Genomic DNA, 115,343 nt, shown 5'->3' on the forward strand with positions numbered 1-115,343 from the left:
ACGATTCCCAGTTTTCAAATTTGGACTAGTTAAACCTTTCGATTTTAAAGGGGGAAGGATTATTTTTGGTTTCCCTCCGTCTTTAAATGATCTATCCAATTCTGTCGACATGGCTCCTTGAATGGTTGAGGTAGGCACATCGCGAAATAAGTTGTATGCAAGCATTTTTCCAAATGTTTTTATCTTAGTGTTAAAGAAATTTACCGTTTCATTTTTGTATTTCGTTAACATTTGGTTTGTGACTTGTTTGAAACTTCCACTTCCTTTCGTTAGTCCTTGAATACCTGGAGTAGGTATAATGCCTAACGCACCACCTAATGCCGTATCAAATGCAACTTGGCCGGCCCTTTCCCCCCAGCTTTTCGATTTTGGATCATTATAGTAATTTTTGCCTTCACTAAGGATGCTTCCAACAAAACCACCAGCTGCCCCAGCCGCGATAGCATTTCCACCAGTTAGGTAAAATGTCTCTCCTTGGGCTGCTCCGGCTATTCCTGCAACGACATAGTCCCCAAATGTACTTTGATTGTCTGTAAGTTTGTCTGCTGCATATCTAGCTCCTATTCCGGCAGCCGCTCCCAATCCCGCCGCTACTGCATGGTCGACCCAATGACCTGTAGGATCTTTATATCGAATTGGATTGTTCTTTGTGTATGTATATTTATTCCAACCTTGCGTATCATCGGAGCCATCAATCACACTATCCGCACTCGTAAACCTCGCGATCTGCGGATCATAATATCTAGCATTATAAAAATAGAAATTAGTCTCTCTATCCAATTCCTGAGAGTTATACTTAGGAGCAAAATCCAGAGTTCCTCTTTGTACAAGAGTCTCTCCATAAGGCTCATACTGCATTCTACTGAGAGTATGAGCTCCTTCATCTAGAACATGAGCAACAGAGTCTACTTGGTCGGTTAAGAAATAGGCAGTGACTCCATCTTCATTGAGAGCTGCAATTCGGACCCCGTTTAAATAAACATTGTTGATGGAGCTTAAGACATTTGTTTCTTCCGAGTATTCCAATCCGTAGAATTTGCTTGGATATAATATCTCTTGGTTTTTGAAAGAGGCCCCACTCGGAACTAAAGCTCTCTTGCGAACTCTAAATCCACCTTCATCATATGAATAATTACCAATAGTTGTATTTAGGGCATCTTGGACCTGAGTGATCCTATTTTGAGAATCTATTGTGATCGTCTTGGTCAGATCTTTGAAATTATCTCTCTGATAAGTCATGTTGCCGGAGGAATCGTAATTCATGACCAGACGATTGTTTCCACTTTGTGTGGAATCTATTTGTGTTACTTGGTGATTAGAATATTGATAATTCCATTCATCAATGAGAGTATTATCGTTAAAGTTATGATTTCGTTTTGCAGTTAAGTTACCGTTCTTCGCGTATGCAAAACTTTGTCGGAAAGTTTTGGTATAATTATCAGCTGATTCTTGGTATTGCCCGTCTGCTGCAATAAGTCGGTTTAAGCCATCATAGCTGTAATTATATGCAGTTGTATATTCAGAAGAAGTGTTTGTGATTCCAGTGATATTGTTTCTGCTATTGAAAGCATAGACTGCATCTTGGAGAGTTTTAGTAGTTCCATCCACATCTCCGACTGAGTTAATTCGAATGAGCCTTTGTTTTACGTCGTAAGTATAATTGGTTTGGACACCGTTACCCAGCCCAAATCCTGCAGTTTGTCCGAATTCGTTATATGTAATATTTTCTACGATTGTTTTACTGCAGAATCCTGGAATGATACCGTTTGTATTGACTTGGACTGAAATTCCAGTGATATAACCTGCAGTTCCATAGTTATAACATGCCTTCATCCGAGTATGGGTTACTGGATGTTCCGGGTAATCTATGGAAGTTACACGACCTAGTAAGTCATATTTGTATTCTGTAATATAAGGTCCGTTTGCAAGTTCTATAGTTAGGTTCTTGATCTCTCTAGTTTCTTTTTTAGTGCGACCTAATTTATCATAGCTGAATGTTTTGATCTGAACGGAATCTTCTACTCTTACCAATTTTCCGAGAGCATTCTCGGATCCGCTATCATAATCGAAAAAGACGGTTCCTTCCGGAGTATTCTTGGTGAGCATTCTTCCGAGAGAATCATAAGTGAAGTTAGTGGTAATGCCGCGAGCATCTATACTTTGAGTAGTATCTCCAAATGCATTATAAGAAGCGGTGCTTACTCCAAAATCCGGATCACTATTTTTCTTGAGTCTTCCGAATGCATCATACAACCAAAAGGCCTGGTTTTTTCCGGAAATGTCTTTTGCAGTTATCCCGCTTGTATCACAGGATAAAGCACCACCATCGTTCAGATCAGATTTTTTGATCATCTTACCAGCGATATCAAAACAGAATCCTATCTTTGCCTGGGTTCCATCCGAGCCGAAGTCTTCTATATAAAGGACTTGGCCTCTTCCGTCTTTTACGGTTCGTTTGCTTGTTCCACCGCTATGAGTTTCTACCGTTTCAAAAGGATCGTTATAGGTAACGGTTAACGTAGTTGCTTCCGTTTCCCCAGAAGCAACTGGTAGGATTGTTTTTTTGGCTCTGCCAATTGCATCATAATCAATATAGCTTGGGTTTCTTTCTTGGGTATGTAGAACAAAGGTGTCTATCTCACCTGCATCTGCCCAGTCCGGTTGTCCAGAACGAATGACCTGACCATTCCCGTTATATGTGATCTTTCCGGATCTTATATATTGTCCATTAGATCCTGTTTTAACAGTATGGACCACTCTTCCCATTCCGTCTTTATAAGAGCGAAGTGCAAAGCTAGGATCTGCTCCACCAGTCGGGAATGTGGTTTTTGCACTGAATGGAAAGCTGGAACCATATTCGTAAACAGCAAGAACCTTGGTACCGGAGTCTGTGTCTGCACTGGATTCGACGAGTCTTCCAAAATCATCATATACAAAATAAGTTTTGTTCCCATTCGGATCTGTGGAATCTTCCGGAGAACCGAAAGCTTTTCCATAATTTGTGGTGTATCTCGTTTTAAGTTGGAAGGACCCACCAAAACTTGTTTGTTCTTTTACAAACTGATGAAGTTGGTCGTCATAAACGTAGGAAGTCCCACGGTTCGGACTTGCACTTACATTCTTCTCTACAACCTTGTTTCCATAAGCATCGTATTCATATTCCGTAATATTTGTAGAAACAGAAGGAAGTCCACTTCCTGTATAAGTCACCGCATTCCTAGTTAGATTTCCTTGAGAATCATAGGTGAGATTATTTGTGGCTTCATGAGAAGATCCGGATAAAGAAACAGTTTTTTTAGGTCTCGTTTGGTTACTTGTAGAATCCGTTTCGAAATCAGTAACCGTTGTGAAACTTTGAGAAGGATGAGCAGAATCTGCATAATGATCCGTGCTTATATCCGTCTTCTTAGTTAGATTATACCCATTAAAAACGACGGAACCTTCGGAAGTAGTTGTAGCAGTTCCATTAATAAAATTCTGGGTTTTGCTTAACCGAGCTAAATAGCTGATCTTTCCTGTAACAGTTTCTATCTGTTGGATTTCGTATGTTTTCTTAGAAGAACCGTAATCATTATTATCAGAACCAAGAATATGCATTTCTTTTTCTGCACCTGCAAGTGCACGGTTATGCATAAAGTTAGAATAAGGTTGGCTGAAATAAGAGTGAACAGTACGAGAACCGGTTGCATCGGTCATAGTGAATTCTGTAAAACCGAATGCGTCTGTTTCCTTTTTGCCATTGATGAATGCAGAGAAAGAAGCTCCGTTCTTATAACTGTAATTCTTGAGGATCGTATTCCCAAGTCCGTCGTCTAACGTGATCTGAATACAAACTCTATAATTAATAGAAAGATCCGGGATATTGTCTCCACCGTTATTATCAAACTTGGTAGAATTATCATATTCTAAAGTATAAACTCCTCCTATCCCGTTCTTGATCTCTTTTATCACATCCGGAACGGCTCCAGTAGACATTGCAAAATACCAAGTTGGTTCTTTTAGATGGATGATACCTATATCAGTAAGTCCGTCTCCGTTATAATCTCCTTGGATCCATTGGAATGGATAAACTTTTGTCATAAGATCTGGACGATCCATGGATAACGCAAATACAGGAGAAGTAGCGGATATGATCTTACTTTGAGAAAGATCATAGATCTTATTCTCGCCGTCGGAGACAATGATCGGATTTCCTCTGTGATCATACTGATTAGAAAAACCTACAAGACCTGGGTTATACGCAGTCCTCGCTACAGTAGTTGTAGTAATTCTAATTTTAGAAAATACGATAGAAGAAGTATCCGTTGGATCTTCGTAAACGATAGAATTTCCTGTTACTTCCGGATACAGCGCGTACTGTATCCCTGCTTGGCTTGTTTTATCATAAACAGTTGTGGAAACTGGAATGTTTATGGAACCCGTAAGAAGTTTGAAGTTGATAGCTGTGGAACCTATAGTTCCCAAATACCATTTATGAGTTGTTCCAGTTCTATCTACGAGTAAAACTTGAGCCTTTCCAACTCCTGTAAAATCCCCTGAAAAAATACTGAAACTAGTTCTTCTGTTTCTGTTGGTCTCACTTCCCACTTGGAATAAATTCTGCAGATAAGAATCTAATACATCTCCAGTAACTGTTAAATATTTCGTTCCACTTGGTCCTGTGAGTAAAAATCTTTGAGCACTATTAGTTGTTTGGTCGTTTAAAACCAATGCGGATTTAGAACTAGTAGAATTGAAATAATCAATTGTATATGCACTCGAATTAATATCGAAAGATACAACCTGGGAATCAGAAATACTTGCAAAATCAGTTCTTTTGAAAGCAACGCCGGTGTCTTGGGTCACTACAAAAAATTTACTTGTGGTACCAAAATCTCCGAAGAATAGAACTTCATCACGAGTGTTTACAGTATAACGATCTGCTCTTCCATTGTTTACGGTTACTATTCCACCAGTTTCCGGATTAAAGCCTGTAAGAACAGCTTCAGTGAATGTAGAACCCTTCTTAAAATCAAAAACCCCTGTTCTTCTATCAAATAAAAGTAATTCGGGAGAAGCACTACAATCGTTTGCAGTAAAACATCCAGGATATGCGATCTCTCCTTTTCCTGGGTTGGAGTTCCCATCATATTGGTAATCTAAAAGAACAGTTTTGGTGTCTGAAGAAGTGGAAAATACTCCAAATCCTTTAATCGGTTTAACTTCGTCCAAGGGCAAAGGAGTTTTCATCACTCTCTCTTGGTTTGGACCGTAGCTCATATCGCTATAGATCCTATAACGGAAACCGTTAGACGTTGCTTCCCCTATCCAAAACTTTCCGTCAGTTTCCGAGAAAAATCCGATATCGGTAGCTCCATCTCCATTGAAGTCACCTTGTAACCAACGAGTGATTGTTTTGAATTGAGGAGTCTTAGACCAGGTTTGAAAATTGATTGTTTGGTTGATCGTTGCTCCTAATGTCCATTCTCCGGAAGAACGATCGAATAATAAAAAGTCGGAAGTCCCATCTCCATTAAAATCTCCGGAGAATTGATCATTGGAGAATAAAGTCTGCTCCGGTGCTGTAAATACTTTGTATAATACCCAGTTAGTCTTAAAATAGATTGGGTCCGCTTTATCAGGATTTCTAAGATTTTCTCCCACAAACCATTTTCCAGTACGTTGGTCGTAGAGAGAAATGTCAGTTAGTCCATCCGCGTTATAATCTCCGCTTAAAAACTTAACCTTAGCTCTATCCTTTCCATCGATACTAGTATCATTTGTATTAACACTATCCAAATTCGCATTCGGAGAATAATCTCCTCTAAATACGTTTTGGAATTTTTTTCCTATTTTCAAAAATTCGAAACTACCACCCTTGTTCATCATCAAGGTCCAAAGACCGGTAGGTTCATCGAAAAGTAGAGAATCAGAAAGACCGTTCCCGTCATAATCACCAGGGAACCATTCCATTCTGAAAATATCCGGGATCCCACTCATTAACCTTCCATAATTACGAAATTGGAATACTTGTCCGTCGTGTTCTGCTACTATAAAATCCTTGGTTTCCGGTAGATAGAATGCGATATCGGATCTTCCATCCCCATTAAAATCCCCACTTACATTTCCCTTGAAGAATTGAATTTTAGAAGGACCATCATAATTTTTATAACGATTCCCATACGTTTTGAAATTGTATCCGCCTTCTTTTCTTCCTTCCGCAGCTCTCCAGTTTCCGGTTTGAGGATTGAAATATACGATATCCGAAATCGCATCCCCATTGAAGTCTCCTTCGAAATATTGAGTGGATGCCGGAAGTAGTTCAGGCTCGTTTGAACCTTGATTCGCAACATTTTGCCAAACCAAGGTTTTCGCAGCAGTGCTATATTTAAATTCAGGCTTAGTAGTATGGCGATCAGAATCAACGGTTTTAAGGATGGGTCTTCCCGAATCGAAAGAAGTATCATATACAAGATTATAAGTCCAAAGTTTCCCGCCAGTCCAACCAACCTCTATCTTATCTAGAAGTTTATCCATGACCATAGTGAAACCGGGAGCCATACTCACATACGAGTCTCCTCTGGATTTCGTGATAAACTTAACATATTGTTTTGCGGGAAATCCACTTCTGCTATTTCCAGTGTATTTAATTTCCTGAATGTATAAATTTCGTTTTTCGGAATAGTTAGAAGTGTCGTAAGTAACCTGCATATAGTTTCCGTTCCGATCTTCCGTTTTGGAAAGATACCAACTATATGTTCTAGAAATCTGGTTTGGATTATAGATCCGATTAGAGGAAGAATCTCCATAAATCGTTTTCGTTCCACCGGAATCTAAAACCTCCCAGGTTCCTCCGTTCTCTATATTCGTTAATTTTAATAATGCAAAATCTTCTTCTGTGATCTCGGGTCTATATACCCCGTTCTCATTGGAAGCGGAACCGGAAACCTTGATAAGTCTTTTTCCGTTCCAAGTAAATGTATCTCTGGAATCATAGAATAAAGCTCCATATTCAGGAGTTCTTGTAATTGCCCCAAGGCCTATACTCCAACCAATTCCTGTCCATCCATCTCCTCCAGTAGAAGAGTAGGATAACGCAAGGCTCGGCTGAACCCCGGCTCTTCCTGCGGGAATTTGGATCGGGTAGTTTAAGGAAACTGCTCCGAAATTATTCGGTTCAGGTGGTGCGATGAACGCTGCTCCGGCTAAAGCATCCGCTTTTGTTTCCGGATCGTCGACTGCTTCGCTATAGTTTGTGGAGATAGAAAATAGATCACTTCCTTCCGGTGCAGGTGCTGAACCTGGTGATAAAAAGGAAGTTCCTGAAGGGAGCACTCCTGCTACCCTAAACAATCTTTCTAAAGGGTTTCCTCCATGAGAGCAGGAAATAAGAAAGAGGGGAAGAGCGGCCGAATAAACGGCCATTCTTTTCCAATATTTCATATTCTATTTTCCTAAACTTCTATGTTACTGAGTAACTTTTGTCCAAATGGTGAAGTCCCTTTCGATCATTGGTGCAATGAAGAAGTTGTTCATTCCATATTGGAGGGCTCCTGGAAGATTAGAAAGATTGAAAAAAGACCCTCTTATTTTAGGGGTGAACGTTTCAACTGAATACCACACAACAAAAGCATTTTGCGAATTCCCGGCAATATACGGTGCGGTTTGGTTACCTTGATTTGTCGTGCTGACAAAAAAATCTCCAGGGCCTCTTACGGCTAATGGAGAAATTGAAACGGATCTGCCGCGAATTGTGGACTTACCACCCTCGTTATGCTCCCAAAGAGAAATCAAATTTGACCCTGAAAGAAAAACGCTTCCGAGTTTTTTACTCGTTGCCCCGATCATTGAATCAATTACTAACGGAGAGGTTTCTCTCACTAAAGCTGTATTCAAATCGACTGTTTTGATATAAATACGATTCCCTTTTGAATAATTCAAGATACCGATCGATCCGGTTGCCTCACATTTAACTTGAGAAATCCCAGTGTCATAAATTACGATTGGTGTACTGATATTTCCCGTAGAGATTGTTATTATTTGAGCAGCAAGATTGTTCTCTGGAGTTTTCCATACGAGGAATCCTTTATCCGAGGACGCACAGAGTGAAAAATCTGATGATGGATTGAACATATTTACCGGATTTACGGAAATAAAATTTCCAGAATTGAGCATCGTTTCCTTTATCTTAGTGCCCGTTGCAATATTAATTGAGGAGATCGCCGCGTAATACATTGCATTTGAGAATTGTGCAGCGAAAGCAACAATTGCATTATCTCCTTGGGATTTAGTAGATACTTTAATTGGGCCGTTTACGTTGACTGGTAGTGTAATAGAAGTGGCTGCAGCTCCTGTAGCTAAGCCAGTACTTAACTGATAAATTCTAGTTTTTAGTATTTTATTCGAACCACTATAATCAGTCCAGGCAACGATGGCTTTTGTATCTCCTATACTTACGGAAATCGCACCAGGGTAATCCCAGTCAGTTTTCTGGCCAGCAAGCTGAGAGGTTCCCGAGGTAGCAAGTGTACTAATATTATAGAACTTTACATAAACATTTTGAGAAGTAGTCAGGCCCTCTGTATCATAGCTGGCAGCAACAAAAGCAACAGCAGCGTATGAATTTTTGACATCAAGTATAAACGAATTACTTATTACTTGATAATTAGGTATTGATTCTACAATCGAAAACTCGCTAGATAAAGCTTCTCCAGTAGAGACTTTATAATATTTTCCCTTTAATACAGATCCTTCATTCATTCCGCTATAATAAACTGTTAGCGCGGTATCACCGGAAATTACTACTTTAGGTTCAGAAGTAAGGATGTAGCTGCTATTTTCACTAACAGGAAAATCTGCCTTTGATGCATCCAATCTATATACCTTTCCAGTATTCGAAGAAAGCCCGAATAATCCGGTAGATAAAAATGTTGGAAAATTAGATGCATCTGCCCAAGAATTCCAATAAGGTACTCCCTTATTATAATTTCCCATCCAGTTAATCGCATCTAAGCTTGCGTTTACTCCCAAACAACTTAAAGGATGAAATAAATTCGTAGTACAATTTACGGAACTTCCAGATTCAAAAGGGAGATATTGTTTTGTATTCCATCCATTCGGAATGAAAGCGGATTGCACTTGTGAATTCCAATCGGTATAAAAACTGTTTTCGACACTTAATCTGACATCCGGTGAGGTCAAAGAACCTTTTACAAAAACTTCCGTAGTCTTTCTGGAAAACTTTTTGATTGCAGGGTTGATTATTACGCTGTAAGAACCGTCAGAAGTAGGAGTTCCGATTGAGGAAATAGTATAGGTATTAGGATCGCCTAAAATATAGATATTTTCACCTACCTCGGCCAAACCAGTACTACGCGATACTTTAACCGAAGTGTTACCAATTTCTACCGGATTTCCTAATTCTCCCCGCATTTTACGAACATCTTGATATCGTAAAGGCCAAATGGTTCTACGATAGGCACTATTTAAAGAAGGACGGAGGTATAAATTAATTAAACTTACTGCGGGATCTACGTAGTCATGGGCTGTCGGTAATTCGATGCATAGAGAGTAGGTTTGATTTACATAATCTAAAGTACGTCCGCAATTTTTAGGTTTATAAGCGTTTGAATTATCTAAGTCTTTTACTACATGAAACCAGTCGGATCTTTCTCCGCCAAAACCTAAACTAATTTCCATATCAGCGGCTTCATTAATAGAAAGTTTCTTAAGATCGTTTGTAATATTATAACTGAAGTCGGAAAAATATTGGAAGGTCCCACTAATAGTTGGAAGACCGAAATTTGGCGTTATATATTGATTGGAATCAAGTTTTAAATTTAGCTCGAATCTTTCACCAAATCCTAATTTGCCTAAAAAGAGAGATTTAATTTCAGGATCATAAGGATAATTCCCGAATGAATTAAGATCCCAGGAAGTGTTAAGTTTGTATTCTCTCTGAGTTTCTAACGGGTTCGTACCGAAAGTTTTTTCTTCTTCTTTCTTTAATAGATCTTTGAAAGAGATATAAACGATATCGTAATAGTCTCCTGCCCAAATAGTAGAATCTACTCCTTTAACCATTGGGACCTTTTGGCTATTTGTCGGATCGAATGTCCTGATAGAATCATCTAAATCCCTGAAATATTCAGTTAGATTATAATATTTACCGTTTGAATAGATCGCCCAAACACCTGCGTTCGCTTTTTCTTCTTCTGACCAAGTGCTGATAGGTTTTTGCACACAAGCAGTTCTAGAAACACCGTCCGACCCGGTTCGAGTTTGAGGATCGCATGGAATATTTGTAGGTATTGGTCCTAACGTTTTAATTCCTTTTAAATGTAATTTAAATTCCCCTAATGCAGGAGCAACTTCGGAAAGATCCACTATGTAATCTTGAAACTCTATTTTTAATCCATTACATTGCAGTCTTTCTAAGGCTTTCTTTAAGGTTATTCCGGGAGAAAGTGTCGTCGCTGTTTTTACACAAGGATCAGAGCTATCCGGAGTGTCAAATGCTGCAACACGATACATCTGTCTCATGTTTGGACCGTAGATCCTAATTAATCCAGTTCTGCCTTTTGCATTTTCTTCTATGATCTTTAGATTATTTCCAGAGAAGTTTAAGAGAGAAGATTTATAATTTGAATCAGGTACATGACTCATCTCATAATCTACGATGAAAATTTTAGGGTTATAACCTGCGGCCATAGCGTTTTCAATTTCCGCCGTATTTAATTTCGGCAGTTGTACTACATAAGGGCCGAATTCGGATCCGCCATAAACATTCACTTCGAAAAGACTGTAATCGTCATTTCTTAAGCGGAAGCTTTCGATCGGAATTAGATCGCCTGTTCCATTTTCGAACATTAGTGAACAAAGTATGTTCGTAAGTTTTACCGGCATGTTGACTGATGTATTCTTTATATATAAAGCAGCCCGTACATAACCAGCATTAACATCTACTTGAGAGGTCTCATTTATTTTTTGGGTTTTTTCGGAACGGTATTTTTTGGCTTTGGAAGTAGCCGATGAGGATTTTAAGTTATTCGCTTGGGTATCTATATTATTCTTAAACGGTTTGTCGGCCCACTTTGTTGTAGTCATTGAGACCGAGTTTTTTGCTTCCCAACTATTCGATGTACTCGATGAGTAATTAAGCCCGAGTTGCACTGGACCGATTCCGCTTTGAGTTCCATATGCCGTACTTTGGCTATTTGAGTTAGATAATTCATTTGAACTAGAGAAGGAATCTTGGAATTGTACGGTTCTCAAATTCATCTCATTTTGGTGGATCCTTTCTGAACCTTGTGCCTTAGTGGATTCGAAGTCCGATGATGTGATATCGCTCGTAATTTCATCCGTTGTATTCTGGGAATTTTTCAGAATCTGAATTTTCATTGTTACTGGGGGAGCGATAATCGCTTCTATTACCGGATAGTCCGCCACCCAAACGTTCGTCGTCGTTTCGTTCACATTTAGGATCCCATCCCCGTCGAAATCATTCACGATCGTTGTTCCGGTTGGATCAATGACTCCGCCTAACGCTGAAGCTTTTACCTTTGTTCCAGGAGGTAAAGTGAATAGATTGTTCACCGGAATAGTTGGGGTAACGCCTGGGATTCCTCCTTTATCTACGATTAGAGGGACTTTTTCCGCAACGAGCCATGTAGCTTTTGATAAGTCCACATTTCCATCATCCCAAAAGTTCCAGCTCCCGGAGCATCCCAAAAGGTTGAAGGCGATAAATAGGGCAGTTGCTTTGATTTTTGCGGGAATTTTATGAAAATTTTTCATATTATAAAACCTGAATGTTTATTTCGGTGCATGGAAATTTGTTTCCCTGCACCTGGATAGTTGATCGTGGTTTAACGGTTTTCCAATTTGAATTATTTAGTCAATCTTTTGCTAAAAAGTAATATTAAAATTACGTAATGCTATTATCCAATTTGGGATATGGTATGTATGAATGTTACGTTATGATGTCATTAATTTACGTTGGAGTATCCCGGATTGGGTATGCGCGTATTATATCGTATAAGTACCGTTAGTTTGTGTTAGTGTAATTGAAGGTGGGGGTGGGGTTGCTGGAGATTTTTAGTGAATTGTTTGTGGGGCAGGTATACTAAGAATTTAAAAAGCCTCCGATTCTTATGCAAGAACCAGAGGCTTTTCTTTGATGTAGAATTTAAAATTCTTTTACAGTTTATAAGTAGCTTGGAAAGAGTAGCTCACACCTGTTCTATAAGAAAGAAACAACTCTTTCTCGCCAGTTAACTCATTTTTCTGATATACTCTATATCGTGTATCGAAGATGTTCTGAGCAGAAACTTTGAACTCAAGATGGTCTCCTCTTTTAGTAGTGTAAACTACGTCAGTTAAACCGACTGCTCTTTCATAAGCGTCAGGCAACCCGTTCGCTCCAACTGCAAATAATCTGTCGCCGAAGTAGTTATAGTAAACACCGATATTTTGGGTCTTCTTTTCATTTAAGTAGAAATCGAATTTAATATTGAATACCAACGGTGACTGACCTTGCAGAGGTCGAGAAATATTGGTAGGGTTATAAGTAGCGGCTTTGGAAAGGGGATCTAAGAGTCCTCCTTTTGCCATTATATACTCGTTCCAGGAAATCACGTCCACTCTGGAATTGATCAAGAACATATTTGCTTCAAATCTCATCCATTTGGTTACGTCTTTACGAAAATCGAATTCAACACCTCTGATCGTTCCCTGTTCCGCATTCAGATAGGTGAAACGTTGAGCAATACTTCCTGCGATCGGTTGTCCGATCATCTCTATTGGGTTGGAAATCTGTTTCAAGAATGCTCCCACTCCAATATAGTCGGTTGAGTTTAGATAATATTCGTATCGTACGTCATAGTTGTGGATATAAGATCTACGTAAGTCTGAATTACCGAATACCCTGTTTGCTCCAAAATACGGAGTGAATCCGAATGGAGACAATTCCCTCAGGTCTGGACGAGTTAAGGTTTGGGTAGCAGATACACGCAAGATCTGGTTGTCGGCAAATTCCCAATTTACGTTGATAGAGGGGAGTTTGTCTTTTGTACGAAGTTCTCCCACCCCATTATTATTAGGATCACAAATATTATTCCGAACCAAAGCAATCCTGCTGAATTCATCCATAGATCCACAACCGTAGCTTAAGTTAAACGGGCTATTAGTATCTCTTAATACGAAGGTTTTTACTTTTTGATAACTATCCTCGTAACGAACCCCTGCCAAAACTTTCAATTTAGGAAGGATTGGGAGTTCCACTTGAGAATAGTAAGCTTGTAACCTTTGGAAAGCGTCATATGCGTTTGACTCTACCTGTCTCTCTGAGAAGGTAAAGTCGTTTGTTAGGAAATAAATCGGGTTAGAATAGATTTCGCCCGGTACTGGATACAGATTTGTAAGCGGTACAGCGGTATTCGGCTTTTGTCCGAATTCCCTGAATCTAAAATCCTTTTCCCTAGAAAGAGTATAACTTCCGAATTTGAAAAGTGATTTTAACCCACTCCATTGGTCGAATGGAATTTCATAATTTAATTTAGTAGTTCGGCTTGTATCTTTAGATTCTGAGAAGAATCGAGATCCATCAGGGTTATTTCCTAAACGAGTATAATCAGTAAATGGATCTGCAGTAGAAGCTTTTCTCCATACCTGTTGTTGTAGGTCCGGCTGGTCTCGATTTGCTTCCGCATAGTTAAATCTCCAGTCGAATTTATGAGCCCTATCTCCAAACCAATTTAGAGCGTGGTCTCCTCCGATCGTATTATGGAAGATGCGGCTGCTTGTATATTGGGTGGTAAGAGCCTTAAAATCAAAATTGTCGATTTTATCCTGTCCCGTTGCATCACGGACTTGAGATTCTCCTTGTTGAGTGAACAAGGTTTTCATAAAGATCTGTTGGCCTTTCGTGATCTCATATGCGATATTTGCGTTGTTTCCCCAGTTCCTTTCTTCAATGTACAAATCGGCATCCTGGTGCTGTTGTAATGTGAGGTTAGTACCTGCCGTTGTTAGAGTGGATACAGGGTTTGCAAAATAACGATTCGAACTTTCTTGGCGGAAGCGATAGTTACGGTTATAAGTAGAACCTACTAAAATCCCGATACGAGAAGTTGCTCCTACTTTAAAAGTATCACCGTAGTTGATAGAGAAGTTCCTATCAAATGAGGCAGGGCCTGAATTAGGTGTCCATTTTTGGTTGAATAGACCGGCAGAGGCCTGAACTCCTTGAGGGGGAAGTCCTCCAAAAATGCTTCCTGGTTCAATTGGGATCGACTCAGGAATTCCGGCAAGGGCAGATGGCATTTTTTGATTATCATTTACTCCACCGAAAAAATTCCCTTGGTTCATGTTTAAGAATTTATGACCCGTAGTATTATAGTTACCACCTGCTCCGACTGAGACACTAAGTTGTTTCTCTTCCGGATATTCTTGGGTCTCGATTTTAACAAGACCTCCGGAAAATTCCCCGGGAAGTTCCGGTAAAAATGTCTTCATGATCCGAACGTTTTTCAAAACTCCGGAAGGAAAGATATCTAAAGCCACAACTCGTTTGTCAGGTTCAGTAGAAGGAACTAATGTATCATTCAATTCAGTATTTGAATAACGTTCACCCAAGCCTCGAACGAAAACGAATTTTCCACCGACTAACGTGATCCCGGTGACCCTTCTAACTACTTCACCTGCAGAAGAGTCTGGACTTTTCTTAATGGCTTCCTTTGAAATACCGTCGGAAACCGCTGCAGATTTTTTCTGAAGTGCTAAGAGTGCCGCTTCCGCATCATTTAAAGCTCTACCTTTTACATCTACGGTCTCTAAGGTTTGTAAGCCGAAGGTAATATTTACTACTTGGGGTTTTCCCGGAGTAACATTAATGGTCCGTTTTTGCGGAGAATATCCTAACATTTGGAACTCAACTTCATGAGTGCCAACAGGAAGTTCTAAGTCATAGGCTCCATCGAAATCCGATTTTGCGAATTTTTTAATGGACCTAACTACGATGGTAGCACCGAAAACGGCTTCACCGTTATCTCCATCTACGATTTTTCCGCGAATTTTCCCCGCTGCTTGGGACCAAGTGGGAGTTACTGAAAGTAAGGTAAATACTATCAGAAGGATTGTAGGGTTGAATTTTATTTTTTTCATTTTCATGGCTTAATTTTGGAGCGCACCGTTTTAAGTCCCGATAACGCAGACTTTATATTTTCCTTTATGTCCTACGATAAGGCGTATTTCTTCAATGGTATGGGTATGATTTCCTATTTTAATTTCGAGTGTACCCACCCTATAACCGGTAATTGCATTCATGATTTTGGGATCGTCTCTCCAGGTTAGCTTAGTAATTGTGAATGATTTTCCTGGATATGCTTTGAAAATGTCTTGGATCCGGGAAAGAGCAGCTCTTCGTCTAATATCAGTTAGCTCCCAAGCTTCTTTTTCCGGCATTTTGGAAGTGAGGGTTTCCATCCCTAACGTATTTGGAAGGAATATATTGAAGTATTCTTCCTTAGAAAAAATGAATCTATCCGGTTCATTGCGCTGGACCGCTTCCAGATATTTTTTAATAGCTTCTTCTTTGGTATTGCTGGTTTCGGAGATTGTATAATCGTCTTTGATATTTGATTTATAACGACTTAACGTTTCTTTTAATCTCTTTTCGTATTCTGGATCATCACCCTTATCGATTTTCTCGCAGAAATTTACGTTAAGTAGAATGAGCAGAAATAGAATGGTCTTTCTTATGGCCATTTGTTGTGTTCCCGGAATTTTTTACTTTTTATTTTTAAAAGGGCCCTCTCTGGAGAAGGCCCTTCTTATTATAGATCAATTTTAGCTTACGTTATATGGATTAGTGAGCTCTCCAAACAGCCCAGCCACTCCACCATTTTTCAGTAACGGAACCCACGATCGAGTCTGTAGTTCCGCCTACTGGAGCTCCACCTGTCGCACCGCTGGCTACGGAAGCTGAAGTTGTGAAGTCTGGTTTAGTTCCATGTCCGCAGAAATTACCATCTTGGACACTACCTAAATCAGTTACTGGAAGTGCGCTTAGGTCGAGTAAACTAGCTGCACAAGTTGGAGCAGTTCCAGTTGCTGTTGCTCCGCAAGCGGCACTGTTCATACAATCGGTTTTGCTATTATCGCTATGAACGTTTGAGATTGAGCTGTTTACTGCTGGGAATCCGCTTGTGCTATCGCAAACAATATTTCTGCTGAAATTCCAAAGAATTCCTTGAGAGAAACTTCCTTGTAAACCTTCTCTATGACGCTCTCCGAAACTATTCGCAAAATTGAAACCAACTGCAGTATAATTAGAAACAGTCGGATTAGAACAATCGTGAGTTGAATTTGCTCCAGGAGCACAACCTGCGAAGCCGGAAGAAGCATGAACTCCGTCCATTTCGAAACCATGTGGATCTGTAGAAACGGACCCACCGCAGGCAGCCGGATATTTTACGGAGATCAGATATTTTAGAGTTCCACTGAAACCTTCGTCCATATCGAAATCATCATCCATTGCTCCGGATCCGATCAAATACGCTCCGTCGAAAGTGCTTGGAGACAATCCGCCTCCCCACCATTCGAAGGAATCGTCCAGCCCTCTATGAGCTTGTACGAATCTATAAGTAGCGGAATTGACTTGGTATTGAGAGAGGGAGTTTAACTCGTCTCCTGGTGCAACCTCATTTCCTGCAAACTCAACGATTGTATATCTTAGAGTAAGATTAGATGGGTTTGATCCAGGATAAGTCAATGGAGTAGTTCCTTCTGTGGTTCCGGAAGTTCTGGTTCCATTTCCATTTCCAATAAATACAATTCCACCCCAGTCTCCAGGGAATCTGGATCCTCTTGCTTGAGCAGAAGTGAAACAAACTGGTTCTGCAGCAGTTCCTTGGGTGACAAGGTTTGCTCCATTGAAGAAAAGAGAGGATCCTCTTTCTCCGTAGATCACTGCACCTTTAGGAATTGTAATTGTAGCGTTATTGTTTACTACAACTGTTCCTCTTAGTAGAGTGTATTTTCCCCAAATTTGGGTGCCGGAGATTGTTCCTTGTTTGATTGTCGGTGTGCCGATGGAATCACAAAGAGCTTCTCCCACAGTTGCATTCGGGTTGGAATAAACACCTGCAACAGTGGTGATTACGTTAGCAAGGTCAACATATAGAGTTGATGAGACTCCAGCTACAGTCGATGGAGATAAATCACCGGTTAAATTTGAGAAGGTTAACTGAGCGGTGTTTGTTGGATCAGAAGTATCGACTGCGTAGTTCATGTCGAAAGAACCAACTAGTTCAGTATATACCGTTTCACTATCACAAGCGGAACCAGCGGAGCATTTTGCACCGACTGGTACTACTGTAGAGGTGTAATAAGCGTCAGATATAGCAAAGACTTCCCCGTGAAGTTTCCCGGTAGCACTATTTGTTTTAAAAGTGATATTAAAGTCCGCTGCATCGCTAGCAGTGCTGCTTCCTACTGTGAAATCCGTTCCACCGGAAGTTAGAGTGCTGCCAGTAAGTTTAACGAAAGCAGGTTTGTTTGTGACATACCCAACGCTTGGGAATACTGTACTCGCAGCTGCGATTCTCAGTTTTCCTCCCATTACGACTGTCGCTTGGTAAGAACTACCGAGCCCCGCTAAAGCAAGCGCTGCGTTACTGCCGCCCCCGCCGGAATCACAGCCTACAAGAGCAATAGCAACTGCAAGAGCGCTTACTGCTTTCGAGACTTTTTTATTTAACGATTTCATGGATCGAATTTCTCCTATTCATTCTGAAAAGAGGCCGAAATCCGATCGACCTCGTGGATTATGTTAGATAAATTACTTTACGACTTGATTACGTACCTGTTAAGGTTTTGGTTCTTTAGGGTAAAAGTAGTATTATTAAGAAGATCCCACCAAAAATGGCATAGTCAGTGTATCTTTCTTTGTCAGGATAATTCTCCTGATCTTTTTGTTTCCATTCTACTGGTTTGGCTTCGACAGTAACGGACGTTCTGTCAAAACCTCTACGGGAGCCGTCTTCGAACTCAACAATCACACCCTGTTCTGTCTGAGTGGTTTTTACGTTCTCAATCACTTCTTTAGTTTTAGTATTGGTGACTGTGTCTGCAGAAAGGGTTCCCAAACATATTAGAAAAATTGAAATTGTAATAATAGTTCTCGTAATCATAATGTAATACTTCCGATTCACTGTATCCTCCTTATGGAAAGTATGGATACTCGTGCAATTCGATTAACCCGAGAACTGTTACAAACAGATTAAATGTAATAAAGTGAAAGATTGGAATGAGTGAGAACTAATCGAATCCGATTAGTCTTAAAGTTGCGGAGAAGTTTGTTTAGGTTTGGACGAATACCTCTAGTTCTTCTAAAAGAATAGGTTTGCTTAAAAAATATCCCTGTGCTTCGTCGCAGCCTAGATCTTTGATCTTGCGCATTTGTACTTCTGTTTCTACACCTTCAGCAGTGATCCTTAGGCCTAAACTTTTTCCTAATGCTACGATCGTTTTGGAAATCGCCAGGGAATTCGGATCCGTTAGGATCTTACGAACAAAGGATTGGTCCACTTTTAAGGTTTTGAGCGGGATCTTACTTAAATAAGAAAGGCTGGAATATCCTGTTCCGAAATCGTCCAAAGCAAGAGAAATCCCCCAGGAATGCAATTCTCCTAAAATTTCCAATGCGGATTGTATATTGGTAATTAAGCTGGATTCGGTGATTTCAAGCTCTAGATCTTCTACGCTTAGGTTGTTTTTTTCTAATATATCTAGGACTTTTTTAGCGATATTCTTATCTTCTAATTGTTTTGCGGATAAGTTTACGGAGATACGGATTGGAGGAAGTCCTCTCTTTTTCCAATTTCCCAGGTCTTCCATCGATTTAGAAAGAACCCATTCTCCCATCTCTCCAATGATCCCACTTTCTTCTGCGATTGGTATAAATATTGTAGGGGAGATAACTCCGTATTCGGGATGATTCCATCTAAGCAATGCTTCTGCGGAGATCTTTTTGCCTGTTTGTACTTCTATTCTTGGTTGGTACTGAATGAATAATTGGTTTTTAGAGATCGCAAGTTTTAGATCTTTTTCTAGAAGGTATTTCTCCTTCATTCTTTCCTTCCACTCGGAAGAATAGGTTTGGATCTTAGAAGTCCCTGAAAGTTTTGTCTGGCTTAATGCAGTTTCAGATTTCCATAAAAGTTGGTCTGCGGATTTTCCATCATAAGGAAAAACTGATATTCCAATTCGTATTTCGGAGGAGATCTGTTGGTTTACGACATTTAAGGGAGAAGATGTGCTGTTCTGGATCTTTTCCGCCCAAATCTCTGTATCAGTTTCTAAAATTTGGGAAGAAGAAGGTAACGGAAAGAAGGAGAATTCTCCATCTCCGGTTCTTGCGAGAACAGTTTCAGGCCCGAGCATTGTTTCCAATTTTTGCACTAGTGATCTTAAATATAGATCTCCCATATGTACGCCGAAATTGGATCGGATCTGTTTTAAGTGAGTGGCTTCCAATGAAAGAACAGGAAAACTTAATATTTCTTCTCTCATAGAAAGTTCATGTAGGGAATTGCTTAATCTTTCTAAGAATAAATCCCGATTAGGCAATCCGGACAATCCGTCGTAGTTTGCCATATAATGGATTAATTCATCCAGTTTACGCACTGTGGTTACGGTATCCGCCATTAAAGAGCCGGCTTCGTCTTGGAATACTGTGGGTAAATTTGGGATCTCTCTTTCACTCAAATATCTGTTTAGGGATTTGGAAGTGAGCACAACCGGAGTTAAAAGTTTATGTAAGGCAAAAAGTGTGGCGGCAGTTCCTACTAGAGTTGCTATAAGTGCGATCCCTAAAATTTTTAGGGCTGTTTGTATATCTTGAACAGTGGATAATACAAAAAATAATAAAAGTGTGATCAATGGAACATGGGTCCCAAGGAACGCAACTAGCATAATTTTGCTGGAGTAGGTTTTAAGAATTCGGATCTTGCTAAGATAGGAATAGAAATTTAATCCGTTAAGACTCATCAAAATTTCCTTCTGATTGGAACGTTATACGTTTTAGCTTGTGCTTTGCTTTTCGTCTTAAGGAGGGAATGTTTTCTACTTATAAACCATGCTTTTGAAGAGGTCTTTCGAAACAAGGACAAAAAATTATAGGTGTAGATCGAAGTGTTTAGTTGATAATTTATTTTCTGGTTATGATCTCTATATCTTTGCGACAGGGATACGAAGGGCTTAAGTCCAGGCAATGCCTGGATGAGCGCTTATGCGCGAACCCGGAGTAGCCCGGTCTGAGCGTAGCGAAGAGTCGCCCAATCCTTTTCTGCTGTTTAACGCCAATCTGATCCATTTTAAAACAATTGTTAGAAAAAATGCCACTCTATAGATTTTTTTCTTGCCTCGGATTCGGTTTATGTTATAATACCAAACGTTCGAAATAAATTAAATCGATTGATTTTCCCGAGGAAATGCGGGATAGGAGAGAGAGATGAGTGTAGGGAAAAGATTATCCTTCTTGATCGCATACCTGATCCCGGGCTTGGCCGTGGCAGGTTACTATTTGGGAGGCAGTTTTAATTTTTTAACTTTGGCGGTGGTATTCGGAATTCTTCCGATCATGGACCTCTGGATCGGGCCGGATGCAAGTAATCCGAAGGAAGAAGATGTGCCTGAACTTCAGAAGGAACTCTATTTTAGATTCCTGACCTATGGTTGGGCTTGGATCCAGTTTGTTTTGGTGATTTGGGCTTTATGGGAAATCCAAACCCAAACTCTTTCCACATTAGAGTGGTTCGCTTTTGTTTTAGCGATCGGTGTGAACACCGGTGGGATCGGGATCACTGTTGCTCATGAGTTAGGCCACAAAAATACTAAGATAGAACAATGGTATTCCAAGTTTATTCTTATGACCGTTTGTTACATGCATTTCTTTATAGAGCATAATCGTGGACATCATGTGAATGTTTCTACTCATGAAGATCCTGCTTCCAGTAGAAAGGGTGAATCGTTCTTCGCATTTTATCCAAGAACCGTTTTTGGAAGTTTAACAAGCGCTTGGAATTTAGAGAAAAAAAGATTGGGCAAATTGGGTAAGTCTTCTTGGACCTTGGACAATGAAATGATCACATCTATGATCATTCCCGTTCTATTTATCTCCGCAGTGACCGGGATTTTTTATGCGATCACAGGTAACTTGAATTGGCAGGTGCCAGCATTTTTCTTCGTTCAAAGTTGGATTGCGTTCTCTCTATTGGAACTCGTGAATTATATTGAACATTATGGTTTGGCTCGTAAGGAATTATCTCCTGGAAAATTCGAGAAGGTTCTTCCGATCCATTCTTGGAACCAAAACTTTAGCTTGTCTAACGCATTCTTGTTCCAATTGCAAAGACATTCCGATCATCATGCGAACGCAGGAAGAAGATACCAATCCTTGAGACATTTCGAGGAAAGTCCTCAACTTCCTTATGGTTATGAATTGATGATACTTCTGGCTTTATTTCCTCCGCTTTGGTTTAAGGTGATGGATAAAAAATTGGAAGAATGGAAGAGACAACATGGAGGATCTTCGGCAAGCCACTCAGGAAAAAGGGAACCTGCTACCGCATAATCCTGTCTAAAAAATAGATCTTTTTGGTAAAGAGTTAGAGGCTGCCCTCTAACTCTTCTTTTTTCTTAAGAGGCTAAGACGGTCTTTTAGTTTTTGTATTTTTCTAAAACCTTAAGGGTTCTTTGTATATCGTCTCTTTGTTGTTGGAGATCTTTTTTCAATAGTTCCGGAAGTTTTTTATTTTGGTCCAGAAACTCTTGGGTCCTCTTTAACAAATTCGGATTCGGCTCGAAAGAAGGGAACATCATATGACCGAATGCGGAAGCAAAATGAGGATCTCTTGTTTCATACACTGAGATTACCGAATTAAAATAAGAATCAGTATAAGAAATCAATAGTTGTTTTTGGTGATTCCATTGAAATCCCCTCATTCCATATCTTAAGAAGTCGGTAGAATCTCCTTCTTTAGGTTTTAGGAATCTTTCCCAAGATTCTTTTTTGGTTTTAGGATCAGGGAAAGAAATGCGTGCTAAGAAAGCTTTTTTTGCTCCAAGATCCGTATTGTCTTTGGAGGTTTCTTCTTCGATCCGTTTAGAAGATTCCGGATCTCCATAAGCACTGAGTCTGGATAGAATGACCCAACGTCTTTCTTGGTCCATTGCGATCCCTGGGATACTTTTTTTCTGGTCCAGTAATTCTTTCAGGTAAGAAAGTTGTTCAGGTGATTTAGAAGTATTTTCTAATATTCTAAACCATAATATCTGCTCTTGTTCAGGGTTCTGAGCGAGAAGTGATTTTTCTTTGGCGATTTTGTTGAGCTTGTCTGACCAGTTTCTTTTCTCCGCTTCCGGGATATAATTGTCGATCACTGTCAAAGCTTTGGTGAGTATATGACTGTTTCGAACGGAAAGATCAGGTTCTTTTAAGCCTTGGTCCAAAGCTAATTCGAGGAACTCTTTGGGAGCAAGTTCCGCATCTCTTACCATCTGCCATAAACTTCCCCATACAACTCTTCTGGAAAAACGATCTTTTAGAGTGTGTAGGCTTCTTTTTAGGATAGGAAGTGATTCTTTACTTAGGTAGGTTTTTGCATAAGCAAAGTCTTCGGTGTTTAAAAGTAGAAGGTCCGCTTCTCCCGTATAATTTTCCTCTAATAAGGTTTCTTTTCCTTTTACGAGTACCCTTTTTTTCCAGACTTCTTCCAGCACGCCGTTCTTTTCTCTGAATAAGGAAGCTTGGAGTGCATGTGTGCGTAATAGCCCGTTTGTAGCAGAAGGTCCTTGGTATAGGAATAATCTACCGTTTTGTCGGACGGGACTGAGAGTATTGACCCCTGTTGTTTCCAACCATTCTTTGCTCCAGCCTCTGATATCGATTCCGCTGGTTTCCGACATACAAGAAAGAAAATCGTTTAATACAGTATTCTTCTCCGCATGTCTTTTGAAATAAAGCCTCATCGCATCTCTGAATTTTTCTTCGCCCACGTAATACATCAATTGGCGAAGAACCGAGGCACCTTTGGAATAAGAGATCCCGTCGAAATTGCTGATGGCTTCTAATGTATTTTCTGCTTTTCCTGCAATAGGGTGGGTGGTGGAAAGTTGGTCTTCTCTGTAAGCCCATTCTTCTCTTACATAAAAATGTTCTAATGCATCCGGGAAAATTTTCCCGTTGGACATGGAATAATAGGAAAGATAATCCGCAAAACTTTCATTCAACCAGAGATCGTTCCACCATTTCATTGTGACCAGGTTTCCGAACCACATATGCACCATTTCATGATACACAGTGTTTGCTCTGTTTAAATATTCGGAATAGATCCTAGGCCCGCGGAAGATATAACTTTCGGAGAATGTAACAGCTCCCACATTTTCCATAGCTCCCATATTGAATTCAGGTACGAATATTTGATCGTATTTTCCGTATGGATAGGGAACTCCAAAATATTCCTGTAAGAAGCCGAACGCTTCCTTTGTGATCGCGAATAAATTCTCCGCATCCATATACTTGGAGAGAGACTTTCTGCAGAATATTCTAAGAGGAATTTCTCCCGCCTTATCTTCCCACACCGCATAAGGTCCTACGATCAGAGAGAATAGATAGGTGGAGAATTTTTTGGTCTTATTGAATTTTATGTTTTTATAATTTCCTTGGGTTTCTTCCGATTTCGGGACCGTGTTATGAATATAGGTCCATTCGGAAGGTCCTGTGATTTCCAGCTCGTAAGTCGCTTTTAGATCCGGTTGGTCGAAAGAAGGGAATAATCTATGGGCTTCGAACGGTTCGAAGTCCGTATGCATATATTCCGCTTTGTCGGAAGGGTCCGTAAATTTATGAAAGCCGGAGCCGCTATGATCAAAAAAATTTTTGTATTTGATCTTAAGCTCGTTTTTGCCTTCTGCTAATAATTCTCCAGGCAAGAAGAGTGCGGATTCTTTTTTTTCATAATTTGTTTCTTCTTTTCCGTTTATCCAAAGGATCTCAATTTTTTTAGATACGAAATCTACCTTGAGTTTCCCTTTTTTGCCGCCATTATATAGGAATCGAACTGTGGTTTCTCCCTCGTAATCTTGGGATCCTTTTTCCAGTTTTAATTTTAGAGTATAGTCCACTTCGGAGATCTGTCCGGAGCGGAGCATCGCTTCTTGTTGTGTAAGAATATTATCCATATTAAACCGTTATATCCTTTAGATCCATTTTTCGAAGACGAGGTGAGATTGCGGTAATAATCCCTACGGTTAGGAGAGTGAGCGTTCCTCCGATGACTACGGAAGGAACAAGACCAAATGCTTTTGCGGTCGCTCCCGATTCGAAGGCCCCTAATTCATTGGAAGAACCGATGAATATATTATTCACCGCGGAAACTCTTCCTCTCATATGTTCAGGTGTATACATCTGAACGATTGTATGACGGATCACAACACTTACCATATCAAAGGAACCGCTTACGATCAATGCTGCACAAGATAAGTAGAAGTTCCTGGAAAGTGCGAATACGATCATACAAAGTCCGAAACCGAATACACTACTGAGTAATATTACTCCTGAATTCGTTTTAGGAGGTTTGACTGCTATGAATAATGCACATAGAACCGCACCGATCGCAGGAGCGGACCTTAAAATTCCATAATATTCAGGACCCATTCCTAAAACTTCTCTAGAGAATGTAGGGATAAGTGCTACTGCTCCGCCGAATAATACAGCAAATAGATCCAAACTGATCGCGCCCAGGATTAGTTGGTGGCCGAACACAAACTTCCAGCCGGTTCCCAAACTTTTCCAAATGGATTCCTTCTCTCCTTGTTTTTCAGGAACAGGTTTGGAAGGAACAAGCAGTAATAAAAATAAAGAGAACACCATGATGCAGAAGTCCGCAAGGTAAGCAGTCTGCACTCCGTTAAATCCAGTTAGAAGTCCACCAAGCATCGGGCCTAAAACTGCAGAACCCTGCCAAGCGACACCACTCCATGTAGCAGCGTTCGGAAAAATTTCCTTAGAGACTAATTGAGTTTGGAAGGCCGCGATACTTGGAGATAAAAATCCTCTACAAATTCCGGAGAAGAAGATTACGGAATAGATCGGATATACCCAATATTTTTCGATCACCCATTCGAAACCGGGAAGAGTGAATAATAAAAGTAAGAAGGAACTGAAAGTCAGACCGCTTAAAGAAAGGAAGATGATCTTCTTCCTTGGAAAACTATCCACGACCAATCCCGAGAAAAGAGAAACTGCCACGTTAGGCACAAGTTCCGCAAATCCGATCAAACCTACGAAGAGAGCGTCGTGGGTGATATGGTCTATCTGCCAGAAGACCACAGTGGATTGCATAACGAATGAAAGTGTGACCAAAAATTTTCCGGCCAAAAAGTTCCTGAACTCAGGAACCTGTAAGGATATGAAAGGACTCGTGTTTGCGGATTTTGTCATGAGATAGTTCTACTTCTTCTTTTCTCCGTATTTTAAAAAGAATAATCCGAATGCTGCCACGACCATCGCGTGGTGTAGGATATTCTTTTCTAAAATTTCGGGGATTTTGTTTAAAGGATATTGATACACTTCTATTTGTTCGCTTTCATCCAGTTCCTGTCCACCCGGGTGAGGATATACATTTCTGGCGATATAAGTATGACACCAATTGTTCATGAAGGCAGGATTTGCGGAAACCTTTCCTAAATATTCCCACTCGTCCGAGATAAAGCCGGTCTCTTCTCTCAGTTCAGCCTGTGCGGATTCTAAGATCGAATTTTTTTCCGCGATACCACCCGGGATTTCCAGACAATAAGAATGTAAACCATGTCTGTATTGATCGATTAGGATTACATTTTCATCTGCGGTGAGTGCGATTATATTCACCCAATCCTTGGATTCTACTTTGAAAAAATTGCCTGAGATTGTTTTGTCCGGAGAAACTTTCGGAATAGAGACTAACTCAAAAATGGGAGTTTTGAATGTTGAAGTTTTTTTTCCTTCTTCCCAAAGATTGGAATCGGGGAGGTAATTTTCTGGGCGGAATTCTTGCATATCTGCCGTTTCTTCCAGTTTTTTGAAATCCTTTCAGATTCGCAAACCTTTGCCTGTACGCGGTTGACAAGAAGAGAAAAATCAGGATTATGTCGCTTATAGATGGGGTTCGAAAAATCGGATTTTTCGGATCCTTAAGATTATTTTGCCCTCATAAAGTTGGATGAAAGAAGAAACGAATCATAGTCTCGACCTGTTTTCCCATTTGGAAATTCCGGAACAAAAACCGGAAGAACCTGCACAGGATCTACCATTACTCAGCTTTTCGGAAAACATTTCCCTTCCGAAAGAAGAAGGTCCGCAAATGGAAGGAACTCCCGCTTCTTCTCCCCGAGAAGAAGTTCAAGAGGAATCTTACGGTTCTTCCTTTTATGAAGAAGACGATTTTTCAGAAAATGAGACTCCAGAGTTCGTTTCAACTCCAGTAGAAGTTTCGGAAGAACCAAAAGAAATTGAACCTGAGTCAGTGGTAGGAACTCCAGACGAGGTTGAGATTCCGATTTCAACCGAGGTCCAATCTGAAACTTCTTCCCCCGAAGAAAAACCTTCTGCTCCCAAAAGAAAAAGAGAAGAAAGGCCTAAGGAACCTCGAGATTCCGCTGCTATTTTCCTAAGTTTGTCTCCGGAACAGGCCCGCGCGGTCCAAACGATCCATGGTCCTCTTTTGATTTTCGCAGGTGCAGGTTCCGGAAAAACAAGGGTGATCTCTAATCGTATCGCTCATATGATCCAGGACCATCATATTCCTGCGGGAAAGATCGTTGCATTGTCCTTCACGAACAAAAGTGCAAAGGAAATGGGAGAAAGAGTTCGCAAACTGATCCCTAGGAACTTATTAAAAGGGATTACTCTTTCCACATTCCACTCTCTTGGACTTGGAATATTAAAAAAACATATTGAGAAGTTGGAATATAAACAACCTTTCCTTCTTCTGAACCAAGCGGACCAAGAAGGTCTTGTGACTGGAATGCTTGTGGCACAGAAACTCGAGCCTAAACGTCCTCAGATCATGGAAGTTCTTTCTAAAATTTCCAGGATCAAAAACTCAGGAGAAGACTATTTAGCGGATATGAGGACCTCTATGAATGAGGGAGATCTACTGGCTGCTTCTCTTTTCCAACAATACCAAGACACTTTAAAAGAACAGAACTCGATCGACTTTGATGATCTAATCCTTCTACCTTCTAAACTTTTAAGACAGTTCGAAGAAGTAAGAGATGAATACCATAAAAAGTTCCAATACTTCATGGTGGATGAGTTCCAGGATACGAACCCGATCCAATACGAATTTTTAAGAGCTCTCATGGGAGAATCAGACAATCTATGTGTGGTAGGTGACGACGACCAGTCTATCTATGCATTCAGAGGTTCCGACGTAAGTTTGATCCTAGGATTCGAAAATGATTTTAAGGGCGCAAACGTTATCCGTCTCTTGGAGAATTATAGATCCACAGACATCATTGTCTCTGCCGCAAACTCTCTAATTCGCCATAATCTTTCCCGAAGATCCAAAGAACTTTTTTCCAAGGTGCCTGGTGCCCTCAAGGTTAAGTATGTGGAAAGATCGGACGAGAAAGACGAAGCCGAATGGGTTGCCGACAAGATCAGGGAAGAGATCATCAAAGAGGCAAGGAAGGGAAGTCAGATCGCGATCTTATTCCGAACTAACTTTCAATCCAGGCCTTTTGAAGAAGCATTTCGTGCCAGGGAAATGCCTTATAAGGTAGTAGGCGGTTACAATTTCTTCGACCGTAAAGAAGTTCGAGATCTGATCTCTTATATCCGTCTAATCGCTAACCAAAAGGATGATGCGTCTTTATTAAGAATTATTAATTATCCGAAACGTGGGATCGGTGCCGGTTCCATCTCTCTTGTGCATGAAAAAGCGGCTCAGAACAAAGAATCTCTTTATGAGACATTATTCAGAGTCTGCGAATCTCCTGATTTCATCCCTGATTTGAACCGTAAAATTTCTTCAGAGATCTATAATTTCGTAAATCTGATCGAAAAGGCTAAAAAGAAGTTTTCTTCTTCTCCAAGATTATTCTTCGCATTACGAGAGTTAATCGCAGATTTGGGTCTGGAAAAAGAAATCGTGTTAGAAGAGAAAGAAGAGAAGGTCGCAAAGGCTCGTATCTATAATATGTCAGAGCTTGTGAACATGTTGGCATTCTTCGAAGAGAATAATGACTCAGGCGAAAAGCCTACACTATTCGACTTTATCAACCGTTTGGCGATGCTTATGGAAGATGAACCGAATGACGAGAAAGAAGATAATCGAGTACAGTTACTCACCATTCACCAATCCAAAGGATTGGAATTCGAGTCTGTTTATGTCGTAGGACTAGAAGAGGGGATCTTACCTTCCGGAAGAGCCACAGTAGAAGACCAATCTGTGGACGAAGAGCGGCGTTTGATGTATGTAGCGATGACTCGGGCGAAGAGGCATTTATGCTTGACAGGTGCCGCTAATCGCCGCAAATTTGGGGAGCAATTGGCCTCCGAACCTTCTCGCTTCCTTAAGGAGATAGATCCGGAGACTTTGGACTGGCTTTCTAACGAGGAAACCAGACAACAGGAGACTAGTGATTTCCTGCAAGAACTCGAAAAATTGAAAATCGGATGAGAAAATGAGTAAATATCTGACAATATTGTTTATCGGAGCTCAATTCCTCCTCTACTGTGCAAGTACACAAAAAGAAGGGGCGGTTTCCGCCAATTTAGAGACCCAGGTCCGAGCGGAAATCAAGGGAATAGACCAGCAATTAAGCGATCTACACCCTGAAGACAAAAGACGTTCCGAGCTACTCCTCCAAAAATCCAAACTTTTACTAAAAATCGAATCTTTCAAAGAAGCTTCCCTTGTATTGAGAGAAGTTCAAAATTCCAAAGATGGTCGTAATCTTCAACATTTGGACCATTATTTAGGTTCTGCTTATCTTGGGATCAACGACTATGATAATGCTATCGTTCATTTCCGTAAATCGGACAATGTGGATCGCGATTTTGAGTCTGTTACCCGTAAAAAAATGTGGGCAAAAGCGTATTTCGAAGATGAGAAATATGGCCAGGCTCTCGGGATTTTAGGCAGAGCTTCCAGAGAGAAAAACTTCGAAAAAGATCTATTCTACTATGAGACAGTAGTAGTCAGCTTCTACAGAATTAAGGAATACAAAAGATGTCAGTTGGTTCTGGAAGAGGGATTACAGAAATTTCCGGAAAGCCTAGTACTGAAGGAAACCTCGGAGAAAATCAGCCAGGTTCTCCAACGGTAATTTACCTCACAATTCCTCTCCCTAAAAATCCATTCTTTAAAAAGGACAGCGTGACATTTCAGATCGCTGTCCCAGCTAAACTGTATCAATTCATATCTTCTTCTTTTCAAAAGATACAAACAATCGCTGAAAAACCTTCCTTTAGAAAGATATCCATAGCTCTAATTGTAGTTTTCCTTCTTCTTGCGGCAGCTAAAGAAACTGCAGAATGGTACTTCGTGAGAAGAGTCCTGGATTTGCGAGGAGTGAAGGAACTCACACGCGGATTCATCAATGAAGAATTAGACAGAGCAGTGACACTTGGAGTCGTAGAATACGAATTCCCAAATCATGTATTTATAGAAGATCTAAAAATTTCCAGCGATGAAGACTTTGCTTCCCAGAGAATGATCTTCAAAGCAAATAAAATAGAATTATTATTAAGAGGTCTTTGGAAAGGCCAACCTTCCGTAAGAGCGATCCGAGTGCGTAACGCACAACTGAGTATCGATCTGGAAGATAAGATCTCGGGAGAGATCCTATCCTATATCCATAAGATCAATATTCCTGAGATCCGATTAGAAGATACAACAGTTACAGTCTATAAAGGTGGCAAAGTACTTCTGGAGAATGTGAAAGGGATCGATTTTGATATCCGAAAAGAGGATACTAAGATCAATGTTCAAATTTCTGATTCTTTATTTCCGATCCCTGGATTTAGATATGTGAGCGGAAGATTCAGTACGGATATCGGAAGCAAGAACATGAATCTGGAAATTCTGTTTAAGAATGCGAAGGCAGAATCTTCCGGAGGTTTATATTCGGAATTTTCCCAATTTTTTCCTAAGAAGGGAAAAATTTCCGGTCGTGCCGTTCTGGAATCAGATGGAACCAATTTAAAGGTCGAAGGTAAAACAGAATTTTCTAATGTAAAAGGGATCGTTTTGCAGGAACTTCCATTACAAACCGAAGTTTGGGAATGGAAAGATATAGATCTGGAACATGAATGGACCCGCGATCAAAAAGGAGATGTCTTTACCGAGGAACATAAAGTATTCTCCGGAGAAGATAAACTCACTCTCCTCAAATCTAAAAATGAGAAAGGACTGAAGTCCTGGGATTTAAGTCTCACCGTCCAAGACTTGGATGATATCCGTAATTTTCTGCCCGTATCTTCCGATCTGAAAACTTTGGGTGGAAGTCTGGATCTACATTGGAAGGGATCCGAAACCGGAAGTTACGGAGATTGGATGAAGTCGGAAGCTAAATTCTCTCTCCAAGATTTTATATGGAAGGATCCTTATTTGGATCTGGAGATCAAAGATGCAGAACTTGGCTGGAATGTTTCCGGAGTTTTGGAAGCAAAACTCAAAGGAAAACAATTCGGTCTTCCTTGGTCTGCAAATCTAAAAGGAAAAACAGGATACAGAAAGGGAGTGAAGGGAGATGGGACTTCCTACTTTCCTCTGCAAGGAGAATATAATCTGGAGTTAGAGACAGACTCAATCGTTCTTTCTAACTTTTTTCCTCTATATAGTTCCGTTCGCCAATGGATCAGAGAAGATATCCATACCAGGATGGAGAAGTTAATCCCTGAAATTAATTTTACCAGAACTCCTATTTATAAGTATTTTTTAGAAAATCCAACTGGTAGCCTCAAACTGACTTCTAAGGAAGTAAAATGGGATCTTGGACTTCCAAGCATGGGTAAGTTGGATGTTGGTTTAAAATTTGCACCTTCTCAATCTAGACTGGATGCAAGTATTGCCGGTTCCGGAACTGCCAAATTGAATTCTTATTTTACCTACGGCACCGATAACCCTTATTTCGGGATAGATTTCGAGACAATCAATTTGGCCTGGGGAGTTCCTAGTTTTTCTTTCTGCGGTGGAGATTTGATCCCTGAAAGTCTGGATTCAGACGGTAATATACGATTTAACGGAAATAATTTCCTAGACATTCATGATAGAATGTACGTCACCATAGATAAGGTGAAACTTTCGAATACGATCTGGAAAGGAAAGGGTGAATTTCCAGTGCCTGTTCCTCCTAAGTTCGAAATGGGATTCGATTATTGGAATCCGGGTAGCCCTCCTAAAAGAAATGTTTATTGGAAGGGAGGAAACGTAAGTGCCACTGCGAATTCTTATATTGATTCCGATTCAGTTAAATATTTTGTGACTGGAAATACTTACTCACTTTCCAGCGAATCTAATTCTGCGGCGCCGATCTCAGCGTTTGCATTTAAGATAAAAGAGAATGGCGCGGGTTGTATTAAAGAGTAGTTGTTGGTTTCTCTTTCAAGAATTGAAGAATAGCTCTACTCGCGTTTTTAGAACTATGTTCTTCGCCTAAAGATTCTTTCACTGACCGGATCTCTTCTATCATCTGATTCCTGTACTTTTTGTTTTTCAGGATGGCCATTGTTTCTCTCACTGTTTCTTCCGGAGTACATTCTGCCTGAATGAGTTCCTTCACTGTTTCTCTTCCACTCAGGATATTGACGAGTCCGATGAATGGTGTACGGATCAGAAGTGCTGAAATAAAATAGCTGAGTAAGCTGACCTTGTATAAGATCACCATCGGTTTTTCGAAATATACAACTTCTAAAGTAGCAGTTCCGGAAGTTACTAAAACAATATCAGAAGCTTCTATACATCTCAAAGAACGATCGAATAAATATTCGATCTTGATACCAGGATGAGATTCTTCCGTTGCCTTAATTTTAGTTTGGATGAACTCTTCTTCTTTTAGGTTGATGTTCGGAATTAAGAAGCGGACATGTTTTTTTTCTGCCTCCGCTTCCTGGTGGATAAGTGCTGCGGATTGGAGTAATGTATCCAACATTCTGTGGATCTCTCCCGAGCGAGACCCTGGCATAAGAGTAATCGTTTGCAGATGAGCTAATTGTTTTTCATCTACCGGAATGGGAGCTTCTTTTCGGATCTTCTCCTTAATCCTTTGAGCGATCGGATGTCCTACAAATACGGAACGGACTCCGTAATCGTCGTATATCTTCTTTTCGAATGGAAACAATACTAACATCAGATCTATAGTTTCTTTGATCTTATAAATTCTTCCGAAATTCCAAGCCCAAAGTTGAGGAGAAACATAGAAGATCACTTTGATCCCTAATTCTTTGAGCCTGGCTGCTAGTCTAAGATTAAAACCGGGATAATCGACTAGGATTGCATGTGTGCAAGATCGCGCCACGGCTTCTTCTACCAATCGATCCATAAGGGCTTTTAGGAATTTGTATTTGAATAGTACTGCAGTGAAACCGATTACGGAAAGTTCTTCCATATCTTCTATGGAATCGAAACCTTCTTCTAACATTCTTGGGCCGCCTATCCCGAAAAATGTAAGGTCTGGATCATGCTTTTTAAGTTCCTTTAATACTTCTGCGCCTAGTAGATCTCCGGAATGTTCTCCGGCTAATATCATAAATACGGGAGAAGAAGGTACGGAAAGATTTTCCGTCCTAATTTTGTCTCCGGCCTTCTTAGGCTTTAGGGAGCTTTTTTTGGGTAGAGTTAATTTTCGAGACGTTGCCACGGCCGATGCTCAAGATATGGATTTTCAATTTTTCTGCAAGGTTAATAAATTCGGAAGGATTTACAATTATAGTCTCTCCTTCTCGAACGGCGAGTATATCGCAGTTATTCTCGCTCATTACTTTTAGGGTTTCTATTCCGACCGTAGGTAGATCGAATCTTGGGTCTTGGCTTGGTTTGGAACTTTTGCAAACTACTGCCTTTCTTTTTTTGGCAAAACTTCCGCCTCTTTTAATGGCCTGGTCTGTTCCTTCTACAGCTTCTACCGCTAATACCGATTTATCCACCACTACTACTGCTTGGCCTATGTCCAGGTGAGCGATCTTCTCCGCGTATTCCATTCCGAAGATCACATCTTCTATCTGTTTTTTGTCCAAGGATCTTTTAGTATAACGCCCTTCCGGAAGTAATAATGACTTCAGATAGGTTTTTTGGGAAATGATATGAATCCCTTGTTTTTCGAAATCTTCTGCCACTGTTTTGAAAATAGAATAGTCGTGGCGATTCACCATTCTCGCGAGTAGGGCGAGGGCTTTTAAGTCGAAGTTCAGACTTTTGAAGATAATCTCTTTTTTAACTTTTCCTAATAGAAGAAGTCTATCTATCTGATTGGCTTTGCACGATTTTAATAAGCCGCCGATTTTTACGATTCGGATCGGGATCACTCTATCCGGATAATTTCCCGGAGTAAAGTCGGACTCGGCTATGGAAAGAAAGAATGGATCTTCCCCTGCAGCGAGGGCTTCTCTCATTCCAATCTGAGGAAGATTTCCTCCTCCCGCTAATATTCCTAAACGTCCCAAACTTAGTTGGAAGAAGAACCGGAGGATCCGGTGGAAGATTCAGAACTTTTGGATGAGGATTTATTATCCGTTACATAGAATCCGGATCCCTTAAAGATGATCCCTCCTACGTTAGAGATCAATCTGTCTACTTCTCCGGTTTTACCGCAGAGAAGACAGGTCGTGATCGGATCGTCCTTCATGGATTGAAAATGTTCGAAAGTTTGTCCGCAAGCCTTGCATCTATAATCGTAAGTAGGCACTGATTTTCCTCGCTTGATCTTATGATCAAAATAAAAACTTAAATTGGAACGCTGCCGCATTCGAATCGGATTTTTTATCCGCTTGTTGTAGGCAGAGTTTGAATAGAACTCCCTCTGCGGAGGTAACTTCTTCTTCAGGAGAGATACCTTGAAGTACGGTTTTTTCTCCTACTAATAGAGACGCTGATATTGTCCCGTTTACCGAAAAAATTCCGAGTTGGAATCTTTTCTTTCCACCTGATCCAAGTATATACTTGTTTCTATTGATGGAAATACTCTCTCTGTCAAGGTCGATTTGGTAAGAAGGTTTCCATTCACCAGGTCTTCCGGAATACAGTTTAAAAATCGGAACAGGCTCTTCTCCGCTTAAACTTGCTGTTAAAAATTCCAAAGATCTAAAAGGTTCTTCTACAATCCTGCAGATCTCTTTGTATTTTCCAGTTTTAGATTTGTATAATACGATTCCATAATCCCCATCCAAGGCCAATTTTTCTGTGGGGATATATTCTCCATGAAATCCTGGAGGGATCTTATCTTCCGTCCAGAATGCAAAGTCCCAAGCTTGGCTTTTTTCGGATTGGGAGAATTCAGCAAATGTTTCTTCGGCTTTTGCAGAAGGATAAGGATCTTCTTCTAAAAAATGTGAGAAGATCCAACCTGAGATCTGTAACTCAGGAATATATACTTGGACCCAGTTTCCTTTTCTTCCTTGGACAGTTTCGGAGCGAGGGTCCTTATCCAATGCGTAAAGTAAGAGCCCTTTTTTTAAACGAGCCTTACCAGGGTTCTCGGTTCCAGGACCGGTTCTGAGATTTGTATTCTCTCCGGTGTTCTTAAATCTGGAACCGAGTAATGTAGAATCTTCTCTAACGGAAAGAAAACCTAATAGTTCGGAAAGTTTGATCTGGTCTCCGTCGGAAAGTTTGGTTTCTCTTTTTAAAACTTTTTTCAGAACGGAAGAATACGAAGAAATTCCTAATGTGACCGGATTACTTCGGATCAGTTCTTTTAGATCTCGTAAGAATAGAATATCATCTTCCCATTCTCCTGCGATCTCTGCTCTGGATAGAATTGCTTTTTGTCTCCAATATCCGCCAGGTCTTAGTTGTAAAATAAACGGGTCTTCGAATACGGGAAATTCTCCCTTGGATTCTAAGGATTTTCCAGAACCGATCCCATTTTCTTTTTGGAGTCTCGCTGAAATTTTAGATCTGTCTTCCGCGTCCTTCGTGACCAGTTCCGCATTCAATCTAAGAAGAGATTGAGAACCGTAAAAAAGATCTTCTGGAGTAGGGGAGGTCGATTTTTTTACTAGGAAGATTACCTTCTCCCATTTTTCCTTTTTATAATATTCGTAAATAGTGTCGGACGGTTTGGGCCAAAAACGAATGGTAAGCCAAACGATTAGCCCGAATAATACGATCCCGAATATAGAAAGGAAAAATCCGCGTTTCAATGAGAACTACGAAGCCTATTATTCCAAGTGCGGAATAAGTTTTTCCGCATCCAGATCGAATCTTTCCAAAAGCATGTTTTTCGCGATATAGTATCTCATTAGATCTATATTAAAATTCACTTTTGCTTGAGTAAGGCTGAGCTGGTCTCTCACCAAAGTATCCAAAGCATTTTTAACTGCGACTGCATCCGCTCTTCCTTGTTGGAAGCTTCGGACCACACCGTTATAATAGTTTTGGGTTTCTTTTTCGGTGACTATGGAGTTCTTATAAATTTTATAACTAGCTTCTAAAGAATCGATCCTTCCTCTTAGATCGTCTCTTACTTCATTCTTAACTTCGTTCTCTTTTAGAGTAGCTTGGCGAACTCCTATCTCGGAGTCTCTTCTTCCTGCAGCAACTCCCTTATCGAATAATGGATAAGAGAAACTTACTTTTCCGTTGAAGTCTTTGTAACGAGCAGATTGAACACCGTCAGTCGCGTCCGTATAATTTTTATCAGGGCTTGTGATTGTTTGAGCCTGAGAAGATGCAGAACCGGAAAGAGTTAGAGAAGGTAACTGATCACTTTTTGCATTTTTCAGCATAAGTTCAGCGATCTCTTTTTCTCTGACTGCGTTTAGATAATCCGCTCTTTTTTTATAAGCGATATCCAGGTCTTTTGTGTAATCAGGTTTTTCAGGAATTTCTTCCATAAGATCTGTTTCTTCTGAAAGATCCGAATCATTTTCTAATTTTAAAGTACGAGCTAATTTTCTTTTTGCTTCGTCTTTTTGAACGACTGCTGTTTCTAATTGGCTATCCGCTTGTGCGAGTAGAGCATTCCATTGGTTAACTTCGAATCCTTCCGAAAGTCCTAAACCTTGTTTACGAACAGTAAGATTTCTAATATTGCTTACATTCTCTTTTAATCTGCGGAATGTTTTTAAGGACTGTAGTTTAACTGAATAGTCCCAGAAATCCACAAGAGATCCTACGATCGCTTCCGAGATCTGAAGAGAAACTTGGCTTTTCGCCATTTCTTTTTGGTTGTCCAGGATTCTCTCCTGGTTTCTTCCCTTATAACCGAATGAGTTTTTTAATAAGTCTTGGGAAACTGTGGCAGTGATAAATCCAGTATAAAGTGGAGGAAGTGCAAGTCCTGCAAAACTCGCAGTAAGAGGGTTACTCTTGTCCTCGAAAGCGTTCGAGTCGAATCGTCTGTTTCCTGCTTCTAACTTGAAGTAGGTTCCGGTAGTGCGGATCGTTTTTTCAATCCCCCCTTTGATCGTATCATCGGAAGTTTTTGTTCCAGTAAATACGTTGTTCTGGTTCAAAGGAAGAACTGTTTGTCTGAAACTTCCGTCAGCTACTAATCTCCAAGAATATTGGGACTCCGCTTTTAAGTAACTTGAATCGGTTTTTGCCAATTCGTATCTAAGATTTTGTAGTTTGAAGTTGCTATCAAGAGCTCTTTTAACTGTCTCTTCAGTAGTTAACTTCAGGACCTTTCCGGATTTATTCTCTTGGGAGAATATCCCGGAAAATCCCGAAAGGAGGATGAGGCTCGAAACCAAAAAGACAGAGATTGTCTTCCCGCTTATTGTTTTGGTCCAAAAATTCCCATTTTCTAATTTCATAACCTTTCCTCCCGATCTTAAAGTATTAGATTAGCCTAATGCTTTTTTCATTTTTTCGCCGACTTCGGCGATAGATTGGCAAACAGAAATACCTGCATCCTGCATAGCTTTCATCTTGGAAGAAGCTGTTCCCATTCCTCCGCTGATGATCGCGCCAGCATGCCCCATCCTTTTTCCAGGAGGTGCAGTTTGGCCTGCGATAAATCCTACTACAGGTTTTTTAACATGAGCTTTGATATAAGCAGCAGCTTCTTCTTCTGAAGTTCCGCCGATCTCTCCAATCATTACGATACCTTTAGTTTCAGGATCTTCATTCAGAAGTCTAACTGCTTCCGTGTGATTCATTCCTGGAACAGGGTCTCCACCGATACCGATCACAGTGGATTGTCCCAAACCATGTTGGGTAAGCTGTGCAACTGATTCGTAAGTTAAGGTTCCTGAACGGGAAACGATTCCTACGTTTCCTGCTTGGTGAATAAAACCAGGCATGATCCCCATTTTAACTTTGTATTTAGGAGAGATCACACCAGGGCAGTTCGGTCCAACCAGTCTGGTTTTGGAATTACGAAGTGCGCTATAAACCTTAAGCATATCATGTGTTGGAATTCCTTCTGTGATACAAACCACAAGAGGAATTTCATTGAAGATACCTTCTAAGATCGCGTCGGCTGCGAATGGAGGCGGAACGAAAATGATAGAAGCATTTGCTCCTTCTTTAACGATCGCGTCTTTTAAACTATTGAATACAGGAACGTTTTTACCGGCGAGTTCTACATTTTGCCCGCCTTTTCCAGGAGTTACTCCTCCTACAACGCTAGTTCCGTATTCTATCATTTGAGTCGCGTGGAAAGAACCTTCTTTACCGGTAATCCCTTGAACCACAACTCTTGTATTGCTATCTACTAATACTGCCATGTTATATTAAGTTAACCTTATGTTATTTATTTAATGGCATCTGCCACTTTTTTAGCCGCGGTGCGAAGATCCTCTTCTCCGATGATGTTTAGACCGGATTCGTTCAGGATTTTTTTACCTTCTTCCGCGTTGGTTCCTTTCAAACGAACTACTAATGGAACATTGATGTTCACTGCTTTAGCAGCTTCGATGATCCCCAGAGCAACTCGGTCACAACGAACGATCCCTCCGAAGATATTGATGAAGATTCCTTTAACGTTTGGATCTCCCAGGATCAGTTTGAATCCGTTGGTAACAGTAGTAACGTTCGCTCCACCGCCCACGTCTAGGAAGTTTGCAGGTTCGGCACCAGCGAGTTTAACGATGTCCATGGTTGCCATTGCAAGACCTGCACCGTTAACCATACAGCCGATGTTTCCATCTAACTTAACGTAGTTGATATTGTATTCGCTAGCTTGTACTTCTAAAGGATCTTCTTCGGAAACGTCTCTGAAAGCAGCGTTTTCTGGATGGCGATAAAGTGCGTTCTCATCTAAGTCGATCTTACAGTCACCTGCAATGATCTCGTTTTCTTTGGTAAGGATCAAAGGGTTGATCTCTAATAAAGATGCATCTTCTTTAATATAAGCATTATAAACGGAAGTAAGAAGAGCTTTAAAAGACTTATGGGATTCGGCAGGAAGGCCAAGATCAAAAGCAAGTTGAGAAGCTTGGTTTGGTTGTAATCCGATACCTGGATCTACTGCGATCTTCAGGATTTTTTCAGGATGAGTTTCCGCAACTTCTTCAATCTCCATACCACCTTCAGTGGAAGCCATGATGATTGTTTTGCGGATCGCGCGATCTAATAATACACTTAAATAAAATTCCTTCGCGATATTGATCCCTTGCTCGAGATAAACTTTTAAAACTTTTTTACCTTCAGGTCCAGTTTGAGGAGTGATAAGTTGCATGCCTAGGATCTTGTCTACGGCGGCTAATGCGTCTTCTTTAGTTTTGGTAACTTTAACTCCGCCGCCTTTTCCTCTACCACCAGCGTGGATTTGGGCTTTAACGACTACAACAGATGCTCCCGTTTTGGAAGAAACTTCTTCGTGGGCTTTTGCACCGTCTTCTTTTTTATCAATTACTACGCCGAAAGGAACTTTGGCGTTATGGCGTCTCAGGATTTCCTTGGCCTGGTACTCGTGAATTTTCATGAATCAACCTTGTTTTTTTGGATGTGAGTTCAGTTTGGAATGCTTTTTCTAAGGATTTTACCTGGAAGAATCCTGTCCATCCCCTTTCGGTAGGAGTTCCCACAAGAGGCTTTAAATGAAGGGACCAACCTTGGTCCAAAGTCCTCTGCGACTTTGCGTCTCTGCGTGAATCTATAATTTTTACTTTTGAAGATGACTCGGGTCCGGGGGTCGAAGGTAAAAAGATTCCCCGGAGAGGGGGTAGCGGAAGACGCGAATGCGGCTATAGCGTGGGGGATTCCTCCCCCTCAAAAATCGACCGAGACATTTCTGTGACAATACTTTAGAAACTGAACCAATATATTTTCCGTTATCACATTATATTTTCTGCTATATTGTATATTTTGCCTGATTTTTAGGATCATTCTAACCAAAAAGGGCTAACTCGTGGCTTGCCACGTTAGGAGAAATATAAATGAAGGTGATCTATATTGGGCTGGTATGCCTATTTTTGGGGACGTTTGTCTCCTGTGATTCAGGGGGCGGCGATTCTAATTCCGCTCTAGCGGTATTGGCAGGTTTTGGAAATTCCATTCCGGTCAGTTCCGCGGCAGATTTAACGAATGAATCTGCTGCTTCTTATGATGATAACGAATGGGGGCTTGTAACTTCTTCTCGTTTGGAATCTTGGGTAAGCGATTGGCAAAACCAAAAGCCGTCTCATATCAGCGGAAAGCTTGTGATCTTACAAAGTAGCCTTGCGAATAATTTTTCGGGGGATACAAGTGGGAGATCCTACGTTAAGCCTGATAATGCAAACGGAGTGTATGTGTATCATCTGGATGATTTTCAAGCTGGATTCCGTTTCAACCAGCAGAGAGATACAGGACTCATTCGTAACTCAGTACGTTACCAAGCTGACGGCCAAACTGTGGACCAATGGTTGAAAGTATTCGGGATCAATTTGAAAACAGACTTGGTAGTTTTTGCAGTAGGCTCTGCGAACAATAACGGTACCGCTTATACGAATGGAAGCCAAACCCAGGATATTACCAGAGGAATTTATTGGCTTAGATATTGGGGAGCGGATATCAAACATCTCGCGATCCTAAACGGAGATATCAGGAGCAATTTTACGAATGTAACTTATCTTTCTGCGACCAAGGATACAGCTCCGAATGCAAATGGGAACTTCAGCGTAAAACAACTGAAGGTGGATAATACGATTATCACTCTAACCTTAGAAGATATCATTAAGATCGCTAAAAATAATGGAAGCGCTTCTATTAGCGGGCTTACAGGAACTCAGATCATTGTGGATGCAAGACCTACGAATCAATATGACCAAACTGTCGGGATTACGAACTCAGGAGCAAATCATATAACAACCGCTTGGAATGATTCAGGTGCTCCTGCTGCAGGTGTGAGTGGAACTCCGAAGAAGTATGTTTTGTTTGAAACTAGGATCAAAGGAGCAAAAACGTTTCCTTGGGCTTCTTTATTAGATACTTCTGCTACCGGATATAGATTTAAGGATAAGGTAACTCTTGCAGGTATTTTTGCGAATACTGGAACCGGAGGAGCAGGTTATACTGCGGGAGCTACAATCGTTTCCCAGTGTAGGACAAACTTCGAAGCACAGGTGAATGGATTTGTTTCTCAGAATATATTAGGATATCCTACTGTATTCTATGATGGTTCTTTAGTAGAATGGACTTCTCTTGTTGCGGAATATCCTGATTCTACGGAAGGAACTAGTTTTAACAAACTTTCCTTAACTTCTCCTTTCAGAACGGATACTGCGGATTTGAGTTATGCTCCAGGCGGGAACATTAATTATAATTCACATTCTTCCGGTGGGACTGGAAGCCCTTATGTAACCGTGGCTCAGGCGGATATAGATCCTTCTTCCACTACAACACGCAAGGCTCAGGCAGAAGATAAGGCTTATAAGTATTGATCTGAAAAAGAAAAGGCTCCGAAGGAGCCTTTTGTAACTTGAATATTCTATATTTATAATGTTTATTTTAGAGTGAGGAAAGGATAGCAAGATCCAAAGAATAAGCTCCTCCACCTACGATTGCTAGTGCAATTGCAAGTCCGATCGCCAATACTTGGAATTCGTAACCTTCTCCTTTTTGAGCTCCATACCAGTTCATGAAAAATCCATGCTCTTTATGAACGAGCAGGGCTGCTCCAAGCATAATGATAGCGATACCGATTGCGGAGACTCGAGTAAGTAGTCCTAGGATTAATGCCACGGATCCGAATGACTCACCAATAATAACTAAGAATGCGATGATTCCTGGAAGCCCTGCAGTTTGAGTAAAATATCCATAGGTTCCTTTAAATCCGTAACCGCCGAACCAACCCAATAATTTTTGAGCGCCATGTGGGAAGATTACGATCCCGAGCGTTAATCTTAAGACCAGTGGGACGATATCGCTGCTGGTTGCTAATAATGTTTCTAACATTTTGAATACTTCCTTCTATTAATTCAGGAATTAATAGTTTATTGTTAAAGTATATTACTTTGAATATGAAGTATTTCTTACAAGTTTTTTTCACCAGGGTCGGCCAAAAATCGGAAATTTTTTCAGGTAGGAACTCCTGACCCGAAATTTCAGCGGGATAAACTGCCAAGAATCGCCGGTTTGTAAGGAAATTTTCGACTTTTAGAGATGATCAAAATATGATTCTATGGCCCAGTTTATTGGTCTGAATTTTTGTCAAAATTCAATATAGCAGAATTTAATCTGTTATTTATGATGATCGGATTTGGGATGGTCCTGGAGATCTTTCGATACATTCGTAAAAGATCGGGAGAGAAGATGTCTGAAATAGTCCACTGGATAATCTCTGTTTTATTTTTAGGATTTGTTCTCGGATTTCCATGGCTTGCAGGGAGTCTTTCTGGAAAGCATAAATGGTTGGGGTTTTTAGGACCTGTCGTTCTATGCTACGCTTCCGGAATCGTATTGGGGAACTTAATCCCAGCTGAGTTTTTACCCAAGAAGATCGCAGAAACAATTTCCGAAATTTCTATCCCGATCGCAATCCCACTGTTGCTTGCTTCTTCCGATTTTGGACGAGGTATCAAAGAAGCAAAACTTGCGTTATTCTCCTTCTTTCTATCTTGTATTGCAGTTGCGATCTCTTCCGTTTCCGTGGGCTTTTTCCTAAGCGCTCTACATCCGGAATCTTCTAAAATAGGCGGGATGCTTGCCGGTCTATATACCGGAGGAACTCCGAATTCGAATGCAATCGGTTTAGCTTTGGATACAGGAAAGGCAACGATTGCACTTGTGAACACTGTCGATCTTTTGATCGGTGGAACTTATCTTTTATTCCTTCTTAGTTTTTCCAAAAAAGTATATTCAATTTTCCTAAAGCCAGAGGTGGTAAGTGAGGAAGGAGGAGAAATTTTTTCGGAAGTCCAGGTTTCTCCCAAAAATCCTATTATTCGTTTGTTATTAGGAGTTTTTCTTTCCGTTTTAGGTTTGGCCGGTTCTCTTGGGATTTCTCAAGTAATTTTCGGAACTGCTTCCGCGCCTTTGATCCTACTCGGCATCACTACCTGGGGAATCGGGATCTCATTCTCTAAAAAAGTAAGAAGTTTGAATACATATCCGGTCGGGTATTATTTTATTCTAATATTCTCCGTTGCAATTGGGTTTTTGGCGGATTTTGGAAGTTTAGTTAAGGGAGCTTCAGGTGTTCTGTTGATCGTTCTTGCGACCATGTCGATTGCGATCCTTCTTCATTTACTTTTTGGGATCTTATTTAGGATCCCTGTGGATACTTGGATTATCACTTCTGTCTCCAGTATTTACGGCCCTGCATTTGTGCCTTCCGTCGCAGCTGCAATTGGTAATAGAGGTGTGCTGATTTTAGGGATTTTGACCGGGCTAATCGGGTACGCTGTTGGAAATTATTTAGGTTTGGCAGTGTATTGGTTTTTGGCGAGGTAGGGGGGAAGGACGCGGAGGAAGGAGAGGCTCAGAGTTTTTTCACGCAGAGGTGTAGAGCCGCGGAAGTTTTTTACTCAGGTTCAGGAGCTCGTTTTGTGCGAGAGCGATTTTTGCCTGGAAGCTATCGAGATTTAAGCAACTAGTAAGTAAACCCTCATTTCTCCGTTGTAATCCGGATTTCCTTCTAAGATTTGTTTTTTAGGATTTGGATACAAATCTAACGTTTCTAAAGCAAGATATCCTAGTAGAGGAGGAGTCCCAATCGGCAGCTCCATGACTTCCATATTGCATTTTCTATCCCAAATCTTAAGTTGTATTGGTGAATAGACTTTTGTTTGGACCGTTCCATTTGCAGTGATGGCGGGTCTAGTATACATTGGTTGCAAACCTAAAATTTGGATCAAATCACCGGGAAGGCAAACCATAGAGGCCCCGGTATCTACAAGGAATTCGATTTCGACCTTACGGATCCTATCTTGGACTAAATTTCCGGATTTATACGCAAGCACGTCCGCAGTATTTTCTAATTCTGCTTTTTGATAAATCCTTCCCAAATCAATTTCCCCCGTGGAGAGATTCGAATGTTTTCAGAGTGATGTCAAATGGATTCTTTAGGTTTTTTGAATGTAGTGAGGAATATTGATTCCAGGAATGGAGAGGCGAAATTTAGGAAGTGGAGAATTGAATTTTGATTCCGAGTTCATTTGTGAAGAATCGAATGTTGGAATTCCAACATATGTTTTAAGTGGAAATTCGGATTGTAATTTAGGAAATTTTCATATATAGGAGAATTGCTTCTCCCACAAGCCCACCTCCTCCACCCGAACCAGGGCGGGGGCCGTTTTTAAAAATCCGCTTTCGATCAATCTTAGCGTATCAATTCAACTTATACTCGTTTGACTTTCGTCACCGACTCGCATTGCGGTCGTCTTCTCGCTCCCTATGGGTCGCTACGAAGGGGCGGGGGCGATCTTCACCCACATGTTGGAGTTCCAGCAACCGTTACATTTTGCACGATCAGGTTACTTAAAGATTTTTTAATATCTCTCGGATCAGTTCTCCCGTATCCGTAAAACTTTGTTTTTTTAGGATCTTCTCCACTTCTTTGAGAGCGGATTTATCTTCGAAACCGAGCTGAACAAGTGCTTGGACTGCAGTTTCTTTAAAACGATCTTCAGGGGAAGGAAGTTTTTCTTTGGAAGTTTCAGGGATTGAAGGATCTTCCGGACCTGCTTCTAAAAACAGTTCCAGTTTTTTGAGATTTTGTTTTACTTCGAAAAAGATTTTTTCAGAAGTTTTGGCTCTGACTTTTGGAATTTTTTCCAAGTCCTTTGCTTCTCCGGAAGAGGCGATCTTATGCAATTCCCAAGGACTGAAGAAGGAGAGCACTTTGAGTGCGGTCATTTCTCCGATCCCGTGTAGGCCCTTCATTACTTTAAAAAATTCTTTATCTCTTTCTTGTAGGAATCCGAAAAGTTTTTGTCCTCTTTCGGTGATGGAATGATGGATATGTAGTCGAACTTCTTTGGCGGAAGTTTGGAATTCTTTCAGTTCCCAATAGGTCTTGAATGAAATTACGATTTCATAAGTTACTCCATGAACATCTAAGTTCACGGAGCCTACTTCTAGTTTTCGAATGGAACCTTGTAGTCCGGAGATCATGTCGGGAAGTTTAAAAAGTGATGCCTGCGGAGGCAATCATTTCCACAAATCCGAAATTCTGTGTAGCACGATCCTTGGATTTTCCATTGGTGTAGATACTTGTAAGATCTATATATCCACCTTTTGCTCCGAATTCAAAGAAGAAGGATTTGAATAAGTCGATTCTAAGTGCTGAATATCCGGAGACCCCGTATCCGGAAAGGTGGAATCTATTATTATGACCTTCTCCAAATAGCCTTACATCACTTCTACAAACTACAGGTCCAGCTCCCACGGAACCTACTAAGCTAAGCGCGTTCTCTCCGTTTGGAGAAACCCAGAGCGGTGCTACGTAACCTACATCTACGAATAGATAATTTAGGCCGTCTGTATGTTCGAATTTCAGGAAATCGGGAGAGATATTGACTGTTTCCCCTCCATGATATCCTGCAAATTGATTTATATTATTCGGAAATAGTAATGCATAAGGAGCAGACTCGAAAGAAGTATGAAGCCTTGCCCATTCTATTGCATTAGGATCAATATATCCGCTGATGCTTGCGGCCTGTCCTCTGGACATTACATATTTCATATGATCTTGCCCGAATGCAATAAACAGATTATCTGTGAGATAATAGGTAAGTTTAAAATTATACTGAGGGATTTCCCAGAGAGAAGGATTCAGATAAACATCCGTAGAAAATTTTTCCGGTTTATCGCGAGCAACCACATCTTTTAATGTAAAAGAATATCCGGGCCCTTTGAAGTTGATATCACTTTGGGTATAAGAATCTCTATTATAACCCCATTGGAAAGACCAGCGACCTTTTCTTTGGTCCACTCTTCTTTCTTCTTTTTTTACTTGTTCCGGTTTTGAAGCCTCTTTTGCTTGAGCAAGTTGTAACGGAGTTAGTTTTTCTTCTCCCCCTACGGCAAATAGGGAAGTGGAGAAGGTCAGTAGTATTAAAATAATATAATGGACGAATGATGACGATCTAGTTTCGGATCTCATTTTGGGTGGAAGCCTCCGTGGGACACAGTTCTATGCCAGAATTCAGGAATAGTTCCGGGAGGCATCTTTTTTTCTTAGGATAAAAATTTCCAAATCATTCCAGGTCTATTCCGCTACCGATAGTCCAGGGTACAATTTTGACCCCGTCCTTATTCCCCCAGGAAATTCCATCCGTAGGTGGGTTGATCCCTTTTGTATCGGGAGAAGCAGGGAAGGATAACCTTTGTTTGAGGTCCAACATAGGCTCCTTAGGTAGATCATCTCCTAAAGGAAACGTTCCCCAATGGATGGGCGCGAATGATTTTGCATTCAAATCCTTGGTCGCCATCAACGCTTCTTCCGGTCCGATATGCGCGTATTTCATAAACCATCTAGGCTTATAAGCTCCGATCGGAAGAAGTGCAAGATCCACCGGTTTACCTAAACGTTCAGAGATATTTTTAAAATGAGAAGAATATCCGGTATCACCCGCAAAGTAGATGATCTTTCCCTGAGCTTCTAAAGAATAACTTCCCCAGAAATATTGGTTCGTGTCGGAGATCCCCATTCTACTCCAATGGTGGGCGGGTAGAAATGTGATCTTTACCGATTCCTTTATGCTGACCTGACCTAACTCTTGGGAAACAGTAGGGCCTAAATTTTCTTCTTCTGAAAATGATTTCATTCCGGAAGGAAGAAGTATTTGTAAGTTCGGATTTTTACTTCTTAAGTATCTTAATGTATCTCTATCCAAATGGTCTCTATGAGCGTGACTTACTACTACAAAGTCGATTGGAGGAAGATCCTCTTTTGGGATAGGTAGTTTGACCAGTCTGGTTACCAAAATTGGAGCATCAAAGATAGGGTCAGTCAGAACATTTACGGTTTTTCCATTTTTGGTAGAAGAGATCCAAACTGTAGCATGTCCGAACCATACCACTCTTACCTTTCCTTCCGGAGCGATTAGGTCTTTAGAGTTTCTTTCCAGCACTGTAGGAAGTTCTTCTGTGAGCCCTTCGACTGCAGGAGCATCTTTAGGTCCCCAGACTTTCCAACGTAGGATAGCCAAAGGAGACTTTCCCTGTAATTCTTCATCCGGATCTAAATTATGATATCTGCCTTCTCTATAACTGGGGGACTTTACCCTGTCCGGATCCAATGGAAAACAATAAAATAATGAAATTGCGAGTAGGAGAGTCGCGGAATGGAATATTAAACTCATATTGTTGTTTTGGACCTATTGTAACATTTTTGGAGCCTAATTTTTTCTAAAAGAATAGGGCTTAATCAATTTATTTCTATTCTTCCTGGCGATATAAGATGAATATATTTTTTTTTTTTTCAAACCGACCGATGTCGCCGAGTCTTTGTTTAACAGGTTGCTTGCAGAAAATTCAGCTCTAACCCGTTCTATCCTAAATGGAAGCTTCTATACAGATCAGGGACCTGCCATTTGCGAAAAATAGAATACTTTCGCTCGTGGTCATATTTTTATTTATCAGCTTCCATTTTTTGTTACCATTGGGACTATTATTTGGTGATTTTCCCTATTGGGCAGCTTGGGTTTTTGCCTCTGCTTTAGGACCGGTGTCCTATACTTTTTGGAATCTGATCCATGAAAGTATCCATGGGAATTTTTCGAATGAAAGAAAGCAGAATCATTTTTGGGGAAGGTTTCTTTGTATCGTGTTCGGGGCTCCTTATTCAGTTCTGAAATGTAGTCATCTGATGCACCATAAGTTCAATAGAGAACCCGGTGATCGGATCGAATTTTATGATCCAAATTCTCGAAAACCGAGATGGTTCCAGAGTTTGAATTATTATTTCAGAATTACTGTAGCGACTTACATTTTTGAAGTTGGGACCGGACTTTTACTTTCATTACCTTCTCGTTGGACAAAACCTATCGTGGATCGATTCATTGAGTATCCTATTGAAGAAGGTTTTTTTAAATGGATCTATCGGCCTGAAATTTTAGAAGAATTGAGAAAGGATATTTTTTGGATACTTACCTTCTATATTCCTTCTTTCTGGTTGTTTGGAAATAATTGGCCTTTGTTGGTGTTCCTACTTTTGAGTAGGTCTTTCTTTATATCATTTTTCGATAATGCGTATCATTACGGGAAAGAAATTAATGATAAAAATTCGGCCTTTAATTTAACTCTACCGAAAACGGTAAGTGCATTCTTCTTACATTTTAATTATCATAGGATTCATCATAGATTCCCGGGATGTTCCTGGGATCGATTACCGAAACAAATGGAGGTTTGCGGAGAAACCTGGGACAAAAGTTTTATGAAACAAGCATGGAGCCAATGGGGCGGGCTCTTAGAACCTTTGGATGGAAAAATTTCTAAATAAAAAGAAAACATATGAGAACGATAATACAATCTTTCATTCACAATAGACTCTTCATGTATTTGGGAGTCATATTCATTGTTGCCGCGGGGGGAATGTCTCTTTGCGGTTTACGTAGGGACGCTTTTCCGAATGTGGATATGAAGCAACTCGTGATCACCACAAAATTCCCGGGAGCTTCTCCTGCGGATGTGGAATTACGGGTAACGTATCCTATTGAGGAGAAAATCAAGGAGATAGACGGTATAGATGAGATCCGTTCCTTCTCCCGTAACTCCGTTTCGGACATAGACGTTCGTGTAAGCTTAGAGGAGAAAAATCCGGAAAAAGTTTTGGATGAGATCCGAAGAGCTGTAGACAACGCAATTTCCGATTTTCCTGTGCAAGTCACCGAAAAACCTAAAATTACGGAAAGAAAATCGGGTTCCTTCCCGATCATGGACTTTTCCGTTTATGGTGGTAAGGACGAGATAGAACTTCATACAATCGCGGAATTTATAGAACTGGAATTAGAAAAGATCCCAGGAATTGCCAGAGTAGACGTATTCGGAAAACGTGATAGAGAATGGCATATACTCGTTAACGCCGACAGATTGAAACAATACCAATTGGATCTTTCCGATATCACAAGAACGATCCGTACTCGTAATATCAATTTACCTGCCGGTTCCGTGGATTCGGAAAACGCATTTGATCTTAGGATCGACGGAGAATTTAAACAACCTTCCGAGATTGGTAAAATCCCGGTCAGGACAAATGATATATTCTCCACTGTTCGTATAGGAAATCTTGCAAGGGTAGAAGATACATTCGAATATCCTCGATTTCTTGCGATTGCAAATGGACAGCAGGGTTTGATCCTTTCCGTGATCAAAAAAGAAAGAGCGGATGCGATCGAAGTTGCTGATAATGTCCAGGCTCGATTAAAGGAACTTGAAAAAATCTATCCGGAAGGGATTAAAACATTCAAATTAAATGATGAGGCTAAAAGAACCAAGAACAGATTGAATGTGGTTTCTTCCAATGCGCTCATCGGATTTTTGATCGTTTTTGGGATCTTGTTTTTGTTCTTAGATTTCAGAACTGCAACTCTGACTTCTATGTCATTACCTCTTTCGATGCTAATGACATTTGCGGCACTTCCTTTCTTCGATGTTTCTTTTAATATGATCTCTATGATGGGACTTATCATCTCACTCGGGATGCTTGTGGATAACTCCATCGTAATTTCGGAAAACATCTATACCTATTTAGGTGAGAAGATGGATAAAACATCTGCCGCCTTGAAAGGAACTACTGAGATGTTGGTTCCGATCTTCGGATCTTATCTTACTACCGTGGCTGCATTCCTTCCTATGTTATTCATGGCAGGGATCATGGGAAAATTTATCTGGCAGATCCCGCTCGTAGTGATCATTGCATTAACTGCGAGTTTGATCGAGTCCTTCTTATTTCTTCCTTCTAGAATTGCGGCTTTCGCTAAAACTCCGGATGAATTGAAGAGGTCCTCCAAGTTCAGAAAATCCTTGGATGCATTCTTTGCAAGAATGGAAGAAAGGTTTTCAGATTTCGTAGCTTTGACGATCCGAAATCGAAACAAATCATTCTTCGCGATCATATTCATAGTTATGGGTTCTTGCGGTGTAATGTCCCAAATGGACTTTATTCTTTTCCCGAAAGAAGATATTGAGATCTTCTTGATCAAGGCGGAGTTTCCTCCTTCTTCTCGTATCTTCCAAACTAGAGATAAGATGAAGTATATGGAAGAGATCTTGAAGAAAATCCCTAAAGAAGAATTGGTAAGCTATTCCACCAAGATCGGAGTGCAACAAACAGATCCAGATGATCCATTATCCAGATTTGGAGAAAACCTGGGAGTGATCATGGTATATCTCACTCCAGAATCCCAAAGGGTGAGAAAGGCATCTGAAATATTGGCTTCTATCGAGGATGATATACGAAAAACTCCAGGGCTTTCAGATGTATATCTGGAAGAAATGGCAATGGCACCTCCGATCGGAGCGCCGATTACGATCGGTGTACTCGGAAAAGATTATGAAGTGCTCAAAAAAGTTTCCGCTGATCTGCAATCTTTCTTAAAAGGGATCAAAGGTGTACATTCAGTTCGTGACGATTATAGGAATGGGCGAAAACAGATGTACATCCAGCTCGACGAAGGACTGGAAAGTTTTACCGGAGTGTCTACCTTCTCCGCAGCAAATATGCTTAGAACGGCGTATGATGGAGAAAGAGCGGGTAATGTCCGGCAAGGTAAAACTAAAATTTATCTAAGAGTGATGTATGATAAGAACTTCCGTAAAAATCCGGAAGAAGTCAAAAGTATTCCTCTTAGGAACAAGGCAGGAAATATCACCAACCTTGCAAAAATTTCCAGAATGGATCTGAAGGATTCCCCTGAATTACTTTCCCATAGGGATTTTGAAAGAGCTGTCACCGTGAACGCGGATATCAAGATCGAAACAGGTATGACTTCCAGAGAAGCCAACCAAAAGGTGATCGACGAGTTCAAACCTTTGATCGAAAGACAATATCCTGGAGTTTCTATCGTATTCGGAGGAGAGGAGAAGGACACACAAAGATCCATGGCCTCTCTCGGGAAAGCGGGACTCATCGCCTTACTCGGGATCTTTATCATTCTTGCATTAACTTTGCAGAATGTGGTAAGGCCTATACTGATCTTGAGTACAATCCCACTCGGATTTGTGGGGATCGTAGCAGGATTCGTATTATCCGGAAAGGCATTCAGCTTCTTAGCTATGATCGGTATCATAGGACTTGCGGGAGTTCTAGTAAACGCATCCATCGTGCTCGTGGATTGTATCGATTCGATACGCAAATCTTCCAATGCACCTTTGGATGATATCTTACTCGAAGCAAGTCGCAGAAGGTTCCGTCCTATTTTGCTAACTACCCTGACTACTGTTGCGGGACTTCTTCCTACAGCATATAGTGTGGGTGGATCGGATCCGGTATTGATCCCGATGACTTTAGCATTAGGTTGGGGACTTGGATTTGGAACTCTGGGAAGTTTACTCTATGTGCCTGTAACACTTTCGGTGTTTTCCCATTTGAGAGCCAAGTTGGGTTTTACTACTAAGCCCGTACCTAAGCACCATTAAGAGGAAAGTCTCAGAGTTTTAAGAGACTCTGAGATATTTTTACACAGAGATGCGGGGCCGCAGAGAATTGTGATGTAGGAGTTCCTACATCGCGACTCTCTGTAAGCTTTAGTATTCTCTATGCGAAACTTTTAGATCTAAAGTTTATTCTGTTCTTCTAAAATTGCTTGGAGTTCTGCGATCGCTTCAAAGTCTTTTGGGCGGCCACTCGCTTTTTTAAGTTCGATCAATTTTTTCAGTCCGATACATTTACATTTTTGCCCGAAAATTTCGAGATCAATCGTATCATTTTTTAAACTTTCATAATTTCCGCCAGGCACTTCTGCCAATAGATCTATATCACCTAAGTCAGTGCTTAGAGTGAAATTTAAACCGGAGGAAAGAGTTCTTTCATCAAAATGAAAAGGTAAATTCGGTGGTGCACCTCTTAAATGAGGATGCAATGAGGAAAACATTTCGGATATTTTTTTCCGGTTTTCTGAAGATCTAGAATACACAAGGTCAATATCTGTAGTTAAGCGAGAAGAACCGAAAGCCGTAGCGGCAAGACCACCGATCAAAATATAATCTACGCCGGCCTTTTCTAATAGCTCGAGAATTTTCTCAAATTTTGTCATTACGAGATTGTATCCATTTCTGTCCTGCTCGCCTTGTTTCTTCGGCGACCAGTTGGAGTTCCTCTAATTTCCGGATACGTTCTGTTGGAGTTAATTTTAGATTTTCCCGGATTAAGGTCCGATCTATATCATTCTTATATAGATCTATAATTTCTTGAATGGAATCTTTCTCAGGCATGGGAAACTTGTACTAAAGATACTCTTCTACAAACGTTGGGAAAGCCTTTTTTAAACGACTAAATCTCTTGCCTCCGAGTCCGGTCGGATCAATCTGTCCAGAAAATGGCGTACGAGCATAAGAATATCCTGGATACGGACCAGTTCTCCAAAGAGGATCTGGACTTTTTAGTCGAGAGAACTCGAGAGATGGAAAGGCTGGTGGAGCAAAATAAGGCCTTTGGGATTTTAGAAGGTAAACTTCTAGCTTCTCTTTTTTTCGAAGCCTCTACAAGGACGAGACTTTCATTCGAAGCCGCCATGGAAAGATTGGGGGGAAGGGTAATCTCCACAGTAGGTTTCCAATTTTCTTCCATCTCTAAGGGTGAGACCTTATACGATACCATGAAAATGGTAGAAGCTTATGCAGATATCGCAGTGATCCGACATCCGGTCGAAGGTTCTTCCAGAATAGCGGCGGGCGCAGTTAAAATCCCTGTCATCAATGCGGGAGATGGAGCGGGACAACATCCCACTCAAGCACTTCTGGATCTATACACTATCATTTCCGAAAAAGGAAAATTAGACGGACTCACTCTTGCATTTATCGGCGATCTGAAATATGGAAGAACGATCCATAGTTTGATCAATCTACTACGTCATTATAAAGTTCATCTCTACCTGATTTCTCCGCCTGAACTTTCTCTTCCTGAGTCTTATAAGAAGGGACTTGCTGGATTCCCTATCACTTTCGAAGAGTCCGACGATATCAAAAAAGTTTGGGAATGCGATATCGCGTATGTGACTCGCATCCAAGAAGAAAGATTTCCGGATCATAAAGAATACGAAAGACTAAAAGAATCCTTCAAGTTGAACAAAGAATTGATACTTGCATCTAAAAAAGAGACTACTGTTCTTCATCCTCTTCCGAGAGTGAACGAACTTTCTACGGATGTGGATGATCTTCCGAACGCAGCATACTTCCGTCAGGCAAAATACGGAGTCGTGAGCAGAATGACGTTACTCTGCCTTTCATTGGGCGTTCGTTTTTAAACGGAGTAAAATGGAACGTAAGATCTGGACATACGAAGAAGCTCGTAAAATTCTACCATATGTCAGATCTATCACGGAAGAATTTTACGAGACCGTGGGAAAGGTTCACAAAGAACTGAAAAACGGTTTATACCGAGAGAATGAACAAGAAGCCAGAGAAGCCAAAGTTGAAGAACTATTGGTGGAATGGTCCGGAAAAATCCGGGAACTTGGTATAGAAGTCAAGGGGCTTTGGCTCGTGGACTTCGATAACGGAAAAGGTTATTATTGTTGGCATCTGGGAGAAGAGGACCTTCTTTTCGAACACGGATACGACGAGGGTTTTGCAGGACGCAAACCGATCCAAAACATAGACGAGGATTACGAATAATTCAATGGCGAATATAAACGAAAATTATCTGAAATTAAAAGCGGGATATCTTTTCCCGGAAATAGCAAGAAGAGTAAAAGTTTATTCTGAAAAACATCCTAACTCAAAGATCATCCGACTTGGTATCGGTGACGTTACTCTTCCTTTGGCTCCCTCCGTTGTGGACGCACTTGTTTCTTCTTCCAAAGAAATGGGAACTTCTGAAGGATTCCATGGATACGGACCTGAACAAGGATATTCTTTCTTATTAAAAGCGATCGCAGAGAATGATTATGCACCTCTCGGTGTAAAATTGGACGAGAGCGAAATTTTCGTATCCGACGGATCCAAATGTGATTGTGGAAATATCCAAGAAATATTCTCCCAGGATGCAAAGATTGCGATCGGAGATCCTGTATATCCGGTCTATGTGGACACGAACGTAATGGCAGGAAGAACAGGAGAAGCTGGTCCCGACGGAAGATATGCCAATCTTATCTACATGCCTTCCACAAAAGAGAACGGATTCCAACCTGATTTCCCTAAAGAAAGACCGGATCTGATCTATTTATGTTTTCCTAATAATCCAACCGGAACAGTTGCTTCTAAAGAATCACTCAAGGCTTGGGTAGAATACGCTAAAAAGAATAATAGTATTATTCTTTATGATTCTGCATACGAGGCATTCATCTCGGAACCTGGAGTTCCAAGATCCATTTACGAGGTAGAAGGAGCTAGAGAGGTCGCGATAGAATTCCGCTCCTTCTCCAAAACCGCAGGATTTACCGGACTTCGTTGTGCTTATATAGTGATTCCTAAAGAATTAAAGGGAAAAACAAAAGACGGCCAGGAAGTTTCCATAGGACAACTTTGGAGCAGAAGACATACCACAAAGTTCAATGGTGTTTCCTATGTGACCCAAAAAGCGGCCGAAGCAATCTATTCTCCTCAAGGTAAAAAAGAGATCCGAGCAAGTATCGATACTTATATGAGTAATGCTAAGTTGATCCGAGAAGGATTGATCAAAGCAGGATACGAAGTATTCGGAGGGGTGAACGCTCCTTATATCTGGCTCAAAACCCCGAATAATCTCAGCTCTTGGGACTTCTTCGACCAATTATTAGATAAGGCCCAAGTGGTAGGAACTCCAGGTTCAGGTTTCGGACCTGCGGGAGAAGGTTATTTCAGACTTTCCGCCTTCGGCAAAAAAGACGATGTGATCGAGGCAATCCGTCGTATCAGCGCTCTCTAATCAGGGCGCTTTTTCCTCAAAAAAAAGAGAATATACATTTTGAAACCCTGCCGATAGACTACTAGTAGGGAAAGCTATGGGTTCGAAATATACACGCATTCTTCTTTTTATATTCGCTGCGGCGCCGATTTTTTTCACGGATAAGACTTATGCAGTTTCTCCGGACCAGACGAATCTTGCGATCCTGATAGATGAGAATAAGATAAACATAAAATTCATCAATATTTGCGTAAGTAATCTTGCACCACCTTTGGAAGAAGGTGGTGGACCTAAATCCCAGGCAGGGGTGGCAACTGCAGCGGAGAATGCTCAGTCCGGACAACAGACCACTACCAGCGGACAAACTGAACTTTTCAAAAAACTGAATACTATAGACAATTATAGATCGTTCAAGAAGGCAAACCAAGCCGACTTCAACGGAAATATGTGGTATTTCCAGAGTAATTATAGTTTATCTTATAAAAACCTGAAGGCCGCGCAAGGGGAGATGAAAGATATCTTCCAAGTAGTTCACGAAAATTATATCAAAACTGCTCGTATCCTTTTAGAAGCTGCTTCTCCGATGATCATTCGTTCTAACGATAAGATCGCACAACATTTATTGAAGTTAGGATTTAGGGATCTCAAATCCTCCGAAGATAATTTTACAAGTGCTTATAATTCCTCTCCTTACCAATTTAGAGTAAAATTAGTACTTTTTGGAGAAGGGATCAAAATCGCAAGAAGAGCCAGAAGATTTGCACTTCTCGCAATGATCGCAGCGAAAACTCCTAATGATGATAAACGTGAGTTCCAATTCGTGAACTTGGACGAGGTCAGAAATATAGCGGAGAAGGAAAATATCTCCGACTATGATCGTATCAGAAATACTTTAATTGATTATATAGATAACGAATTACTTTCTCCAAAGATTGCGCCTCCAGGAGAAGGAAAAGATAACCCTGTAGATTTGCTCGAAGTCCACGATGATAATTATAGTTTTATCACTAATGGAAGGGTTTCCTTTTTAGAAAAAAGTAATGAAGAGATCCGCGTAGACGATATCAATAAAAATGAAGCGTTACCTCCTGTTCCTGCCCAAGGAGGGAACAAGTAATGGATCTTCCTACTCCGGCCGAGATCATATCCCTTAGAGTAAAAGGCGGAAGATTTTGGAAATGGTTAGTAGTATTTTCACTCATTGCTGTGACAATACTTGCAGGAAGGATTTATTCTTCTCAGTCCACACAAGGATTCAGAGAAAGAAAAAAATCAGTGGATTCCAAGGTACGAATCTTAAGAGAGATCGGAAATTCATTCGAATCCTCTGAACTCAGAAAAGACCTCCAAAAAATAGAAAATTATTCGGCAGATCTTAACTCGGCCTCCAAAGCAGGAAGTGTCCAGGAAAAATCTGACAGCCTCGCGTTACTCGAAAGAGCACTTCCTGAATCTATGAAACGTTGGTCTGAATTTGCGGAAACTTCTTCCGATAAATTACTCCAGCATGTGGCTAAAGAATCTCGTTTTCTGAAAATGGAATCGGAAGATCATCATCCACTTACTGCAAAAGAAGAAGAAAGAGCCAATGATTATTTCAGAATGGCAAGAGAAGAGTGGTTGTCCGGAAACAAATTCCGCAGAGACGGAAATCATCTTTACGCATTAGTGCTATATAAAAGATCCTTAAAATACTCTCTATCCAGCTTGAAAGTATCCAAACTTCCTTATCCGGAAGAATACAGAAACGTTGCAAACCGTTTAGTTAAGTAATAGCCTCAGAGTAAAAAAACTATTCTCCGCGTACAAAAAAGTAGAGGAATTTTCTCGCTTAGGCTTCAAAAGAAGTCATTCTGGGGGAAATTATCCTCCTTCTCCCAATGAGAATCGAAGTTTTATATAAATTTTTTCTCTATAGCCCCGCCAGTCATTTACCAGTATGGGAAGAAGGAACAGGCTTACTAGGATTACTCCCTAAAGAAAGAGTTCTAATGGAACTCGCAGACTTGAGCGCTGCCGAAAGGGAATTTGAAAGGATCCCTGAAGAATTTTTGATCCGAGAAATTCCAGAAACCGTTCTAGCATTTTTCCAAAAACAAAGAACCATACCTGTCTTAGGTCCATTCGGAGAAAAATTAGAGGATTGGGACAAACCTAGGTTTCTCTCCGAACTTAGCAGATCTTCTTGGATGGCTAAGGAGACAGAAAAACCGAAAGTCTCTCCACAAAAAACGGAAGAAGAAAAGGCAAAACAAAGCCAATGGTTTATGGAAGTACTTCTCCAAAACTTTCCGGATGGATTAATTGCGACGGACTTGGATGGACATACTGTATTTTATAACGAGACATTCGAAAAAGATATACTCGTCAAAAAATGGTTTAGAGACAGCATTCTTCAGGCGGAAAAACTACTGAAAGAAATGTCCAAGGACTTACTTGGAAATTATCTCAAAACTCATGAATTAAGATTGGAAGAAGGTAGGCTTTCCGTTCAGACATTTATTCCGGACCTGGATTGTATCGTAAGGGTATCTATCTTAAAGCAAAAAGGAAAACCTCTGGGTTATCTATATCATTTCTCCCCGGCTTCCGCAAAACTAAACAGCCAAGATGGGGAGGGATTTGCGTTCCCTTCAGTCACGGAAGCGTTCAATCAAAAACTTCCACTCGAAACAATGTTAAAAGAAGTGGAAGGAAGTTATATTTATCATACACTTAAAAGAAACCAAGAGAATGTTTCCCATGCCGCCTTGGATCTGGGAGTGCCAAGAACCACTCTACAAAATAGAATTAAGTTTTTGGATTTAACCAGTAAGTTTAAATTGAATAAGGACCAGCCGATCCCTAGAAAGAAAACAGGCAAACAAAGTCCTCCTAAAAAGGCAGTTTCGCAGACAAACAAACCTGCGGTCGCGGAAACCAAACCAAAACCTGCTTCAAAAAAAAAGCAGGTAAGTTCTAAGAAAAAATCCACGTCTAAAAAAAGGACAAAGCAAAAATAAAAGCCTTGACAGAGTTTGTAATCTGGAAATAGTCCACATTAAGAGCCGACCCTTTCCTCTCTTCCGAGCAAACGCTCGTTTGAAAAAATAAGGGATTCCCCGGTCGCTTAAAAAAAGAACCGACTACCCGGATCCTTCAAAACCCGCTCTTAATCGAATAAAAAATGAATACAGGAAGGTCCTCCTTCCAAATCCAATAACGGTATTCCATGGCCAATCCAAGACGAGACTCCAAGCCCCGAAACAACTATCAAAACAACAATAACGACGCACAAAACGATAATAACGAAGAAGAACCGAATTTACCGGAAGATGATCCGGAAACAGCGGAGATCCGTTCCAGAAAAAGACGTCGTGGTTCCTACGAGGGACCTACACCTGCTCCTATTGATTTAGTAGCGCTTAAAAAAACATCCATTGCAGAACTGATCGAAGTCGCTAAGAACCTTGGCGTAGAGAACACAGGCGGACTAAAAAAGCAAAACTTAATATTCGCCATCCTACAAGCCCAGGCGGAGAGAGAAGGTCAGGTCCATGCGGCCGGCGTTATGGAAAGACTTCCGGACGGATATGGTTTCCTTAGATCTCCGGATTATAATTACGTTCCGGGACCGGATGATATTTACGTATCTCCTTCCCAGATCAAATTATTCGGACTCAGAACGGGAGACACTGTCGAAGGTCAGATCCGACCTCCAAAAGAATCCGAAAGATTCTTTGCTATGCTCCGAGTGGAAACCGTAAACGGATACACTCCTGATGTAGCAAGCAAACGTGCCTTATTCGATAACTTAACTCCGTTATATCCGAATGAAAGATTGAGAATGGAGCATGACCCTTCTCAACTAGATACAAGGATCGTAGATTTAATGTGCCCGATCGGAAAAGGACAGAGAGCACTCATCGTAGCCCCTCCAAGAACTGGTAAAACCATTCTGATGCAAAATGTCGCAAACGCGATCACAAGCAACCACCCTGAAGTTACACTCATCGTACTACTCATAGACGAGCGTCCGGAAGAAGTAACAGACATGGCCCGTAACGTAAGGGGAGAGGTAGTATCTTCTACATTCGACGAACCTGCTACTCGCCACGTCCAAGTTGCAGAGATGGTCATCGAAAAAGCAAAACGCCTCGTGGAACACGGAAGAGACGTGGTCATTCTACTCGACTCCATCACCCGTTTGGCTCGTGCTTATAACCAGGTCATCCCAACATCCGGAAAAATACTCTCCGGTGGTGTGGACTCGAATGCACTTCACAAACCGAAAAGATTCTTCGGAGCCGCTCGAAATATCGAAGAGGGCGGATCTTTGACGATTATCGCAACAGCGCTCGTAGACACCGGATCCAAAATGGACGAGGTGATCTTCGAAGAGTTCAAAGGTACCGGTAATATGGAAATCCATTTGGACAGAAAACTCTCCGACAAGAGGATTTTCCCTGCGATCGACATCAATAAGTCCGGAACCAGAAAAGAGGAGCTCCTACTACCTAAGGAAACCCTCCAGAAGGTCTTTGTGCTCCGAAAAGTGCTTTCTCCCATGAGCATCACAGAAAGCATGGAATTATTACTCGAGAAGATGAGACAGTCTAAGACTAACGAGAGCTTCTTGGGCAGTATGAACGCCTAATAAGATTTTGGAAAAGGGGACAACATGAAAACAGACATTCATCCTAAATACGCTGACGCCAAAATTCGCTGCGCTTGTGGGGCGGTTTACGAGACTCGCACTACGGTCGGAGACATCCACGTGGAAATTTGCTCCAACTGCCACCCATACTTCACCGGAAAATCCAAAATTCTGGATACAACCGGTCGAGTAGACAAGTTCAAGAAAAAATACAAAATCTCCTAATCGGGATTTTAGGTTTGGGGGCGTCCCCTTTGCTTTCGCAAAGGTCGGGCTCCTCCGAGCTGCGCTTGCGCTCCGGTCGCTTCGCGACTGCTACGCACTCTTCGGATCCCTGACGCGATCAAAAAAGAAATCTTCCCGCTTAAAAGTGCTTTCCTGCTCTATCAACAAAGTCTAATCTAAGAAAGGCAATTATCATGTCAGTAATGGATTTTAACAGATATAAAGAAATCAACGACCAAAGGTTGAACTATAGAGAAATGGAAGACGCCACAGTCGTTTCCAACTATAGAAACGTAGGTTGTGGAGACGGATATCGTATCTATCTTAAAATAGACGATAACAGAAAAGTCACTGATGCAAGTTATACTACCACAGGTTGTGGATTCGGGATCGTTGCACTTGCAATGGCCACAGAGATCGCTAAGGGAAAAACCATAGACGAATTGAAAAACGTCACCACCGACGACGTCGAAAAACAATTCGAGTTTCCTGAGCGTCGTAAAAATTATCCTGAGTCTGCAGTAGCAGCACTCCAACAAGCAATCCATGATTACGAAACCGGAGCAGGAGTTCCGAAAGAAAGAAGGATCACTGCCGCAAAAGCAAAAGAGATTCTTGCGGAAACCGGAAGCCTAAAAGGTCAGGACTTATCTTCTATCATATTAGAAAAAGAAGATCTACATGGAGTGGATTTCTCCGGAGCAAACTTAAACAACGCATTCTTAACCAACTGTAATTTTGCAGGAGCCAATTTTGAAGGTGCACGACTTCGTGGAGCCTTCTTGAATGGAGCGGACCTAACAGGCGCCAATCTAAAAGGTGCGGATTTACGTTGGGCAAAACTCGCGGGGGCCAAGATAGAGGGTGCGGACTTTACGGACGCAGTCTATGATATAGGCACCAGAGTGGACCAAAGACAAATACATATTTTCTCTTCCATGAAGAAGGAAGGAAAAGATATCTATATGGAGAAACATGAAGCCGGGTGATAAAGCTAAACTAACTAAAAGAAGTTTTCTTTTAAAAGGAGTGATCGTACTCACCGGCGCTCAAGTGGAGATCCAAGAGATCAATGGAGACAAAGTTTCCGTCCTATATAATGATCGAGAAGGATATCCTCACACAATCGAAGATCTCACCCTCGCAGATCTTGCTCCTATAGAATAATAAAGCTCACGCTAAGCCGCTAAGATTAGAAATTAAAAAATTTCTAATCTAAATTCAAGAACATTGTCTTATTTCGGGTTTATTTGGATTATATTAAATATGATCCGGGCACTTCTTATATTTTTCCTTGTTCAAGGAGTTTTAAGCGCGGAAGAAAAAATTCCCTCTCTTATGCCTGTGCCGGTAGGAGGGAACTTATGTAGATACATTGACGAAGAAGGGAATTTTAAATTTAAAACCTATTATAAATGTTCTGATTTCGAATCTGATATGGCTGTGGTGTACGGAAGGGATTATTCACACTCACTTATCGATCAGAAAGGGAAGGAAATTAGAAAGCTACCGTCCGGATACGAATACATCGGGGTGAAAAACGAAAAGATCAAAATCCGAAAAGACGGACGATTCGGAATGATGGATTTGAACGGTAGGATCATTGTAAAACCGGAATATCCTATTTTAGGATATGAATCCGAGGGAAGAATCGCATACTGCGTACAACACATAAGGGATTGCGGTTATTTAGATTCGAACGGAGAAAAAAAATTAGGCGGGGATTTTATCCGAGTAGATGATTTTAAGAACAACACCGCCAAAATTCATAACAAAGAAAATCAAATTACAATCATCGATCTAGAAGGAAAAAGTATTCTGCCGATAGGATCGGAAGCTCCTTGTGGCATGGGGGAAGGACCTTTTCCGGTTATTTCCGGCCCAAACAAAGAGATCCGCTATTATAGTTTAGATGGAAAATGGAAAGATCTACCTACAGGCGTAAGATTAGTATCCATATTTTCGGAAGGATTTTCTTTTTTCTATAAGGATCGTTCTTTCGGAGTTTTGAATGAAAAATTCGAGATCGTTTGGGAGAAACCGTTTCCGGATCTGAATAAACTTTTTATTTACGAACATAGTCCTGTCACTGACAAGGATAGACAAAACTCAGTTTGTTATTTGCCATTACAATATAAATCCGGATTTGCGCTCGTCCCCCTAAAAGACCCGTCCTATCATATTGAATTTCTGGATACTAAGGGAAATCCGCTTGGAACAGTAAGATTTATCAATGCACAATATTTTCGTGGAAATTTAGCAAAAGTAGAATTTACAAAAGAACATTTGGTTTACCAAGGGATCTTAAATCGTTCAGGCAAGATCATCTATACATATTTAAAACGAGATTAGATGAATCCGAGATCTTGTAAACTTACCTAAATAAGAGATTGCATTTTATCTAAAACAAGTTCTTTAGAGAAAGTGATCCGCTTTTCAAAAGGCATCCTTGTCTTCTTATTTTCGACCGCGTTCTTGATCGGATGCAGTTCTGCAACGTATTCCACAATTTCTTATTCCAAATACGAACAGATACGTAGTGTTCGAGCAAATGCAATTTCTTCCGAAGAGCTAAGCCTAATTACGACCAGATTTTTAAAAAGTAATGATCTATACAAAAGATACCAGGAAGCCCCCAGAGTAGTCATCTACGATCTTGATAACAGATTGGTTGCATTAAAAACCAGAGAGCTCGCGTATTATCTTTCCGAATTATGTTATCATGTAGGATCCGAATTGGACCTGGAAGACCCGATGTTCGCAAGGATGTTTGCTTCTTCCTTAGTATATTCATATACGTATCTATTCGATAAAAAAGCTATCCCTGCAGCGGATCCATTCTCCATGGAATTTAGATTTGCATTAGAAACATATAATAGATCACTCGCACAATTGGTTCGATTTGCCAAAAGGAATAGGAAACTCGCGAATCTAACCGATCTAAACCTTCCGCTCATAAGAGGCGCACTCTCCATGACCAGGGCAGAAGTGGAGACGGCCTGGACTCCAAAAAACTTCTTAGAGGTCGAAGTCGCTTACGATTATAAAAATGCGGGATTCTCCAACCAAATCAGTAAATTCGGGATAGGAACTCCTCTTATCCTAATTAGAAAACATCCTGAAAAAGAACCGGAAGAAAGAAGAAAATACGAATTCGTAGCCGGAGTAGGCCAGGCATATCCCGGGACGGCTCTTCTGACCCTGGAAGAGTCTTATTTAGAAAATCGTAATTTAACTTTAAAGGCAGTTATACATCTATACGATCCTGTGCATAGGGACCGTGTCCAATTTTCCGGATTGGATTTGCCGATGGAAAGTGATACGACCACTCCTTTGGCGTATATGTTGTCAGGGGCGGAAAAGAGAGACGGATTTTTTGCGAAGTTCGACGGAGAGGTGGCCTTAGAAAGAAAGGGCCTCTATCTAGTATACCCATACAGAAAAGGAAAAATCCCAGTGGTGTTTGTGCATGGGCTTGCTTCTTCTCCTTTTATTTGGTTTCCAATGATCAACGAACTTTTGGCGGATCCTAAGATCAAGGATAACTATCAGTTCTGGGTATATTGGTACCCTACAGGAAATCCGATCACGATTTCCGCCGCGGATTTTAGGGATACACTTAGAGATTTACGAAAAACTTATGATCCGAAAGGAGAAGATTCCTCTTTCGATAAGATGATGATTGTGGGCCATAGTATGGGTGGACTTCTATCCAAACTAATGGTAACCAGGAGTAAAAAAGAAGATTGGATGAAAGTTGCGAATGTTTCTTCCGAAAAATTCGAATCACTTAACTCAGAGTCAAAGTTAGAAGTAAAAAGAGTATTCGAATTCAAACCGTTACCGTTTGTAAAAAGGGTGGTGTTCATTGCGACACCGCATAGAGGGTCCAATCTTGCCGAAGGATTTTTAGCTTCTATCGCAAGGATCTTATTCGTACTTCCAAAAGGTGCTCTTCATAATATAGGAAAGGCCTACAAATTTCTAACCTCAGATTCCGAAGAAGAATCTATTCTTCCGGAAACCTATGGAGTAGATGGACTTTCTCCAAATAGTCTGTTCATGAAAGTCACCGGAGAATTAAAACCTGAGGTTCCTTTTCATTCTATCATAGGAAATTCTAAGTTTAGGGATTTGGAATGGATCAATGATTCCGTAGTTTCTTATGATAGTTCTCATATAGATGGAGCGGAATCCGAACTTTTGATAGATTCGGATCATTCTGTCCAAGATCATATGCCTACAATTCTGGAGATCAAAAGAATTCTCTGGGAACATTCCGGGATAAAAAATTTCATTCCCAAATAATATTATAATTTATGAATATTTTATGAAATTCATAGCTACCTTTTTTCTAAAAACGAATATCCAATTTGGAATATAAGATACTTTCTATATTCAATTTGGGATAAGAACATTTTTCCATATTTAAAATTTTTATGCCTGTATTGCCGGTGCCGAACGTTAGTGTTGTCAGCAGAGAGAAGTTCCAAGTGGAACCTTGCACAAAATAGAAAGCGAATTAACTCGGATCGGCAGCGCGGTAGAAATTCCTTGGTCAGTGCGCTGCCGGTCTTCTCTTTTAAGAATTCATTCCTTTCCAAAGCCAATCGAAGGATTCCGAAAGTGTTTGGTCGAGCTCTCCTTCTAAAAGCCAAAGATTTTTGTTCAAAAATGCTTCCTTCACTTCTTTGGGCGGGTTATGATGTTGCCAAAGCATTAGGCCTAAAAAGTAAAAACGTAATATAAATTTTCTGGCGTTTACGATTGTAAGTCCGGTTTCTCTGGAAAGCCAGATCCTCGCTAGTTCGTCCATTCCATCCGAAGTATTCTTTTTGAATTCGTACAAAAAGTCTTGGTCCACATTACTTTCTAAAATTCCGGGAATGATCAATCCTACAAACATGAAAATTTCGTTCTGTGAAAACTGATGAATGATCTTTTCTTTTAGCTTGGCTAAAGAATATTCAGGACCTTGCAATAGTTCGCCCATTTCCTTAAAAAAGGATTCAGTTTCTTGCAAATGAAGTGTGAGAAAAATTTCTTCCCTGGTCTTGAAATAAAAATAGATCACACCCTTGGTGACTCCTGCGGCTTCCGCGATCTCCTGGGTGCTAGGTAGAGGATGTTTTTGTTTTACCAGAAGTTCCCGCAAGGCAGCCACGATGGACTGCTTGCGTATTTCCTTTTCTTCCGGCCTTCTGGCTCTTTTTTTATCCACTCTCAGGAAACTATACGGCAGCGGACAACATCCAGTCAACCGTCTCTTGGAGTGATTTTTTGACAGGCATAGGTTTCCATTGGAATTCTTTCGACAGTCGATCCGAATTGTATTCTTGTTTTCTTTGCAGATAATCTTGTACTATCTCGAAATTGATCTGTCTGTCTAAACCTGTGACTGCATGTTTGAAGGCATCCAGGTAAGGCATGACTCGAACGATAAAGGAAGGGAGTTCCTTTCCGGTTGTTTTTGCCTTAGGATGGATCTCTTTGACTAGTTTACAAACTTGAGAAACGGAAAGAGTTTCCCCGGTTGCAATATATCTTCCTTGTGCAGAAGGATTTTCATAAGCCATGATATGTGCCATCGCAACATCTCTGACATCCACGTAAGAAAAAGTCATCTTAGGTGCGAATGGAAGTTGCCCTTTTAAAATGTCCTGTATCAACTTTAAGGAAGAAGTAGGTTGGGTGAACTGTGGTCCTAAGATAGTTCCAGGAAGAACAGTCACTAGATTCAAACCTAATTTTTTAGAAATCTCCCAAGCCAATTTTTCGGATTGGGTTTTGGAAATCGCATAAGGTTCTTTTGCGGAATCATTCCATGTGGATTCGTTCAGAGGAGATTCTCCTTCCGCAATTGTTCCCACAGCAGCGATACTGGATGTGTATACTACCTTTTTGATCCCAGCCTTATGTGCTTCTTCCAAAACGTTTCTGGTCCCGTTTATATTCGGTTCCACAACTTCTTTTTGAGGATCTTTGGCGGTTAGATTGAAGGCCGCCGCCACTTGGAAGAGGCCATCCTGTCCTTGGAGCGCTTTACGAAGAGATTCTCTATCACCCAAATCGGCGGAGACTAACTTCACTCCTAACTTTTTAAGGTTAGCAGTTTTTTTAGAGTCGTTTGCATCTCTAACCGCAGCTGTTACCTCATAACCCCTTTCCTGAAGAAGTTTTACTAAAGAAAAACCCAGGTGCCCGCTCGCACCGGTTACCAATACTTTTTGCATGAGTTCCTACCTCATTAATTAATATACCATTGGACTATAAATAATATGCCAATAGTCAATTATTTTTTATAAAAAGACCGCCGGACTGAAAATTTCAGGAAAAATTTAATACTGTCAATTTGGCGTATTTTTGGACTAATGGAAAATCGTTCTATTCGGAAGTTTTTCTCATTTCGTTTAACAATTAAAAATGATCACCCAAATAGGAGAAGTATTCTGAATGATATTCTTTCTTGTCAGCCGACTTCCTTTAAAAAATATGTCTTAACTCCGACGCCATTCGCCAAGGAGAGTAACGTGTTAGTTGGAAGGTTGAATCACTTCTCGTGAAATTGATTTATTTTATTACAATATTATTACTTACTACATCTTTATTTTCTCAGGAATCTCCTACGAATCCCGTAAATACGAATCCTTCGGTCCAAGGATCTGAAAATACTAATCAGGTTCCAGAACCGAACAAAACTCCATCTTCTTCTAAAAAAATTTCAGAGCTGGGCTTCAGGATCATGAAATCAGAATATGATCCGTACATATACCAATCGAACGCAAATATTGCACAACAACAGGTAAATCGAGATTTTAATCTGACTGGAAACATTAGGACTATTTATCCTCTGTATTTCAAATTTATAGATGAAGAAAAAAAGTATGGGGTAGAGTTCTTATTTTCCCAAAATGCTCTCACAAAGGCTCACTATTATTATATTTATGGGAATGATGCCGGTTATGGTTTTAGAAGAAGAGATGTCTCTGATTTAGAAAGAAACGATTACAAGTTAAACTATTTGTCTTATGCTCTGACTCCGTTCGGAGAAAAATTATATTTCGGAGCCGGATTAAGAAAGATAGATACTAATATGTGGTCCGGAAGTTTATCCGGAATTGGCTCGGAAAAAATCCATACATTAGGTCCTCAGGTTGCGATCAAAAGTAATTTACGTTTATATGATTCTCTTTATTTGAATTTGAGTTTGGAATTTTATTATACGGAAGGGCGTAGGAGCCTTAGCTGGCAAGGTTATGATACGTTCTTAGAATGGACAGGATCAAGTTTTGAGGAATTCGCTTTTTTATATAAAGAATACTCTCATCATAATACTATGGGAGTGTTTAGGGGTTCCGAACTTGATATTTCCTTTTCTTATATCTTTTTTGAAAAATATAAATTGTACTTCGGCTATAACTATAATAGGTCTAATTTTTCATATAAAAATTATTCGGATCAGTACGTTACTTATTATCAATTTACGGATGCGATTAATATTTATCCCCAGACTCCTGATTCGGGAAGGGAGAAGATCCGGGGATATTATTTCGGGATTTCTGCAGTTTTTTAGGACTTGTTTGGATTCCCTTTCTGTTTTCTATACAGAGCAGGCGACATTCCAATAAACTTTACAAACTGAGAATGAAAGGTGGATTTAGAATTAAAACCCACTGCGAATGCGATATCTAAAACCGAACTATCGGATTCTTCCACCAAACGTTTGCAGGCTTCTTGTACTCTATACCGATTGATTAGTTCGTAAAAATTCATTTTGTGAACTTCGTTTAAGTATCTGGAAGTTTGGTGCAAATTTAATCCAAGTTCGGCCGCTAGGTCCACAAGTCTCAATTCGCTATCTCTATATAAGTTTCTAGTTTCTAATAATTCCTTAAGTTTGGAATTTGCCACTTCTATTTCTTTGGAGAGAAGTGGGGTATTTTGGTATTTTGCACTTTGGATAACTTCACTGATCTCATTAAAAAATCCAGGGTGCCTTTCTCTGACCAAGAAGAGTAGAAGCACCATTACGCAGATAAGGGAGGCCCCTAACTCGAACAAATATTTGTTTTTTAGGAAATAGGCGGTTCCTATAAAACTATTTGCGAATACCGGTAGAAGTAGTAAGAACCATACCAGTTTTAACTCGTACATTTCATATCTTCTGCTAACTTTATGATAAAGATACAGGCAGAACAGTGAATAAATGGAGACCTGGATACTTGCGATAAAACTTCCCAAGTGAGCCCAATCTAACCTGAATTCTTTGGCTCCCTGTATTACCTGAGCTTTCAATTTCGAGCTATCTTGGGAAAAGAAAATACATTCAAAAACGGTGAATAAGATCACCGGTGAAAAATGTAGTCCATAGCGGATGAGTTTTTCTTTCGGGCTTTCTTCTTCTGTCGCTAAGAAGGAACGGATATAGGTGTAGATCAGCGGCCCTACGGATAATACGCTTGTGTGTAAGAATATAAATAGATAAGGAAATTCTAATAGATCATCCTGTAGATACCAGGAGTATCTGAGTAGGATCGTCCCAGTTAGGATCATTATAAGCACCAAGATCCGATTCCCGGAACCTGGACGGATAATTTCCAGATAGGCGTATATAAATGCGGCTCCGGCCCCAAATTGCAGGAATTTCAGTAAAAATATATGTAGGTATTCCATAGATGGCTTTTTGAGCCGGATGCTATTTGATTCTCCTGCCGACATTCTGCAACTCGCTTTCGCGTCAAAAAGCGGCACAACAAGTCCGATCCGATAAGTTCGGCTATCCGAACCTATGGAGGCGGTCGATGACTATTCGAATATCTGTTAAGATTGGCCCATGAATTCGGAAACATATCCATTAGCAGTACTACAGCTCAAGGGTTCCCAAGAAGAGATGGGAAGACAATTTGGCGAGATTATGAATGAGATCGGGCAGTTCGAGCCGATCTTTGATTTTTATCCTGTGATGGCCCGCAATCTTCTATTGGGGAGTTTGCCTCGTAGCAATCGGAATTTTTTAGCGAAGGGTGTTACTTCTCTTCTGGTGAATTGGATGTCTAGAAGAATGATGAAGCATAGGCCTTCTGAATTTTCTGCGAGGACAATTGCTGCTTTAACTTCTGCGGGTCGTTCTGCGAAATTAGAGAAAGAACTTTTCACAATGGATTCCTTCCAGAACTCCGTTGGATTTTTGGGTATGATCCAGCTTCTTCCTGAGCTAGCACATATGAGTCCGGGCAGAAGTCCTCAAATGATTCCGGCTTGTACGAGTGTCGCCGTTTGGGGAGATCAAAGTCAGGACGGCAAATTATATCATGCGCGCAATTTCGATTTTCCAGGTGTAGAAGTTTGGGATAAACGCCCGATCGTTGTTTTCTGTACTCCTGAAAAAGGTTTACGTTATGGTTATATTGCATGTAGGGGTGCGGATGTTCCCGGGATCACCGCTTTCAATGAGGCAGGCCTTACAATCGCATTCCATACTCGCTTTCATAAAAAGATAGGCTTTAACGGTTTGGGAGTGATCGATTTCGGTCATAAAATTATCTCAGAAGCAAGATCTATCGAAGAAGCGGTGAGTATCGCTAAAAAACATAAGATCAATTCTACTTGGGGTATGATCATTACAAATCATAAGGAGAAGGGACCGAAGGCTGCGATCATAGAGACAAATTACGGAAATGTGGATGTGGTTTATCCTAATTTAGGAAAAGATCATATTGTTAATACAAACCATTACCAAAGTGAAAAGTTACAAGAAGGGGAGATTATGGCAGCTCCCGTTTTTTATCATCATTGTATTAGTCGTTTTGATAGAGCAGAACAACTTCTATCTTCCCAAAAGAAAAAAAAGGGAACCAGTGTTGTAGATCTTCAGAATCTTTTGGACGATACTATCGATTGCTCGAGCGGAGAAGTCCGTACAATGGGTTCCACGATCCGTCAGATCACTTCGGTTAAGTCGGTAGTGATGAGTGCAGAAGCTCGTAAAATTTTTGTCTCCGTCGGTACTGCTCCTACTAGTAGCGGCCCTTATGTGGAAATTCCAATGGCTTGGGGCGAACCTGGTTATAAACTTTTGGATCTTTCTGATTCCAAAAAAGGAAAAGTGAAGAGGGTTCCGAAGTCTAAAAATCTTAAGGTGGGATCTGCGATTCAACATTATAAAAAAGCAATGCTTATCAATGACGATCCAAGTATGGGCGGAATTGATGATATTCTTCTGGAATTGCAGAAGGCGAACGAAGAATTTATAGGAAAGGATCCTTCTATCCTATTCTTAGAAGCGATTTTATATCTGGAAAAAGGAAATCTGAATAAGGCCGCGTTCTTATTGGAGCAAGCGGAAAGTTTAGAGACTTCTTCTTTCAGAAAGCAGCAAAGTGCGTTGTGGCTGGCGAGAACTCAGTCAGTTTTGGGTAAACAAAAAATAGCGGATCATTTCTACGATAAGATCAAAAATTCTAAAACGGAATTTTCTACTCAGGTTTGGAAACAGAAAGCGTTTCAAGACAAGGGTAAATATTCCGCTAAGAAGTTGAGACAGGTTTCTCCTAACTTTATTATCGTAGAAGCGAACGAGTTATAGAGAAGAGTTTTACACAGAGATCGCTGAGAACACGGAGTGTCATGTAGGAATTCCTACATCTAATCAAATCTCTGTGTTCTCGGTGGACTCTGTGCGAAATTTAACTCAAGGATCCGCCACACAACGAGCGCGAACATTACTTGTGTCCGACTTAGAATAACTATACATTTGGTAGACCATCTGAGCGTGGGCAGTCGTTAGAGCGTTATTGGCAGTAGTTCCTGTCCATGCAATGGATGCTTGTATACTATTCGGGAAAAGTGAAAGTGGAAGATTCGAATTACCGATCGAGGGCTCCGAAATAAAGAAGGATTCTCTATGTGATGGAAGCCTCCAATCCGTTCTCGATGCAAAGTTTAGATTATTGCAATAATCTAATGCTTGCTGCCAATTTAATGGGCTTGCGGCTCCCGTACAAGTAGAGTCATCCGCCTGTCCATACGCACATTTTTTAATTATAAGTCCGGTATTCGTTTCTTGTAAAGTACCGTCTCCCAAATCCGTGAAACTTGCATTCGGTGTTTTAGGACCAGATACACAACGGATAGGCATGTTTGTAGTCTCATCAATTGGAGTAATACCTCCGTAGGAATAGAATAAGTATCTTCCGAAAAAACCCACTGCAGGTGTGGATGTCCAACCTCCGGATGCTTGTCCGTTCGGGAAATAGGTGCTAGATAATAGATTTGTTTGGGAATGATCTCCGAAAAGAGCAGATTCTCTGGCAGTAGGAAGTCTCCAACTTCTTCCTGCAGTGGTTAAAGAATTACAATATGCGTTCGCCACCTGCCAATATACATTGATGATGGAACCGATACAAGTGCTTCCGTTCCAAATCATTCCGAATGGACATCTTTGCCAAGTTAGACCGGAACTTTCTTCTAATATTGTTTCACCCGAATCTTGGATTTGTAATGAAAATGGGGCTGGAATATTCGTGAATTCTCCGTCTTCGCCTGTTCCTGTACATCCACGCGTTGCTCCGCTTGTATCATAACAAGTTGTCTGGTTCGAATCTGGAAGTTGAAAGGAGAAAGCTGCAGGACTCGCAGCGCTTGTTAGGCTTAAAAGAACGGAAGTTTCTAGATCATAATTTTTATGTTCTACTTCACAATTCCATAGAACTAAGGATGTCAGGAATAGAATATACAAGGACCTGTACTTTTTCATTTGAGAAATTCCAATTTTAAAATATTCTTATAGGTTGATATATCCTAAAGGAAGGATGGCAGACAGAATATAGGGAAAATCGGCCGACTTTCCTATGAAAGTTTGGAATTTTTACGTTAGGCGGGATCTATTACCCAATTGGGATATTTAAATTATTGTGAAATTCTTGAAAAAGAAAGATCTAAAAAGTATTTTCACTGGCCACTGATTCTCTCTCCATCCACATTCCGGAGTCTTTGATCAATTGGACTAATCTTTCGTCCGCTTCTTCGGAAGGGACGTTTTTAAGTACGATTTCTTTTCCACGGTACAAATGGACTTTACCTGGGCCTGCACCTACGTAACCGAAATCCGCATCCGCCATCTCTCCGGGACCGTTTACGATACAGCCCATAACAGCTATCTTAACACCTTTTAGATGACCTGTTTTTTCTTTGATTCGCGCAGTTGTGGTTTGTAGATCGAATAAGGTTCGTCCGCAAGAAGGGCAGGAGATATATTCCGTTTTTGTAAGTCTTAATCTGGTTGCTTGTAGTATATCAAACCCGAGTTGTAGAACTGCTTCGGGCTCACTATCGATTACTTTGATACGAAGCATATCCCCGATCCCATCCGTCAACATTCCGCCGATTCCGATAGAAGATTCGTATAATGCAGTTTCCATGTCCGGATATTCTGTACTTAGGAGAATAGGATAATCAAAATCGCTGAGTATTCGTGCTAATTTTCTGTAATCGTGTAATATATGGAAAGTTTGTATGGAGAATGCTATTGATTCTATTCCTGCGTTCTTAAATTCTTCAGGAAGTCCTTTTAGGCTTTCGATTTGGTAGGCCTGGACATTTAGTTCAGTAATCCCTTTTCCTTCTCTTTTATGCAGAAATTCTAATAAAGAATCCCTGTTTTGGAAATGATGGAATGGGTCTACTGTTACTTTAGGGAATGGGATCAGATCTTCTAATACGTCTTCGAGTAATAATTCGTTTTGTTCTACGATGACCCCCACTGGAACCGAGGAAGATTTAATTGCAGAAATACATTCTTCTCTTAGGAATTCATCGGAAGGAAGTGGTACTGAAACCATTTCCAATTCTAAGGATCTGGATCTTGCATAACTTTTAAGTGAGGATAGTTCCTGCGAAAATCCGCTTTCGGATTCGAAAGGTAATACTGATTCGATCCGAACTGCATGATTTTCTCCCAGAGGAAGACTTCCTATTTGGATCGGTCTGCTATAAAATCTTTGGTAAGAATAAGGATTTCTGAATTCGGAATATCCTTGGCTTTGTGTTTCCGGAAATCTGAGTTTATTATATTTGTCCGCGAGTAATCTTGCGACTGGAACTTCGTGGATTGGATCTTCCGTTAAGGAAACTCGGATAGTATCTCCTAATCCGTCTTCTAATAGGGAGCCGATACCGATTGCGGATTTGATCCTTCCGTCTTTCCCGTCTCCTGCTTCAGTTACTCCTAGATGTAATGGATAGTCCATCTGCAATTCCATGAAACGACTGCATAATAATCTATATGCCTGGACCATCACCTGTGGGTTGGAGGCTTTCATACTTACTATAATATCTTTATAAGAAAGACTTTCTGCGATCCGGATAAATTCTATCGCAGATTCCACCATTCCTTGCGGTGTGTCTCCGTATTTATTCATGATACGATCAGATAAGGAACCATGATTAGTCCCAATCCTCATGGAGACTCCCAGTTCTTTGCAACGAAGTACCAATGGACTGAATACTTCGGAAATTCTTTCCAACTCTTCTTTGTATTCAAGTTCCGTATAGTCTCTGATCGCGAATTTTTTCTTATCAGCGAAGTTACCTGGATTGATGCGGACCTTCTCCACCCATTCTACCGATTTCATAGCAACGCTTGGGGTAAAATGGATATCAGCAACGAGAGGGACTTTACTTCCTAACTTTTTAAGTTCCTTACGAATATTCGGTAAGTTATCCGCATCCGGTTGAGAAGGTACAGTCAATCGAACGATCTCACAACCTGCAGCCTCTAATTCCAAAATTTGTCTAACTGAGTTTTCTGTGTCTCTTGTATCCGCAGTGATCATGGATTGGATGCGGATCGGATTGTTTCCGCCTATTCCAACATCTCCAACTTTTACCTCTCTGGTTCTACGGCGTTGGTAAGAGAATGGAGAATGATTGTATCGGAAGTTCATGAGTGCTCTCTAGTTCCATTAAGAAGGGCCCGAATCACTTGTCATTTAGGATTTTTCCAGATTAAGCCCGAATCTGAAAGGTTTTTGGGGATTTGTAGTGGATCTTACCTCAAGATATAACAGCCAAAAGGGCGGGCAAATTGAATAAATTGACTGGAAAAGCGGAATAGGCAGGATTGTTGGAAACCGATATGAAATTCCTGAAACGTTTTTTTGCTAAGATAGAATCTCCGGGAGAGGCGGAGTTTATATTAAATTTTTCCGCTTATATTCTGTTTTTGATCGGGTTTTTGCAGAGTATTCTTTTCGCCTTTCTTTTGGGATCTTTTCGGAACTTCTATATGGATGTTCTTCTTATTTTTATTTTTGGATTGGTGATACGATTTTCCAGGAGTAGGGTTTCCGTTATTCTTCTTTGTATTTATTCTTTGATCATTCTTATCGGTACAACCTTAACTTGGTTCGGGATTGCGGCGGGTGGTGGGAATAATATATTTCTGGCATTATTTTTACTTCTTCTTTCCATTCGTACTACCCAAGTAAATTTTCAATTTCATAAACTTACGGATACAAAACTTGTTTGGAAAAATATTTGGGTCCGCCATCTGATCGCGATCGGTTTTGCATTTATACTTTTTTCTTCCTTCTTTATTTCTTTTATAATGATCTCTAAATTTTTAGGGATCACGGAGATGAATAGCCTTCATGGAGAAATTATCTTCGAATCGTTTCCCATCTCTTATATTCTTCTTTTACTTCCGGGGCTTCCTTGGGCTCAAAAAAGAAGAATGTATACTGTCTCTGAAACTTTTTCTTGAACGCCGGTCTATATTCCGATTTTTGAACATGTTTTGGATAGAAGGTTGGCTGTAGCAATTGTTACAGTATTTTTGAGCTTTTACTCACTTTTTTTCCGAGAAGATTAAAAAATCTAAAAAGAAAATAATCACGGTTTGTTGTGCTATTAACTGGCCGGGGAATCCACATACACACATAACGTTCTGATTTGTCCGAAGTTTTGAGATCAAAGCATTCGATCAATCCGTATAACAGACGTTTGTTCCCCGTTTTGTGTCGTTCATTCCGAACGACCCCGAGAAAATTTTAAATAACTCGGAAAAATACACCAGGGACGAGCTGATTGGGAAAAACGCCGGAAGCGGAAATTAGAAAATTTTAATATTTTTCGAGATTTATGAAAAAGTCAGTTTTACTTGTTTTAGTTTTTAATATTTCCTTTTTAGTAGGATGTTCTTCCGAAGGAGGAGGAATTGATCCTATATCCGCGCTTCTTGCTACAATTTCTCCCGGTTCTCCCGGCACGGAAAATCCTCCACCTGGGGAGGCTGGAACTCCTACATGGTTGAGCGCGTCTGATGCGGTATTCAGTGATAAGGTGGAAATCCGTTGGGATCCGGTTCCTGCTCAGGAATACAGAGTTTTTAAAAAATTAGTATTCGAATCCACTTACCAACAAATCGGTTCGGTAACTGATCCTGTTTTTACGGATCCAATTTCAGATTCTCAAAGTTTATTTCAATATGCTGTCCAAGTTGTGGATCTAGAAGGTAAAGTTTCTCCTATTAGCGTTTTTGATACTGGAACAATTGCATTCAATTCTTCTTGTTCTACGAAATTGAATTCTCTAGGAGGAGGGACTTCTCTTTATTCTAGATTTAAGAATGGTTTTCCAGGAGTAGCAAGTTCGGTTTCTTCTTGGGGGAATTCTGTGCTTGTTGCAAGCGGCGGAAATGTCTATTTGCTGAACGTGAATGGGGATATGATCGGTGTTTGGACTGGGATCTCTCCTAAGGCAATGGTTGTAGATGTTTCTAATCGTATCTTTGCTTTGGTAGGAATGAAAGTATTCGAATTGAATTCCGATTGTACCCAAACAAGTTTAATCGATCTTCCATCGGATTCCGTTCCTAAGGATATTGCCTTGGATACATTAGGCAATTTGTATATTAGCGAAGCGAATTTCGATACGGGCACGGATCGTATTTTTAAATATTCTTCTGCAGGGAATTTACTCAAAACTTGGGATCTACCGGGAACATTCAGACAACCTTATGCGATCTATATTCATCCTTCTGATAATAGTCTGTTAGTAGCAGACAATTCTAATTTTGATTTGTTCCAATATGATATTACCGGGGATACTCCTGTTCAACTAGCATCCAAACAAATTACCGTCGGCCAGATCATTGATATGACTATGAGTGGCGGACAGATCCTTGTTGCTATCCAACAGAATACTTTTCCGGATAACGGACCTTATCTAGTTCGATTCCATAGTGGAATGTCCGGAGGTTCGGTGACTATGAAAATTAATCCGGCAGGACCTTCTACGATCCAAAGTATTGCAACAGATAATCGTAATGGAAACGTCTTTGCAGTAGATACGGAAAGATCTTCTATTCTTTCCTGTTCTGCTCCTATCTTTTCCAATTGTTCTCCAAGTTTAGTTGGAATTGCTCCTTTAAGAATTGTTCGGGACGATAAAAAGAATTTTTATATTCTTCATACGACAAAACAGATCACAAAGCTGAATCCGAATGGAGCTTATCTTTCTAGTTTTGTTTTGCCCGCTTTCCAAGGACGTTCAGTCCAAGGAAGTGATCTGGAGATTGATGGGGACTTCTTATATATTTCAGGAAGAAATTCTTCGGATGCAAGGGTTTTAATAAAAGTTAAAACGGATTTTACCGGAGTAACTACTCGGACATTACCTGCGAATTCATTCGTTGCTTTTACGAATATCGCTGTGACTGGCGGAAAAGTATTCAGTGATTATGTGGATTTAGGAGAAGAAGATAGTTTCACTTATTTGAATTTCTCTTCTATCAATGGAGGAGGGGATGGGAATTATTTAGATAATTCTTATAGAGAATCTTTCATAATGAGCACTGTGGAACTAGAGACTGATTATGCCGGGAATTTTTATCACATGCTGATCGGCATGGGCGATACTGATATCCATACTTCCATTTCTAAGTTCAATTCCAATACATTAGAATGGAATAATTTGGTCCAATCAGCTACGACTCCATTCCTACAGATCACAACGGATAAGTCAGGGAATTTATATACCTTAGAAGGAACTTCTAATAATGGATATAAGGTGTTTAAGAGGGATGGCAACTTTGCCGAGTTGAATCAAATATCTATACCTACGAACCAGATCTCTACCGGGGCGTTTTATGTATCAGACACAGGTGATTCTTCTTTCCTTGCAACTCCATGGACTCTCCATCGAGTTATGTTACCTTAATGTGAAGTCGCTCATCGGTAGGATTTTAATTTTTCAAAAGTAAAAAAATTCTATGGTCCAAATTTGAGATCGGGGGGTGGAAAATCCGATACTTTGGTTATAGAAAGTCTGGAAAGATTTTCAAATAAAAGGCCCCCCGCATGGAATTTCTGGAACCTAAAGATCTAACGGAAAATAAATCCTACCGGATCCGCCTAACCGTGGCCATTTATAGAAATAATATTTTATCTTATAAGAACGATATAGTAGTTCCTTCGGTTTATATGAGAAGAAATGAAGCGAGAGCTCATATTCGTAAAGAAGTGACAGAACGTCTGACTCATTCTTCTTTTTTCCGTTCTCCTCGCCCTGATTATGATCTGGTTCGTTATTCTGAAGAAGCGACCTGCAACACATTCCTGAGATACAGGATCATCAGCGGAAGTCCTACAGAAGAAACTTTACCTAAGACCGTTTAAGAAAGATTCGTAACTTAATTGTCTTGAATTCCGGTCTAGGGTTGTAAAAACTTGACTGCGAATCCGGATTATGGCAGACAAAAAGGTCATAGAAAAAAATTCCCATGGAGAATACGTTCTAACAGCGTATGGGGAATTTTTAAGTTATTTTCATACTCATATCCAACTTTTCGGCACGTTGATCTCCGCTAAAAAAATTCCTGCCAAAGAACAAGAAGCTCTTAAAATAAAACTTCGTTCTTATATTTCCAGCAACGTCCAAAAGACGGATCATTTTTTTGATCAACTTCCTCAGTTCGCTCAATTCCTCGGAATGGGTTCCCAAGAACTTTCTTCTTATATGAATCGAAACTTCCTGGGTGCTTTAAATAAGGTAAAAACCAAACTTATAGAACAAGAGTCCGCTGCAGAACAAACTCCCCGTAAGAAAAAATATTCTAAGATATCTGAAGAGATATTAGAAGGACTTGGATTTACATTCCCTGCGGGACACAGATTCGAAGCAGAAGAAGGGATGATCTATCTGGTAGAGATCTCTAGCGGTAAAAAAAGAGAAGCTGCCGCCTTGGGAGAAGTCGCAAGAGAAACTGCGGCAGCCGGTGCAGCCGCAAGACCTATCCCGGTTCCGGTCCGCAAAGGACCTGAAATTCCGATCCTAGAAGAAATATTAAAAAAATATGGTGAACTATTCTCCGGCAAACCTTTGATCATGAAGGTAGAAGAATTGGAAGAAGATGATTCTCCGGTCCAAATGGGAGAAGATATTCTTTCCGATGTAGAGGATCTTCATTTCGATGGGGACTTTGGAGGTGATTCTCCTAGTTTCTCGGAACCACCAGTAAGTATTCCATTTTCTAAATATATGGACCAAGTCGGAAAGGTGAGAGTATTCCAAAAAGCAGGACAACTGGAAGAGTATAAACGTTGGGTCGCTTCTTTACCAGTAGAAGAAAATGCACTTGTTCAATTACAAACTTCTCTTTTGAAAGAATCCAGGGGAGAAGTAGTAGAATGGGACGGGACTTTAGGTCAGCTTGGTTCTCGTACAGGTCTTTCAGAATCCAGACTCAGAAAAGTACTGGAACTAGGGCGTGATTTTTTCCGTATCAGAAACCAATTAGAAGCTTCTTGGAATAAAGCAAGAACCGCAAGTCCTGCAGTAGCTGAACTTGTGAAAAAAGCTTGGCCTCATATTCTAAGAGTTATGGATGAATATCCGGATTTCGCTCAGATCAAAGGAAAGATGGACCAACTTCTTTCTCGTATCCCTGATGCAAGCCAGAGAAAGATCCTGACTGATCTATTCTTAAATCCAGTTCTTTCTATCCGTAGAAATTAAAAATTCAATCCAGAACCGAATCTTTCAAAACTGCACTTCTACCGTCTTCTTTTTTGATCTGCCAAAAGATAAAACTAGAAGATAGAGTAATGATTCCCATACAAGCGAATGTGCTCCTGAACGCTAAAAGCATATTGTCCGGATCTTGACCGAATAGATCTCGGAACGCTTCCAAGGCTCCTGCAGCACATGCGACTCCCATTCCCATCGCTAACATTTGTATCATGGAAAGCATAGTATTTCCGCTACTTGTAAATTCTCCATTCAGATCCTTTAAGGTAAGAGTGTTCATTGCTGTGAATTGGAAAGAGTTGAATGCTCCGAAACAGAATAATTGAAAAGAGAAGATCCACCAGTTCTCCGAAGAGTTTAACCAGAAAAAACTGCTCATACTCAAGCCTATCAGTAGGGTATTCGTGACTAAAACTTTCCTATAACCTAATTTATAGATTAATAATGGAGCAAATCTTTTGATGCCTATTCCTGCGATCGCCATTGGCAAAAGCATTAAACCCGCTTTAAAAGGAGGATATCCCATATTCACTTGCAAGAATAACGGGACCAAAAACGGCATACTCGAACTTCCGAGCCTAGAGAATAAATTTCCAAGAAGGCCGATGCTCAATGTAGGGATAGAAAATATTCGAGGAGAAAAGAGCGGGGCAGAAGTTCTGGCAGCATGGATCCAATAAGCCGCGATACTTGCGAGTCCGAATATGGTAAGAAGTATGACTCCTGCCTTCTGCAAACCCAAGCTAGATCCTGCATCCAATGCTAAAGAAAAAGTAACCATACCAAATGCCAGAAGCAGATATCCTTTCAGATCAAATACGGATGAATTCCGGATTGGATTTCCTTTCATGTAAATGGAAGAAGCAATGATCCCCGCTACACCTACTGGAAGATTGATAAGAAAGATCCAATGCCAAGACGCGGTCTCTACTAACCATCCTCCTAAAACTGGACCAACCAATGGACCTATCAAGCCCGGGATGGCCACAAAACTGATCGCTTGTAAAAATTGTTCCGGGGAAACGGAACGAAGAAGTGCTAGACGACCTACAGGAAGTAAAAGTGCTCCTCCAACACCTTGTAAAATCCTAGAAAGAACAAGCTGGGTTAAATTCTGAGAAAGAGCACAGAATAGAGAGCCTAAGGCGAATAAGGATAAGGCGCCGATAAAAACCTGTCGTATTCCGAATTTGTCGGAGATCCAACCGGAAGCTGGAATGATCATCGCCATCGTAAGAAGATAGGCGACCACAACCGATTGCATTCTTAAAGGGCTTGCATCTAAATTTTTTGCGATCGCAGGCAGAGCCGTATTGACAATTGTCCCGTCCAAAGTCTGCATAAAAAAGCCGCAGGCCACGAGCCAGAGTAATGCCTTGGACCCTTTAGATTCTTCTGTCATAGGAACTTAGACGGAGAAACCTGATATAAGCGGTATATATGCGATTTGGCTCTGGATTCCTTTAAAAAGATCGTTTTCAAACTAGGCACTCGCAAATTTACTGGTCTAAGAATCGGACATTTGCTACAAAATTCAGCCAAACATCGCGTGGGTGGGGGTTTCCTCTGTCCGTGGACCAAGGCAAAAGCAGTGTCCCGGATTCTATATCAACCCTAAAGAGGAACCTTAGCGGATGTTAAACCTTGACGAACAGTTGCGGATCCAAAAGTACTTGGAGGAAAACGGTCTATATGACAAGTCCTTCGAGCGCGATAACTGCGGAGTAGGCTTCGTCGCTTCTTATAAGGGCGAGTCCAATCACCGAGTTGTATCAATGGGTTTGAAGGCGGTCGCATGCCTTACCCACCGCGGAGCCGTAGATGCAGATATGCAAACCGGAGACGGCGCCGGGATCATGATCCGTATCCCTAAGAAACTGTTTGCGAAGTACATCGAAGAGATGGGTCACAGACGACCTGACGAAGATTCCATCGGTGTAGGGATGGTGTTCCTACCAAGAGAGGACATAGACAAACAAGATGTTTGTCGCAGCCTCATCGAATCAGCACTTATGCAATTCAACTTCAAGCTATATGCTTGGAGATATGTTCCCGTAAATCCTGAGGTTTTAGGACCTAAGGCGAACGCTTCTCGTCCACAGATCGAACAAGTATTGATCGGAAAACCGGATGGGATGTCCAACGAGGATTTCGAGACTAAATTATTCCTGATCCAGAAGAAAGTGATGAGAGACGCACTCAAACTTTCCATGAGCGAGGACTTTTATATTTGTTCCTTCTCTTCCGAAAGGATCACATTCAAAGGATTGTTCAACGGGAACCAGGTCTCTCAATTTTATGAGGATCTAAAAAGTGAGGAGATGGTTTCTCCTTATTGTATCTTCCACCAAAGATATTCCACTAACACTTTCCCAAGTTGGGCATTGGCACAACCTTTCCGTATTCTCGCTCATAACGGAGAGATCAATACAATCGTAGGGAATAGAATTTGGATGCTCGCAAGAGAAGAAGAACTCGCCTGCGAAAAATGGGGAGAATTCCAAAAAGAGATCCATCCGATCATTCGACCTCATCTATCCGACTCCGCAAGTTTGGACAACGCAATGGAAGCGATTGTACGTTCCGGTAAGGACGTTCTTCATGCTAAAGCGATGCTTATTCCGAATGCATGGAGTAAGAACGTTCAGATGTCGGAGGCTTTAAAGTCCTTCTACGAGTATAATAACACTTTGACCGAACCATGGGACGGACCTGCTGCTCTCGCTTTCGCTGAAGGCGATTGGGTCGGAGGAAGTTTAGATAGAAACGGACTTCGTCCTGCAAGATATGTGGTCACCGAAGACGGACTCGTAGTAATGGGTTCCGAAACAGGACTCGTTCATATCGACGAAGAGATCATCACCAAAAAAGGAAGATTAGGTCCTGGTGATATGCTCGCGATCAACCTAAAAGAAGGTAAGATCTACTTCAACGAGGACGTTAATGCTCTATTCGAGAAAAAATACGATTATAGAGAATGGTCCAAAGAGAACGTTGAGTATCTGGATCAGACCATCGATGAATCCATCACTAAAACTATTACTTATAGCGGAGATGATCTAAGAAGAAGACAGATCTTATTCGCATATTCTCCATACAAACAAAAAGCGGTGATCAAACCCCAGGCGATCGCAGGTAAAGAAGCAATCGGTTCCATGGGAGACGATACTCCTTTGTCGATCTTGATGCTTTCTCGTATCGGTTTATATACATACTTCCGTCAGAGATTTGCGCAGGTTACAAACCCGCCGATCGACTATCTGAGAGAGAAGGGAGTAACTTCTCTTTATACTCGTCTTGTTAAGAAAACAAATCTTTTCGCAGACGAAAAACCTCAGAACTGTCTAGTACTTTCTCATCCATATCTGACTAATCTTGGATTACAAAGGATCAGGGATAAGGACGGAAAACAGTACAAGGTAGTTACCTTAGATGCGACTTTCGAAGCTCATCATGAGGAAGGCGCTGCCAGAAATTATCTAGAACTCGCATTGGATCAGTTACTTGCGAACGCAGTCAAATCCGCTGAAGAAGGTGTGAATATCCTAATTCTTTCGGATAGAAAACTGAACAAGGACCGCGCTCCTATTCCTATGGAACTCGCGGTTGCGGCAGTTCATAACCACTTGATCCGTAATAAAAAACGTGCGGCGACTAGTATTCTGGTAGAGACAGGATCTGCATTCGAAATCCATAATGTGGCCGTTCTACTTGGATACGGAGCTTCCGGAGTAAACAGTTATCTGATCTGGGATACTCTTCACGATTTATGGTCCAAAGGAGATTTCGATGCAGAAGACGGCACCCGTCCTTCTTTTGCTTCTCTATGCACTAACTACCGTGCAGGAGTGGATGACGGACTTCTGAAGATCATGTCCAAGATGGGAATTTCTATCATGTCTTCCTATGTGGGTGGACAGGTATTCGAAGCGATCGGTCTTTCAAGAACTCTGATCTCGAAATACTTCCCAGGAACTTATTCCAGAATTTCCGGGATCGGTATCGGCGGTATCGAGCAGAATATTCTACGCAACCACGACTCCGCATTTAATAAAGAGATTAACCCGGAAGACTTTGTCTCTGAGAAGGATGACCAACCTCATAGATGGTCTCCTAAAGTAGTAAAATTCATCCGTAAAGCTGCGGTGGATAATGACTACGAAGCATTCTTAGAAGCTTCTAAATTAATGGAAGAAAGTGATCCGATCAATATTCGAGATCTATTCGATTTCGTAGATCGTGCGCCTGTTCCAATCGAAGAAGTGGAAACTGTTTCTGAGATCCAAAAACGTTTCTTAACTCCAGGTATGAGCCACGGTGCACTTTCCATCGAAGCTCACACTGACCTTGCGGTAGCAATGAACCGTTTGGGAGCAAAGTCTTCCTCCGGAGAAGGTGGAGAAAGTCCATCTCGTTACGTTGTAGATGAGAAGGGAGACCTTGCGAACTCTTCTATCAAGCAGGTAGCTTCTGGAAGATTCGGAGTAACTTCTGAATATCTGAACTCTGCAAAAGAGTTGGAGATCAAGATTGCTCAGGGAGCAAAACCTGGAGAAGGTGGACAACTTCCGGGTAAGAAGAACAATGAGGAGATCGCGACTAACCGTCACACTCCTCAGGGAATCGATCTGATCTCTCCTCCACCTCACCACGATATTTATTCTATCGAGGACTTGTCTCAGTTGATCTATGACTTGAAACAAGCTAACCATACTGCTCAAGTATCAGTTAAACTGGTATCCGAAGCTGGAGTGGGAACGATTGCCGCCGGTGTTGCTAAAGCAAATGCAGATGTGATCTTGATCTCAGGACACGTCGGAGGAACCGGAGCGGCTTCTCTTACTTCTATCAAACATGCAGGATCTCCTTGGGAATTAGGTCTTTCTGAAACACATCAAGTTTTAGTAATGAACGGATTGAGAGATAGAGTTGTTCTCCGTACTGACGGTGGTATTGTTTCCGGAAGGGACGTGATCATCGCTGCATGTTTAGGTGCAGAAGAGTATGGAATTGGAACTGCTTCTCTTGTGGCATTAGGTTGTATCATGGCGAGAAAATGCCATTTGAATAACTGCCCTACAGGAATTGCTACCCAAGATCCTAAGTTCAGAGCAAAATATAAAGGATCTCCCGATCAAGTTGCTACTCTGATGACACTTCTTGCAATGGAAGTTCGTGAGTATCTTGCGAAGTTAGGATTCCGCTCTATGGACGAGATCGTCGGAAGAACAGACCTTCTGAAACAAATTACTCGTTATGAGCAAGACCGTTTAGATTCTTTAGACTTGAATCCGATTTTGGTCCGTCTTCCTCTTCTTTTCGATCCTAAGAAGAAAAAAGACAGATTCGTAAGAAGAGAATCCGTCGGAGAAGTTCTGGACGATCGTATCTTGAAAGATGCAGAGCCTGCGTTAGAAGGAAAAACTTCCATGTCTCTTTCTTATTCTGTGAAGAATACGAACAGAACTGTGGGAGCAAAAGTTTCCGGAATTATCGCACGTAAATACGGATCCAAAGGTCTTCCTGGAAAACTGGAAATCATTCTGGAAGGAACTGCAGGTCAGTCCTTAGGAGCATGGCTCGTGAAAGGAGTGCAGATCACTCTTCATGGTGATGCAAACGACTACGTAGGAAAAGGACTCTGCGGTGGAACCATCGTGATCCGCAAACATAGACGTTCTAAATTAAAACCGTACGAGAATGTGATCATCGGTAATACCTGTCTTTACGGTGCTACTTCCGGAAAACTTTTCAGTTCCGGTAGAGCTGGAGAAAGATTCGGAGTTAGAAACTCCGGAGCGGATGCAGTAGTAGGCGGAGCAGGTGACCACTTCTTAGAGTATATGACCAGTGGAACCATCGTTTGTTTGGGAACTGTCGGTAAGAATATGGGTGCCGGTATGACCGGAGGAAGTGCTTATTTCTTCCAAAAAGACTGGGAATTGGAGCCTCTAATCAATAAAGAATATGTGAAGATCGTGGATCTAGAAAACGAAGATTACGATATCATAAAGTCTTTGATTACAGAACACACTAAGTTAACCGGATCCGATCTTTCGGAAGAAATCCTGAAAACTTGGGATACTTCCAAAAAATATTTCGTGAAAGTTACTCCTAAATAAAGTAAATTTCCAGAATTAGTTCCGCAGACTAAAGGGCAAGGTTGTTATGAGTTCGATGTGATCGGACTTAAAAGACCTTGCCCTCTCTGTGTACGGATGATAGACTGGTTTAAGCATTCGTCTTGCTGAAAGGAAAGATACGAATTGTTACGATTGCATATAATTCTGGCTTTTGTGGCAACAGCCTTGCTCTTTGCCGTCGCAGATAGACAGCAGAGGCGGGATAGAGAAGAATCTGATTTTTCTTCTTCTCCATTACTAAGTGTGATGGAGGGAGAAATATCCGACCACAACACTCATCCTACATTCAAGTTTTCATTTTCAGATCTCAAGTCCAGAGCTAGGGCCTTATCTAAACTACGTTACATTCCACCTAAACATTCCACTACGGACTTTTTGAAAGGCCTACCTTGGAATCAATATAAGAACATTTTTTTCCGTCCTGAAAAGTCGGTTTGGAAGAAGGAAGGAAATCCTTTCCAGCTACAGTTCTTACATCCGGGACATTTATATAATACGAATATAAGAGTTTTCGAAGTGAGAGGAGATTTTGCGAGAGAGATCGCATATGATCCTTCTTCATTCGATCTATCGAAACTGAAGGGTGTGGGAGAACTTCCGCCTAATCTAGGTTATTCCGGATTCAAGATCCATTTTCCGATCAATACCCAAGAACATACGGATGAGTTTGCAGTTTTCCAAGGTGCAAGTTATTATAGGATCATTTCTAAAAAACAATGGTATGGTCTTTCTGCTCGAGGGATCGCAATTAATACCGGGATGCCTTATCCGGAAGATTTTCCTTCTTTTAGGGAATTCTATATAGTTAAGCCGGACAAGACCGACTCTACGATCACTGTTTATGCTCTTTTGGATGGAAGAACCGCCACGGGGGCTTATGAGTTCCAGATCACTCCTGGAAAAGTTTCTGCGGTAAAAGTAAACGCAGAGGTGATCCTTAGAACCAAGGTGGATCGGCTCGGGATTGCTCCTTTGACCAGTATGTATTGGTATAGCGAGACCAGAGGAATTCCTAAAGGACAAGCTTATCCTGAATCCCACGATTCGGACGGGTTGTTAATCCATTCAGGAAAAGGAGAATGGATCTGGAGACCTCTGGATAATCCGAAACGTAGCACAACGTATTCTTTCTCCGACGAAAATCCAAGAGGATTCGGACTGATCCAAAGAGATAGAGAATTCCAGAATTACCAACATAGTGAGATGAAATACCAGCTTAGGCCGAGTGCTTGGGTGGAGCCTGAAATTCCTTTTGGAAAGGGCTCAGTTCATCTTTTGGAAAACCCGACAGTTCAGGATTCGGACGATAATATGGGAGCATATTGGATGCCGGAACCTATTCCTCAGCCTGGAACTCCATTCGATTTTTCTTATACAGTTCGTTGGCCGGATACTGATCCTCTTCCTGATTCTATGGCAAAAGTTGTGGCTACTCGGATCGGGGACGCACAGGGAGACCCCGACCTAAAAATGTTCTATGTAGATTTCAAAAGTTCTAATTTAAGTTCTTTGGATCCGTTTGCTTATATTCAGGCAAGAATAGATACCGGAGAAAATGCGGAATTATCAGAGTATTCCGTTCAAAAGATAGAAGAGACCGGGGTCTGGAGATTAACCTTCGGTGTATATCCTAAGAATAAATTTAGGGCCTCCGATCTAAAAGCCGCATTAAGCAGAAACCAAGAAATCATTTCTGAAACCTGGAATTTCGTTCTTGAGCCGAACTAAGAAAAAACACGAAGACTTGAGCGGCTCCGGTCTTCCGGAAAATCTTCATCTTTCCAAAGAATGGGAACGTTTAGAACTTTATTTAAGAGGTATGGGAATTGAGGATAGTTTAGAGATCCATAATACTCTCTCCAAAGTTTTCGAAAAATCCAAATCTTCTGAAAAAAATATATTCGAAATTTTTAAAGAAGAAACTTCCGTAAAATTACATCGTGATTGGGAAAGTAGCCTTCCTCCCTTGGAGCCCGGTTCTATGGTTCCAAGACCGATCGATTTTGGACCACTCGCCGATCTTGCTTCTCCTTCCGCAGAAAAGCCCGAACCGGTTGCATTGGTTTTGACCGCATTATTCTGGGCCGCGGTTTATATCTCTCTGGCATTTTGGTATTTCTCATGAACGCGGAAACTTTTCCCACAAGTATACCTGAGCCGGAAGGTATCTTAAAAGAAGCATTCGATTCCAGAAAATTTACGTATAGAAGATTGGGATTTGTCGGAGTTTTGGGACTTCTATCCTTATTCGGTATCTATTTAGAATATCGTTTTCTTCTAATAAACGGGATCTCTCCTCTGGAATGGGCTACACTTTTGCTCTTCTGTTTTTTGTTTCCTTTGTTAGCGTTCGGGGCCACTACTGCGATCTTCGGGACAATCCAAAGAATACGAGGAGGAGATCCTACACGTATCTCCGGTTTAATCGCAGGACAAACCGCAAGCCCGAATGAACTCCCACCGACTGCAGTGGTCATTCCGATCCATTGCGAAGATGTAGCAAGAGTCGCGGCAGGTTTGGAATCCATGATGAAGTCCGCTGCTTCGGTAGGTCTTGGAGAGAACCTAGACTTCTTCTTATTATCCGATACCACTGATCCGGATATTTGGCTCCAGGAAGAGAAAGCATTCTCTAAACTTTCCAGAAAACCGGAAACAAAGGGAAGAGTATATTACAGAAAAAGAAGGATTAACCTAAACAAAAAATCAGGGAATATAGCGGACTTTTGCAGGAGATGGGGAAGGCGTTATAGATATATGATCGTCTTGGACGCAGACAGTTTAGTAACAGGGGAATGTATGCTAAATCTGATCCGACTCATGGAAGCAGTACCTAACGCAGGTATCATACAAACGGTCCCTAAAATTATCCGAGGCAAAAGTTTATTCCAGAGATTGGCACAATTCGGGACTTGGCTAGGAAATCCAATCTTTGGCGCCGGATCTTATTATTGGCAGGTATTTTCAGGACCTTTCTGGGGGCATAATGCGATCGTAAGACTAAAACCTTTTATGGAACATTGTGGTCTTCCCGGTTTGCCCGGAGAAGGAGCAATAGGCGGAAAAATCCTGTCTCATGATACGGTAGAAGCTGCATTAATTAGAAAAGCTGGATATACCGTTTGGTTTGCTTATGATTTAGAAGGTTCTTATGAAGAATGTCCTCCTAATCTTCTGGAAAGTTTAAAAAGGGACAATCGTTGGTGCCAGGGGAATCTGCAACATTTCTGGTTTTTATTCGTAGGGGGCTTACGGATTTCCAGTAGGATACATATTCTTTTGGGAATACTGTCCTATGCGAGTTCTCTCCTTTGGGCATTACTCTTGGTTGCGACCAGCTTTACAGTAATGGCGGATACCGATTATTACCGTCTTGCATCTATTCCGGAAGAATGGGCTCAATTCCAAGAAAGTATGTATCTCCCTGTGTTCTATGGATTACAGATTTATACTATTCTAATATTGTTTATGCCTAGGATACTTTCCTTCTTGGACGGGTTGTTTTTCCGTAGGAAAGAAAGTGGGATCGGGTTTTTCTCTTTTATAATTTCCTTTTTTGTAGAATTTATTCAGTCGGTGATCTTGGCTCCTGCTTATATGGTCCAATACACTAGATTCCTTTGGATGACTTTCTGGAATAGAAAGATAGAATGGGGCCCTCAGAACAGGGACCCGGCTCAAGGCATTGATAGAATGGCCGCTGCTCGTGCCTTATTGCCTCAGGCATTTTATGGCACTGGAATTTCTATTTGGTTATTCGTATATTATCCTGTACTTTTTTATTGGCTGCTACCGATCACAGGTGGATGGCTTCTTTCTTATTTCTGGGGAGTCTGGACTTCTTCTTCTAAACAAGGAGAAGTTTGGAAAAAAAGAGGATTTCTTTTAACTCCGGAAGAAACCAAACAGAATACACTTTTGTCGGATACTGAAAATTTAGAAAAAGAATACTCTGAGTTCTTGGAAGGAATGGAATCTGGCAGAGGGATTTTTCTTTCCGTTGTAGATCCTCTTCTATTTCGTTTTCATATATCTCGTTTGAGGTCCAGAAAAAAAGAATCGGATGCACGTAAAAGATATATGGACGTTCTTGTTTCCAATTGGAAAGAATCCGGTCCTGATTCTTTAAATTCAAAGGAGATGAGCAGGCTTCTTTGGGACAAACGTATTCTAAGTGATCTTCATTTCTGGTTTTGGGAAACGGATATCTCTAAAACTCATCCTTGGTGGAAGGAAAGATTTTTAGAATACCAAACTAGAATACGTAAAGAACAGATCGTAAATTGGTTCAACTGATCCCAAAAATCCTTTTAATCTTTATATTATAAAAATAGAAATCGTTACTTAGGTATTCTCTGCGCAGGATCATAAAAGAATTGTTCCTCTTTGATCTTTTCTCCTTCCCAATGCTGATAGGCAAGTTCTTCCATATCCGTTGTAGTGCCATCTTTCCAATCGAAATGAAACACCCATCTAATTACGACGTAATCTCCGTTGATAAATACTGGACGAATACATTTAGAAGTTAATGACTTCGCTCTTCGAAGTACTAATTTTTCATTTGTAACGAGCAAATCTCTACCTACTCGAGGTGGTGACTGGTTTTCCTGCATAGAAGCATCCGCCGTATAAAAAGCTTCGATTGCTTCATCATGTTTATTCGATTCTACATGCGCGATGAATTTCTCTAGTGTTTCTAAAGTTGGCATAGATATACCTATCTCTATAACGATTGAGTGATACTTCCTTGGATAAAATTAGTCTGTAAACTCGAAAAATCCTAGTTTGGTTTCCAAACCTATACTCTATTCACGCCTATAGAATGAGGATTTTCGAGTTATTCCAATTAACAATTTCTATCTCACTGCCTGATAGATCTCTTCTCTATCTCCTTTCGAAAATACAAACTGCCAAAGTTGGATTTTTCTGGAACGAAACGCACCAGCACAGCTCAAAAGATAAAATTCCCACATACGTCTGAATCTTTCTCCGTATTTTTTCTGGATCAGACTCCATCCTTTCTCGAAATTATTATACCAAGCCATGAGTGTCCTATCATAGTCCGGTCCGAAATTATGAAGATCTTCTAATACGAAAAGATTTTCGCTGGCTTTAGTGATCTGTGCCGCAGAAGGAAGATGTGAATTTGGAAAAATATATTTTTCGATCCATCTATCGGTAACCTTATTGGAAGTATTGGAGCCGATCGTATGAAGTAAAAATAATCCTTTATCCTTTAGGGATTTATAAACTATTTCCATATAGGTTCTATAATTTTTATAACCTACATGTTCCATTTGGCCCACGGAAAGTATAGAATCGAAATTGTCCTTCACATCCCGATAATCCATTAATTCGTATTTTACTTTCAGGTCTTTGGATCTTTCTTCTGCGAGTGCCAATTGTTCTTTGGAAACGCTGATCCCGAATACTTCTGCTCCATATTCTCTGGCCGCATGTCTGGCGAGTCCTCCCCAGCCACATCCTATATCCAAAACTTTCATACCTGGCTGGAGGTCCAACTTCCTACAGATCAGATCCATTTTGTTTTCTTGGGCTTCATCTAATGAGTTCGCATTCTTCCAATACGCGCAGGAATAGACCATCTCCCTGTCTAACATCAGCTCGAATAGATCGTTTCCAAGATCGTAATGTCTTTCTCCGATCATAAATGCTCTTCTTTTGGATTGGCGATTTAATATTATAGATTCTAGATATAGAAAAAAGTTCCCCCAGGTTTTAGCTGCCTTTTCTATTCCCTTATCTAATAACCTTCTGACTGTTTCGTCGAACCTACCGCATTCGAACCATCCATTCATGTATGCTTCTCCCAAACCTAGAGAGCCGTTACTGAATATTTTTTCGAATAATCTATCATCCTTTACTTGGATGTCCCAATCTGCATTTCCTCCGAAGCTGACTCCTGCCTTTGCAAATAATTCTTCGACCTTACCGCGAACTTTTTCTTTCCACATGACTCCCTCCCTAAACAATCGCAGTCGCCGATTAAAATACTCGATTTTTGAAAGGAAGAAAAGTAAAAAAGATAAAAGAAGATATTAGACTATATTCTATTCTACCAAACGCTTGTTAGTTGAATGATGTAACTTATTTGATAATTTCTAAGATCGAATCTTGGATTTCTTGGATGGCATCTTTTTGAAATCTTGGATCAGGAACAACGTTAGAGGATATTGCAGATTTGGATGCTTCTTCCCAACGGAAAGAAAATAGGTCATTATGGGAGATATACGAAGATTTATACTGAGATTGTAACGTTTCCACCAGGTATTTATATTCCGGAAAGTTACCTCTATCCGTATAAAGTATAGGAGTTCCTGCAAAATACGATTCGCTTAAAATACCGTAGCCTGGTTTTGTTAATACAAAGTCACATGCTCTAAGTAGATCGGGATAATGGCAGTTTGGAATCGTAATAATCCCCAGATTATTTTTAGCTTCTATCTTCCATTCAATACCGCCGATAACGATCCTTCTTTTGGACGGGTTCCATTCATTCCAATCAAAATGAGAAGAGTCGATCCCATAGGCTCCGAAGGAAAATAGATAATAGTCTATTCCTTCTTCAAAACCGTAATATCTTCTGGCTTCTTCTTTGTTTAGATTAGGTTTACGTCCTAATAGTCCGATATTTTTGGTTTGATGGATAGAAGTGACTGGGCAGGAAAGTGGAAGAATAAGTCCTAAATCGCAAAGCGCATATTCTTTTTTTAATTCTTCTGAATATTCTTGGAATATTTCAGATTCATAATATGAATAGATATAATCCCAGGTAAAATTTCCTAGAAATAGGGAAGGGATTTTTAATTCGGAAGAGATTAAAAAAGGAAAAGAAGAAGAATCCGACCAAATAAGATCAGGCTTTTCTTTTTTGAGAACTTCAGTTTCTAATTGTAATAAAGAGTTTTTATTTTTCTTAAATTCTAAAATTTCAGATTCGGTGGAATCCAAGTCCATTCCAAGAGAATCTTTTTGAACAATCCCTACATCTGATTTTGTTTTTCTGAATTTGATCCTGGATCTGACCTGTCCCCAAATTCCGGAAACATCCAAGGAAGATGCAAATTCTTCTCCTCTGGGAGAATTGATGGTAGCGGTCCAACTCGGATTTTGAATTAAAATTTGTAGGATAGCTTCTAGGCTACGGCTGATATGGCCGAAACCGTGGCCGCTTACGAACGCGGAAATATGGATCTTTTTCATTAACGGTTCTGTCGATATAGTAGCACCAAAGCGCACAAATGCATTGCGTGGGCTTCCATCATCCTATAGTTCCTTTCCAATCAACATAAAATACTACCAAGAGCGAACGGAGTATTTCTTAGATACCTTTTATCCAAAGTTCTGCCCTGAATGCAAGATTCAACTCAGAAAGAGAGTAGGGCTGAGAACTTACCTAATCCGGTGTGAACAATGCCACCGCCAAGCTTCGCGACTTTCATATACACCGCTCCACCAATTCAAGCTTCCGTTATGGACCTTTAGCTACGTATTGGAGGAGGCATATCTCAGAAGCCCAAAGGTATTAACCTCAGCGGAAATTCAAAGGAAGCTTGGAATCTCATACAAGGCGGCTCTACTTCTCAAACGTAGAATACAACTCTTCGCGGCAGAACAAAAGGAGAACTTCCGAGACCTGATCTTCCGGAATCTGGAATCCGAATTCCGGGAGTTCCGACTTCCAGAAGCGATTCCGGAATCAAATACGCGTCTCACGACAGTTCCAGTAGAAGGAAAGAAGCGTGGAGTAGCCCGGGACATTTCGGACAAAAAGGGGGCGATGAAACGGGCGATTCAAGGAAAGCCAATCGTTAACGCCGATACACTCGTATTATTCTCAGCATCCCAAAGGGCGAATAAGGGCCGTAAACGGCACAAACACGGTGGATCTACCGCTTCCATCTATATGAACGACAAGCTGGGAGGAAGGCAGATCGGGACGATGGTTCACACGATCGTGACCAGTAAAGGCGCACTCATACTCGATTCAGTTCCGGACCAAAAGATGGATACGCTTGGGCCGCTATTCTTACGGAACATTCCAATCACCGCTCCTATATTTACCGACAGCGCATACACGTGGCTCGGGACCGCATACCGGAACCACCGAATGGTAAACCATTCGGCCCGTTCGAAGGACAACCGTTACAGATGGGCGAGGAATCGATGGAGCAAGGACGGAGTCCACGCTCAATACGCCGAGGGAAACCACCGGGCAATCAAGCAGGCGTTCTCCCAATACGGATACATCCAACCGAAATATTCACAACTCTACTTGGATGAGTATTGTTTCTTTAAGAATCTGAAGGCTTTTGGGATGGACCGGCTAATTGAAACGAACCGGATGAGAAGAGGAATCGAGGTGGTTCCGACTCAGGTGTGGGAGGATGGGGTATCCTCGTTTCCAGCTCAAAAGGAAAGAAATAATTTTACAGATACTCGGAACATTTCTTCCGCTTTTAAGCTGAAAGCGATGATACCAACCGATGTGCTAAATGTCAATCTGAGATTTCTGTCGGAGGACTTCGTACATTAAAATTCCGGCAGACATCGCGAGATTTAAACTGTCCGCCACTCCCTTCATGGGAAGGGAAATATATTGATCGCTTTGGGATCTTGCATACTCGCTTAGTCCGTACTGCTCGCTTCCGAAAACAAGCGCTACCTTTCCTTTCAGATTTGCGTCCCAGTAAAGTGACTTAGCTTCGGGAGTTACTGCAAATGTTTTGTATCCTGCATTTTGTAGTATGGGATATAGTTCTTTGATATCGGACTGAAAAACATCCAGTGTGAATAATGTTCCTGTAGAAGATCGAATAACGTTTGGATTGAATAGATCCAACCTTGGATCCGCAACGAATACCTTATGAAATCCAGCACCTTCTGCGGTTCTTAAGATGGTGCCTAAGTTTCCCGGTTTTTCCACACCTTCAATTACGAGTACAGGATCGTTTGAAAGTTTTGTTTTAGAAGATAGGGAGAAGTCCGGCAATTCTGCAGTTGCAATTAAACCATCCGGTCTATCTCTATAAGAGATCTTTTCAAAAATTTGTTTTGGAACGAGGATCGTTTTTGCATCGATGGACGATACAAGATCTTCTTCATTTTCTCCTAAGTAACAAGCGGGGCAGGTGAGTAGATATTCGAATTTTACTTTGCCTGAAACTTGTGCTCTTTGGATCTCTCTAAAACCTTCGATGAAGAATGTGCCTGATTTTTCTCTGTTCTTTTTGTCTTTTAATCCTGAGATATATTTCAACTTTTCATTGGAAAAGCTGCTGATTTCCAATACGTTCTTCTTCAAAGTTTTACTCTATTAGAATAAAATACACAATTGGAACCGGCGGGATGTAATCTTCCAGTGGTTTCCGAGATGGAGAGTTCTTCCGTTAGATAGTTACCTGGAGTTTTAATTCTACCTTCCAAAATTCTTCTGAGTGCAAGAGGGCTAAAACCGGTAGAATGGCAGGTTAAAAATACGAACTCAGGTTTATTATTACAGAGTTGCATGAGTAGATCCATCATCTCCGGTAGATCTTTTTCTATTTTAAAAACTTCTCCGCTGGCACCTCGTCCGAAAGTAGGAGGATCTAAGATAAAACCTATATATTTTTTTTCTCTTCTGATCTCTCTATTCAGGAATTTTAATACATCTTCTATGATCCAACGTACTTTTTTGCCCGCTAAACCGGAAACTTGTGCATTCTCTCTGGCCCATTCTACCATTCCTTTGGAAGAATCTAAATGACAAGCATCCAATCCACCGGCTAATACGGATAAGGTGGAAAGCCCGGAGTAAGCGAATAAATTTAAAACTTCTCCCTGTCCTGCAAGTTGAGAAGAAACATTTCGGATACGATCCCAATTGCTCAATTGTTCCGGAAAAATCCCAAGATGTCCGAAAGGAGTAAAACGAATCTTAACTGTTAAAGGGGGGATTTGGATCAGGAACTCATCTTCTGAATCCGGCCTAGAACCGCTTGAGCCTTTCCAACTCCAATTTCCTCCGCCCTTATCGCTTCTATGATATTCTCCGTCGGCATCTTTCCAAAGAGAAGCTTGGGTAGGTGGCCAGGCAGCAACTGGAGAAGGACGGATCACTTTATAAGGACCCACTTGTTCTAATTTTTTGAAATTCCCGGAATCGATGAGTTGGTATGTATTTTTATTTATGCTCATATATTATTGATCCAAGGGCTCGCATTTTTTATAGATATGCACCTTGAAGTATTTTCCCTCCGGAAATTCCTTACGTGTAGGATGATCCGGTTCCGGTCTTAATTTGAAAAGATCCTTATACTTCCATCCTTTGTTTGCCAATGTTTCTCGGCCAATCTTTTCGAATTCGGACTCTAGGATTCTTCCGGAACAAGATAGTAAGATCAGATCTCCTCCAGGTTCCAAATGGGAGAGCGCCTTAGAAATTAGACTACGATATGCCTTTTTACCTGCGGGAATCGAGGCTTGGTTTGGGGTCAGATTGGGGGGATCTAAAACTATTAAAGAAAATTTTCTATCTTCTAAAAATCCCCAGTCTTGGAATAGATCCGCTCGGACGAGATGATGTTTACCCTTTGTGAGGATCGTATTCTTCTTTTCGAAATTTAAGATCTCATTCTCCGGCAAAATATGAGATACAAATTCTTCGAGAGCTTCTTTAGCCCCATCAGTGGATAAGACAGATTTTGCTCCTACTTCTTCTAAACATACTGAAGTTAAGCCTGTATGTGAAAATAGATGCAGGCAATCTTTGTCGCGTGCTAATTCCGGTTTTTCTAATATATATTGGCGAAGATTTCGTACATCTAAAAAGAATCCGCCTTTCTGGCCTGGGATCTTAGTTTTCCATTGGACTTGGTTTAGAAAAATTCCTTCTTCATAAGGAATTTCTTTTTTGCCTCTTAAGAAACGAACAGGCAAAGATTTTTCGGAGCCAATTCTTTGGGGAGAGATCCATACGATTTGTTTTGGAATCGGTTCTTCCGAATTAGTGGCAGCGGAGTATAGAAGTCGGACTACTAATCTGGAAAATGTTCTTAATGAATTAGAATAGGTTTGGACTACCCAAGTAGATCCGTACCTGTCCACTGTGACTCCTGGGATGAGATCATTCTCTCCATGCAAAAGTCTATACGCATTTGTTTTTGTTCGGAGTGGTTTTCTAAGTTCTAAAACTTTCTCTATCGTTTGTTTTAGTTGGGGAAGTGAGAAATCATTTCCTCTTTGGATGATACGTATTCCGATCGGCCCGGAAGAAGAATAGATCCCGAATCCTAATGTTTCATTAGTTCCGGAAACAAGCCTCATCCAATCTCCGTCTTGGAATGCGGAGATCGCAGTGGATAATTTTCCGTTTAAGATCCAAGGATGTCCCGAGTTCAGCACGGACTCGGTTGTTTTGTTGAGTTGGTAACGGCGAAAACGATTCGCTAAGTTGAAATTGGACAAACTTAGACATACATAAATGTCTATTTCTTAAAAGAAACCTCTTTACAAACTAATCGTTCAGAATTTTTGGAACGAGCCCGGATTGAAATATGTCTTGTGCAATCCAAGTTAAAGAACCTTCTCTATCATCCAAAGAATGTTTAGTGTGAAGAAAGGGTACTAATAAAATTTCCACAATGGTAGTTCTGCTTCCTGAACCTGAAAATTTTCCAAGTTGTTTACCACTTTTGTGATATAGGACACCTTCATATTCTAGATTTTTCTTGGACCAGGCAGGTATGATTCCAAGAGTGAAAAAACTTAGGAGTGTTGATATTGAAGATAAAGGTTTTATTGCACGCTCGCTATTTATATGAACTTCAGCAATATATTCGTATTGTTCGTCCTTATCAGGAACGCTATTAACGAATACGTTGAAATCAACTAAACATCTGCACGTAGCCACTGTATTTGTATATCTGTCTATAAAACGTTCATTTTTTCCGGATTCATATTCCAATATCTCTGATTTAACTATGAAGGTGATCGGCTTCATTAGTTCTTTAGGTTGTTTGGATATTTCGATAGGATTTTCTCGAGAAGTGAAAACCAAACAAAACTGATTAAAGAAAAGTGCGATCAGCAGTATTATAATTTTATTAAATTTATTCATGATATTTTACCATAATGCGATCTTTCGTTTTTTTAAGGTCCAAGTCGGGAAGAATTCCCTTAAGTTTTTCCATACAGTAAAGCTTATCAGCGTCAATCGACTTAGTTTCGATATTACCGAGTCTGCCAAATGAAACCGTTCCGAAATAATGGATTTCACCGTCTCGTAATTGTAGCGCTCTTTTTGTAAACATACTTGGTTCGGAGTATAATAGTCTTCTGTCTCTTGCCTTTTCCTCTTCCGTAGGCATTACTCTGTAGTTGATGATACGTAGTTCCGCCGTATTTCCTATCAAAATTACGCATTCATCTAATTTGGCAGAAGCCTCTTTCGGATCGCGAAAGGGCCTAAAGATAAGTTCAGACGGATTACTGAAGTTTGGAAGTGAGCCGTCTTTTACTTCGAGGTAGAAATGTACCGGCCCTAAGCCTCCGGCTGGTCGTGTAGATAATCTAAAGAATCCTACCCCAAAAGGAGTTTTTAATGAGGAAAGATCGGAAGGAGAAATTTCCGATCTTTTAGGAGTGAAGTCACGAATATTCGGAGTGCAGTTAAAGATCAATAGAAGAAGAAAAATTAAGATTTCACGTGGCATCATTTTGACCAAAAGAATTTTTAATATTCCAGTAAAAATGATCCTTAATGTAAAGGCAAATTTCTTAATATGGGGATTTAGATTTCTTGCTGGGAGGGGAATGAGGAAAGAGACCCGAGCTCAGTTTTATCTTAGAATACATAAAAAAGGACAGAGGAAAAACCCTGTCCTTTAAAAATATCAGCCTTAAAAAATCTTACTTTTTCTTAGCGCTGTCGTAAGAAGTGTCAGTTGCGCCGGTGTAGATCTGACGAGGTCTTCCGATTTTCATATCAGGAGATTCTATCATTTCTTTCCATTGAGCGATCCAACCAGGAAGACGTCCCATCGCAAACATTACTGTAAACATGTTCACAGGAATTCCAAGTGCACGGTAGATGATACCGCTATAGAAGTCCACGTTCGGATACAGTTTTCTTTCTACGAAGTAAGAATCTTTAAGTGCCGCTTCTTCTAATTCTTTAGCGATATCTAATAGAGGGTCATTTACTCCCAATCTGGAAAGAACTGCGTCGCATGCTTTTTTGATGATCTTAGCACGAGGGTCGAAGTTTTTATAAACCCTGTGTCCGAATCCGGAAAGACGGAATGCATCATTCTTATCTTTTGCTTTTTCTACGATCTTTTTCACAGGAAGACCGGAAGCTTTGATCTCTAAAAGCATTTCTAATACTTCTTGGTTTGCTCCACCGTGACGAGGTCCCCAAAGAGCACAGATACCTGCGGAGATTGCTCCATACAAGTTTGCAAGAGAAGAACCGACTAAACGAACAGTAGAAGTGGAACAGTTTTGTTCGTGGTCAGCGTGAAGGATCAATAGAAGGTTCAGAGCTTTTACGATCTCAGGATCGATATAATATTCTTCGCTTGGAACCGAGAACATCATGTTTAAGAAGTTGCTACAATAATCCAGGTGGTTCATCGGGTGAACTGTAGGTTGGCCCAATGATTTTTTGTAAGCGAATGAAGCGATTGTAGGGAACTTCGCTAAAAGACGAACCATGGAGATATGTCTATGATCTGGATTTTCCGGGTCATAAGAATCTTGGTAATACGTAGAAAGTGAACCGATCATTGTGGACATGATCGCCATCGGGTGACCATCTTTCGGGAATCCATTATAAAGACGTTTTAAATCTTCGTGGATCAAAGTGTGCATGGTTAACTCTTTGTCCCATTCTTGCAGCTCCGTGTCGGAAGGAAGACGGCCGTAGATCAAAAGATAAGCTACTTCGGTGAAGCTAGATTTTTCGGCTAACTGTTCGATCGGGATCCCACGGTATCTTAAAATTCCTAACTCACCATCCAGGAATGTAACTGCACTAGTGCAGGCTCCGGTGTTTAAATAACCGTTATCTAATGTAATGTATCCTGTTTGTTGTCTGAGTTTGGAGATATCTATGGCCTTTTCGTTTTCAGTTCCCGTAATGATGGGTAGTTCATATTCTTTACCGTCGATTTTTAAGATTGCGGTGTTTGCCATTTTTTACTCCTGTTAGATGAATGATATCGGACGAACCGGCATAAGGTAGACCTCAGGACAGAGAGGTGAAATTGAGAACTCGGCCCGGTCCTTAGAACTATTTCACGGATCTGAAATTCTAGACAATCCAAAAAAAAGAATCCGTTTTGGATGCTCAGCGGTTTTTGTACTGCCTTAAACTTTGGTAATTATAATAGTTCGACGTTACGATCCTGCAATAATCACGGGGTTCTTTTAGAGGAAGTTCTTCCAAAAAATGATTAAAATCTCCGTGATAATGATTTCGTTTCCATTTTCTGAGATTTCCTGGTCCTCCGTTATAAGCGATTGAGGCCCATTTCAAATCGTTTTCATTAGAAGAGAGAAGGTATTTTAGGAATTTTGCACCCATTTGGATAGAAATTTCCGGATCAAAAAGAGAATAAGGACCGAGGCCTAAACCTTGGGCTAACCCTTTCCCCGTAGGTCCCATAATCTGCATAAGACCTCTCGCATTGGAAGAAGATACGGCATTCTCCTTAAAAAAGGACTCCTGTCTCATCACAGCATAGACAATATCTTCTTCGATCCCGAAAGATTGGGAATAATGAGAAACTATATCCCTATGAGGTCTTGGATAGATCCTAGAAGCTAGTTTGGAGGGAAGAAGGATCACATCGTCAGGGATCCTTCTTCTTTTCATTAGATTTCTTGTATGAAATACCGTAAGATATTGATTGCCGGTAACTTCTCCAAGTGCGGCAAAAATTTCGTCTTTTTCCTCTTCGGACGTTCCTGTTTGTAAAACGAATTTGTCTACCAGAGAACTAGCATATGCCATTTCTCCGATATCTAAATATTCTTTAGCGTTTTGTAATAGAGTATTTCCTCTTACCTTGCTATGAGCGGAATCGATCCGGACATCCAGGGAAAAAGAATCCGGAAAATATGCAAATTCCAGATCTCTTCCAATGATCTTATCCGAATATTTTGGATCACCGGCAGTTAGTGAAAGATATTCGAATAATGTATCCTTGTTTCGAAGAGGACTGTCCGGTTTTTGGATAGAAGAAATCTCGGTCGCAAATTCTTCTCGTATAACTCTGGTATAATAAGAACCTGGAATGAATTTATAATAAGATCTTAACCAAGAAAGAAGTTCATCCTGTTTTCCTTTGGATTTTAAACTTCTCAAATACCAATACACCAATCTACCTTTTACGGGAAGATTGGGGATCCTTTTTAAAGCCTCTTTCCAATACGACTCTTCTAAAAAATTAGAATGGTCACCTACCAAAAGATCGATCAGTTCATCTTGTCGGATCAGATTATACGGATTTTTTTCGAGAGAAGATAGAAGTCCGTTAAAATATTTATCCCTTTCTCCCAACCGTTTATAAGCCCTTGCATAAGCGTATTCCACGGACTCGGAAGAAGAAAGATTCGTCTTTTCTAATAGATCCAAACCCGATTTTGCAAGGTTTTGATTGGAAAGTTCCACAGACATTGCCGCAGTAAACTCAGGAAAATATTCCGCATAATATTTATGTCTGGAAAAAAGAGAAGAAAGTCTCTCCGGATAATACCCGACTAAACCTCTCGCTGCAGCCTTCCAACTTTCCGGCCTTTCGAAAACGATAGAGCTGAAATATTGATGGGAGGATATAAAAGTTTTTTTATCACTCGCATCCAAAAAAGGAAGGAATAGTACTCCTTTTTCCAAAGGGATCTGTTTATAAAAGGATTCTCCCTTCCAAGTCCTTAAATCGGTATAAATATCTTTTTTAACGTAAGAAGGAACGTTTGCATCTTCTGCGAGAGCGTATAAAAGATTTTCTCCCTTCTGTACTTCTCCGAATTTGTATAATGCCTTGGCGTATCTGTAATAAGCCATGGCTCCGAAATATTCTTTTTTATCTTTTTCGGAAAAACTTTCGGCGTAATCTTTGGCTTCTTTAAATTCTCCATTTTCATAATGGATGCGGAGAATTTCCCCAATAACATTTTTATAAATAGGATCATACTCGGGAGGGAGTTTTTTGAGATAAGAAATAAGTTCGGAGGAAGATAAACTTTTTCTTTTTACCATTTCCTCATACAATTTCCAAAAACTCATTTTGGAGACCGCATTCATAGGAGGGAGTGGATTCTTGATCAGACTATGAAGTTCGTCCTTGGTTACACCAACTACGAGTCTCCCCTTTAAAAGAGAGACTAGATATCTGAATTTATTGCCCTCGTCCCCGTCAGGATGTGTTTCATGGAAACGAACTAGAGCATAAACCTCGGATTCTTTGGAAGGGGATCTTTCCCTGAAAATCCTACGTATTTTTTCTAAACTATAGGATTTGACCAAGTATTTTAGGTCGTCGTCCGCAAAAAGACTGCCGACAACTAGAAACGGGAGTAACCCCAGAATCGTTTTTTTCATGCGATTCTTCTCTCTTAATCTGCCTTAAAAAGGGTTCAACTCCAAAAAGGAGTCTTTATGCATATATCGGTATCAAATACAGAATGGCCTGAAATAACTTTAAGGCATCCGGACTTCGAAAGTAAAAAACAGGATCGAAAACCTGATACGGAAGTCATTCGACTCAAAACAAAAATTTTAGATCATTATAGCGGAAGTATCCTGACACATTTGAGACCCTCTCATTGTTTCAGATCGGACTTATTCGGTAGATTTGTATTCCATTCTCCTCGCCTAGATTGGATCAGGGAAGATGGAATCACTGAAAGGGAAGAAAAACTTCTCCGCTTATTTTTCCAGGAGTTGTTGGATGAGTTGAAAGGAAATCTGGTATGGGATCCTGAACTATTCTTCTTATGTTCTGCGTTCTTACTTTGTGAGGATCGGATCAGAGATTACCAAGAATTGGTAGATTCTTTCGGAGAGGATCTGAAAGAAGCAAAAGAAGGAAGAAGATTATTATACTTTATAGATGCGATCTCTGAATCCGAAAGTTTTCTGAAAGAAGGTCTGGAAAGAAAAGAAAGGATTGCGTATCGCCACAAACAACAAGGGCTTAACCAAGAAGAACAGAATGAATTATTCGATCTGGTGATTTCCTCCCAAGAGCCGGATCTGGCAGGGCTTGCTTATTTCTATTTCAAGGATAAAAAAGAAGGGATCCGAAACATAAAGGCTTTGGATGCAAACATTTCGAGAAGGATCGAAGAATTTTCCAGAACGGAAGCCGACTTCTTCTTAGATCATTATTCTCTCAGACATCCTATCCTGGATAGATTTTTCTTAGTTAAAAAATGTAAACCGAGAGACTTCGTATTCGAATGGATCTTGGAAGAAAAAAAGAAAAATGGAAGAGAAGAATTAAAGGAAACTCTACGTGATTCCATCCAAGAAGGAAGTGATGATTCTTTATTCGAGCGTTATAAGATCTTAAAAGAACAAGGGATGTCTTACACACTCAGACCATTCGAACTTTTAGTGCTTTGGAATTCCACAGTAGCCGGAGAATTGGATTCTGAAATGATCGGAGTCAGGGCCCAAACCCCGGGTTCCTACCTGACCCAAAGGGCAATCGCTGTCCAAGAATTTAAGGACAAAAAATTCGATATATTTAGGGAAAGATTACTACTAACAGGAAGATTCCAATATTCTCCTGAGATGGTTTACCTGAAAGCGGTCTCTCTTTTGGAAACCGGACCTGTAGAAGAAGGTGTACAACTAATGGAATCTTTGGTGCACAAATTTCCACAGTCTGATTTTTTAAGATTGGTTTTGGACAGGTATAAGAGCAAAACTTAAGGGAAGAATGTTCTTGCTCGAGCAATAAGTATTTTCTAAAATTTGCACTAAGACCCTATGGCAATCACCCAAGAACAGATTCTAGAACTCCAAAGACATCAGAAGATGATCCAACAATTGGAGAAAATCCAAAGATTGTCCAAAAATGACGAACAGAAATACAGGGTTTCCAGGGATCTGGAAAAATATAGAAATCGGATGAGGGAAATTTCTCCGGAAGGAATTCCGGACAATCTCGAAACCGCCGCAGAGCAGATCCGCATGTTCCGTGAGAATCCGGACGCCGCTGGAAGGATCTTGGCCAAATATCCTATCATGAAAATTTCTCCGAATTCTAACGATACCGAGGTGAATCAGATCGGGACCTGGATCAATGTATTGGATCGAGAGTATCTTCCTATATTAAATGAAACTCATATTCGTTTCGACTTCTCTCACGGGAATGAGAAGGACGGAGTGGTCAAACATATGGAGAATATTCGTCGGAACATCAAGGTTTTGACGGAGACGATCGAAGAATACCAGGCTGCTGAAAAACAAGATTTCAGAGAACAGCTAAGCCGGATGAAAAATAAACAAACCCGTATTTTTATCGCGGAAGCTTTCGAAATGTTCCAAAAGTTTAATGAATTCCTCTCCAAGGTCTTAGGCGAATTTAAAGCGGGCGGGGGAGTTATTATGAATTTAGAAGACAAGATAACTTTCAATTCTAGATTCGAGAAGGCCACCGAGTTGGAAGGCAAGTCCATTCCGGAAGCCTTGGACGAATTTAGGGAATTCACTGCAGAAGTTTTAGATCGGATCAACGTTCCGAATATCAAACATTGATAAATACTAAAATCAGAAAACTTTCTTCGAATGAATCTCCACCTATGGATCTGCTACTTCTCGCAGATCCAAATGAAAAAATTGGTGCTCCATGCGATTTCCCAGGCAAGAGAAGAAGGTTTTCATACCCTCGAAATTGGGACAGGGAACGCTGGAATCGGCCAATTAGGTTTATACCAAAAATGTGGGTTTCGAATTACTGGGATCGATTTCGATTTTTTTACCAAAAATTATCCGGAACCAATCTACGAGAACGGGATCCACTGCCGGGACATGATCCGATTGAGTCTGGATCTGTAAAAATAGCTTCCAGTTTAAAAAATTCCTTTTCGGAAGGGGCGGGTCCGGTTTATTAGTGTATAAACCGAAAACCTGCGGTCTTTCGCAAATAGGATTTTATATTCATGGCACTTGTTAAGAACTCCTCCGAAGTTACAAACTCCACAATCGGCGAAAATTCCTACTTTAACGGAAAATTCTTCATCAATGGATCCTTAAAGATTGATGGAAAGTTCGAAGGAAAATCTCTTCAAGCGGAACAATTGTATATCGGAGCTTCCGGTAAGGTTCGCACAAACATCACTGCAGCCAGCGTCATTATAGAAGGTATCGTAATCGGAAATATCACCGCTCGTAACAGAGTGATGCTTCTTCCTACTTCCAGAATTTTGGGAGATATCCGCACACCGGAATTGATCATCCAAAACGGAGTAGTGCTCGAAGGACGTTGTATCATTTCCAGCGACCTGAAACATTCCAATAAAGATCATATCGAATTGGAATACGCTAAGGATTCCTTAACCTTAGAAAGACTTTTCGGTAAACAAACAGCAGCTAAGGAAGCTTAATCTTCCCGGTATAGGCCTTGATTCCCATCCTTATCACAGAGGGAGACCCTTGTGGGATCGGGCCGGAAATTCTTCAAATGTCTAGGGAGAAGTTAAACATCTTCTCCCAACAAAGACAAATTTTACTCATCAGTTCTAATTCTTCCCTTTCTTATCCTGGTTGGCAGGAAATCCAAGATCCATTTTCAATATCTTCTCCCGGACTTTATCTTTGGAGAACATCTGCACTTTCTAGTTCCGAACAAAAATCCTTAGTGATCGGTAAACCCGGTTCTCTATCAGGAAAAGCTGCATTTGCAAGTTTGGAAGAAGTTATTCGCATCCAAAAAAAAATCGGCGGTGACTTAATTACACTTCCATTAAGTAAAGAATGGGTGATCAAAGCCGGGGTAAAAAAATTCACAGGTCATACCGAATATCTGGCGGAAGTTTATAAGAAAAAAACATATATGCTCATGGCCGGAAAAGAACTGAATGTTCTTCCTTTAACCACTCATGTTCCATTGAAGAAGGTACCTTCTTATTTAAAAAAAATCCATATATCCAGTTTCATTTCTGCCATTCGTTCTGCTCCTATCTCTAAAGGAAAAATTGCGTTCTTAGGTTTAAACCCTCATGCAGGAGAAGGTGGAAAGGTCGGGGATGAAGAGAAAAAGATCCTAATGCCGATCATTTCTAAAATGAGAAAGGCAGGGTTAGATGTTACGGATCCGATCTCCGCAGACGGTGCGTTCAGCGAAACTTCCAGGGCAAAATACTCTTTGTTTTTGGCATGTTATCATGACCAAGGGCTGATCCCATTCAAGATGTGGGAGGGAAAATTCGGAGTCAATGTAACTTTGGGACTGGATTTTATCCGGGTTTCTCCGGATCATGGGACTGCTTTTGATATCGCAGGTCTCGGAAAAGCGGATCCGGAGAGTTTTCTGCAATGTTTAGAGTGGGTGTCCGGGCGGGTTTCTGCCGAAAATGATCTTAGGAGATCTAATTGATGTTTCTCGCCCAGTCAGGTTCCTTATTACAGCAGATCGTATTTCCTATCTTTTTGATTTGGTTTGTGGGTTTGACATTCGTACTGATCCGAAACGATATAGAGATCATTTGGAAGATCGCTACATTTTTCGTTTTTGTATTCTACTTCTTCCAATTCTTTCCCGAGTTAAAAGAAGCTTATGAAAGATTATCTAAATCTTATCCTTCTGAAATTTTAAGCTGGATCTACGGACTCCCAAGAGCATTTTACTTTTTCCTATTATTCTTATGGCCAATTGCAGTGGTTCGTATGTATTACACTGCTTCTCCACTTTTAGCGAATATGACTGCGAGGACTTTGGTTGCGGCCACCTTGGCATACTGGATTTTCTTTTTGATTTATCATCAGTTCACTGGGCAGATCGATGCATTCTTTCAGACTAAATTTATTGAGTGGATTACGATTGTTCCGACTGGGAAATGAGGAGTTTTTCTTTCCACAACGGGCAAAACTTACAAACATCCGAAACCTCATTTTTACACTGAATAAACTTTCTTAAGAACTACAAGTAATACAACCTTCTTCCATAGAGCAACTAGCCCCGGTAAGAAACTCTGGCTCTGGTAGAGTTTCTAAACCTTGAGCAGCAACGGATACAGGGATTTTTTCCGAAACGGGTAGTTTCTCCTGAGCCTGTATCGGAGAACGCTCTTCTACATTTTCTGAAACTGTAAATTGTACTGCTTGTGCGGCGGCTTGTGTTCGAAGATAATACATTCCTGTCTTTAAACCTTTTTTCCATGAATAAAAATGCATGGAGGTAAGTTTGGAATGATTTGGAGAATCAAGGAATAGATTTAAAGATTGAGATTGGCATATGAACGGCCCTCGGTCTGCTGCCATGTCGATCAACGATCTTTGTTTAATCTCCCAAACTGTTTTGTAAATTTCCTTAATATCATTCGGAATTTCTTGGATGTTTTGGACAGAACCATTTGCTTTTATGATCTTATTCTTCATACTTTCGTTCCAAATTCCGAGCTTTACAAGATCTTTCAGAAGATATTTGTTCACGACGATAAATTCTCCACTTAATACTCTTCTAACATATATATTTGAAGTGTAAGGCTCGAAACATTCGTTGTTTCCGAATACTTGGGAAGTGGACGCAGTAGGCATGGGAGCAAGTAGTAAGGAATTTCTTACTCCGTGAGTCTTTATCTCTTCTCGCAAACTTTCCCAATCGTAACGTTCTCCTGGATTGACTCCCCATAGGTCGAATTGGAATTTTCCCTGCGATAAAGGAGATCCAGCAAACGTTTCATATGGTCCGAATTCTTTTGCCAAATCCTTACTTGCGGTCATCGCGGCAAAGTAAATGGTCTCGAATATATCACGATTTAATTTTCGAGCTTCTTCGCTTTCGAAAGGAAGGCGTAAAAGAATGAATGCGTCCGCAAGTCCTTGTATTCCCAATCCGATTGGTCTATGTCTAAGATTTGATTTTTCAGCTTCCGGGATGGGATAATAGTTTCGATCTATAATCCGATTTAGGTTTTTAGCGGCATGATATGAGATTTCGTATAACTTATCGAAATCGAAGCTATTATCAGCTACAAATCTAGGTAAAGCGATAGAAGCTAAATTACAAACTGCTATTTCGTCCGGTGAAGTGTATTCTATAATTTCTGTGCATAGATTACTGGATTGGATCGTCCCTAAATTTTGTTGATTACTTTTAGAATTTGCTGAATCTTTATAGAGCAAGTACGGAGTCCCAGTTTCTATTTGTGAATCCATAATACTGAACCAAAGTTCTTGCGCAGGGATTGACTTTTTCGCTCTTCCTTCTTTTTCGTATCTTTCGTATAATTCTTCGAATTCCTTTCCCCAACATTCATGAAGTCCAGGTGCTTCGTCCGGACAAAATAGGCTCCAACTTTCATTTTGCTCTACTCGCTTCATGAATAAATCGGGAATCCATAATCCATAGAATAAGTCTCTTGCTCTGAGTTCCTCTTTTCCATGATTCTTTCTGAGATCTAGGAAAGATTGAATATCTGCATGCCAAGGTTCCAAATAAATAGCGAATGCTCCTTTTCGTTTGCCTCCTCCTTGATCCACATATCTTGCAGTATCGTTGAAAACGCGAAGCATAGGAACGATTCCGTTGCTTGTTCCGTTTGTGCCTCCGATATAACTTCCCGTGGCTCTAACCTTATGAATGGAAAGACCGATTCCTCCAGCACTTTGAGAGATTTTCGCTGTTTGTTTTACTGTCTCGTAAATTCCTTCAATACTATCTTCCTTGATCTGAAGTAGAAAACAAGAAGACATCTGAGGTTTTGGAGTGCCTGCATTGAATAGAGTAGGAGTTGCATGGGTAAACCAACGTTCGCTCATATAATTATATGTTTTGATTGCGGATTCAATATCATCCTTATGGATTCCGATCGAAACTCTCATGTACATATGTTGAGGTCTCTCTACAACTCTACCTGACATTCTAAGTAAATAAGATTTTTCTAAAGTTTTGAATCCGAAATAATCGAACCCAAAATCTCTGTCGTATACGATCGAGCTATCTAATAAGTCAGAATTTTTGTCGATAATACGCATTACATCTTCCGCGATCAAAGGGGTCTTTTTGCCGGAGATTGGATCGGTATATTCGCTAAGAAGTCTCATTGTTTCGGAAAAGGATTTAGTCGTATTTTTATGAAGATTACTGACTGCTATCCTGGAAGCTAAGATTGCATAATCCGGATGTTTTACTGTAAAGGAAGCAGCGATCTCCGCAGCTAAATTGTCCAATTCTGTTGTGCTGACTCCGTCGTAAATTCCTTCGATCACACGTTTTGCGACTGTGGTCACATCAACAAGAGGATTCAGGCTATAACTTAGTCTTTCTATTCTCGCAGTGATTTTATCGAATTTGACGCTTTCTTTTTTGCTGTTTCTTTTGATTACAAACATGATATTACTCCCGGTCCCTCTTTTTTAAAAATCCTCTTCTAACGAAAACACTTTGCCATTCTTGGAATCCTTCACACCGGCCTTTTGGTAATCACCGACCCGTTTTTCGAAGAAATTTGTTTTTCCTTGCAGCGATATCATCTCCATGAAATCGAAAGGATTTTCTGTGAAATATTCTTTCGAATATCCTAATACGTTTAACCAATGATCCGCCACGAATTCTATGTAAGCTTCCATAAGCCCTGAATTCATTCCGATCAAATCTACCGGAAGAGCTTCTGTCACGAATTCTTGCTCGATCTCTACCGCCGATTTTATGATTTCCAACACTCGTTCTCTCGATAATTTCTCGGGGGACATTTTGTATAGGAGACAAGCGAACTCACAATGTAGTGCTTCATCTCTACTAATGAGTTCGTTACTGAAAGTTAGTCCGGGTAGAAGTCCTCTTTTTTTCAGCCAAAAGATGGAGCAGAAACTTCCGCTGAAAAAGATTCCTTCCACTGCCATAAACGCGATCAGTCTTTCTAAAAAATTTGAACTATCTATCCAACGTAAGGCCCAATCAGCTTTTTTCTTCACCGCGGGGATATGCTCGGCTGCACGAAAGAGTTTTTCCTTTTCTTCCGGATTTCGAATATAAGTATCTATGAGTAATGAATAAGTTTCGGAATGGATATTTTCCATCGCAATTTGGAATCCGTAAAAACAACGAGCTTCCGGCAACTGAACTTCTCTCATGAAGTTCACTGCCAGATTTTCATTCACGATCCCATCACTTGCCGCAAAAAAAGCCAGAACATGCGAGATAAAATGCCTTTCTCCATCAGCCAGTTTTTCCCAGTCCGATAGGTCGCTCGATAGATCGATCTCTTCCGCCGTCCAAAAACTTGCCTCGTGTTTTTTATACATTTCCCAAAGCATCGGGTGACGTATCGGAAGTATCACGAATCTGTTTTTGTTTTCGTCCAACAATGGATTTTCTCGAGTTGCTTGCATGTTTATCCTATTTTTCTAATATTTTTTGCGGCTAATGTCCGTTTATTTTGACACGGCTCTTAGTTCTTTTGCAGCATCTACCATTTCGATGAGAGCTTTTTTGGTTTCTTCCCATCCTCTAGTCTTTAAGCCACAATCTGGATTTACCCAAATCTGATCTTCGGGAAGAACGGATTTGGCTTTTTCCAATAGTTTCACCATTTCAATTTTGGAGGGGACTCTCGGAGAATGGATATCGTAAACACCGGGACCTATTTCGTTCGGGTATTTGAATTGTCCGAATGCTTCCAATAATTCCATTTGAGATCTGGAACATTCTATCGTGATCACGTCCGCATCCATGTCCGCGATATTTGATAGAATATCATTAAACTCGGAATAACACATATGTGTGTGGATTTGTGTCCCGTCTTGTACTCCGCTTGCAGAAAGAAGAAACGCTTTCACTGCCCAATCCAAGTAAGCTGCTTCATCTTTTTTTCGAAGTGGAAGACCTTCACGTATTGCAGGTTCATCGATTTGTATAATTCGAATTCCTGCTTTTTCTAAATCTACTACTTCGTCTCTAATTGCTAAGCCGATCTGAAAGCAGGTTTCCCATCTAGGCTGATCGTCTCTAACGAAAGACCATTGCAGAATTGTGACAGGGCCAGTAAGCATCCCCTTTACTGGAAGGGGGGTCAGAGATTGTGCATAACGACTCCATTCAACAGTCATTGGCCCGGTTCTGGAAACGTCACCATAAACGATAGGAGGCTTTACACAACGAGATCCGTAACTTTGGACCCAGCCGTTTTGCGTGAAAGCGAAACCGTTTAGTTGTTCTCCGAAGTATTCGACCATATCGTTTCTTTCGAATTCTCCATGGACCAAAACGTCTAGTCCGACTTCTTCCTGCCATCGCACAGCTTTTTCAGTTTCAAGTTTTAACAGGGAAGTATATTCTGATTCTGTAATTTCCCCTTTTTTAAATTTAGCTCTCCAAGAGCGCACATCGGAGGTTTGAGGAAACGAACCGATTGTAGTCGTAGGAAAACTAGGAAGATTTAAGGATTGTTTTTGTTTTTCCTTTCTGGAGGGAAATGGATTAGATCTTCTCATATCTTTTTGGGATATGTTTCGCAATCTTTCCTTTACTTTAAGGTCATGAATGAGAGAGGAATCTTGGCGGCTTCTTTGGATTGCTTGGTTCCTATTCCATTTTTCAGGAAGATTTTCATTTGAAATTCCGGAAGTCAAACCGGCGAGAGTAGCAACTTCTTCCAATTTTTGTTTAGAGAAAGAAAGCCATTGTTTTATCTCAGGTGTAAGTTTTACGGAATCCGTTTCCAGATCGAGATCGCAAGGGGAGTGAAGTAGGGAGCAAGAAGGAGAAATAAAAACTCGATCGGCGCCAATTTTATTTACCGCTTTTCCAATTTGTATTAGAGAATTAGAATAGTCGTTTTTCCAAATATTCCTCCCATCTACAATTCCTAAAGAAAGAATTAATTTAGAATCGAGATGATCTAATACTTCTATTAATTGTTCAGGAGAACGAATCAAGTCTATATGTAAACCGGCCGTTCCTAAAGTAGCTGCTAATCGAGTATTCTCTTTTAGACCTTCGAAGTAAGTGGTTAACATGATCTTGGAAGAAGTGCTGGAGATTACTTTGGAGATTTCAGAGTAAGCATAATGGAATGCTTCTTTACTTCTTGTATCTAAATCCAAAGCAAGGAATGGTTCGTCGATTTGGATCCATTCTACGTTTTGTTTTGCTAATTCTTTTAGAAGGTCCAAATATTTAGAAAGTAAGCTTTCAAGAAGATCTAACCTATGGAAGCCGGACTCTTTTTCTTTTCCGAGAAGTAGATAAGATACTGGACCTACTAAGACCGGTTTCGTTTCGATTTCTAGTTCTTTCGCTTCCTGATACTCCCGCAAAATTTTTTCAGAATTAAGAGTGAAGGTTTGACCTTTCTTAAATTCAGGAACGATATAATGATAATTCGTATCGAACCATTTAGTCATCTCCATAGCGGTGATATCTAAACCGTTCTTCTGATATCCTCTCGCCATTGCGAAGTAGAGATCATAAGCATTAAGGTTTTGATTCGCTTCGATGGCTTTATATCTTTCGGGGATATTACCGAAAAGAATCGAATGATCTAAGATTTGATCATAATATGAAAAGTCGTTTGAGGGGATTAGATCGATTCCGATCGATTGCTGTAATTTCCAGTTATGGATACGGATTTGTTTTCCGACTTTTAACAGTTCATCTAAAGATGACTTTCCGGACCAATAAGCTTCTTCTGCTTTTTTTAATTCTCTTTGGCTGCCGATTCTTGGATAGCCCAGGTTTTGCGTTTTCATTCGAACTCCTTATGCGGGAGTTCGCGTGGATAAGAAAATCCAGACGAGGGGTCCCGCTAACATATTGTCCGGGGCCCTGAAAAAATAATTTTCGGAACGAAAGATCGGGTACGGGCGATTCTTTCGTGGGAAGATCCGACTTGTAAGATCTATGTCTTACTTACGGTTGCGCCGTCAGCTGAGGATTCTCACCTCAATTCCTCCCGGAGTTGGGACATAATTCCTTTTTCTCCGAAAGTACTTCAAGCAAAAATTTCACCTTCTGATCGATTTTGCAGGATTCGGTGCAAAGAGAGAATTCTGTTCGCATTCTCCACTTCGATCGGTTCTATAACATGGCCTTCTACTACACAGATCGCGAATCCCTCGCGTTTTGTTTGTTCTAAAGCGGAAACGATCTTTTCTGCTCGGACTACTTCTGAGTCTTTTGGGCGAAATGCTTCATTTGCGTATAGGATTTGGTTAGGATGAATGATTGTCTTTCCATCGAAACCTAAATTTCGAGCTTGCCTACAATGAAGTTCGAAAGTTTCCGGTTGGGTGTAGTTTAGATAAGCACCATCTATTACAATTCTTTGATATGCTCTACAAACTAAGACCAAATGTGATAAGGAAAAAAGAAGTCCTTCTCTTTCAGAAGAAGGATAAAGTTTTAGGCTCGCTGATAGGGAATTGTTCTCTAATACTAGTGCGAGTATTTGTTCCGAAGTTTTTAAGATAGATTCAGCCTGTAATACTGCTTTCGCATGTTCGATTAAAACTAGAACGGGTAAATTTGGTAAGACGGAATTTATTTTTTCCAGAACAAAACTGATATCTTCGGCGGTTTGGATTCCTGGAATAATTACGGAATCAGGCCTTATCTTTTTTAAAGTCTGTAAGTCTTCTTGGAACCAAGGAGATTGCCAATGATTGATACGAATGATTCTTTCTCTTTTAGAAAACTCGAAGGAGCCTAATGTTTCTTCTACCAAATGTCTCGCGTTCTCTTTCTCTTGAGGAGGAACTGATTCTTCCCAATCGAAAATGAGAGAATCCACATCCAGTTCTTTAGATTTTTCTAAATAACGTTTTTTCCATCCAGGTACGAATAATAGGGATCGTCTCGGTCTGTATAAGGTTTGTTCAAGAGAAGTGCTCATCCTTTTTAACCTTTTTCCGTTGCATTTGCTATTTCGATTTTTTGTTTCCAGTAGGCTGGGCCGGTCTTATGAATAGAATTCCCGGAGGTATCAACTGCAACTAGCACTGGCATATCGAATACTTCAAATTTATGAATTGCTTCCATTCCTAATTCGGGAAACGCAATGACCTCGGATGAGCGGATTGCCTTAGATACTAAATAAGCTGCTCCTCCTACTGCGATTAGGTATGCTCTTTTTTTGTTCTTCAAAAGTTCCACAGTTTGATTTCCTCTTTCCGCTTTTCCGATCATCCCTAAGATCCCCGTTTCTAAAATTTCTTCGGTGAACTTATCCATTCGAGTGGAAGTAGTTGGGCCTGCAGGTCCGACAACTTCATCGCTTCCCGGTTTTTTATCCACGGGACCTACGTAATACAAAAATTTTCCTCTTAGGTCGACTGGAAGAGATTTACCTTCTCTCAGAAGTTCCACGATCTTTTTGTGAGCTGCATCTCTACCGGTAAGTAAGGTTCCTCTTAGAAGGAGGCGATCTCCTGCTTTCCAATCCAAAATTGAGTCAGAAGTTAATGAATCGAGATCAACGATTTTAGATTCTGTTCTCGAATCTTCTTCCATATCCGGCCATGTTTGGATAGGTGGAGGAATGAAATCTGGTATGGTTTCTCCATTTAATGAAAAATGAATATGTCTGGTTGCCGCACAGTTCGGTATTAATGCAATTGGAAGAGAAGCAGCATGGGTAGGATAAGTTCTGATTTTTACATCCAGAACGGTTGTAAGTCCTCCGAGTCCTTGTGCTCCGATTCCGAGGGAGTTTGCTTTTGTATAAATTTCCTTTCTTAACTTTTGGACAGGATCAGAATCATTCAGCTTGTCTATATCAATTGGATCTAGTAAGGAACGTTTGGCAAGAAGCATCGCTTTTTCAGGAGTTCCACCGATCCCGATTCCCAATACACCTGGAGGACACCATCCGGCGCCCATTTCAGGAATTTTTTGAAGGACCCAATCTACGATACTATCACTCGGGTTTAATACTGCAAATTTGGCTTTGTTTTCGGATCCTCCACCTTTTGCAGCCACCCAGAAATGGATCTCGTCTCCCGGTATGGATTCCATATGGATCACTGCAGGAGTATTATCTTTCGTATTGATCCTGTTACTTTCGGGGTTTTTTACTACGGAGGCTCTAAGTGGATTTTCCGGGGAAGTGTAGGCTTTTCTGACACCTTCGTTGATCAGATCTTGCAATGAAAGTTCTGTGTCTATCCAGACCTTTGTTCCGATCTCTACGAAAACCACTACTATCCCAGTATCCTGGCAAATCGGTCTGAAGCCGATCGCAGCCATTTTAGAATTTTTTAATATTTGCCCGATTGCATTTTTTGCTGCAGAAGATTCTTCCTTTTTCCAGGCTCTTGTCATGGACTCTATGAAATCAGGAGAATGATAGGCAGAGATATATTGTAAGGCACGAAAAATTGCCTCGGTGATATGACTTTCCGGGATCCTTCTCATCTTATCCTCTCGCTGGATTGTTCTCAGCGGGTTGGATCTTAAGTGCCAATTCTTTTCTAAGCACTTTTCCATTTTTGGTTCTTGGAAACTCTGAGAAGAAATGGACCTTTTTGGGAGCCTTGTATTCTGCGAGCCTTTCCTTTCCGAATGCGATCAATTCCGATTCTGAAACTTGCGTATCCGGTAGTAGAAGGACACATAAAGAAACGAGCACTTTCGAATTTCCAATATCTTCGCCCAAGGCAACGCATTCCGAAATTGCAGGATGTGATTTCATCACTCTTTCTATTTCGTAAGGAGATACCCTGTATCCGAATGTGTTGATGATATCATCTTTTCTTCCAACGAACCAGATATATCCATCTTCATCCAGTTTCGCATAATCGCCTGTTAAGAAGTATCCATTCTTTCTGGAGGATTTATTCTCTTCCGGGAGTCTCCAATATTCCAAAAATAGGCCGGGATCCTCCTCTGAGACCACGATCATTCCTTCCTCTCCGGGAGGGACTTCATGAAAATCAGAATCTACGAGTTTGACCTTATGACCGGGTTGGATCTTTCCCGCGGATCCCGGCCGAATGAGGGAGTATCTATTTTGTGAAATATAATACGAGAACTCGGACATACCTAAACCCTCATAGATAGGAAGTTTAAATCTGGTTTGCCATTCTTTCAATACTTCGTCTGTAAGATGTTCCCCAGCGCACATTCCGTAACGTAGAGAGGGCACATCTGCCTTAGTTGCATTTGTTTTTTGTAATATTTGTCTGTAAATTGTAGGGACACCTATGAAAATTGTGCATTCATATTTCGCGATCAATTCCAGCCATGTCGATACGTCATTCTTTCCTTCGAATGCGATCACGGTATGTCCTCTAAACATCGGGTCCATGAGTGCGGTTCCTAAGACGTAAGTCCAATTGAACTTCCCAGAATGAAGGATCTTGTCGTGATCCTGGAAATGGAACCAGAACTCGCTTGCGGGTTGTCTACCTATTAAAGCACGATGTGCGTGTAATACTCCTTTCGGATAACCTGTTGTGCCTGATGTATATACTAAGTAGGCTGGATCAGAAGACTTAGTGCGAACAGGTTCGGCAATCTGGAAGGATTGATCCA

Annotated in this window: 84 protein-coding genes (2 of these 84 cut by a window edge); 38 read left to right on the forward strand and 46 right to left on the reverse strand. The window is 40.7% G+C overall.

Going from position 1 to position 115,343, the window contains the following annotated elements; genetic code table 11:
• The 7 genes from EHO58_RS12815 to EHO58_RS12845 form a co-directional block, all read right to left on the reverse strand.
• Positions 1 to 7,422, reverse strand: partial view of a SpvB/TcaC N-terminal domain-containing protein gene (locus EHO58_RS12815; RefSeq protein ID WP_135680203.1) — the 5' portion only. The gene continues 66 nt to the left of window position 1, outside the view; 7,422 of the gene's 7,488 nt are visible here — the first part of the coding sequence; it begins with the start codon at positions 7,420 to 7,422; its stop codon lies beyond the left edge, outside the window.
• Positions 7,423 to 7,446: 24 nt separating this feature from the next.
• On the reverse strand, positions 7,447 to 11,775 hold the full coding sequence (locus tag EHO58_RS12820) for an LIC12048 family lipoprotein (protein WP_280101464.1): 4,329 nt from the start codon (positions 11,773 to 11,775) through the stop codon (positions 7,447 to 7,449).
• A 402-nt stretch (positions 11,776 to 12,177) separates the two neighbouring features.
• On the reverse strand, positions 12,178 to 15,141 hold the full coding sequence (locus EHO58_RS12825; protein ID WP_135680204.1) for a TonB-dependent receptor domain-containing protein: 2,964 nt from the start codon (positions 15,139 to 15,141) through the stop codon (positions 12,178 to 12,180).
• 30 nt (positions 15,142 to 15,171) lie between these two features.
• Positions 15,172 to 15,744: a hypothetical protein gene (locus tag EHO58_RS12830; RefSeq protein ID WP_135680205.1), complete on the reverse strand. Its 573-nt coding sequence runs from the start codon at positions 15,742 to 15,744 to the stop codon at positions 15,172 to 15,174.
• A 100-nt stretch (positions 15,745 to 15,844) separates the two neighbouring features.
• A complete protein-coding gene (locus tag EHO58_RS12835) occupies positions 15,845 to 17,746 on the reverse strand; it encodes a hypothetical protein (protein WP_135680206.1) in 1,902 nt (633 codons plus the stop codon).
• A gap of 115 nt (positions 17,747 to 17,861) precedes the next feature.
• A complete protein-coding gene (locus tag EHO58_RS12840; protein ID WP_100709303.1) occupies positions 17,862 to 18,170 on the reverse strand; it encodes an LIMLP_04285 family protein in 309 nt (102 codons plus the stop codon).
• Between the two features lie 169 nt (positions 18,171 to 18,339).
• Positions 18,340 to 20,028: a putative bifunctional diguanylate cyclase/phosphodiesterase gene (locus tag EHO58_RS12845; protein WP_135680207.1), complete on the reverse strand. Its 1,689-nt coding sequence runs from the start codon at positions 20,026 to 20,028 to the stop codon at positions 18,340 to 18,342.
• Positions 20,029 to 20,491: 463 nt separating this feature from the next.
• Between EHO58_RS12845 and EHO58_RS12850 the strand changes: the two genes are divergently transcribed.
• Entirely contained in the window at positions 20,492 to 21,613 is a 1,122-nt protein-coding gene (locus EHO58_RS12850; protein WP_135680208.1) for an alkane 1-monooxygenase, read from the forward strand.
• 86 nt (positions 21,614 to 21,699) lie between these two features.
• Here EHO58_RS12850 and pepN read toward each other — a convergent pair whose 3' ends face one another.
• The 3 genes from pepN to EHO58_RS12865 are packed head-to-tail and all read right to left on the reverse strand — an operon-like array spanning position 21,700 to position 26,077.
• The gene (gene pepN / locus EHO58_RS12855; RefSeq protein WP_135680209.1) at positions 21,700 to 24,222 is read right to left on the reverse strand and encodes an aminopeptidase N; all 2,523 of its coding nucleotides are present in this window, start codon (positions 24,220 to 24,222) and stop codon (positions 21,700 to 21,702) included.
• Position 24,223: 1 nt separating this feature from the next.
• Positions 24,224 to 25,483: an MFS transporter gene (locus EHO58_RS12860; RefSeq protein ID WP_135625904.1), complete on the reverse strand. Its 1,260-nt coding sequence runs from the start codon at positions 25,481 to 25,483 to the stop codon at positions 24,224 to 24,226.
• A 9-nt stretch (positions 25,484 to 25,492) separates the two neighbouring features.
• Positions 25,493 to 26,077: an NUDIX hydrolase gene (locus tag EHO58_RS12865; protein ID WP_135680210.1), complete on the reverse strand. Its 585-nt coding sequence runs from the start codon at positions 26,075 to 26,077 to the stop codon at positions 25,493 to 25,495.
• Between the two features lie 163 nt (positions 26,078 to 26,240).
• Here EHO58_RS12865 and EHO58_RS12870 point away from each other — a divergent pair, with 163 nt between their 5' ends.
• From EHO58_RS12870 to EHO58_RS12880, 3 genes are read left to right on the forward strand one after another with little or no spacing between them, the layout of a single operon-like run.
• A complete protein-coding gene (locus EHO58_RS12870) occupies positions 26,241 to 28,703 on the forward strand; it encodes an ATP-dependent helicase (RefSeq protein WP_135680211.1) in 2,463 nt (820 codons plus the stop codon).
• 4 nt (positions 28,704 to 28,707) lie between these two features.
• Positions 28,708 to 29,352 (forward strand): tetratricopeptide repeat protein, encoded by a 645-nt coding sequence (locus EHO58_RS12875; RefSeq protein ID WP_100707928.1) that lies wholly within the window; start codon positions 28,708 to 28,710, stop codon positions 29,350 to 29,352.
• Positions 29,256 to 31,616 carry an LIC_12586 family protein gene (locus EHO58_RS12880; RefSeq protein WP_208728807.1) on the forward strand — a complete coding sequence of 787 codons (2,361 nt, stop codon included), beginning with the start codon at positions 29,256 to 29,258 and terminating at the stop codon, positions 31,614 to 31,616. The genes EHO58_RS12875 and EHO58_RS12880 overlap by 97 nt, the downstream gene beginning before the upstream one ends.
• Here the strand turns inward: EHO58_RS12880 and lpxB are convergent.
• Genes lpxB through sucC form a run of 7 tightly spaced genes read right to left on the reverse strand, consistent with a single transcriptional unit; the run spans position 31,606 to position 39,117 of the window.
• A complete protein-coding gene (gene lpxB, locus EHO58_RS12885; protein ID WP_135680212.1) occupies positions 31,606 to 32,886 on the reverse strand; it encodes a lipid-A-disaccharide synthase in 1,281 nt (426 codons plus the stop codon). The genes EHO58_RS12880 and lpxB overlap by 11 nt on opposite strands.
• Positions 32,834 to 33,688 (reverse strand): LpxI family protein, encoded by an 855-nt coding sequence (locus EHO58_RS12890; RefSeq protein WP_135625908.1) that lies wholly within the window; start codon positions 33,686 to 33,688, stop codon positions 32,834 to 32,836. The genes lpxB and EHO58_RS12890 overlap by 53 nt, the downstream gene beginning before the upstream one ends.
• Before the next feature lie 2 nt (positions 33,689 to 33,690).
• Positions 33,691 to 33,930 carry an FmdB family zinc ribbon protein gene (locus EHO58_RS12895; protein ID WP_100707925.1) on the reverse strand — a complete coding sequence of 80 codons (240 nt, stop codon included), beginning with the start codon at positions 33,928 to 33,930 and terminating at the stop codon, positions 33,691 to 33,693.
• 25 nt (positions 33,931 to 33,955) lie between these two features.
• Positions 33,956 to 35,386, reverse strand: a complete 1,431-nt coding sequence (locus EHO58_RS12900; RefSeq protein ID WP_135680213.1) for an SH3 domain-containing protein — start codon at positions 35,384 to 35,386, stop codon at positions 33,956 to 33,958.
• 18 nt (positions 35,387 to 35,404) lie between these two features.
• Positions 35,405 to 37,003, reverse strand: coding sequence for a TolC family protein (locus tag EHO58_RS12905; protein ID WP_135680214.1), 1,599 nt, complete (start codon positions 37,001 to 37,003; stop codon positions 35,405 to 35,407).
• A gap of 30 nt (positions 37,004 to 37,033) precedes the next feature.
• Positions 37,034 to 37,918 carry a succinate--CoA ligase subunit alpha gene (sucD, locus tag EHO58_RS12910; protein WP_100724292.1) on the reverse strand — a complete coding sequence of 295 codons (885 nt, stop codon included), beginning with the start codon at positions 37,916 to 37,918 and terminating at the stop codon, positions 37,034 to 37,036.
• Between the two features lie 26 nt (positions 37,919 to 37,944).
• Positions 37,945 to 39,117, reverse strand: a complete 1,173-nt coding sequence (gene sucC / locus EHO58_RS12915; RefSeq protein WP_100709321.1) for an ADP-forming succinate--CoA ligase subunit beta — start codon at positions 39,115 to 39,117, stop codon at positions 37,945 to 37,947.
• A gap of 454 nt (positions 39,118 to 39,571) precedes the next feature.
• Between sucC and EHO58_RS12925 the strand changes: the two genes are divergently transcribed.
• Positions 39,572 to 41,056, forward strand: a complete 1,485-nt coding sequence (locus EHO58_RS12925) for a sulfurtransferase (protein ID WP_135680215.1) — start codon at positions 39,572 to 39,574, stop codon at positions 41,054 to 41,056.
• 67 nt (positions 41,057 to 41,123) lie between these two features.
• On the opposite strand, the gene EHO58_RS12930 is transcribed toward EHO58_RS12925, so the two are convergent.
• On the reverse strand, positions 41,124 to 41,570 hold the full coding sequence (locus tag EHO58_RS12930) for a DoxX family protein (protein WP_135625913.1): 447 nt from the start codon (positions 41,568 to 41,570) through the stop codon (positions 41,124 to 41,126).
• Positions 41,571 to 41,927: 357 nt separating this feature from the next.
• Here EHO58_RS12930 and EHO58_RS12935 point away from each other — a divergent pair, with 357 nt between their 5' ends.
• Positions 41,928 to 43,067 carry a DUF819 family protein gene (locus EHO58_RS12935; RefSeq protein ID WP_135680216.1) on the forward strand — a complete coding sequence of 380 codons (1,140 nt, stop codon included), beginning with the start codon at positions 41,928 to 41,930 and terminating at the stop codon, positions 43,065 to 43,067.
• Between the two features lie 131 nt (positions 43,068 to 43,198).
• Here the strand turns inward: EHO58_RS12935 and EHO58_RS12940 are convergent, their stop codons facing one another.
• The gene (locus tag EHO58_RS12940) at positions 43,199 to 43,621 is read right to left on the reverse strand and encodes a retroviral-like aspartic protease family protein (protein WP_167483216.1); all 423 of its coding nucleotides are present in this window, start codon (positions 43,619 to 43,621) and stop codon (positions 43,199 to 43,201) included.
• A gap of 97 nt (positions 43,622 to 43,718) precedes the next feature.
• On the opposite strand from EHO58_RS12940, the gene EHO58_RS19795 reads away from it, so the two are divergent.
• Positions 43,719 to 43,853 carry a hypothetical protein gene (locus EHO58_RS19795; protein ID WP_280101465.1) on the forward strand — a complete coding sequence of 45 codons (135 nt, stop codon included), beginning with the start codon at positions 43,719 to 43,721 and terminating at the stop codon, positions 43,851 to 43,853.
• Positions 43,854 to 44,093: 240 nt separating this feature from the next.
• On the opposite strand, the gene ruvA is transcribed toward EHO58_RS19795, so the two are convergent.
• The 3 genes from ruvA to EHO58_RS12955 form a co-directional block, all read right to left on the reverse strand.
• Entirely contained in the window at positions 44,094 to 44,729 is a 636-nt protein-coding gene (gene ruvA, locus EHO58_RS12945) for a Holliday junction branch migration protein RuvA (RefSeq protein ID WP_167483224.1), read from the reverse strand.
• A 10-nt stretch (positions 44,730 to 44,739) separates the two neighbouring features.
• On the reverse strand, positions 44,740 to 45,720 hold the full coding sequence (locus tag EHO58_RS12950) for a hypothetical protein (RefSeq protein ID WP_135625917.1): 981 nt from the start codon (positions 45,718 to 45,720) through the stop codon (positions 44,740 to 44,742).
• 94 nt (positions 45,721 to 45,814) lie between these two features.
• Entirely contained in the window at positions 45,815 to 46,921 is a 1,107-nt protein-coding gene (locus EHO58_RS12955; protein WP_135680219.1) for an MBL fold metallo-hydrolase, read from the reverse strand.
• Positions 46,922 to 47,118: 197 nt separating this feature from the next.
• On the opposite strand from EHO58_RS12955, the gene EHO58_RS12960 reads away from it, so the two are divergent.
• Positions 47,119 to 48,060, forward strand: coding sequence for a fatty acid desaturase family protein (locus tag EHO58_RS12960; RefSeq protein WP_135680220.1), 942 nt, complete (start codon positions 47,119 to 47,121; stop codon positions 48,058 to 48,060).
• 11 nt (positions 48,061 to 48,071) lie between these two features.
• On the forward strand, positions 48,072 to 51,197 hold the full coding sequence (locus EHO58_RS12965) for an efflux RND transporter permease subunit (RefSeq protein WP_135680221.1): 3,126 nt from the start codon (positions 48,072 to 48,074) through the stop codon (positions 51,195 to 51,197).
• Between the two features lie 137 nt (positions 51,198 to 51,334).
• Here the strand turns inward: EHO58_RS12965 and EHO58_RS12970 are convergent, their stop codons facing one another.
• The gene (locus tag EHO58_RS12970; protein ID WP_167483217.1) at positions 51,335 to 51,814 is read right to left on the reverse strand and encodes a hypothetical protein; all 480 of its coding nucleotides are present in this window, start codon (positions 51,812 to 51,814) and stop codon (positions 51,335 to 51,337) included.
• Positions 51,801 to 51,992 (reverse strand): hypothetical protein, encoded by a 192-nt coding sequence (locus EHO58_RS12975; protein ID WP_135625922.1) that lies wholly within the window; start codon positions 51,990 to 51,992, stop codon positions 51,801 to 51,803. The genes EHO58_RS12970 and EHO58_RS12975 overlap by 14 nt, the downstream gene beginning before the upstream one ends.
• A gap of 104 nt (positions 51,993 to 52,096) precedes the next feature.
• Here EHO58_RS12975 and pyrB point away from each other — a divergent pair, with 104 nt between their 5' ends.
• The 12 genes from pyrB (at position 52,097) to EHO58_RS13035 (ending at position 63,772) form a co-directional block, all read left to right on the forward strand.
• Positions 52,097 to 53,023 carry an aspartate carbamoyltransferase gene (gene pyrB / locus EHO58_RS12980; RefSeq protein ID WP_135615599.1) on the forward strand — a complete coding sequence of 309 codons (927 nt, stop codon included), beginning with the start codon at positions 52,097 to 52,099 and terminating at the stop codon, positions 53,021 to 53,023.
• Between the two features lie 10 nt (positions 53,024 to 53,033).
• Positions 53,034 to 53,393 (forward strand): DUF2203 domain-containing protein, encoded by a 360-nt coding sequence (locus EHO58_RS12985; RefSeq protein WP_135680223.1) that lies wholly within the window; start codon positions 53,034 to 53,036, stop codon positions 53,391 to 53,393.
• 4 nt (positions 53,394 to 53,397) lie between these two features.
• On the forward strand, positions 53,398 to 54,624 hold the full coding sequence (locus EHO58_RS12990) for an LL-diaminopimelate aminotransferase (RefSeq protein WP_135680224.1): 1,227 nt from the start codon (positions 53,398 to 53,400) through the stop codon (positions 54,622 to 54,624).
• 76 nt (positions 54,625 to 54,700) lie between these two features.
• Positions 54,701 to 55,720: an adhesin OmpL37 family surface protein gene (locus tag EHO58_RS12995; RefSeq protein ID WP_135680225.1), complete on the forward strand. Its 1,020-nt coding sequence runs from the start codon at positions 54,701 to 54,703 to the stop codon at positions 55,718 to 55,720.
• A complete protein-coding gene (locus EHO58_RS13000; protein ID WP_135680226.1) occupies positions 55,720 to 56,376 on the forward strand; it encodes a PROCN domain protein in 657 nt (218 codons plus the stop codon). The genes EHO58_RS12995 and EHO58_RS13000 overlap by 1 nt, the downstream gene beginning before the upstream one ends.
• A 107-nt stretch (positions 56,377 to 56,483) precedes the next feature.
• On the forward strand, positions 56,484 to 57,605 hold the full coding sequence (locus EHO58_RS13005; RefSeq protein WP_135625928.1) for a helix-turn-helix domain-containing protein: 1,122 nt from the start codon (positions 56,484 to 56,486) through the stop codon (positions 57,603 to 57,605).
• A gap of 209 nt (positions 57,606 to 57,814) precedes the next feature.
• Complete coding sequence (gene rho / locus EHO58_RS13010) at positions 57,815 to 59,239, forward strand: transcription termination factor Rho (RefSeq protein WP_100709345.1); 1,425 nt, start codon at positions 57,815 to 57,817, stop codon at positions 59,237 to 59,239.
• A gap of 24 nt (positions 59,240 to 59,263) precedes the next feature.
• Positions 59,264 to 59,464, forward strand: coding sequence for a 50S ribosomal protein L31 (gene rpmE, locus EHO58_RS13015; protein ID WP_008592280.1), 201 nt, complete (start codon positions 59,264 to 59,266; stop codon positions 59,462 to 59,464).
• A 194-nt stretch (positions 59,465 to 59,658) separates the two neighbouring features.
• Positions 59,659 to 60,453 carry a pentapeptide repeat-containing protein gene (locus EHO58_RS13020; RefSeq protein WP_135625929.1) on the forward strand — a complete coding sequence of 265 codons (795 nt, stop codon included), beginning with the start codon at positions 59,659 to 59,661 and terminating at the stop codon, positions 60,451 to 60,453.
• A complete protein-coding gene (locus EHO58_RS13025; protein WP_008592353.1) occupies positions 60,440 to 60,631 on the forward strand; it encodes a hypothetical protein in 192 nt (63 codons plus the stop codon). Before EHO58_RS13020 ends, EHO58_RS13025 begins: the two co-directional genes overlap by 14 nt.
• Before the next feature lie 99 nt (positions 60,632 to 60,730).
• The gene (locus tag EHO58_RS13030) at positions 60,731 to 61,816 is read left to right on the forward strand and encodes a hypothetical protein (protein WP_135680227.1); all 1,086 of its coding nucleotides are present in this window, start codon (positions 60,731 to 60,733) and stop codon (positions 61,814 to 61,816) included.
• A gap of 93 nt (positions 61,817 to 61,909) precedes the next feature.
• A complete protein-coding gene (locus EHO58_RS13035) occupies positions 61,910 to 63,772 on the forward strand; it encodes an esterase/lipase family protein (RefSeq protein ID WP_135680479.1) in 1,863 nt (620 codons plus the stop codon).
• A 274-nt stretch (positions 63,773 to 64,046) separates the two neighbouring features.
• On the opposite strand, the gene EHO58_RS13040 is transcribed toward EHO58_RS13035, so the two are convergent.
• Together EHO58_RS13040 and EHO58_RS13045 are read right to left on the reverse strand one after the other, a co-directional pair.
• Positions 64,047 to 64,685: a TetR/AcrR family transcriptional regulator gene (locus EHO58_RS13040; protein WP_135625931.1), complete on the reverse strand. Its 639-nt coding sequence runs from the start codon at positions 64,683 to 64,685 to the stop codon at positions 64,047 to 64,049.
• A 10-nt stretch (positions 64,686 to 64,695) separates the two neighbouring features.
• The gene (locus tag EHO58_RS13045; RefSeq protein WP_135680228.1) at positions 64,696 to 65,697 is read right to left on the reverse strand and encodes an SDR family NAD(P)-dependent oxidoreductase; all 1,002 of its coding nucleotides are present in this window, start codon (positions 65,695 to 65,697) and stop codon (positions 64,696 to 64,698) included.
• Positions 65,698 to 66,023: 326 nt separating this feature from the next.
• Here EHO58_RS13045 and EHO58_RS13050 point away from each other — a divergent pair, with 326 nt between their 5' ends.
• The gene (locus EHO58_RS13050) at positions 66,024 to 67,037 is read left to right on the forward strand and encodes a hypothetical protein (RefSeq protein ID WP_135680229.1); all 1,014 of its coding nucleotides are present in this window, start codon (positions 66,024 to 66,026) and stop codon (positions 67,035 to 67,037) included.
• Here the strand turns inward: EHO58_RS13050 and EHO58_RS13055 are convergent.
• Positions 67,034 to 68,137, reverse strand: a complete 1,104-nt coding sequence (locus EHO58_RS13055) for an AraC family transcriptional regulator (protein WP_135680230.1) — start codon at positions 68,135 to 68,137, stop codon at positions 67,034 to 67,036. The genes EHO58_RS13050 and EHO58_RS13055 overlap by 4 nt on opposite strands.
• Before the next feature lie 160 nt (positions 68,138 to 68,297).
• On the opposite strand from EHO58_RS13055, the gene EHO58_RS13060 reads away from it, so the two are divergent.
• Positions 68,298 to 70,049: a C45 family autoproteolytic acyltransferase/hydrolase gene (locus tag EHO58_RS13060; protein WP_135680231.1), complete on the forward strand. Its 1,752-nt coding sequence runs from the start codon at positions 68,298 to 68,300 to the stop codon at positions 70,047 to 70,049.
• A gap of 105 nt (positions 70,050 to 70,154) precedes the next feature.
• Here the strand turns inward: EHO58_RS13060 and EHO58_RS13065 are convergent, their stop codons facing one another.
• Together EHO58_RS13065 and ispG are read right to left on the reverse strand one after the other, a co-directional pair.
• On the reverse strand, positions 70,155 to 71,219 hold the full coding sequence (locus EHO58_RS13065; protein ID WP_135680232.1) for an Lcl C-terminal domain-containing protein: 1,065 nt from the start codon (positions 71,217 to 71,219) through the stop codon (positions 70,155 to 70,157).
• Positions 71,220 to 71,400: 181 nt separating this feature from the next.
• Positions 71,401 to 73,407: a (E)-4-hydroxy-3-methylbut-2-enyl-diphosphate synthase gene (gene ispG, locus EHO58_RS13070; protein WP_135680233.1), complete on the reverse strand. Its 2,007-nt coding sequence runs from the start codon at positions 73,405 to 73,407 to the stop codon at positions 71,401 to 71,403.
• Between the two features lie 191 nt (positions 73,408 to 73,598).
• Here ispG and EHO58_RS13075 point away from each other — a divergent pair, with 191 nt between their 5' ends.
• The 4 genes from EHO58_RS13075 (at position 73,599) to EHO58_RS13090 (ending at position 78,478) form a co-directional block, all read left to right on the forward strand.
• Positions 73,599 to 74,225: a hypothetical protein gene (locus tag EHO58_RS13075; protein WP_244241172.1), complete on the forward strand. Its 627-nt coding sequence runs from the start codon at positions 73,599 to 73,601 to the stop codon at positions 74,223 to 74,225.
• Positions 74,226 to 74,602: 377 nt separating this feature from the next.
• Complete coding sequence (locus tag EHO58_RS13080; protein WP_135680235.1) at positions 74,603 to 76,681, forward strand: NHL repeat-containing protein; 2,079 nt, start codon at positions 74,603 to 74,605, stop codon at positions 76,679 to 76,681.
• Between the two features lie 140 nt (positions 76,682 to 76,821).
• Positions 76,822 to 77,139 carry a hypothetical protein gene (locus EHO58_RS13085; RefSeq protein WP_135625940.1) on the forward strand — a complete coding sequence of 106 codons (318 nt, stop codon included), beginning with the start codon at positions 76,822 to 76,824 and terminating at the stop codon, positions 77,137 to 77,139.
• Between the two features lie 70 nt (positions 77,140 to 77,209).
• Complete coding sequence (locus EHO58_RS13090; RefSeq protein WP_135625941.1) at positions 77,210 to 78,478, forward strand: hypothetical protein; 1,269 nt, start codon at positions 77,210 to 77,212, stop codon at positions 78,476 to 78,478.
• Positions 78,479 to 78,482: 4 nt separating this feature from the next.
• Here the strand turns inward: EHO58_RS13090 and mdtD are convergent, their stop codons facing one another.
• A complete protein-coding gene (gene mdtD / locus EHO58_RS13095; protein ID WP_135680236.1) occupies positions 78,483 to 79,892 on the reverse strand; it encodes a multidrug transporter subunit MdtD in 1,410 nt (469 codons plus the stop codon).
• A 232-nt stretch (positions 79,893 to 80,124) separates the two neighbouring features.
• Between mdtD and gltB the strand changes: the two genes are divergently transcribed.
• The 4 genes from gltB to mdoH all read left to right on the forward strand — a co-directional run bounded on the left by gltB (position 80,125) and on the right by mdoH (position 88,929).
• A complete protein-coding gene (gene gltB, locus EHO58_RS13100; protein ID WP_135680237.1) occupies positions 80,125 to 84,612 on the forward strand; it encodes a glutamate synthase large subunit in 4,488 nt (1,495 codons plus the stop codon).
• A 186-nt stretch (positions 84,613 to 84,798) separates the two neighbouring features.
• Positions 84,799 to 86,361 carry an OpgD/OpgG family glucan biosynthesis protein gene (locus EHO58_RS13105; RefSeq protein ID WP_244241173.1) on the forward strand — a complete coding sequence of 521 codons (1,563 nt, stop codon included), beginning with the start codon at positions 84,799 to 84,801 and terminating at the stop codon, positions 86,359 to 86,361.
• Positions 86,348 to 86,758, forward strand: coding sequence for a hypothetical protein (locus EHO58_RS13110; protein ID WP_135680239.1), 411 nt, complete (start codon positions 86,348 to 86,350; stop codon positions 86,756 to 86,758). The genes EHO58_RS13105 and EHO58_RS13110 overlap by 14 nt, the downstream gene beginning before the upstream one ends.
• Positions 86,755 to 88,929 (forward strand): glucans biosynthesis glucosyltransferase MdoH, encoded by a 2,175-nt coding sequence (mdoH, locus tag EHO58_RS13115; protein WP_135680240.1) that lies wholly within the window; start codon positions 86,755 to 86,757, stop codon positions 88,927 to 88,929. Before EHO58_RS13110 ends, mdoH begins: the two co-directional genes overlap by 4 nt.
• Before the next feature lie 44 nt (positions 88,930 to 88,973).
• Here mdoH and EHO58_RS13120 read toward each other — a convergent pair whose 3' ends face one another.
• The 3 genes from EHO58_RS13120 to EHO58_RS13130 form a co-directional block, all read right to left on the reverse strand.
• Positions 88,974 to 89,342: a nuclear transport factor 2 family protein gene (locus EHO58_RS13120; RefSeq protein ID WP_135625947.1), complete on the reverse strand. Its 369-nt coding sequence runs from the start codon at positions 89,340 to 89,342 to the stop codon at positions 88,974 to 88,976.
• 147 nt (positions 89,343 to 89,489) lie between these two features.
• A complete protein-coding gene (cfa, locus tag EHO58_RS13125; protein ID WP_135680241.1) occupies positions 89,490 to 90,608 on the reverse strand; it encodes a cyclopropane fatty acyl phospholipid synthase in 1,119 nt (372 codons plus the stop codon).
• Between the two features lie 133 nt (positions 90,609 to 90,741).
• Positions 90,742 to 91,857 carry a glycosyltransferase family protein gene (locus EHO58_RS13130; RefSeq protein ID WP_135680242.1) on the reverse strand — a complete coding sequence of 372 codons (1,116 nt, stop codon included), beginning with the start codon at positions 91,855 to 91,857 and terminating at the stop codon, positions 90,742 to 90,744.
• Between the two features lie 289 nt (positions 91,858 to 92,146).
• Between EHO58_RS13130 and EHO58_RS13135 the strand changes: the two genes are divergently transcribed.
• Complete coding sequence (locus tag EHO58_RS13135) at positions 92,147 to 93,190, forward strand: transposase (protein WP_244241174.1); 1,044 nt, start codon at positions 92,147 to 92,149, stop codon at positions 93,188 to 93,190.
• On the opposite strand, the gene EHO58_RS13140 is transcribed toward EHO58_RS13135, so the two are convergent.
• The 7 genes from EHO58_RS13140 to EHO58_RS13170 all read right to left on the reverse strand — a co-directional run bounded on the left by EHO58_RS13140 (position 93,146) and on the right by EHO58_RS13170 (position 101,242).
• Positions 93,146 to 93,958 (reverse strand): TrmH family RNA methyltransferase, encoded by an 813-nt coding sequence (locus EHO58_RS13140; RefSeq protein ID WP_135680243.1) that lies wholly within the window; start codon positions 93,956 to 93,958, stop codon positions 93,146 to 93,148. The two genes, EHO58_RS13135 and EHO58_RS13140, sit on opposite strands and share 45 nt — an antisense overlap.
• Complete coding sequence (locus EHO58_RS13145; protein WP_135625951.1) at positions 93,955 to 94,833, reverse strand: class I SAM-dependent methyltransferase; 879 nt, start codon at positions 94,831 to 94,833, stop codon at positions 93,955 to 93,957. Before EHO58_RS13145 ends, EHO58_RS13140 begins: the two co-directional genes overlap by 4 nt.
• A gap of 3 nt (positions 94,834 to 94,836) precedes the next feature.
• Positions 94,837 to 96,102, reverse strand: a complete 1,266-nt coding sequence (locus EHO58_RS13150; RefSeq protein ID WP_135680244.1) for a class I SAM-dependent rRNA methyltransferase — start codon at positions 96,100 to 96,102, stop codon at positions 94,837 to 94,839.
• 49 nt (positions 96,103 to 96,151) lie between these two features.
• Entirely contained in the window at positions 96,152 to 96,754 is a 603-nt protein-coding gene (locus EHO58_RS13155) for a hypothetical protein (RefSeq protein ID WP_135680245.1), read from the reverse strand.
• Entirely contained in the window at positions 96,747 to 97,352 is a 606-nt protein-coding gene (locus EHO58_RS13160) for a hypothetical protein (protein WP_135680246.1), read from the reverse strand. The genes EHO58_RS13155 and EHO58_RS13160 overlap by 8 nt, the downstream gene beginning before the upstream one ends.
• A gap of 193 nt (positions 97,353 to 97,545) precedes the next feature.
• Positions 97,546 to 98,832: a citrate synthase gene (locus tag EHO58_RS13165; protein ID WP_100724253.1), complete on the reverse strand. Its 1,287-nt coding sequence runs from the start codon at positions 98,830 to 98,832 to the stop codon at positions 97,546 to 97,548.
• A 154-nt stretch (positions 98,833 to 98,986) separates the two neighbouring features.
• Positions 98,987 to 101,242: a lytic transglycosylase domain-containing protein gene (locus EHO58_RS13170; protein ID WP_135680247.1), complete on the reverse strand. Its 2,256-nt coding sequence runs from the start codon at positions 101,240 to 101,242 to the stop codon at positions 98,987 to 98,989.
• A 57-nt stretch (positions 101,243 to 101,299) separates the two neighbouring features.
• Between EHO58_RS13170 and EHO58_RS13175 the strand changes: the two genes are divergently transcribed.
• The 6 genes from EHO58_RS13175 to EHO58_RS13200 all read left to right on the forward strand — a co-directional run bounded on the left by EHO58_RS13175 (position 101,300) and on the right by EHO58_RS13200 (position 105,712).
• Positions 101,300 to 102,580 carry a hypothetical protein gene (locus tag EHO58_RS13175; protein WP_135680248.1) on the forward strand — a complete coding sequence of 427 codons (1,281 nt, stop codon included), beginning with the start codon at positions 101,300 to 101,302 and terminating at the stop codon, positions 102,578 to 102,580.
• Positions 102,581 to 102,637: 57 nt separating this feature from the next.
• A complete protein-coding gene (locus EHO58_RS13180; protein ID WP_135625956.1) occupies positions 102,638 to 103,408 on the forward strand; it encodes a hypothetical protein in 771 nt (256 codons plus the stop codon).
• Positions 103,409 to 103,438: 30 nt separating this feature from the next.
• On the forward strand, positions 103,439 to 103,708 hold the full coding sequence (locus EHO58_RS13185; RefSeq protein ID WP_244241175.1) for a GNAT family N-acetyltransferase: 270 nt from the start codon (positions 103,439 to 103,441) through the stop codon (positions 103,706 to 103,708).
• Positions 103,709 to 103,812: 104 nt separating this feature from the next.
• Positions 103,813 to 104,256, forward strand: a complete 444-nt coding sequence (locus EHO58_RS13190) for a bactofilin family protein (RefSeq protein ID WP_008592184.1) — start codon at positions 103,813 to 103,815, stop codon at positions 104,254 to 104,256.
• Between the two features lie 17 nt (positions 104,257 to 104,273).
• Complete coding sequence (locus tag EHO58_RS13195; RefSeq protein ID WP_208728809.1) at positions 104,274 to 105,248, forward strand: PdxA family dehydrogenase; 975 nt, start codon at positions 104,274 to 104,276, stop codon at positions 105,246 to 105,248.
• The gene (locus EHO58_RS13200) at positions 105,248 to 105,712 is read left to right on the forward strand and encodes a hypothetical protein (RefSeq protein WP_135680249.1); all 465 of its coding nucleotides are present in this window, start codon (positions 105,248 to 105,250) and stop codon (positions 105,710 to 105,712) included. The genes EHO58_RS13195 and EHO58_RS13200 overlap by 1 nt, the downstream gene beginning before the upstream one ends.
• 72 nt (positions 105,713 to 105,784) lie before the next feature.
• Here the strand turns inward: EHO58_RS13200 and EHO58_RS13205 are convergent, their stop codons facing one another.
• The 6 genes from EHO58_RS13205 to EHO58_RS13230 all read right to left on the reverse strand — a co-directional run.
• Positions 105,785 to 108,205: a ribonucleoside-diphosphate reductase subunit alpha gene (locus EHO58_RS13205; protein ID WP_135680250.1), complete on the reverse strand. Its 2,421-nt coding sequence runs from the start codon at positions 108,203 to 108,205 to the stop codon at positions 105,785 to 105,787.
• Positions 108,206 to 108,229: 24 nt separating this feature from the next.
• A complete protein-coding gene (locus EHO58_RS13210) occupies positions 108,230 to 109,204 on the reverse strand; it encodes a ribonucleotide-diphosphate reductase subunit beta (RefSeq protein WP_135680251.1) in 975 nt (324 codons plus the stop codon).
• 42 nt (positions 109,205 to 109,246) lie between these two features.
• Positions 109,247 to 111,562 carry a 5-methyltetrahydropteroyltriglutamate--homocysteine S-methyltransferase gene (gene metE / locus EHO58_RS13215; RefSeq protein ID WP_135680252.1) on the reverse strand — a complete coding sequence of 772 codons (2,316 nt, stop codon included), beginning with the start codon at positions 111,560 to 111,562 and terminating at the stop codon, positions 109,247 to 109,249.
• A 242-nt stretch (positions 111,563 to 111,804) separates the two neighbouring features.
• Positions 111,805 to 112,704: an HpcH/HpaI aldolase/citrate lyase family protein gene (locus EHO58_RS13220; RefSeq protein WP_135625962.1), complete on the reverse strand. Its 900-nt coding sequence runs from the start codon at positions 112,702 to 112,704 to the stop codon at positions 111,805 to 111,807.
• 5 nt (positions 112,705 to 112,709) lie between these two features.
• A complete protein-coding gene (locus EHO58_RS13225; protein ID WP_135680253.1) occupies positions 112,710 to 114,224 on the reverse strand; it encodes a fumarate hydratase in 1,515 nt (504 codons plus the stop codon).
• Position 114,225: 1 nt separating this feature from the next.
• Positions 114,226 to 115,343, reverse strand: the 3' portion of a protein-coding gene (locus EHO58_RS13230; protein WP_135680254.1) for an acetate--CoA ligase. 496 nt of this gene lie beyond the right edge of the window; only the last 1,118 of its 1,614 coding nucleotides appear in the window; its start codon lies off the right edge, out of view — the gene reads right to left on this strand; its stop codon occupies positions 114,226 to 114,228.

Source organism: Leptospira selangorensis (assembly GCF_004769405.1).
Taxonomy (GTDB): Bacteria; Spirochaetota; Leptospiria; order Leptospirales; family Leptospiraceae; genus Leptospira_B; species Leptospira_B selangorensis.

Coding starts and splice junctions, on each gene's coding strand:
- EHO58_RS12820 (WP_280101464.1), bottom strand. CDS start 11,775: ATGAAAAATTTTCATAAAATTCCCGCAAAAATCAAAGCAACTGCCCTA.
- EHO58_RS12825 (WP_135680204.1), bottom strand. CDS start 15,141: ATGAAAAAAATAAAATTCAACCCTACAATCCTTCTGATAGTATTTACC.
- EHO58_RS12830 (WP_135680205.1), bottom strand. CDS start 15,744: ATGGCCATAAGAAAGACCATTCTATTTCTGCTCATTCTACTTAACGTA.
- EHO58_RS12835 (WP_135680206.1), bottom strand. CDS start 17,746: ATGAAATCGTTAAATAAAAAAGTCTCGAAAGCAGTAAGCGCTCTTGCA.
- EHO58_RS12840 (WP_100709303.1), bottom strand. CDS start 18,170: ATGATTACGAGAACTATTATTACAATTTCAATTTTTCTAATATGTTTG.
- EHO58_RS12845 (WP_135680207.1), bottom strand. CDS start 20,028: ATGAGTCTTAACGGATTAAATTTCTATTCCTATCTTAGCAAGATCCGA.
- EHO58_RS12850 (WP_135680208.1), top strand. CDS start 20,492: ATGAGTGTAGGGAAAAGATTATCCTTCTTGATCGCATACCTGATCCCG.
- pepN (WP_135680209.1), bottom strand. CDS start 24,222: ATGGATAATATTCTTACACAACAAGAAGCGATGCTCCGCTCCGGACAG.
- EHO58_RS12860 (WP_135625904.1), bottom strand. CDS start 25,483: ATGACAAAATCCGCAAACACGAGTCCTTTCATATCCTTACAGGTTCCT.
- EHO58_RS12865 (WP_135680210.1), bottom strand. CDS start 26,077: ATGCAAGAATTCCGCCCAGAAAATTACCTCCCCGATTCCAATCTTTGG.
- EHO58_RS12870 (WP_135680211.1), top strand. CDS start 26,241: ATGAAAGAAGAAACGAATCATAGTCTCGACCTGTTTTCCCATTTGGAA.
- EHO58_RS12875 (WP_100707928.1), top strand. CDS start 28,708: ATGAGTAAATATCTGACAATATTGTTTATCGGAGCTCAATTCCTCCTC.
- EHO58_RS12880 (WP_208728807.1), top strand. CDS start 29,256: ATGTCAGTTGGTTCTGGAAGAGGGATTACAGAAATTTCCGGAAAGCCT.
- EHO58_RS12905 (WP_135680214.1), bottom strand. CDS start 37,003: ATGAAATTAGAAAATGGGAATTTTTGGACCAAAACAATAAGCGGGAAG.
- sucD (WP_100724292.1), bottom strand. CDS start 37,918: ATGGCAGTATTAGTAGATAGCAATACAAGAGTTGTGGTTCAAGGGATT.
- sucC (WP_100709321.1), bottom strand. CDS start 39,117: ATGAAAATTCACGAGTACCAGGCCAAGGAAATCCTGAGACGCCATAAC.
- EHO58_RS12925 (WP_135680215.1), top strand. CDS start 39,572: ATGAAGGTGATCTATATTGGGCTGGTATGCCTATTTTTGGGGACGTTT.
- EHO58_RS12930 (WP_135625913.1), bottom strand. CDS start 41,570: ATGTTAGAAACATTATTAGCAACCAGCAGCGATATCGTCCCACTGGTC.
- EHO58_RS12935 (WP_135680216.1), top strand. CDS start 41,928: ATGTCTGAAATAGTCCACTGGATAATCTCTGTTTTATTTTTAGGATTT.
- EHO58_RS19795 (WP_280101465.1), top strand. CDS start 43,719: ATGGAGAGGCGAAATTTAGGAAGTGGAGAATTGAATTTTGATTCCGAG.
- ruvA (WP_167483224.1), bottom strand. CDS start 44,729: ATGATCTCCGGACTACAAGGTTCCATTCGAAAACTAGAAGTAGGCTCC.
- EHO58_RS12950 (WP_135625917.1), bottom strand. CDS start 45,720: ATGAGATCCGAAACTAGATCGTCATCATTCGTCCATTATATTATTTTA.
- EHO58_RS12955 (WP_135680219.1), bottom strand. CDS start 46,921: ATGAGTTTAATATTCCATTCCGCGACTCTCCTACTCGCAATTTCATTA.
- EHO58_RS12960 (WP_135680220.1), top strand. CDS start 47,119: ATGGAAGCTTCTATACAGATCAGGGACCTGCCATTTGCGAAAAATAGA.
- EHO58_RS12965 (WP_135680221.1), top strand. CDS start 48,072: ATGAGAACGATAATACAATCTTTCATTCACAATAGACTCTTCATGTAT.
- EHO58_RS12970 (WP_167483217.1), bottom strand. CDS start 51,814: ATGACAAAATTTGAGAAAATTCTCGAGCTATTAGAAAAGGCCGGCGTA.
- EHO58_RS12975 (WP_135625922.1), bottom strand. CDS start 51,992: ATGCCTGAGAAAGATTCCATTCAAGAAATTATAGATCTATATAAGAAT.
- pyrB (WP_135615599.1), top strand. CDS start 52,097: ATGGCGTACGAGCATAAGAATATCCTGGATACGGACCAGTTCTCCAAA.
- EHO58_RS12985 (WP_135680223.1), top strand. CDS start 53,034: ATGGAACGTAAGATCTGGACATACGAAGAAGCTCGTAAAATTCTACCA.
- EHO58_RS12990 (WP_135680224.1), top strand. CDS start 53,398: ATGGCGAATATAAACGAAAATTATCTGAAATTAAAAGCGGGATATCTT.
- EHO58_RS12995 (WP_135680225.1), top strand. CDS start 54,701: ATGGGTTCGAAATATACACGCATTCTTCTTTTTATATTCGCTGCGGCG.
- EHO58_RS13000 (WP_135680226.1), top strand. CDS start 55,720: ATGGATCTTCCTACTCCGGCCGAGATCATATCCCTTAGAGTAAAAGGC.
- EHO58_RS13005 (WP_135625928.1), top strand. CDS start 56,484: ATGAGAATCGAAGTTTTATATAAATTTTTTCTCTATAGCCCCGCCAGT.
- rho (WP_100709345.1), top strand. CDS start 57,815: ATGGCCAATCCAAGACGAGACTCCAAGCCCCGAAACAACTATCAAAAC.
- rpmE (WP_008592280.1), top strand. CDS start 59,264: ATGAAAACAGACATTCATCCTAAATACGCTGACGCCAAAATTCGCTGC.
- EHO58_RS13020 (WP_135625929.1), top strand. CDS start 59,659: ATGTCAGTAATGGATTTTAACAGATATAAAGAAATCAACGACCAAAGG.
- EHO58_RS13025 (WP_008592353.1), top strand. CDS start 60,440: ATGAAGCCGGGTGATAAAGCTAAACTAACTAAAAGAAGTTTTCTTTTA.
- EHO58_RS13030 (WP_135680227.1), top strand. CDS start 60,731: ATGATCCGGGCACTTCTTATATTTTTCCTTGTTCAAGGAGTTTTAAGC.
- EHO58_RS13045 (WP_135680228.1), bottom strand. CDS start 65,697: ATGCAAAAAGTATTGGTAACCGGTGCGAGCGGGCACCTGGGTTTTTCT.
- EHO58_RS13055 (WP_135680230.1), bottom strand. CDS start 68,137: ATGGAATACCTACATATATTTTTACTGAAATTCCTGCAATTTGGGGCC.
- EHO58_RS13060 (WP_135680231.1), top strand. CDS start 68,298: ATGAATTCGGAAACATATCCATTAGCAGTACTACAGCTCAAGGGTTCC.
- EHO58_RS13065 (WP_135680232.1), bottom strand. CDS start 71,219: ATGAAAAAGTACAGGTCCTTGTATATTCTATTCCTGACATCCTTAGTT.
- ispG (WP_135680233.1), bottom strand. CDS start 73,407: ATGAACTTCCGATACAATCATTCTCCATTCTCTTACCAACGCCGTAGA.
- EHO58_RS13075 (WP_244241172.1), top strand. CDS start 73,599: ATGAAATTCCTGAAACGTTTTTTTGCTAAGATAGAATCTCCGGGAGAG.
- EHO58_RS13080 (WP_135680235.1), top strand. CDS start 74,603: ATGAAAAAGTCAGTTTTACTTGTTTTAGTTTTTAATATTTCCTTTTTA.
- EHO58_RS13085 (WP_135625940.1), top strand. CDS start 76,822: ATGGAATTTCTGGAACCTAAAGATCTAACGGAAAATAAATCCTACCGG.
- EHO58_RS13090 (WP_135625941.1), top strand. CDS start 77,210: ATGGCAGACAAAAAGGTCATAGAAAAAAATTCCCATGGAGAATACGTT.
- mdtD (WP_135680236.1), bottom strand. CDS start 79,892: ATGACAGAAGAATCTAAAGGGTCCAAGGCATTACTCTGGCTCGTGGCC.
- gltB (WP_135680237.1), top strand. CDS start 80,125: ATGTTAAACCTTGACGAACAGTTGCGGATCCAAAAGTACTTGGAGGAA.
- mdoH (WP_135680240.1), top strand. CDS start 86,755: ATGAACGCGGAAACTTTTCCCACAAGTATACCTGAGCCGGAAGGTATC.
- EHO58_RS13120 (WP_135625947.1), bottom strand. CDS start 89,342: ATGCCAACTTTAGAAACACTAGAGAAATTCATCGCGCATGTAGAATCG.
- cfa (WP_135680241.1), bottom strand. CDS start 90,608: ATGTGGAAAGAAAAAGTTCGCGGTAAGGTCGAAGAATTATTTGCAAAG.
- EHO58_RS13130 (WP_135680242.1), bottom strand. CDS start 91,857: ATGAAAAAGATCCATATTTCCGCGTTCGTAAGCGGCCACGGTTTCGGC.
- EHO58_RS13145 (WP_135625951.1), bottom strand. CDS start 94,833: ATGAGCATAAATAAAAATACATACCAACTCATCGATTCCGGGAATTTC.
- EHO58_RS13155 (WP_135680245.1), bottom strand. CDS start 96,754: ATGAATAAATTTAATAAAATTATAATACTGCTGATCGCACTTTTCTTT.
- EHO58_RS13160 (WP_135680246.1), bottom strand. CDS start 97,352: ATGATGCCACGTGAAATCTTAATTTTTCTTCTTCTATTGATCTTTAAC.
- EHO58_RS13165 (WP_100724253.1), bottom strand. CDS start 98,832: ATGGCAAACACCGCAATCTTAAAAATCGACGGTAAAGAATATGAACTA.
- EHO58_RS13170 (WP_135680247.1), bottom strand. CDS start 101,242: ATGAAAAAAACGATTCTGGGGTTACTCCCGTTTCTAGTTGTCGGCAGT.
- EHO58_RS13175 (WP_135680248.1), top strand. CDS start 101,300: ATGCATATATCGGTATCAAATACAGAATGGCCTGAAATAACTTTAAGG.
- EHO58_RS13180 (WP_135625956.1), top strand. CDS start 102,638: ATGGCAATCACCCAAGAACAGATTCTAGAACTCCAAAGACATCAGAAG.
- EHO58_RS13185 (WP_244241175.1), top strand. CDS start 103,439: ATGAATCTCCACCTATGGATCTGCTACTTCTCGCAGATCCAAATGAAA.
- EHO58_RS13190 (WP_008592184.1), top strand. CDS start 103,813: ATGGCACTTGTTAAGAACTCCTCCGAAGTTACAAACTCCACAATCGGC.
- EHO58_RS13200 (WP_135680249.1), top strand. CDS start 105,248: ATGTTTCTCGCCCAGTCAGGTTCCTTATTACAGCAGATCGTATTTCCT.
- EHO58_RS13205 (WP_135680250.1), bottom strand. CDS start 108,205: ATGTTTGTAATCAAAAGAAACAGCAAAAAAGAAAGCGTCAAATTCGAT.
- EHO58_RS13210 (WP_135680251.1), bottom strand. CDS start 109,204: ATGCAAGCAACTCGAGAAAATCCATTGTTGGACGAAAACAAAAACAGA.
- metE (WP_135680252.1), bottom strand. CDS start 111,562: ATGAAAACGCAAAACCTGGGCTATCCAAGAATCGGCAGCCAAAGAGAA.
- EHO58_RS13220 (WP_135625962.1), bottom strand. CDS start 112,704: ATGAGCACTTCTCTTGAACAAACCTTATACAGACCGAGACGATCCCTA.
- EHO58_RS13225 (WP_135680253.1), bottom strand. CDS start 114,224: ATGAGAAGGATCCCGGAAAGTCATATCACCGAGGCAATTTTTCGTGCC.